The organism is Arthrobacter sp. MMS24-T111 (assembly GCF_054888995.1).
In genome coordinates this window covers 2959912-3071117 of the sequence record NZ_JBTZRO010000001.1, presented here as the reverse complement: position 1 = coordinate 3071117, position 111206 = coordinate 2959912, and the positions used below count along the sequence as shown (strand labels likewise).

Sequence of the window (111206 nt, the reverse complement as noted above, 5' to 3'; positions counted from 1 at the left end):
CGACGACGAGCTGCTCTTCGCAGGTCACCGGGATTTCCGAACGCTTGGGGCGGCGGACCAGGCGGGCCTGCAGGGCTTCCAGCTTGACGTCCAGGTAGGCCGGAACGGCAGGCAGGACGTCGCGGTGGGCGCCGGCGGCGGCAACCTGGAGCGGAACCATGGTCTCGCTGCGGCTGTGGACGTGGACCAACTGGCCCTCGCCGACGCGGAACGACGGACGGTCAACGCGGACGCCGTCAACCATGATGTGGCGGTGCACAACCAGCTGGCGGGCCTGGGCGATGGTGCGGGCGAAGCCGGCACGCAGGACCAGTGCGTCAAGGCGCATTTCGAGCAGTTCGATGAGGTTTTCACCGGTCAGGCCCTTGGTGCGGCGGGCTTCCTCGAAGGCACGGGTCATCTGTGCTTCGCGGATGCCGTACTGGGCGCGCAGGCGCTGCTTTTCACGCAGACGTACGGCGTAGTCGGAGTCCTGCTTCTTGCGGGCGCGGCCATGCTCACCGGGGCCGTACGGGCGGCGCTCCATGTACTTGGCGGCCTTGGGGGTCAGAGCAATGCCGAGGGACCGCGAGAGGCGGGCCTGACGGCGAGCACGAGTGTTGTTAGCCACTTGTGTCCTTCCAATATCTGCGGTGTGTCAGTGTTACTGGCCTCCACGATGGAGAGCATCGGCCAACCGCTGCCTTTTGCTACTGGGCACAGGGCATAACCTTCTCAACGGTAAATTGGGGAGATTGTGCGCCGGGCCTTGCCAGACAAACATACAGCCTACCACGGCAGCTACTTGCCCCTCACAATCTTCCGCAGCCGCTCCAGCCGTACCGCGATGTCCCGTTCGGCTCCATTGTTCGTTGGCTGGTAGTAGTCCCGCCCCACCAGGTCGTCCGGCGGATACTGCTGGCTGGCCACCCCGTGCGGAGCATCGTGGGCGTACTTGTAGCCCACACCGTGGCCCAACTGCTTGGAGCCCGGATAGTGTGCATCGCGCAGGTGGGCGGGGATTCCCACCCCGAAGCCGGCCCGCACATCGGCGATCGCCTTGTTGATGCCCATATAGGCGGCGTTGGACTTCGGTGCGGTGGCCAGGTGGACCACTGCCTCGGCCAGGATGATCCGCCCCTCCGGCATTCCGATCAGCTGCACAGCCTGTGCTGCGGCCACTGCCGTCTGGAGCGCGGTGGGATCCGCCATGCCCACATCCTCTGCCGCGGAAATGACGATCCGCCGGGCGACGAAGCGGGGGTCCTCCCCGCTTCCAGCATCCGCGCGAGGTAATGCAGTGCGGCGTCCACGTCGGAGCCCCGGATGGACTTGATGAAGGCGCTGGCCACGTCATAGTGCTGGTCGCCGGCCCGGTCGTACCGGACCGCGGCGGCATCCAGGGCACGCTCGGTGTGGCGCAACTCCACCATGACCGGCTCGGCGGCGCCGCTGCCCTCCGGAACGGAACCTTCGACGTCGTCCGCGTCACCGAAGGCGACTCCCGCCGCGGCCTCCAGCGCCGTCAACGCCCGGCGGGCGTCACCGCCGGAGAGCCGGACCAGGTGGTCGAGGGCCTCGTCGCTAAGCCTGACCTTGCCGCCGAGACCGCGGGGGTCTTCCACGGCCCGCACCAGCAGGCCCTCAATATCGGCGTCCGTGAGTGGCTTAAGAGTCAGGAGCAGGGACCGTGACAGCAGCGGGGAGACCACGGAAAAGGAAGGGTTCTCGGTGGTGGCAGCCACCAGGACCACCCAGCGGTTTTCGACCCCGGGCAGCAGCGCGTCCTGCTGGGCCTTGTTGAACCGGTGGATCTCGTCCAGGAAGAGCACAGTGGTGGTCTTGTAGAGGTCGCGGGCGGTCAGGGCGTCGTCCATGACGCGCCGGACGTCCTTGACCCCTGCCGTGATGGCGGACAGCTCAACGAATTTTCGTCCGGGCCCGCGGGCAATGACATGCGCAAGGGTGGTCTTGCCGGTGCCCGGGGGTCCCCACAGGATCAGCGAGCTGGGACCCGCAGGGCCCGCGGCGTCGGCCCCTGCCGCCAACTGCCGGAGCGGTGAGCCCTGGCCGAGCAGGTGTTGCTGGCCCACCACCTCATCCACGCTGCGCGGCCGCATGCGCACCGCCAGCGGGCTCCGCGGCGATCCCTGTCCGCGTGCACCCTGTCCTCGCGCGCCTTGTCCTCCGGTACCGGCGCCTGCCTCGGCGACGGCATCGTCGTCGTCGTTTTCTGGGCTGTGCCCGAAGAGATCATCCACATAGATAGGCTACTTCCAGTCCACTCCTGCATTTCCCCGCCCCGCAACAGCGAAGGAACGCCTATGCCCGCCACCGCTTCCGCCGGCGGCCCGCCATCCGTCCGGACGGCATTCGTGGCCGGCGCCCGGCTGGCCGGCTGGGTGGAACGCTTTGGCTCCTCCCATGGCGGCTTCCGGTTGCGGGATGACGACGACGGCCTCCGGCTTTTGGCCGCTGACGGCACTGAAGCGCTCCTGCAGGCGCCGTGGCCGGCTGACGGCCGTCCCGGACGCGGCAACGACCCGGTGGAACGGCTGGCCGCCCTGGCGTCCCAGCCGCGCCGCCTGGGACTGCTCCTGGTGCGGCGGGGCGGCTACGGCGTCGGGGTGGCAAGCGAAGGCATCCTGCTGGCGGCCAAGGCAGGCACCAGGTACGTTCAGTCGCGCACCGCGGCTGGCGGCCAGTCCCAGCAGCGGTTTGCCCGGCGCCGTTCCAACCAGGCGGACGCCTTGGTGGCCTCCGTGGCCGAACAAGCGGCTGGGGTATTCGGTGGTGAGCCGTTCGAGTACGTGGTGCCGGGCGGTGACCGGGCCCTGGCGGACCTGGTCCTGCAACAACCGCCGTTGCGGCCCTATGTCCCGCTGCCCCGGCTCGCATATCTCGACGTCACTGAGCCGCGGGCGGCGGTGCTGAAGAAGGCGGCGGCGGACGCCTGCTCCGTGCGGGTCACGGTAACCGACCCGTCCGGCTAACCATGGGCCGCCGGCTGGTCAGCAGCCCGTCAGCGACCGGCGGGGCCGCTCCTGGCGGTACACATAGCGTCCGGCTTCACTGAAGCCCGCCCGTGAATAGAGCTCCCGGGCACCATGGTTTTGCGCCGTCACCAGCAGCCAGAAATCCGTCACACCGCGGTCGACGCCGGCGTGCAGCAGCGCGTCGAGAATGGCTGCCGCAAACCCCTTGCGACGCGCGTCAGTGCGTGTGGCCATGCCGTACACGCCACCCAGCGTGCCGCCGGCAGGCATGGCAAGGCGTCCGACGGCGGCGGCGCGGCCGTCGCCGTCCCGCACAAGGGCGTACAGCGACGGGCAGCCTTCGAGGATTGTCCGTGCAGTACCCAGGGCATCACCGCCGCCGCGGCCGTCCACCTCCCACCAGACCCGCAGCCAGTCCTCGGACGGCATTGGTGCCAGTTCAACCGCCGCGCCGTTACGGCCGCCATCAGGGGTACCGCCCGCGGCCGCGCGGCGCGTCATGACCACGGTCTCGGACTGGCGGGTGAACCGCTCGGCGTCGAGCAGGTCGTGGAGCGCTGCCGTTGCGGGATTATCGAACAGCTGGAAGATCACGGGCAGCCGGCGCCGGCGGTACCAGGCCCTGGCATCGGCGAGCAAGGCGGCCAGGTCGCCGTCGGCCTGGCCGCCCTCCAGGGCACGCGGCCAGATGGAGTTGGCCCGCTGCGTGACGCCATCCGCCGCCCGGAGCACCCAGCTTCCGGCTTCATGCCGTTCGAGGGCCGGCCACGCTGCGTCCATGGCAGCTTCGAGGTCCAGTGCACTGGGTTTCACATCGTCCGGGGTCGCCACCGGCATTCCTTCCTTAACGGCCGAAGGTCCCCCGGTTGACCCGGGGAACCTTCGGCGACGGCGCCCTGGGGCTGCCGAGCTTCGTCTATTTCTTTTCTTCCGGCTTCTTGGCCTCCGGCTTGAAGTCCACGCCGGCCTCTTTGCGCTGCTGGGGCGTAATGGGCGCCGGAGCCTCGGTCAGGGGGTCATGGCCGCCGCCGGACTTCGGGAAGGCGATGACGTCGCGGATGGATTCCACGCCGGCGAGCAGCGAAACAACGCGGTCCCAGCCGAAGGCGATGCCGCCGTGCGGGGGTGCGCCGTACTTGAAGCCCTCCAGCAGGAACCCGAACTTGGTCTGCGCGTCTTCCTTGTCCAGGCCCATGAGCTCAAAGACCCGTTCCTGGACCTCACGCTGGTGGATACGGATGGAGCCGCCGCCGATTTCGTTGCCGTTGCACACGATGTCGTAAGCGTAGGACAGCGCCGATTCCGGGTCCCTGTCAAAGGTGTCCAGGAACTCGGGCTTCGGCGAGGTGAAGGCGTGGTGGACGGCGGTCCACTTGCCGGCACCGACGGCGACGTCACCGGAGGCGATGGCGGCGGCGGCCGGCTCGAACATCGGTGCGTCCACCACCCAGCAGAAGGCCCAGGCGGTGGGGTCGATCAGGCCGGTGCGGTGGCCGATTTCCACGCGCGCGGCGCCCAACAGGGCACGCGATGGCGTCTTCTCGCCGGCCGCGAAGAAGATGCAGTCACCGGGCTTGGCGCCCACGGCGTCGGCCAGGCCGGCCCGTTCGGCATCGGTGAGGTTCTTGGCAACGGGGCCCGCGAGTTCGCCGTCTTCCTTGTAGAGGACGTAGGCCAGGCCTTTGGCGCCGCGCTGCTTGGCCCATTCCTGCCACGCATCCAGGGCGCGGCGCGCCTGCGAGGCACCGCCGGGCATCACGACTGCGCCAACGTAGGGGGCCTTGAAGACGCCGAAGCTGGTGTCCTTGAAGAATTCGGTGAGCTCGGTCAGTTCCTGCCCGAAGCGAAGGTCAGGCTTGTCGGAACCGAAGCGCGCCATGGCGTCCGCATAGGTGATGCGCTCGATGGGGGTGGGGATGTCGGCACCAATGAGCTGCCACACGGCCTTGACGATGTTTTCGCCGAGCCGGATGATGTCGTCCTGGTCCACGAAACTGGCCTCGATGTCCAGCTGCGTGAATTCCGGCTGGCGGTCCGCGCGGAAGTCCTCGTCCCGGTAGCAGCGGGCGATCTGGTAGTACTTCTCAAACCCGCCCACCTGCAGCAGCTGCTTGAACAGCTGCGGGGACTGCGGGAGCGCGTACCAGGAACCCGGTGCCAGGCGGGCCGGAACCAGGAAGTCGCGGGCACCTTCCGGCGTGGAGCGGGTCAGCGTGGGCGTCTCGATCTCCACGAACCCCTCATCGTGGAGCAATTCGCGGGCCACCCGGTTGGCCTCGGAGCGGAGGCGCAGGTTCCGGCTGGGGCCTGGACGGCGGAGGTCGAGGTAGCGGTGCTTGAGGCGCGCTTCCTCGCCCACCTCGACGTGCTCGTCAATCTGGAAGGGCAGCGGGTCGGAGGTGTTGAGGATGGTGACGTCCTCGGCGATGACCTCGATCTCGCCCGTGGCCAGCGCCGGGTTCTCGTTGCCCTCGGGGCGACGGGAAACAGTGCCCTTGACCTGCAGGACGTACTCGTTGCGCAGGCCATGGAAGACCTCTTCCTCACGCACCACCACCTGCGAGACGCCGGAAGCATCGCGCAGGTCCACGAAGGCCACACCACCGTGGTCACGACGGCGGCCCACCCAGCCGGCCAGGGTTACGGTTTGTCCAATGTGCTCGGAACGAAGGGATCCGAGGTCATGTGTGCGCAGCACAGCACGCCTTTCTGCGGGAAAACAGTGGGAAGTTCAATATGATCGTTCCGGGAACGATCCCGTCCGAGTTTACCCGCTGGAAAGGTACTGCCGCCTCATGGCCCAACCCCAGCAGCTCCAACGCCGGCTCGGCGCCTTCGATGCCACCGCCATAGGCCTTGGCTCCATGCTGGGCGCCGGCGTGTTCGTGGTGTTTGCCCCCGCCGCAGCCCTGGCCGGCAACCTGTTGGTCTGGTCCGTGGTCCTCGCCGGTGTCGTGGCCTACTGCAACGCGGTTGCCTCCGCGGCGCTGGCCGCACGGTACCCCACCAGCGGCGGCACTTATGTTTACGGCCGGAAGCAACTGGGTGAGTGGCCCGGCTTTGTCGCCGGCTGGGGATTCGTCACGGGCAAGACCGCGTCCTGCGCGGCCATGGCCATGACCTTCGGCAATTACGTGGCACCGGGCTATGCCGTGCCGGTGGCCGTCGCTGCCGTGGTTGCCCTGACCGGCATCAACCTCTTGGGGATTACCCGCACCGCCCAGCTCACGCGGATCCTGTTGTGTGTGGTCGTGGCGACGCTGGTGTTCGTCGCCGTTGCCGCAGTCCTTGGACCGCATCCTGCGGCGGACGCGGCCGGTCCGGGTTCCGGTGGCCCGGCCGGGGTCCTTCCAGCGGCCGGGCTGATGTTTTTCGCCTTCGCCGGGTACGCGCGGATCGCCACGCTGGGCGAAGAAGTCAAAGATCCCTCCCGCACCATTCCACGGGCCATTCTGGCCGCGCTGGCCTCTGCCTTCACCATCTACCTGGTGCTGGCCCTACTCTTGCAGGCCCATCTGGGAGGCCGGCTCGCTGCTGCCGGGACTCCCCTCCTGGACGCGGTATTGGCATCGCAGCTGGCGGCGGGCGCACCACTGGTGCAGGTTGGTGCCGCCGCCGCATGCCTGGGCGCCCTGCTCGCGCTGATCACCGGGGTCGGGCGCACGACCCTGGCCATGGCGCGGGAAGGTGACCTTCCCCGCCCCCTGGCCAGGGTGGGCGGGGCGCACACCGTTCCGTTCGTCGCGGAACTGGCCGTGGCCGCCGTCGTGATCCTGCTCCTGCTGGCCACGGACGTAATGACCGTGGTGGGCTTCTCAAGCTTCGGGGTGCTGGTGTATTACGCAGTTGCCAACGCCTCCGCCTACACCCTTCCTACGCAACCGGGCTATGCGCCGCGCTGGCTGAACGCGGCGGGCTTCCTGGGCTGCGTGGTGCTGGCCTTCACGCTGCCGCCGGCTCCCCTGCTGACCATGGCAGCGGTCCTGGCCGCGGGTACGGCCGGCCGTTGGCTGGTGCTGCGCTTCCGGCAGCACCAGCATGGCCGGCAGCGCGGCCGCTAGGCCGGCGCGGTAGCTGTGGTGCTCACCTGGACGGTCAGGTCCTCCAGCGGCGGGGCCCAGGTCTCCGGGGCTGCCACCACCTGTTCACCGGTCCGGATGTCCTTGACCTGGTGCGTGCCGTCGTCGTCCGTGAACCATACGAACGGGATTCCGCGCCGGTCGGCGAACTTGATCTGCTTGCCGAATTTCTCGGCCTTCGCCGCGACCTCCGTGGGGATGCCCCTGCTGCGAAGCAGGGCAGCAACGTCCTGCGCTGCGCCCCAGCTGTCGTCGTGGCTCAGGGCCACCAGCACGGCCGTGGGCACGGAACGGGAGGCCTTGGCCAGGTCCTGGCTGAGGATCCGGGACACGAGGCGGGTGACGCCGATGGACAGGCCAACCCCCGGGAACTTCCGGTTGCCCTTGGACGCCAGTGCATCGTAGCGGCCGCCGGAGCAGATCGATCCCAGCTGTTCATGGCCAACCAGGACAGTCTCCACGACAGTGCCAGTGTAGTAGTCCAGGCCGCGGGCAATGCTCAGGTCCGCCAACACCTTGCCGGGGGCGCGCTGCACGGCGGCATCAATCACCTGCTCCAATTCATCCAGGCCCTCGTCCAGGAGCTCGTCGCTGACGCCCAGGGCGCGGACCTTCGCCACGAACGAGGTGTCTTCCGTGCGGATGGCCGCCAGCTCCAGCGCCTTGCCTGCCTGCTCGTCGGTGGCACCGAGCTCTGTCTTCAGCAATTCCGCCACCTTTGCGGGACCGATCTTTTCGAGCTTGTCGATGCTGCGCAGCACGCCCGCGGTGTCATCGAGCCCGATCCCCCGGTAGAAGCCTTCAGCCAGCTTGCGGTTGTTGATCCGAAGCCGGAAGTCCGGGATGGGAAGCGCGCTGAGCGCCTCAGCAATCACCAGGGCAATCTCCACGTCGTAGCGGAACGGCAACTCACCGTCGCCCACAACATCGATGTCCGCTTGGGTGAACTCCCGGGCCCGGCCTTCCTGGGGCCGCTCGCCGCGCCACACCTTCTGGATCTGGTACCGGCGGAACGGGAACGCCAGGTACCCGGCGTTTTCCACGACGTACCGGGCAAACGGAACCGTCAGGTCAAAATGCAGGGCAAGGGCGTGCGGATCGGCCTTGCCGCCCTTGACGGGGTTGTCGCTCTCGTCCTCCTGCAGCCTGCTGAGTCCGTACACTTCCTTGTCGATCTCTCCCTTGCGCAACAACTGGCCCACCGTTTCCACGGCGCGGGTTTCGATCGAGGCAAACCCGTGCAGTTCAAAGACCCGGCGCAGGGTATCGAGCACATGCAGCTCCACCAGCCGCTCCTCGGGAAGCCACTCGGGGAATCCGGACAGGGAGGCGGTGCGTGCCATGGGGAAAGTTCTCCTTACGGTGAAAGGTGCGCCGGGGGCTGCCCGCGCGCCGCTCCAAGGCGACGTTCGGCGGCAGCACAGCCAGCCATGCATAAACTATGTGCGGCAGCCAGTTTATGCGCCATCCGTGTGCATCTCTAATGCAGCGGACCGGCGCTGATGGCGGCCCCACCTGCGCCCGGCGGCCATCCGCCGGGCATCAGCAGCCCGACGACGAGGAGGACCCTTGGCGGCCAGTTCACGCAGTGCCCGCGAAACAAAACGGCGCATCCAGCAAATGGAGGCCAAGCGCGAGCTGCGGCGCCGCCAGGAGAAGCGGCGCAAACGCGACAACCTCGTGGCCGCCGGCGCGGGAGCCGCCGCCGTCGCGCTCGCCGTCGTGCTTCAACTCACCGCCTTCGCCGGAAATCCCACCGAGGACGAATACGCTGCCGCGCAGGCCGGGCTGACCGACCCGTCGGCGTCCGCAAGCGCCTCCGCCACCCCGTCCCCGCAAGTGTCCAACGGGGCGAACATTCCCGCAGCAGACACCGCCGCCGGCAAGACATTCTCCGGCGAACTGTCACTGAACGGCAGCCCCCTCGGCGTCGAAGTGGACGGCACCAAGGCGCCCCAAGCGGCCGCAGTGTTCAAGTCGCTCAGCGACCAAGGCTTCTTTAACGGCAAGACCTGCCACCGCTTGACCACAGCGGACCAGTTCGGTGTCCTGCAATGCGGCTCCGCCAACGGTGACGGCCAGGGTGACCCGAACTACTCCTGGGGCCCCTTGGAAAACACCCCTGCCGACAACAAATATCCCGCAGGGACCATCGCCGTTGCGCGGACCGGCAACAACGCCTACGGAAACGGCACCCAGTTCTTCATCGTCTACAAGGACACCGTGATCAATCCGGACTCTGCCGGCGGCTATACGGTGGTGGGAAAGGTGACGTCCGGCCTGGATGCGGTGTCCAGGATTGCCGCCGCAGGCATTACGCCCGGGGCCAGTGCCACAGACGGCGCGCCGATCCAACCAGTCACGATAGACTCGTTTTCTCTGAAGTAGGACGCCGGGCCCCAGTGGCCACGGTGCAGTACGTGAGTATTTCCCTCCAAGCGAAAGACTTTTAGCGGTGACAGACAGTCAGAAATCCGACGAAACAGCAACAGACCTGACCGTGGCGGCGGCCTCGGACACCAGCGAAGGCGCCGGCACCGAAGCAGCCAACCCCCCGGCAGCCGCAGCCCCGGAAGAGGCCGCTCCCGCGGAGGCACCGGAAACGGCCCCCGCACCGGCTCCGGGCCCCCGGCCATCCGCGCCGTCTCCTGCCGCGTTTGCGTCCCGCCCGAAGCCCGCCGCTGCCGCTCCTGCCGCCGCACCTGTTCCCGCCGCTCCCAGCACCTCCGTCGCCGAGGCTTCCAAGTGGGGCCGGGTGGAAGGGGACGGCCACGTCTACCTGACGATCGACGGCGGCGAACACCCGGTTGGGCAGTACCCCGGCGTCAGCGGTGAAGAAGCCCTGATCTACTTCGCCCGGAAGTATGACGACGTCCTGGCCCAGATCGTGCTCCTTGAACAGCGGGTAAGCTCCAAGGCTCCCAGCACTGACATGCAGAAGACCGTGACCCACCTGCACGAGCAGCTCGCCGAGCGGAACATGGTGGGCGACCTCCGCGCCGCCGAGGCCAGGCTGGAAAAGCTGGCCGGACAGATCACGGAACTCGAGAAAGCCGAAAAGGCCGAGCACGACGCCGTCCGCGCCGCCGAACTCGCGGCCAGGGAAGCCATCGTGGCTGAAGCGGAGGAGATTTCCGGCCAGGATCCTGCGCAGACGCAGTGGAAGACCTCCAGTGCGAGGATGAACGAGTTGTTCGAGAACTGGAAAACCGCCCAGAAGAGCGGTGTCCGGCTGGGCCGAAGCAACGAGGATGCGCTGTGGAAGCGGTTCAGGGCTGCACGTACCGTCTTCGACCGCCACCGCCGGGCTTATTTCTCGCAGCTGGACAGCAACAACTCGGCGGCGAAGGCCGCCAAGGAGAAGCTGATCGCCGAGGCTGAGGCGCTGTCCACCTCAACGGACTGGGGCTTCGCCGCCGGCGAGTACCGCCGGCTGATGGACCAGTGGAAGGCATCGCCGCGCGCCAGCCGGAAGGACGACGACGCATTGTGGGCCCGGTTCCGTGCCGCCCAGGACGTGTTCTTCACCTCCCGCCAGGCTGCCAACGACGAGATTGACCAGGAGTACACGGCCAACCTCGCCGTCAAGGAGGAGCTGCTGGCTGAGGCTAACGCGATTCTCCCGGTGAACGACCTTGCGGCCGCCAAGAAGGCACTGCAGTCCGTCCGGGACCGGTGGGAAGAAGCAGGCAAGGTCCCCCGCGCCGACATGGGCCGGATCGAGGCAGGCCTGCGGAAGGTGGAGGATGCCGTCCGCCACGCCGAGGAAGAGCAGTGGCAGCGGTCCAACCCCGAGCGCAAGGCCCGTACCAACAGTGCCCTGTCGCAGCTGGAGTCTGCCATTGCAGGGCTCCAGGAGGACCTCGCAAAGGCAGAGAAGAGCGGCGACCAGCGCAAGATCAAGGCCGCCCAGGAAGCCCTCGAAGCACGCCAGGCCTGGCTGGACCAGATCCAGCGCTCGGCCAGCGAGCTGTCCTGACCTTTTCTTGACTGACGCGGGCCCGGTCCGGTTATCCACATAACCCGGACCGGGCCTGTGCTCGTTAACGGCCATCCGGGCAGGATGGGGACATGGCCACAGCACCAGTTCCTTCGGTTTCCGGGCAACACAGCCCTGGCGCGGCGGGCACTCCGGCAGGCAGCCAACTCCCGGGCACGGACGCTGCCTCCGCGCCCCGTTTTCCGGAGTTGTACGCGCCGGGGGCTCCCTTTGCGGCCCCCGAACTGCAATCCCTAGCCGCCGACGGCCTGTTGGCCCGGTTCCACCAACACGGCTACACCTTGCCCGGGTTGCCGGCCTCGCCGAAGCTGCGGGCCCGGGCAGCCGCCGCCGTGGTTCCCACGGCGGTACGGCAACGCGTGGTGGCCGGCCGGATGACCGCAGCCTGGATCTTCGGTTGCGCGGCGGAACCTGACCGGCTGGCCCTGCTGGTGGATACGAAACGGAGGGTATCGAGCCTGCGGAACACGCGCGGCTGCACCCTTCACGAAGTGAAGCTCGGTCCGCTCGATGTCATCAGCCTGGGCGGCCTGATGGTCTCCACTCCGCTGCGGACGGCGCTGGATATTGCCCTGCACGTGGAAGCCGAACGCGCCCTGCCTGCCCTTACGGCGTTACTGGCGCGGCCGCAGCAGGACGTGGGACTCGGGCTGCTGGTGCGTGCCATCGAGGCCACACCCCGGGTTCCCCACAAGCGGGCAGCGCTGGAAAAACTGGCGCTGTTAGCTCCGGCGCTTGTTCCCGGTGGTGCGGTAGACGTCGAACACGCCATCGATCCGTCGGACCGCGCTCAGCACGTGGCTGAGGTACTTGGGGTCGCCCATTTCAAAAGCGAACTTTGAGATGGCCACCCGGTCGGTGGACGTGTGGACGCTGGCCGCCAGGATGTTGACGTGGTTCTCCGACAAGACGCGGGTGACGTCGGAGAGCAGCGATTTGCGGTCGAGCGCCTCTACCTGGATTTCCACCAGGAACACGCTTGACTGGGTGGGCGCCCAGTCAACGTCCACGATCCGGTCGGGCTGGTCCTTGAGGTCGGAGATGTTGGTGCAGTCGGTGCGGTGCACGGAAACGCCCGAACCCCTGGTCACGAACCCGAGGATGGGATCCGGCGGCACGGGGGTACAGCAACGGGCCAGCTTCACCCAGACGTCGCCCACGCCGCGGACCACAACGCCGGAATCGGAGAAGCGGGCCTTGGTGACCTGGGTGGGGATGCTGACTTCTTCGACGTCGTCATCGGCGCTTTCGTTGCCGCCCAGGCTCTCGATGAGCTTTTCCATGACGGACTGGGCCGAGGTGTGGCCGTCACCCACGCCCGCGTAGAGGCCGGAGATGTCGGTGTACTTGAATTCCTCGGCCACGGCAGCCAGGGCCTCGTGGGTCATCAGCCGCTGCAGCGGAAGGTTCTGCTTCCGCATGGCGCGGGTCAGCAGTTCCTTGCCGCGGTCGATCGCCTCTTCGCGGCGTTCCTTGCTGAACCACTGCCGGATCTTGTTGCGGGCCCGCGCGCTTTTGACGAAGTGCTGCCAGTCCTGGCTGGGGCCGGCGCCCTCGGCCTTCGAGGTGAAGATCTCCACCCAGTCGCCGTGGTTCAGTTCGCTGTTGAGCGGAACCAGCTTCCCGTTGACGCGGGCGCCGATGGTGCGGTGCCCAACTTCGGTGTGCACGGCGTAGGCGAAGTCAACGGGCGTCGATCCCGCCGGCAACGCCATGACCTCGCCCTTGGGGGTGAAGACGAACACTTCGCGGGCGTTGATTTCAAAGCGGAGCGAGTCCAGGAACTCTCCGGGATCGGATGTCTCCTGCTGCCAGTCCACCAGGGAGCGCAGCCAGCCCATGTCGCCGTCGCGCGGGCTTCCGGGGCCGACGGCGGTGCGGTTCGGCTGGTCTTTGTACTTCCAGTGTGCGGCCACGCCGTATTCGGCCCGGCGGTGCATTTCGTGCGTCCGGATCTGGATTTCCACCGGCTTGCCGCCGGGGCCGATCACGGTGGTGTGCAGGGACTGGTACATGTTGAATTTGGGCATCGCGATGTAATCCTTGAACCTGCCGGGCAACGGGTTCCAGCGCGAATGCATGGTGCCCAGGGCTGCATAGCAGTCCCGGACGGAGTCCACCAGGACACGGACACCCATGAGGTCATTGATGTCGTCGAAGTCCTTGTCGCGGACAATCATCTTTTGGTAGATCGAGTAATAGTGCTTGGGCCGGCCGGTGATGGTGGCCTTGATGCGGGCGGCACGCAGGTCCTCGGTGATCTGGTCGCGGATGACGCCAAGGCTCTTTTCCCGCTCGGGGGTCCGGTCCCCCACCATCCGGACAATCTCTTCGTACACCTTGGGATAGAGCGCCGCGAAGGACAGGTCCTCCAGCTCCCATTTGATGGTGTTCATGCCCAGGCGGTGCGCGAGCGGAGCGAAAATCTCCAGGGTCTCCCGCGCCTTTCGGGCTGACGACTCAGCGGACACGAACCGCCAGGTGCGCGCATTGTGCAGCCGGTCCGCCAGCTTGATCATCAGCACCCGAATGTCCTTGGCCATGGCGACGACCATCTTGCGGACCGTCTCGGACTGGGCGGCTTCGCCGAAACTGACCTTGTCCAGTTTGGTCACGCCGTCCACCAGCATGGCCACTTCGGGCCCGAAGTCCCGCTTCAGGTCCGCCAGGGTATACGGGGTGTCCTCCACGGTGTCATGCAGCAGGGCCGCTGCCAAGGTGGTGCCGCTGAGCCCGAGTTCGGCCAGGATGGTGGCGACGGCCACGGGGTGGGTGATGTAGGGGTCGCCGCTCTTGCGTTTTTGCCCGCGGTGGCTTCGCTCGGCGACGTCGAACGCGCGCTGGATGAGGTCGAAGTCCTCTTTGGGATTGTTGGCCCGGACGGTCCGCAGCAGTGGTTCGAGGATGGGCGAGTAAGTGGCCGTTCCCCGTCCCGTCAGGCGGGCAAGCCTGGACCTGGTACGCTCCCGGCGGCCGGGAAACGTGGCGCGCGAGCCTGAATTGTCCACGGGAACCAACGATCCGGAGCGCGCCGAAGATGCCATACCGGCCTGTACACCGGCAGGATTCTTATCATCCTCTGCCGTAGGCGCCGACGCCGATCGTTCTTCCAATGAAGCACCCCTCACCACCATTTAATTACCCCAGTCTATTCCCCAAGGCAGTGACTTTTATAACCGGCCCCGCATATGCGAAGACCGGGCAACGCAGGGTCTGCGTTGCCCGGTCCTGCAGGGAGTAGCGGGTGCCGTCGGCGGCGGGATCAGGCCTTGGCCGGCGAGGCCGGAACTGCCCGTTCCGCCGTGCCCGCCCGCCGTTGTTCGACGCGCCGCGCCTGCTTGACGAGGTCAGGTTCGCCCTGGCGGAGCCACGCGTACATCGGGGCAGCCACGAAGATGGTCGCGGCGGTGCCGATGAGGATGCCGACGAACAACGCCAGCGACAGGTCGCGGAGGGTTCCTGCACCCAAGAGCCCGGCCCCGATGAAGAGAATGGCCCCCACGGGGAGGATGGCCACCATCATGGTGTTGATGGAGCGGACCAGGGTTTGGTTGACGGCAAGGTTGACTTCCTCGCCGAAAGTCCGGCGGGTGGAGGCATCGATGCCGGAGGTGTTTTCCCGGATCTTGTCGAAGACCACGACGGTGTCATACAGCGAGTAGCTGAGTACCGTGAGGAAGCCGATGATGGCCGACGGCGTGACCTCAAAGTCACTCAGGGCGTAAACCCCGGCGGTGATGAACATCGTCACCGCCATACCGGCAAGAGCCGAGAGCGACATCTTCCAGGTGCGGAAGTACAGGGCCATCAGCAACGCCGCGAGGAGCACGAATACCACCAGGCCGATCAACGCCTGCTTGGTCACGTCAGCACCCCACGTGGGACCGACGAACGTGGACGTCACCTCGTTGTCGGTGACTCCATAGGCCGTGGTCAGGCCTTGCTTGATCTTGAGGGTTTCATCATCGGCCAGCTTGTCGGTCTGGATCCGCATGGTGTTGCCTGCGATGTTCGCCACCCGGGGAACACTGCCGGCCACAACATCGGTGACCGCGTGCTCACCCACGGTGGGGTCAGTCGTCTTCACATTGGAAACCGTGAACTCGGACCCGCCGCGGAACTCGATCCCAAGGTTGAAGCCGCCCTTGGCCACCGGGATGATGATGGACAAGGCCACTGCCACGGCAGCGATGAGGAACCAGATCTTCTTGGCGCCCACAAAGTCGTAGGAGCGCTTTCCGGTGTAGAGCTCGTTACCAAAACTGGCGAAGCCTGACATTACTTGTTCTCCTTCGCGGAGGTTTTCGACGAGCCGGCGAGCTGTTCCTGCTTCTCCGCCAAGCGCCGTTCGGCGATGGTCATGCGTCGTTCGGCCTCGGCAGCTGCACCGGCATTCTTGCCGCGCACCGCCACGGGCCGGTCCTCCGGGGTCCGGATGCGGCCGGCACCGCGGTACAGCGGCACCGCTCCCAGCCGCTCCGGGTCCAGGCCGGAGAACTTATGGCCCTCACCAAAGAACTTTGTGCGCGCCAGGAGCTGCAGCGTGGGGTGCGTGAACATGAACACCACTATGAGGTCGGCGATGGCCGTGAGGCCCAGCGTGAAAGCGAACCCCCGGACGTTGCCTACGGCCACGAAGTACAGGACAAGGGCCGCGAGGAGGTTGACCGCCTTGGAGGCCAGGACCGTGCGCTTGGCACGCTTCCAGCCGTTTTCGACGGCGGACACCAGGCCGCGGCCCTCGCGCAGTTCGTCACGGATGCGTTCGAAGTAGACGATGAACGAGTCCGCCGTCTGGCCGATGGCCACGATGATGCCCGCGACGCCCGCCAGGGACAGCCGGTAGTTCTCGGTCCAGCCAAGGATCGCGATGGCCAGGTAGGTCAGGGCTCCGGCCACCACCAGGGATGCGATGGTGACAAATCCGAGGGCCCGGTACTGGAACAGCGAGTAGACCACCACGAGGAGGAGGCCGATCAGGCCGGCCAAAAGGCCCATACGCAGCTGTTCACCACCGAGGGTGGCCGAAATCTGCTGATCACTCTGGATTTCGAAGCTGATGGGCAGGGCGCCAAACCTCAGCTGGTCGGACAACGCCTTGGCTGTCTGTTCGGTGAACCCGCCCGTGATCTGCGGGCGTCCGTCAGTGATGACGGCCAGCGACCGGGGAGCGGAAATGACGCGATCGTCCAGCACGATGGCGAACTGGGATTTCGGATCGGTGCCCGATTCGCCGCCCGCGGCTACGTAGAACTGGTTCAGTCGCTCGGTGACGTCCTTGAACTTGGCCGTGCCTTCGGCGTCGAACTGGATGTTCACGGCCCAGTCATTGGTGACCGCGCCCTGCGCGCCCTGCTGCAGCTGGAAGGACGAGGTAACGATGTTCGTGCCCTTGACCTCCACCGGCCCCAGGATGTACTTGATGGCGGGGGTTTTGGCGGTGGCAGGTTCGCACGTTACCAGCGGCTTGGTTGGATCGGACCGCTGCGGGTTCTCGGCCTGGGCGCTGTTGCAGTCCAGCGCTTCGAACTGCTTGTAGATTTCCGGCGTGATCCAGTTGGTGTCGCTGCTGTTGGCCGGCGCAGCGGTCGGCTTGGGCAGCTGGTCATCCGGTGTCTGTGACTCCGGCGGCACAGCTGCTCCGTCACCGTTGAGGATGACGGGGCGGAAGTTCATGTCGGCGGAGGCCTGGATCAGGTTCCGGGTTTCAGCCGACGGCGTGCCGGGAAGGCTGACCACCACGTTGCGGCCGGACTGGGTGCTGATTTCCGCTTCGGAGACGCCGGAGCCGTCCACGCGCTGGCGGATGATCGCCACGGCCTGGTTGAGTTGTTGTTCGTTGATGTCCGAACCACCCTCAACTTTCGGCGCCAGGATCATCTGGGTGCCGCCTTCGAGGTCCAGGGCCAGTTTGGGTGCCCAGCTGGCTTGTCCGGCAATGGTGCCGCCAGCTAGGACGGCGGCCAGCGCTGCCAGGAGTACACCAAGCCAGACCAGGACGCGAAGCCCTGGTTTCTTGCGGCCAGTTCGTGCCATTGTCGATCTTTCTCTTATTCGCGGAAGAACCGCCGGCGCGGGCTGCAGCCTGCGCCGGCGGCAATCCGCAGCGGTAGAGGGAGGAAAGGAGCCAGCGGGCCTAGCTGTCCTTCTTGCCCTCGTCGTTGAGGCGCTTCAGGGTTTCCTCGGGAGTCTCGGCGCCCGTCACTGGGCTGCCAGTCTCCGGGGTGGTGAGCGAGGAAGCATCGTCGGGGACGGCAGGCGAGGCGACGGCCGGCTCAGCTGCAGGCTCGACCACCTTGGTCACCGCTTGGCGGTGCACGGTGGCAAGGTTTCCGGGGGACAGTTCAAGGGTGACCTTGTTCTCTGCTTCGTCGATGTCCACGATCCGGCCGAAAAGGCCGAAGCTGGTCATGACCTCCACGCCCGGGGCAAACTTCGACTGGAGCTCTGCCTGCTGCTGCTGCGTCTTCTTGTTGCGGCGGAACATCATGAAGATGAAGACGCCGAGCATGACGAACAGGAGAATTGACATTGGATCCAAGGGGAATTCCGTTCTTTTGCGTGGGTATTGCCGGTTTTCCAGCGACGTCGGCCTCGCTTCAGCCGGGGCGGGATGTAGACGCAGGCAAAGCCTGACGGTTCCTTCCCCAAGCGACGGAGGCGTCAGGGCCACCGGCGAAACAAAGCGCCGAACGTGCCGGGCGTCATACCAGTCTAAAGGGAAAAGCTGAAGGGAGCCTGCTATTGGCCTTCCGGGGCCCATTCGCCGCCGCCGGCGGCTTCTTCCCCGGAATCGAAAAGGTCCAGCTGTTCCTGCGCGAAGATTCCCGATGGGATGGCGTAGCCCAGGTGCGTCCAGGCGGGCGCCATGGCGATCCGGCCGCGGGGGGTCCGCCCCAGCAGGCCCTCGCGGACCAGGAAGGGTTCCGCCACCGTCTCCACGGTTTCGGTTTCTTCACCGACGGCGATGGCGAGCGTGGACAGGCCTACGGGGCCGCCGCCGAACTTGGTGATCAGGGCCTCAAGGACGGCCCGGTCCAGCCGGTCCAGGCCCTTCTTGTCCACTTCGTACATGTCCAGGGCGGCTGAAGCTGCCCGTGAGTCGATCTGCTCGATGCCGTGCACCAGCGCCCAGTCCCGGACCCGGCGCAGGAGCCGGTTGGCAATGCGGGGGGTGCCGCGGGAACGGCCAGCGATTTCGGCGAAGCCAGCGGAGTTCACTTTCAGGTCCAGCAAGCCGGCGGAGCGCCGCAGGACCAGCTCAAGCTCGGGAACGGAGTAGAACTCGAGGTGGCCGGTAAAGCCGAACCGGTCCCGGAGCGGGCCCGGGAGCAGGCCGGCCCGGGTGGTGGCGCCCACCAGGGTGAACGGCGGGAGCTCCAACGGAATGGCGGTGGCGCCGGCGCCCTTGCCCACCACGATGTCCACGCGGAAGTCTTCCATGGCCATGTACAGCATTTCTTCTGCGGGCCGGGACATGCGGTGGATTTCGTCCAGGAACAGCACCTCGCCCTCCGAGAGGGAGGACAGGATGGCGGCGAGGTCGCCGGCATGCTGGATGGCGGGGCCGCTGCTGAGCCGCAAGGGTGCGTTCATCTCCGCGGCAACGATCATGGCCAGCGTGGTCTTGCCGAGGCCGGGAGGCCCGGAAAACAGCACGTGGTCCGCCGTCCGCCCGCGCATCCGGGAGGCCTGCAACACCAGGGACAGCTGCTTGCGGACGCGGTGCTGCCCAACGAAATCATCGAGGTTCTTGGGCCGCAGCGCCGCCTCGATGGCCCGTTCTTCCGGCTCCTCCCCCGCTGCAACCAGTGACGGTTCAGCCACGGCTGCCTACGCGGTTGCCTGCCCGGGCGCCGTCCTGGCCCAGCCAGCGGAGCGTGGTGCGCAGGATCTCCGGAACATTGCCGCGGAAGGAGACCTCGGGTTCGTCGGCCAAGGCCTTGTCGATGCTGCCCGACGCGTCTTTTTCGGACCAGCCAAGGCTGGTCATTGCGGCGATCACCTGCGGCTTCCAGGCGGCCTCGGCAGGGGTTGCGGCGCCGGCCGCGGGAGCGGTCCCGTGTGGAACGAGCTTGCCGGCCAGTTCCAGCACGATCCGGCCCGCCACCTTGGGACCGATCCCCGGAACCTTGGTGAACGTCTTGCTGTCCCCCGTGTGCGCGGCAACGCGGATCGCCTCCGGCTCATGGACCGCCAGCACGGCAAGGGCAAGCCTGGGGCCGACACCGCTGACACTGAGCAGGACGTCGAAAACCTCGCGTTCGTCGTCGGAGGCGAAGCCGAAAAGCGTCAGCGAATCCTCCCGGACGATCAGGGACGTGAAGGCTGCCCCTGTTCGCCCACCTGCAGCCGGCTGAGGGTCTGCGGCGTCGCGTTCACGCTCATGCCTGCGCCATTGAGGTCGATGACGGCCGTGGACAGGCCAACGTGCGCTACGGTTCCGCGGAGGAAACTGATCAAGGCCGGGCTCCCGTTGTATCGCCGGCCTCGCAGTGAGCACCCGGCTATCCGAACATATCTACGAATACCCTAGCAAGCGGCAAGGGCATTCAGCGTGCGCGGCGCGCCTTCGCCTCGGCCTCGGCCCACGCCCGCTGGGCCGGCGTCAAGGACGAACTGCCCGGCCCGGTGGTTGCCACGGCCGCACCGCTCCCGGCCCGCCACGCGTGGGTGATGGCCAGAGCCAGCGCGTCGGCGGCATCAGCCGGCCGCGGCGGCGCCTCGAGGCGGAGGATCTTGGTGACCAGCTTGGTTACGGCGTCCTTGTTGGACGAACCGCTCCCGGTGACCGCCGCCTTCACTTCCGACGGCGTATGCAACGCCACCGGGATGCCGCGGCGGGCGGCCGCCGCGATGACGACGCCGGACGCCTGCGCCACGCCCATCACGGTGCTGACGTTCAGTTGCGAAAAGACGCGTTCGACGGCGAGGACCTCGGGTTCGTACCGGTCCAGCCACTCGTCGATGGCGGTGGCAATAACCAGCAGCCGCCGGTCCAGCGATTCCTCGGGCGAGGTGCCCACCACACCGACGGCCACCATGGTGGCCCTGCGGTTCCGCTCGACGTCCACCACGCCGATCCCGCAACGGGTCAGGCCGGGGTCGACGCCCAGGACGCGGAGCGTCACCGCTGGTGCCGGGCCTTAGCTGGCAAGGTGGGACGTCACTCTGATTCCAGGGCAGCTTGGACTTCGTCGCTGAGATCGGCGTTGCTGTAGACGTTTTGGACGTCGTCGAGGTCTTCGAGGGCGTCTGCCAGCTTCAGGAACTTGCGGGCGCCGTCAACGTCGAGTTCCACCTGCATCGACGGGACGAACTCCACCTCGTCGGTATCGTATTCGATGCCGGCTTCCGCCAAGGCCTCGCGGATGGCCTGCAGGTCACCCGGTTCCGAGTGGATCTCGAAAGTCTCGCCGTTGTCCTTGACTTCCTCGGCGCCCGCATCCAGCACGGCCATCAGGACGTCGTCCTCGCTCAGGCTGTTCTTGGGCAGGTTGACCACGCCCTTGCGGGTGAAGAGATAGCTGACAGACCCGGGGTCGGCAATGGTGCCGCCGTTGCGGGAGATGGCCAGGCGGACCTCGGAGGCCGCGCGGTTCTTGTTGTCCGTGAGGCACTCGATCAGCAGGGCCGAGCCCTGGGGGCCACGGGCTTCGTACATGATCTCCGTGTAGTCCACCACTTCGCCGGTGAGGCCGGCGCCGCGCTTGATGGCGCGGTCGATGTTGTCGTTGGGGACCGAGGTCTTCTTGGCCTTGGTCACCGCAAGTTCCAGGCCCGGGTTGCCCGCGAGGTCCGGTCCGCCCATCCGGGCGGCTACTTCGATGTTCTTGATCAGCTTGGCGAACGACTTGGCGCGGCGGCTGTCAATGATCGCCTTTTTGTGCTTGGTCGTCGCCCATTTGGAGTGGCCTGACATGCTTTACGCTTCTCCTCTGATCATGCGGATAAAAAGTTCGTGTACGCGTTTTTCGCCAGTCACTTCCGGGTGGAAGGAGGTGGCCAGCAGCTGGCCGGAACGCACTGCCACAATTCTAGCCGCCCCGGGCAGCGGGACGGCGTGGGAGGCGTGCTCCGGGTCCGCCGGTTCAACCTGGGCGAGGACTTCCACTCCCGGGCCTACCCGCTCCACCCACGGGCCGCGGATGAACACGGCGTGCACCGGGGCCACCCCTGATTCGGTGGCGCTGAAGTCCAGCCCCTTGAAGTCCAGGTCGGTTTCGAAGGACTCCCGCTGGCGCCCGAACGCGTTGCGGCGGACGGTAATGTCCAGCCCACCGAATGTCTGCTGCGGGGCGCCTGCGAGGTCGGTTGCGGGATCCGCGATGTCCGAGGCAAGCAGGATCATGCCGGCGCACGAGCCGTAGACGGGGAGCCCTTCGGCGATGTACTTCCGGAGCGGATCGGCGAGCTCGAAGGCCCGGGCGAGCTTGTCGATGGTGGTCGATTCGCCGCCGGGGATGATGAGGCCGTCGAGGCCGTCCAGCTCCCGGGGACGCCGCACCGGCACGCCGCGGGCGCCGGTAGCCTCGGCCGCATGGAGATGCTCGCGGAAATCGCCTTGCAGTGCCAGGACACCGATCCGCAGGCCTGCTCCTACGCGCGCAGGAGCAGCTGAAGGGGGATTTGTCATCCCTCCAGCATACGGGCCACGCCCGTCGCCCACGGTCCGGCGGCACGGTCCCGGCAGCGGTTGCATGCCGTTGCTGGGATATATTCAAAACATGGTCTTCTTCAGTGTTCCGCTCGGCAAGCTGGTCCGCCGGTTGTCCCGGCTTCGGGGCGGCGGCTCGGCCCTGCCGGGCCTGGTGGTCGAGAAAATCGATCCCGGGTTCATGCGGCGGACGCTCAGCACCCTCCCCCACGGTGTGGCCGTCGTCAGCGGCACCAACGGCAAGACCACCACCACGAAAATGGTGGTTGAACTGCTCGAAAGCCAGGGACTGAAAGTTTTCACCAACCGCACCGGCAGCAACTTCACCCGCGGCGTTGCGGCGGCGCTCCTGGGCGAGGTGGACTGGCGTGGCAGGCTCGACGCCGACGTCGCGGTCCTGGAACTCGACGAAGCCCACGCGGTGCACTTCGTGAACAGCGTCCCGCCCCGCTACTGCCTGCTGCTGAATGTGCTGCGCGACCAGTTGGACCGCTTTGGCGAGATCGACAAAACCGCCCAGCTGCTCCAGCACATCGCCGCCAAAACCACCGGAACCGTGGTGCTGAACCGTGAGGACCCGCGGGTGGCACGCATCGCGGACACCCTCACGGGCCAGGAGGTCAAGTACTTCGGCCTCGACGAATCATTGCTGGGAACCTTTCCCAACGACGACGACATGCGCGCGGCCCCCGGCAGCCCCGCCCCGGCGGGCCGGCCGCAGAAGCCGCAGGCCGACGTCGTACTGCTGAAGGTGGGCGCGGACAGCGCCGAGTTTGCGTACGACGGCGGCACGGTCACCACGGCAATGAAGCTGCGGGGCGTGTACAACATCTTCAACGCCGCGGCGGCACTGACGCTGGCCCGCAGCATTTGCGGCGGCGGAGCCGCCTCCGCCAACCACGCCACCTTGCTGGAGGCGCTGTCCAAGGTGGCGCCCGCGTTTGGACGCGGAGAAAGCCTGACCGTTGAAGGCCTGCCGCTTGACCTTGTCCTGGTGAAGAACCCCAGCGGATTCCGGCTGGGGCTCAAGTCCTTCCCGGCCGGCGGGTACGCCACCATGATCGCGATCAATGACAACTACGCCGACGGCCGGGACATGTCCTGGCTGTGGGATGTGGAATTCGATTCGCTCCGGGCCGAAGGTGTTGACGAGCTGACCGGTTCCAGGGCCTATGACATGGCGCTGCGGCTGCAATATGACGACGTCCGCATCGGCGCCGTCCAGCCCGAGATCGCACCCGCGCTGGCGGCCTTCATCAGGGAAGGCCGCGGGAAGCCCAAGCGGATCTTCTGCACGTACACCGCCATGCTGGCCATCCGCCGTGAGCTGGCCAAAATCACCACCGTGGAGGTTGTCTCGTGAATCCGGCCGAAGACTCGACAACTGCCACGCCGTCCAAGGGCACGCTCCGCGTGGTGCAGCTCTACCCGCGGGACATGAACATCTATGGCGACTGGGGCAACGCCTTGGTCCTGCAACGCAGGATCGCCTGGCACGGCTATACGCCGGATGTCCTCGAATACAACGTGGGCGATCCCTTCCCCGACAATGTGGACATCATCGTCGGCGGCGGCGGGCAGGACAGCGGCCAGCTGATCATCCAGGACGACCTGCAGGCCCGGGCCGGCGAATTGCGGGAACTGGCCGAAGAAGGCGCACCCATGCTGGTCATCTGCGGCCTGTACCAACTTTTTGGCCGCTTCTTCAAGACCCGCACCGGTGCAGTGATCCCGGGCATCGGCATCCTGGACGTGGAAACCCACGGCACGGACGAGCGCCTGATCGGCAACGTCAAGGTGTCAAGCACGGAGTTCGGCGAAGTCCTTGGCTACGAAAACCACAGCGGACAAACCACCCTGGGCAGCGGGGTCAGGCCTTTGGGCACGGTTCCCAAGGGAACCGGGAACAACAGCACTGACGGCCACGAAGGTGCCCGGTACCGGAATATCGTGGCAAGCTACCTGCACGGTTCCCTGCTGCCCAAGAACCCGGCCATTGCCGACTTCCTGATCCGGACCGCGGCAGAACGAAAGTTCGGCAGCTTCTCCCCGGAACACCGGACGATGCCTACGCTGTCTTGGCGCGGGAGCACGCAGCCCGCAGGCCCCGCTAAAATCACTGCCGCACGCGGGCGCTGCCTTCTAGCGCCACTGGAAATACTCGCGGTGGATGTTGGCCCGGCGGACCCCGGCTGCCCGGAAGGCCTTCCGGAACTGGCGCAGCATGGTGTCCGGGCCGCCCATGAACACCGACAGCCTGCGTGGTTCGGTGCCCACGGCTTCCAGGACCGCCTCGGGGGTCAGGCGGCCGTCCGCCGCGGTGTCCACCACGTGGACCGTAAGCCGCGGATGGTTCCTGGCGACGGCGGCGATCTCCTCGGCAAACGGGGAGGGTCCCGCCGATGTAACGAAGAAATGGACGTTTTCGTGCAGTTCCGCGTCGAGTGACCGGAGCCAGCTGAGGAACGGTGTGATGCCCACGCCGCCGGCAATCCAGACCTGGTCGGCGGTGCCGCGGTGCCGGTCGAAACGTCCGTAGGGGCCCCCGACCACCGCCGGCATCCCCGGCTGGATGACGTCCGGAAGCCTGGTGGTGTGGTCCCCCAGAGCCTTCACCGTGATGCTGATGCCGCCCTCGCCCGCGGGCCCGGAAATGGAAAACGGATGCCGCTGCCAGCCTTCTGCCGTTTCCAGGTAGATCATGGCAAACTGCCCGGGTTTGAAACCCAAGGGGCGGCCGAGGGGACGGAGCGCCACCTCCACCAGGTCCGCAGAGACCGTCCGGACGCCCGATACCTGGTAATCGTGGTGCGGCAGGAAGTGGCGTGAAAGCAGCTCCCGATAGGCATAGAACGCCAGCCCCGTCCCCCCGATGGCCACATAGCTCCACCGCAACGCGGGGGCTGCCTCGAAAGCGCTGGCATCCAGCAGGCCGTGCAGGAATCCGGCAGCCACGAACAGTCCGGTCAGCCGGTGGAACCCGCGCCAGCGTTCATAGCCACCGAGCACGCGGCCTGCCAGTTCGAAGACCCGGGTTTGCAGCGAGGCGATGACGACGCGGCGGGCGGCCGCCGGAAGCATGGTCCGCCACCGCGGGAGGATGGCCCACACCACCAGCGCAATAAGGCCGCAGATGGCCACCACGGCCAACGTTTTGCCCAGGCTCGTGGCCTCGGGGCTGGCCGCAAATTCAATGTGCGGCAGCAACAGGACAGTTGCCGTGATTGCCGCCCTCCGGTGCCAGATGGCCGCGTGGTCAATTCCGCCAAAAATCGGTTCGACGTGCGGGAGCGTGCTGACCAGGACCAGGGCGATCGAGTACAGCAGGACCGACTCCCCACCGAAAAGCTGCCCCACGTACCCAAGGACAGGTTCCCCCGCCGGACGCACCGCATACCAGAACACGGCGTAGGCCACTGCCAGCACCAGCACCGCTCCAGGACCCATCCAGCGGAGGGGCATTCCCAGGATCGCGGCCCGTGGCCTCGTGGCAGGTTTGGTCATTAGCCGGATCCCTTCGTGGTGGCAACCTGCTGCGGATCCAGGCAAAGGACACGCAAAGTGCGGGCCGTTCGTGGCCCGCACTCGCAATTCTAGGGAGGGCAGCGCGCTGCAGCCGCCTTTTCGGATAATTGAGAAGCGTGGCCTGCTGTGAAAGGTTTACCCCATGACGAACCCGCTGCTGACCCCGAGTCCCTTGCCTTATGGCCTGCCGCCCTTTGAATTCCTCACCGCCGAGCACTACGGGGAGGCCGTCAGGGCAGGGTTGGCGGAACACGTGCGCGAGATCAAGGCCATCACAGACTCTGAAGAGGCCCCGACCTTCGAAAATACTGCACTTGCCACGGAGCGCTCGGGGCAACTGCTGAACCGGGCCGCCGCTGCCTTCTTCACGCTGGTTTCCGCCGACGCCTCGCCGCGGATCAGGGAAATGGAAACGGAACTGTCGCCGCTCCTGTCAGCCCACCAGGACGAGATATATCTCAATCGGGCCTTGTTCGACAGGTTTTCCGCGATCGACACCGACCGCCTCGACGCCGAATCAGGCCGGCTGGTGGAGGAATACCTCAAGGAGTTCCGCCAGTCCGGCATCCAGCTTGACGACGCCGGCCAGGAACGCCTCAAGGCGGTCAACGCCGAACTGTCCACCCTCGGAACCGAATTCGGGCAGCGGGTGAAGGAAGGGATGAAATCGGCCGCCCTGTTGCTCGATGATGCCAGCGACCTGGCGGGCCTGCCGGCGGACGACGTCGCCAGCGCCGCCGAGGCCGCCCGCACCGCTGGGCACGAGGGGAAGTTCCTGCTGACCCTGATCCAACCCAGCAACCAGCCGGCCCTGGCCGCACTGGAGAACCGGGAGGTGCGCCGCCGGCTGTTCGAAGCCTCGATCGGCCGAGGCAGCGCCGGGGGCAGCCTCGATGTGCTGGACCTCGTCAAGGACATGGTCCGGCTCCGCGCCGAAAAGGCCGCCCTGCTCGGCTTCGCCAACTTCGCCGAACTCAGCGTGGACCAGCAGACCGCCCCCGACTTCGAAGCTGTCCAGGCCATGATGAACCGGCTGGCACCGGCGGCGGTCCGGAACGCCGACGCCGAGGCCGAGGCCCTCGCCGAGGTCGCCGGGCACCCACTGGAGGCCTGGGACTGGGCCTACTACTCGGCCCAGGTGAAGCGCGAGCGGTACTCCGTGGACGAGCAGGCACTGCGGCCCTACTTCGAGCTGGACAGGGTGCTGACGGACGGTGTGTTCTTCGCGGCCAACGCCCTCTACGGCATCACGTTCCACGTGCGGACCGACCTGGCCGGCTACCACCCCGATGTCAGGGTCTGGGAGGTTAAGGACGCCGACGGCACGGGCCTGGGCCTCTTCCTGGGCGACTATTACACCCGCGAGTCGAAGCGGGGCGGGGCGTGGATGAACTCCCTGGTGGAGCAGTCGGACCTGCTGGGGACCCGTCCCGTGGTGATCAACAACCTGAACATCTCCAAGCCGGCGGCCGGCGAACCGACGCTCCTGACCCTGGACGAGCTGCGTACCACCTTCCACGAGTTCGGCCACGCCCTGCACGGCCTGTTCTCCGCCGTGACCTACCCGCGGTTCTCCGGAACCTCGGTGCCGCGGGACTTCGTCGAGTATCCCTCGCAGGTCAACGAGATGTGGATCATGTGGCCGGAGGTGCTGGCCAACTACGCCCGGCACAACGTCTCGGGCGAGCCGCTGCCGCAGGAAGCGGTGGACAAGCTCGACGCCGCCGCGCTCTGGGGCGAGGGCTTCGGCACCACCGAGTACCTGGGCGCCGCGCTGCTGGACCTCGCCTGGCATGTGCTCGACGGCGACGGGATCCCCGACGACGCGCTGGAATTCGAGGCGAAGGCCCTCGCCGCCGCCGGCGTCGCGCACAGCCTGATCCCGCCCCGCTACCGCACCGGGTACTTCCAGCACATCTTCGCCGGCGGCTGGTACGCAGCGGGCTACTACTCCTACATCTGGAGCGAGGTGCTCGACGCCGAGACCGTCGAGTGGTTTAAGGAGAACGGCGGCCTGTCCCGGGCCAACGGGGACTTCTTCCGCACCGAACTGCTCTCCCGCGGCAACAGCCGCGACCCGCTGGAGTCCTTCCGGGCCTTCCGCGGCCGGGACGCCCGGCTCGACCCGCTGCTCAAGCGCCGCGGCCTGGAATAACCTTCATAAACAAACGACGGCGGCGGGTCACCCACAAGGTGACCCGCCACCGTCGTTCAATGACGCGCGCTAGGCGACTGGCGGTGTGATCCGGCAGCGTGCGTAAAGGGGCCCCGCGCCCCGACCAGCGACGAAGCCGCCAAACGAGGCGCGGGGAATAGCGTGCAGAGGATCAGCGCCGCCAGGCGCCCAAAGAGGACGCGAGGAGGGAGTTACCAGCCTCGTTCGGCCAGGCGGTGCGGCTGGGGGATTTCGTCGACGTTGATGCCCACCATGGCTTCGCCCAGGCCGCGGGAGGCCTTGGCGATGACGTCGGGGTCGTCGAAGAAGGTGGTGGCCTTCACGACGGCGGCCGCGCGCTGGGCGGGGTTGCCGGACTTGAAGATGCCGGAGCCGACGAACACGCCGTCGGCGCCCAGCTGCATCATCATGGCGGCGTCAGCCGGGGTGGCAATGCCGCCGGCGGTGAAGAGGACCACGGGGAGCTTGCCGGCGGCGGCGACTTCCTTGACCAGTTCGTACGGGGCCTGCAGTTCCTTGGCCGCGACGTACAGTTCGTCCTCGGGCAGGGCGGCCAGTTTGGCGATCTCGGAACGGATCTTGCGCATGTGGCCGGTGGCGTTGGAGACGTCGCCGGTGCCGGCCTCACCCTTGGAGCGGATCATGGCCGCACCCTCGTTGATGCGGCGCAGCGCCTCACCGAGGTTGGTGGCACCACAGACGAAGGGAACCTTGAAGTTCCACTTGTCGATGTGGTTGACGTAGTCGGCCGGGGTCAGGACCTCGGACTCGTCGATGTAGTCGACACCGAGGGACTGCAGGACCTGGGCCTCGACGAAGTGGCCGATGCGGGCCTTGGCCATGACCGGGATGGACACGGCGTCAATGATCTGGTCGATCATGTCCGGATCGGACATGCGGGACACGCCGCCCTGGGCGCGGATATCGGCCGGAACACGCTCCAGCGCCATGACTGCCACGGCACCGGCGTCTTCGGCGATGCGGGCCTGCTCGACGTTGACGACGTCCATGATGACGCCGCCCTTGAGCATCTCGGCCATGCCGCGCTTCACGCGGCTGCTGCCCGTGACGCTGTTCGCGGAGGAACCGGCCTCGTTGCTTACATCAGGTGTAGACACAAAAACCCCTATGGGTAGACAGATGATCTTCGCCGGGCATGCGGCGGCAGCTGCCGGAGGTGCACGCACGGATTGCCGGGTCGCTTGACCGGGCACTTATAGACTCAGTCCCCGCCGCACGGCAGGCTTAATCATGTCTAATCTGCGGGCGTGGGCTCTGCCAACGCCTGCCGGCGCACGGAAGTGATGCGCTGGACTACCGTCACAAGGCTGGCCGCCGCCAAGAGGACCAGTGTTGCCAGGAGCACCACCGAGGGCAGGCCCAACCCCGTGAGGCCGGTGACCACCAGGACGGATACCAGGCGTTCAGCCCGCTCGGCGATCCCCACATTGGCGGTGAAACCCAGTGACTCGGCTTTGGCCCGAGCGTACGAGACAACCATGCCGAGGACAAGGCAGACCAAAGCTGCCGTGGCGATGACGGTATTGTTGCCGCCGGTGTAAAACCAGACGGCAACCCCGGCAAACAGCGCGCCATCGGCGACCCGGTCCAGGGTGGAGTCAAGGAAATTGCCCCAGCGGCTCTTCACGTCCTGCATCCGGGCCATGATGCCGTCCAGGACGTCGGAGAAGATGAAGGCCGTGATGAAGAGCGTTCCCCAGAAGAGCTGGCCCAGCGGGTAGAACACCAAAGCCCCCACGGCCACGCCCAGCGTTCCTGCGATGGTGACCGCGTCCGGGGACACGCCCATCCGAAGCAGCCACCGGGCCAGCGGGGTGAACAGCGCGGTGAAGAATCCGCGGGCGTGCCTATTCAGCATCCGACTCCCCGGGCCAGGCCTGAGCCACTTGTTGCCGGACCTCGTCCAGGGTCTGGGTGATGGCCTTGGTCTGGGCAATGATCGGGAAGAAATTGCCGTCGCCGCCCCAGCGCGGAACGATGTGCTGGTGCAGGTGCGCGGAAATGCCTGCTCCGCCGACAACGCCCTGGTTCATGCCGAGGTTGAAGCCGCCTGGATTGGATACCTTGCGCAGGACCCGCATGGCCGTCTGGGTGAGCTCGGCGAATTCGGCCGTTTCCTCAAGGGTCAGGTCCGTGTAGTCCGGGATGTGCCGGTAGGGGCACACCAGCAGGTGGCCGGGGTTGTAGGGAAACAGGTTCAGCACCACGTAGCAGGTCCTGCCCCGGTAGACGATCAGCGCTTCTTCGTCGGTGCGGCCGGGCCCGGTGCAGAACGGGCAGTCGTCTTCGTTCTTGAACTGGTGCTGGCCGCCCTTGATGTAGGCCATGCGGTGCGGAGTCCACAGGCGCTGGAAGGCGTCCGGGACACCGGCGAGGTCGAAGTCGTCGGTAACGCCGGCATCACCTGGATACCCTGCGCCTGTGTTCTCCTGCACTCTGCTGTTTCCGTTCGGCTAGCTGGTCCGGTTACGGACGGCTTCGGTAATCCGCTTGACCGCTTCGGCCACGGGCACGCCGTTGTCCTGGCTGCCGTCGCGGAAGCGGAAGGACACGGCTCCTGCTTCCGCGTCGTCGCCGCCGGCGATGAGCACGAACGGAATCTTGTCCTTGCTGGCCGTGCGGATCTTCTTGGGGAACCGGTCCGAGGAGGTGTCCACCTCGGCGCGGATTCCCGCCGCCTTGAGCTCGTCGACGACGTCAAACATGTACTCGTTGAAGGCCTCAGCCACGGGAATGCCCACCACCTGGACCGGGGCCAGCCAGGCGGGGAACGCGCCGGCGTAGTGCTCGGTCAGGACACCCATGAACCGCTCCACGGATCCAAACAGGGCACGGTGGATCATCACGGGGCGCTGGCGGGTTCCGTCCGCGGCCTGGAATTCGAGTTCGAACCGTTCGGGCAGGTTGAAGTCCAGCTGGATGGTGGACATCTGCCAGGTCCGGCCCAGCGCGTCCTTGGCCTGCACGGAGATCTTGGGTCCGTAGAACGCGGCTCCGCCCGGGTCCGGCACCAGTTCGAGACCTGATTCCTGCGCCACCTCGGCGAGGGTCCTGGTGGCTTCCTCCCAGGTGGCGTCGTCGCCCACGTACTTCTCCGGGTCCTTGGTGGACAGCTCCAGGTAGAAGTCGTTCAGTCCGTAGTCCTTGAGCAGGTCCAGGACGAAGGTCAGGGTCTTGGTGAGCTCTTCCTTCATCTGCTCGCGGGTGCAATAGATGTGGGCGTCGTCCTGTGTCATGCCGCGGACGCGGGTCAGGCCGTGCACCACGCCGGACTTCTCGTACCGGTACACCGAACCGAATTCGAACAGTCGAAGGGGCAGTTCGCGGTAGGACCGGCCGCGGGCGCGGAAGATGAGGTTGTGCATGGGGCAGTTCATCGGCTTCAGGTAGTAATCCTGGCCTGGCTTGCGCACGGTGCCGTCCTCATTGAGTTCGGCGTCCACGTGCATGGCCGGGAACATGCCGTCCTTGTACCAGTCCAGGTGCCCGGAGACCTCGTACAGGTGTCCCTTGGTGATGTGCGGGGTATAGACGAACTCGTAGCCGGCCTCGACGTGGCGCTGGCGGGAGTAATCCTCCATCTCCTTGCGGATGATGCCGCCCTTGGGGTGGAACACCGGCAGGCCGGAGCCAAGCTCGTCCGGGAAGGAGAACAGGTCAAGTTCGGAGCCAAGCTTGCGGTGGTCGCGGCGTTCGGCCTCGGCAATGCGCTCCTGGTAGGCCTTCAGCGCGTCCTTGGTAGGCCAGGCGGTTCCATAGATGCGCTGCAGCTGCTGGTTTTTCTGGTTGCCCAGCCAGTAGGCGGACGAGGACCGGGTCAGCGCGAAGGCGTTGGAGATGAGCTTGGTGTTGGGCAGGTGCGGGCCACGGCAGAGGTCGCACCAGACAGTTGTGCCTTCCTTGCGCTCCACGTTGTCGTAGATGGTGATGTCACCGGCGCCGACCTCGACGTTCACGCCCTCGCCGGCCTCGGCGGCGCCGTCCTTCTTGCCGAGCAGTTCGAGCTTGTAGGGCTCGTCCTTCATGGCTTCGCGGGCCTCGTCCTCACTGACCACGCGGCGGACGAATTTCTGGTTCTGGTTGACGATCTTGAGCATCATCTTTTCGAGGGTCTTGAGGTCCTCAGGGGTGAAAGGCTCGGCAACGTCGAAATCGAAGTAAAAACCGTCGGTGATGTAGGGGCCGATGCCAAGCTTGGCGTCGGGACGCAACTGCTGCACTGCCTGCGCCATCACGTGCGCAGTGGAGTGGCGAAGGACGTTCAGGCCGTCGGGCGAATCAATGGTGACGCCCTCCACCTCGGCGCCCTCGGGAAGTTCCTGGTCCAGGTCCTTCAGTTCGCCGTTGACGCGGGCTACAACAACGTCACGGCGCTCAAAGAAGAGTTCCGCACCGGTTGTCCCGGTAGTCACCTTGGTCTCTTCGCCATCGACGAGAAGGGTGATCTGCTGGGCATCTGACACGGGTGTCTCCTATTCAAAGTTCAGGCTTCATAGCTTGTGGCGTACGGGGACCACAGCCAGCCATCGTCAATGCTATCGGTTCCGGCTGGGGCCGACCAACGCGGCAGGTATCGCCCGGGGCGGGGTTCAGCCGCTGAAACCGGTAATGGCCAGTGCCCTGCTGATGCCGTCAAGGGGATGCGGACCATCCGAGAACGGATGCGGTGTTGATTCCGGGAACGGCAAAGTAGCTGTCCTGGACAGGTCCCAAGCCATGCTCGCGCTCAGGCTGATGCCCCGGGGGCCGGTCCTTCGGGTGGTGCCCCGGATCAACAGCAGACGGGTGCCAAAAAGGAGGGGTCCTGCGCTTTCCTGGGCTTCATGGAAGAAGACCGAGTCCACGCAGCCTGTGCCGTCGTCGATGCTGATGAACACCACCCGCCTGCCGCCGCGCATGGGAGGGGTTTGGGTTGCCACCCGCACACCGGCTACAAGGACCTCGGTGCCGTTGCGCAGGCTGAGGAGGGAGTCTGCAGTGGTGACACCGAGCCTGTCCAGCAAGGGCCGGTGGCTGTCCATCAGGTGGCCGCTGACATCGACGGCCATGAGATCGAGCTCGGCCCTGACATTCTCCACCAGGGTGGGTGCCGGCAGACCGGGTTTGATGTTCCGCAGTTCAACATCCCCCAGTGGCAGGGAAAGTTGCCCTTCCAGGACTTCAACGCCCTTCCGCGCCCCTTTGCCTGCTTGGAGTTGTTGGAGGTGCTGCACAAGATCGGCCCGGTTTGCGTGACCTCCCGCTTCCCGGTGCAGTGAATCGAAGGCACCCAGCTGCGCGAGGCGCCTGATGCTGGGCTTGCTGAGCCGCGAGCGTGCCCTGAGGTCCGCCAAAGAGTCGTACGGCTGTCCGGCGACAATCCGCTTCAATTCTGTCGCTGAGAGTCCGTAAATACCGTTCAGGCTCAATCGGATGCCCAATTTTCCTTGGTCCTTGCCTTCCTCCACCCATTCCACCCGGTACTCCGCCTGGCTGCGGTTGATGTCCAGCGGCAGGATGGGGATGCCAAGACGCCGGGCTTCGGCAACCAGCAGCCGCTTGGGATACATTCCCGGGTCATGCTCCCAGAGCCCGGCAAGGAACGCTTCCGGATGGTGGGCCTTGAGCCAGGCCGACTGGTAGGTGGGTACGGCAAAGGCGGCACCGTGGGCCTTGCAGAAACCAAAGCTGCCGAATGCCTTGAGGGTTCCCCAGACCTTGTCCACCACTTCGGGAGCGTATTTGCGGGCACGGGCTTCGCGGCGGAAGAATTCCTCCACCGCAGTCTCCAGCGCTTCGTTGCCAAGGGCGCGCCTGAATTCGTCCGCTCGGGCCAGCCCGCACTTTGTCATGACGTCGAAGGTTTTGAGGATCTGCTCATGGAAGACCGTCACACCATGGGTTTCCTGGAGCACGGGCTTGAGGTCCGGGTGTGGATACACCTCCGGGGCGAACCCATGGCGGTGTTCCAGGAAGGGGCGCACCATGTCCGATTTCATGGGTCCCGGCCGGAACAGGGAGATGTCGATAATGAGGTCGTTGAACTCCCGGGGTGCCAGCTTTCCAATCAGTTCCCGCTGGCCCGGCGATTCGATCTGGAAACACCCGAGGGTGTGGGTGCTGCGGATCAGCTCATACGTTGGTTCGTCATCGAGGGGGACGGCGTTGAGGTCGATCCGCCCGTCAGCGGCTATGTAGTCAGGTCCGCTGCCATCCGGACCAGCCGGGTGGCGGCCCGCAGCCACCACCTCGGCCTTGGACGGGTGCAGGCGGATCACTTCCCGGACCGCGAAGGCCATGGCGCTCTGCATCCTGACACCGAGGACATCAAGCTTGAGCATTCCCATGGGATCCATGTCGTGTTTATCGAACTGGCTCATGGGCAGGCCCAGGCCGCTGGGCTGGACCGGGGTGCGGTCCAGGAGCGTGGCATCTCCCAGGATGACCCCGCAGGGGTGCATCGAGATGTGGCGGGGCAGCCGGTCCAGCCGCTCGGTCAGGTCCACCAGCAGGTCCAGTTGCTGGTTTCCGTCGGCGTCCCGATGCTCCACCCGGCCGGCGAACTCCTTGAGTTCGGGTTTTTCCTGCAGCGCTTCGCGAAATTTCCTGGCTGAGAACCGCCACAACTGCTTGGCGATCTCCCCCACTTCGTCGTCGTCCATTCCCAGCGCCATCCCGGCGTCGCGCACGGCTCCACGGGCGCGGTACCCGTTTTGCATGCTCATCAGGGTGACGCGCTCGGAGCCGAAGCGTTCGAAAATTTGGCGGTAGACGTTATGGCGTTCAGCGCTTTCGACGTCGATGTCGATGTCCGGCAGGGTGGCGCGGTCGTTGGAGAGAAACCGTTCGAAGATGAGATCGTGCTGCAGGGGATTTACGTGGCTTACCTCGATCAGGTAATTGACCAGGCTGGACGCCCCGGACCCACGGGCTGCAGCCCTGACTCCCATGTCCTGGATCATCCGGGACACCTCCGCCACAGTCAGGAAGTAGGACGAGAATCCCAGGTTCCGGATGATCCCCAACTCATGCTCCAGCCGTGCCAGCATCGTTTTCTCGTCGGGACCGCCGATCCCCGGGAACCGCCTGCCAATTCCGGCATGGCACCGCTGGATGAGTTCCATATGCGGATCCCGGGTGATGCCAATGACCGATGCCTCCGGCACCACGGGCTGCTTCCATCCCATGTCCGAGGCGGGATCCATCCGGCAGAGGTCGGCGAGCGCCTCGGTTTGTGCCATCAATTGCTTGAGGTCGGCGGTCCCATACCCTGCTGCGGAAATGATTTCCTTGCCCAGGCCGAGCATCTGTTCCGCAGTTTTCAGCCACCCCTGGCCGGTGGGCTGGAGCAGCGGTTCCCCTGCCAGCTCCGGAAGGGACTTCAGCGTCCGGGCAGAGTCCAGGACGTCCGCGGTGGGCGCCCCGTCCGCAGCGCAATACCGCACCGCGTTGCTGAGGATGGCGGGGACGTGGTGTTCTTCGGCGAGCCGGAGCATGCGGACAGCATGGGCCGTGCTGAGGGGAAAGCCGGGCGCGCTGAGCTGGGAGACGATTTCTGCAACGACGGTTCCCGCGGGCATGGCATCCAGCCATTGTTTGAAAAGGGTTCGGGGGCGAAGGTAACGCCGTCCCCCCATGGCCCTGCCGACGTCGGAATCCGGTCCAATCAGGACGGTCAGCACTGGCTTGAGCGTTGCAGGGTCGAGGGTCCGGGAGGCCAATTCGGCACGGGTGACAGCCACCGGCACTGTTCCCCCGGCCTTCCCGGAGGTCCTGGCGTGGGCATCGGAAACCAGCCGGCATAGAGCACGGTACCCCGCGCCATTGTTGTGCCCGCGGGCGAGCACCACCACCCGCCCGGCTACCTGCGTGCGGTGGTCCCCTTCGTCGTCGAACACCGCAAGGTCCACCCCCACGATGGGGTCGATGCGCGCAGCCATGCAGGCTTTGAGGTGCTTGATGGTGCCGTACAGGCCGTCCCGGTCGGTGCAGGCCAGGGCAGTGGCGCCGTCGCTTGCGGCGGCCTGGACAAGTTCCTCCGGCCAGGAGACGCCGTAATGGGCGCTGAATGCTGTGGAAACGTGAAGGTGTGTGAAGCTCATGCTGTTCTGGGGCGAAGGGCGTCATGGATCCGCAGCAGCCGCCACCGGCCGCTGCCAACATGCCGGGTGAGGTCGAGGGTCAGGGGTTCTGAAGCATTGTTCGCGTCAGCGGGAAGCACCTGGATGCGCCAGATTTCGTGGTCCACCACGCCTGGGCCGCTTCCCAGGGGAGCCCTGGCGTCTTCAGCCCACCACTGTCGGCGTTCATACCACCGGACAGGTTCGGCGCAGATGAGGTAGTCCCGGCCTGCCCACGTTAACGATTCAGGCTGCCCGGAGGTGGAACATGCCACGTCAATGGACTCGCTGAACATGCCCATGCGCGCCTCCCGGACGGTACTCCCCAAATGCTTGATTCGAATATGTGTTCGAATAAATAAAGTCTACGCCGGGGAGCCGGCAAAACATAGGCGGGGGTGGACGGACCGTGCGGCAGGGAGCAGGATGATGGCATGAGTACCGATGACGCACTCCTGAAGCAGGCAAGCATCAAGACCCAGGACTCCACCCTGGTGGCCACGTTCAATATTGATGGCGCCATTCCGGGGTCCGGCGCCTACGTGGTGGGCTTGATGGGAGCCACGCCGGACTATTCAACGCAGCGGCGGCTGTGCATTGAATTCATGAACGGGGAGGCCATTGCCTGCTACGCGTTCAACCGGGACCAGGGAATCGAGGAAGACTACGACCTGTCCGGCGTATCCCACTCGGACAGCACCATCACCGGGAGCTTTCCCGCCACGGCCTTGAACGGGCTCGGGAAAGGTCACGTCCTGTCAGCCTTCAGCGAGGCGGACGGACGGGAGTTCCAGCATGGGGTTCCGGTGGAGGAAACCCTGTAGGGGTTTCCTTAGCTGTTTTCCTTATGAATCTTCAGTTCGAGTTCAATGAACGCGGAGATCATGGCCCGGTAGGTTGACTCGACGATGTCCGGGTCAATGTCTTTTTTCTCTGCCGCGGCCCGGACGTGCTCGATGATCCGCTCCACCCGGCCGGGAGCCCGCACCTCGGCGTCGTCGCCTTTGAGGGTGCCGGCGATCCGGATCAGCCGCTCGCGGCGGGCGATGAGGGTGACGATCTGGTCATCCACCTCATCGACTGCGACCCGGACAGCTGCGAGCTGTTCCTTGTCGGCCTGGGCATCCCGTTCGTTTCCTTGAATTGTCGCCATCTTCTGACAGTATCGAAGCATGGAGCCAAGAGTCGACTTTATCTCCCTCGGCGTCCGCAGCGTTGACCGGTCGCGGGCCTTCTACATCGACGGCCTTGGCTGGCCGGTCCACCGTGAGGTTGCCGGGGAGGTGCTGTTCGTCCAGGTGAACCACGGGCTGGTGCTCTCGCTGTGGGACGTCCGGCAGATGCAGGCGGAGGCAGGCGTCAGCCCGCCGGACGGGGTTCCCTGCATCACCCTCAGCCATAACGTGGGGAGCGCCGGGGACGTGGACCGGGTCATGGAAGAGGCTGCAGCGGCGGGGGCAGTCATCATCGCCGAACCCGTCACGCAACCCTGGGGCGGCTACACGGGGTACTTCGCGGATCCTGACGGGTTCCGCTGGGAAGTCGCGTACAACCCCACCTGGACCGTGGACGACGCCGGCACGGTCACCGTGTGACGGCGTCCGCACCCCTGGCAGGGACTGCTAGAACAGTGCCTCCACAGGGCGGATCAGGTCCGGTCCGTTGTTGCGGACGTTCCCCACGTCCTTGCCCACGGACTCCACGTGCCAGTCGGCGGCAGCTTCCTTGACCCCGGCCCGCACCAGGTCCACAAGGGCGGCTGCGTCGTCAGCCTGCGGGTCCAGCCAAGCCTGCGTGGTGGCCTTGTCCATGGGCAGGGGCACGCGGTCGTGCAGTTCCGTCAGCTTCCCGAAGATGGTGGATTCAGTCCCGGGCGGTGGGGTGTCCGCTGTGAGGATGGATGTGGACAGCAGCCAGCGCCCTGGTTCCCCTTCCGGAATGGACGGGTCCTTCCACCACTCGTACAAGCCGGCGAATACCAGCCCGTGGTCCTCACCGGGGTGCACATAATAGGGCTGCTTGGACTTCCCGGGCCCTTGCTTCCATTCGTAGTACCCGTCGGCGGGGACGGCGCAGCGGCGTGACTTCACGGCCTTCCTGAACGCAGGCTTTTCCAGCACCGATTCGCTGCGGGCGTTGATCATGCGCGACCCGATCCCGGGATCCTTGGCCCAGGAAGGGACCAGGCCCCAGCGGGCCACATGCAACTGCCGTACCTGCCGGGCCCCTGAAGCATCCTCCACCAGCCGCTCCAGGACGATGGGGACGGCGTCCGTTGGCGCTACGTTCCACGACGGCGGGATGCTGACCTCATCCTCCAACTCGGCGTCGAACTCGGCCAGCAGGTCCCCCACGGCGCGTGCCATTACGTAGCGTCCACACATGGGACCAGCATGCCACCGCCGCCACATACTGTCATGCAGCCGCCCCGCCGCCCCGGAAAGTCCGGGAATACCGGCGGCCACGCTACCGTTGACCGTAAGGAAACCTTTCAAGCGACGTTTAGGAGATCCGCGTGGACTTCACTCCCGAATCCGGCACCATCACCATGTTTTCCACTACTTGGTGCGGCTACTGTAACCGGCTGAAGAAGCAGCTGGACGCAAAGGGCATCGGCTACACGGAAATCAACATCGAAGAGGTGGACGGCACCGCCGAACTCGTGGAGAAGCTGAATGGCGGCAACCGCACCGTTCCCACCGTCCTGTTCCCGGACGGCTCCGCTGCCACCAACCCGTCGGCTGCTGAGGTCCAGAGCAGGCTCGCTGCCTAAGCGGCAGGAGACAGCCGGCTTCGCGCCGAAGAACTGATGCGGGTCACGCCCCCAGACTGCTGAAGGAAGCAGTTTCCAGGGTGGCGTGGCCCGCATACGTTTCCAGGAGGGCATGCTCCACGGCCGCCACATCCAGCCCGGGTACCAGGTCGTCGGCGGCGCCGGCCGTGGACGGGTCCCAGTCCAGGCCGAGGGCGGCATAGCTGTCCGTGAGCACCTTCCGGATCGGGCCTGAATCCTCCACCACAATCACCGAGCTGAACAGCCAGCCACCGGAAACCACCCGTTGGGCGGTGCCGACCAGCTTCACGCGGCGAGAGCTGTCGGCCGCATCGGTTCCGTGCACACTGAACTCGCCGGGGCAGTATTCGCCGGGAATTTCCCCTACCGCGGCCTGCACCCCGACGCTTCGCAGGGCCTGGGCGAAGAGTTCACCAAAGTAGCCGAACCGGGCTTTGGACCCGGCTACTGCGTCTGCGTCCGGTTCGATGTGGTCCACCACCAGGGTCCCTTGGTGGTAGGCGGCGGCCCGTCCCCCGGCCTTGCGGACCAAGGGCTCAAATCCGTTGGCCAGGCAGGCCCGTGCGGCCGCATCAAATCCGGGCAACCGGGTGTCCCGTTGCCCGAAGGCGACGGTGGGAGCGGGCCGGTACAGGCGCAGGGTGGGACCAAGGTTGCCTGACCTGGCCCTGGCCAGCAGCTCCAGCCCGAATTCGAGGTCTCGTCCCGCGCCGAGGGACACGTCCTGCCGCACCACAGTCAGCGGGCGGGCGTCGGTACCGGTGTGGTGCATTGTTGCTGAACTCCCTGGGGTCGATGGCCGCCGGCGGACAGGCCTCCCCTAGGTTACGCCCGACGACGGCACGGGCTTTAACGGCCCCGGCGCCCTGCCCACAGTGCGTGCATCAGGGGAACCGCAGAAACGGCCATCAGGACGTTGCCGAAAACCAGGTCGCCAGAGCGGACGATGGCGCCGGCCACCAGCAGCGCACCGAAGACCAGGGCCGAACCGGAGCGCCGCGCCGCCCTTTCGAGACGGGCAGCCTGCCGCTCCAGCCGCGGGACTGCGACCTCAAGCGATCCTTCCTCGAGCCGGCCGGCAAGGGCGTCCAGCCTGCCTGGCAGGCGGAAGGCGGTAGCGGCGGCACCGAGGGCCTGCCGGGCCACGTCCTGGACCACGTTGCCGCGTTCGTTCCGCAGCAACTGAGCGGCGTAGGGTTCCACGGAGTCCCAGAGGTTGAAGCGCTCATCCAGGGCGCTGCATACCCCTGACGTCAGGGACATGGCGCGGATGATCAAGAGGAAGTTCTCCGGCAGCTGGAACGGCAGCGAGCGGACCACGTCACCAAATTCCACCGCGAAGTCGCGGAACTCGCGGGGGTCCACCTCGCGCAGTTCGGCAAAGCCCATGCCGCCGAAACGGGCAAAAAGCTGGGTCATTGCCCGTTCCAGTCCTGCGCTGTCCGCCGACGGCATCAGCACGCCGACGTCGTTGATCGCCGCCACGAGTCCCTTGCCGTCGCGCGCGGCCGCGGCGATGAGGAGCTTCCGCAGGCCGCTGCGCGTGGAGGCCGTGACCTCCCCCATCATGCCGAAGTCGATGAACGTCAGTTTCCACCCGGGTTCCCCCGCCTGCGCAGGGACAGGCGTGACGAAGATGTTGCCCGGATGCGGATCTGCATGGAAGAACCCGTTAGTGAACAGCTGGTCGAACATTATGGACGCGAAAACGGGGGCCACCGAGGCGGGATCGATACCGGCGGCCCGGAGCGCTGCCGCATCGGTGATTTTGATGGCCGTGACGTCCTCGAGGGTGAGCACGCGGCGGGTTGTCCGTTCCCAGACGACTTCCGGCACTGCCACCCTGGCGTCGCCGGCAAAGTCTGCGGCGAAGCGTTCAGCGTTGACGGCCTCGTGCAGGTAGTCAATCTCCTGCAGGCTGATCTGGGCGAATTCCTCCACCAGCGCCGGCATGTCCGCACGGCGGGAGACGAGGCGGACATGGCTGAGCCAGCCGGCCACCTTCCGAAGGGCGGCGAGGTCGACGTCGACGATCGCCCCGATGCCCGGACGCTGAACCTTCATGACGACGGCGTCCAGGCCCGTATCTTCTGCGTCCGGCAGATTCAGGCGGGCGCGGTGGGCCTGGCCCAGGGAGGCGGCCGCAATCGCGGATTCATCCACGCTGGCGAAGACCCGGCGCACGGGGGCACCCAGTTCCTGCTCTGCCAGGGCGGCGATCCGCGGGAAAGCCACAGGCGGCACCTCGTCCTGAAGCCCTTCGAGTTCTTTGGTGATTTCAGGCGGAAGGACGTCGAGCCGGGAGGACAGGAACTGCCCTACCTTGATCATCAGGCCGCCGAGGTCGATGGCTAGGTCGTGGAACCGGCGTGCAAAGTTCTGCATCCGGCGGGACCGTGTCCGCGCGGAGATGCTGCCCAGCCCCACCCGGGGCAGCAGCAGTTCGAACCACCACGTGGTGGCAAGATGCCAGGCGGCGAACCGGAGGATCCGCCGGTACCGGCCGCGGTGTTCCCGAAGGGGCGACGCCGGGTCGGCCCGGTCCCGGACGGTCAGCGCCACCCGGGTCAGTCCTGCGCGAGGATGGCGTACAGCCGCCGGCGGGCCTCGTCGAGCACCGCCACTGCCTGCCGTACCTGGTGCGGTGAACCGGTCCGGCCCACCTGCGCCGCGGCCTGGGCCAGCTCAATCCCGGCCTTCGGAAGGGAGGCGCCGCCGTTTCCGGAAGTGGAGGCCGCGGGATCCCAGGGCGCGGACCCATGCAGGCCCGCCGCCTCTTCGCGGCCAGCATCGGTCAGCGAGTAGATTTTCCTGCCGTTGGATTCCTCGGCCCGTATGGACCCTTCGTCCGCCAGCAGCTGCAAGGTGGGATAGACGGACCCCGCGCTCGGCTTCCAGCTGCCGCCGCTGCGCTCCTCAATCTCGTGGATGACCTGGTAACCGTGCATGGGCTGCTCAGCGAGCAGCGCAAGAATCGCCGCCCGGACCTCGCCTTTTCCGGCCCGGGTTCCAGCCCGCTTCTCGAACCGGGAGCGGAACTCTTCGACCGCCTGCCACATTCCGTCCAGGTTGTTGCCGCCGAACCCGCCTGCAGGGTTAGAACCACGCATGATTCACTCCTTCGTCAATCGCGAACGATACACAACGATACTCAGCGATACATTCCGGCACCATAGCCGCGCTGCCGGTTTGCCAGTTTGCCAGGGCAGGGAGCGCTCAAGCGACGTCAGGTCCGGCGCAGGGTGAGGATTTGCTCGGCCCGGCCGAAAGGGCCCTGCCGGTCGTGCAGCACCGTGGACGTGAGGCCAATGCCGTCGGCACCAAAGGACACGGCGTTGTCCAGCCCCAGCCACTCCCCTTGCGGCCGTCGGTACATGTGGATCTGCAGGTCCAGGTTGGGGAAGGCATAGCTGTCCTTGCCCGGCGGGACCCTGGCGGCGATTCCGTTGGCCGTGTCCACCATTCCCATCAGCCGCGCCAGGTCGCCGCTGTCGGCCCGGTCGGTCAGCGGGTGTGCGGTGCGGAGCCACACTTTCCCGGCGCCGGGGCGGTGCCCCTCCGCCACCCGCATTTCCAGGGAACGGATGTAGCCTCCCGGCCAGACGGACGAGCCGTCATACGGCTTGCATTCGTCCGGGCCCGGAATGGCCGGGTCTTCGACCTCCGCTATGGGGCTGGTATCGCTGGTCAGCATGCGCCAGGCCGTGGCACGGATGGCGGTCCGGCCGCCGGCCACCAGTTCGGCCTGCACCAGTTCAATGGTCCTGCCGGGCCGCAGGGTGGTGGTGTCGATCCGGAAGTCGCCACCGGGGATCAGTCCCAGGATCTCGTAGCTGATCCGGGCCATCCGCATGTCGTCGCGCGGCTGGTGCCGTTCCAGAAGGTCAGCCATCAGGCCCGAGGCCGGCGCCATATGCTGCTCGTGGGCGTTCCAGGCACCCTGGGCATGGATGGTTGAACGGAATTGGCCCCCGCCCAGTTCCTGGTAGTAGAAGTTGCCCTCGGCGAGTTCAGGCAGGTCTGCAGTCAAAGCTGGCCCCTTAAGCAAAATTCAGTGAATTGCCACTAACCCTATCGCCAGTCAGTGCGCCGCAACGCGGAAGGCAACGAAATGTTGGCGGGTCCGACAGCCAAGCGGACTACACTCAGGAACTGGTCCTGTCAGCAACCCTCAAAAGAGGTGTTTCATGCGCGTCATCAGCTACAACCTCCGCAAGCATGCCGCAAGCGGCGAACTTCTCGCCCTGGCACGGAATCACGACGTCGATGCGCTGTGCCTCCAGGAGGTGGATTCCAGCGACCTCCCGGAGACCCTGGGCCCCCTCCACCTGGCGGATGCCACCAAGGGCAACAGGCTGGGCTTGGCCATCTACTACCGGACCAGCAGGTTCACGGCCTTGGACACGCAGTCCTTCGCATTGAAGAAATCCATGCACGACAGGGTTTTGGCACCGGCCCATGAGCGGCTGATCGGCACGCGGGTCATGGACAACGAGACCGAACACGAACTGGTGATCGGCTCGTTCCATGCGGCGCCCCTGACGGCGTCGAACTCTTTGCGGCGGAAGCAGATCCACGCGGCCCACGCGGAACTGCTGAGCATGGGCAGGGGCCTGATGACGCTGATGGTGGGCGACTTCAATTATCCGTTCTTCACCAAGAACCTGGACATGCATATGAAGAACTCCGGATATGCCCTCTCGTTGAGCAACCGGCGCACCTACACCCGGTACAAGGTGTTCAAGGGCCATTTCGACTTCGCCACCTCCCTGGGCCTGGATATCGCCAGCGTGGAAACCCTTCCGCGCGGCAATTCGGACCACCTGCCCATCCTGGTGACAGCCGAGTACGGCGAGGGCTACTAGGCCCGGCGGCAGCGCCGCCGTTTACCAGGATTCTCCGGCGTCCAGTTGTGCCCGCAGGTCCGGCCAGGCCGCCGCGAAACCGGGGTGGAGGTCCATGCCGTGGACTTCAGCCACCGGAACCCACAGCAGGGCAATGCTCTCCGGATCGCTGATGACCGGCTCAAAGGATTCCCGCACACGGACCACCACGGTGGTGTAGGACCAGTAGCCATGGTCCAGCACGGAGGTGAAGAGAACGTCGACCTTGCCGGGCGGAACTGACGCTTCTTCGTAGGCCTCCCGGAGGGCGCCGTCTACCGGCTCTTCGCCCTGGTGCAGTGCCCCGCCGGGCAGGCCCCAGGTTCCGCCGTTGTGGCTCCATACCGCGCGGTGCTGCAGCAGGACTCCCCTGGCGGGATCCCAGGCCAGGACCCCGGCCGCTCCGAACCTGCCCCAGAACCGGCCGCGGTCGCCCTCTACCCAGGCGTCGCCCGGATCGCGGGGGCCGGTCCGCGGCGGCGGAGTGGAGGACAGACTGGAGGGCGGGTAATGGTCCATTGCCCCAGTTTGACAGGTGAAGCAGCGGGACGTCAGGTGCCCTGCCCGTGGTCGACGGCGAAATCCCCGCCAGGGTACATGACTGTTTCGTGGCCGTCGTCGAACCGGACCAGGTACGGCGGGCCGCCGCCCGGGCCGCGGACCTCCAGGATCACCCCGTGCCGGTCCGCGGATCCCACATTCCTGCCACGCACGACGATACGGTCGCCTTGGGCTGCCTCCATGGCAATCACCTCCACGGCCCAAGGGTACGACCCGCAGGCGCACCGGAACAGGGCCGCATGGCAGGATTTCCCGGTATGCCACTGAACCTCGTCCTGCTCGCCGACACCCATGTGCCAAAACGCGCCAAAGACCTGCCGGAACAGGTATGGGCCGCCGTCGACAATGCCGACGTGGTTTTCCACGCCGGCGACTGGGTGGAGGCAGCCCTGCTGGACGAATTCGAACGCCGGAGCAAGCGGCTGCTGGCCGTCCACGGCAACAACGACGGCCCCGAACTGCGCCGGCGCCTGCCGGAAACGGCAACCGCCACCCTGGATGGAGTCCGCTTTGCCATGGTCCATGAGACCGGACCGGCGACAGGACGCGAGCTCCGGTGCGAAGCGCTGTACCCGGACGCCGATGTGCTGGTGTTCGGCCACAGCCACATCCCCTGGGACACAGTGTCACCAAGGGGGCTTCGGCTGCTGAACCCCGGCTCGCCCACGGACCGCCGGCGCCAACCGGCCTGCACCTACATGCAGGCGGTACTCAACGATGGCGCCCTTGCCGGGGTCAGGCTGGTGGAGGTCCCGCGGTAAGCCGCTTGGCACACCGGCCGGAATTGCCTAGGCTGGAACAGTAAGCAAGCTTAGTTTTTGTTGGTTGCCATTCCGCAATGACCGGCTGCTTCATGTCCGGGGCTCCGTAAGCGCCCGCGTCCCGCCCGAACAGGAGGACCACCATGACTGACCAGTACACCTTCCGCAATCCCGTGACCGCCTACGAACAGATCTCCCCGCCCAAGCAGCACCAGCCCGAACCGGGCCTTGACGCAGGGCTGGAGCCCAAAGCCGACCTGGGTGAGGAAACCTACCGCGGCACCGGCCGGCTGGAAGGCCGCCGGGCCATCGTGACCGGCGCGGACTCCGGAATCGGCGCCGCGACGGCCATCGCCTTTGCCAGGGAAGGCGCCGACGTCGTCCTTTCCTACCTGCCGCAGGAAGAGGAAGACGCCGCCCGCATCGCCGGGATCATTGAGGCCGCAGGCCGAAAGGCGGTCAAGGTGCCGGGCGACCTCAAGGACTCCGCGGCGTGCCGCGAACTGGTGGACACTGCGGTGGCGGTCCTGGGCGGGGTTGATCTCCTGGTCAACAACGCCGGAAAGCAGGTTGCCCAGGAGGACCTCCAGGACATCACCGACGAGCAGTTCGACCACACGCTCAAGACCAACGTCTACGCCATGTTCTGGGTCACGAAGGCCGCCGTGCCGCACATGCCGGCCGGCTCCACCATCATCAACACCACCTCCATCCAGGCGTACAATCCGTCCCCGACCCTGGTGGACTACGCCACCACCAAGGCCAGCATCAACAACTTCACCAAGGGCCTGGCGCAGCAGCTTGCGCCCAAGGGAATCCGGGTGAACGCCGTGGCGCCCGGACCCATCTGGACTCCGCTGCAGGTCAGCAGCGGCCAGCCCAAGGAGGCATTGCCGGAGTTCGGCCAGTCCACTCCCCTGGGCCGCGCCGGCCAGCCCGCTGAACTGGCCCCCGCCTACGTCTTCCTGGCCTCACCCGAGTCCAGCTATGTGGTGGGCGAGACACTGAACGTCAACGGCGGCAGCCCCACCCCGTAGCCTGCGGGCAGCCCAACACGGCCGGGCTCCCTGTTATTCGGTGGCGTCCTGGCCGGCCAGGAGCTCATCCGTGGCTGGATCCGGCTCGCCATCGAAAAATTGCGCCAGGACCGTCTTGAACACTGTTTCTCCGGGCGCGGCCCGGAGAAACAGTGTCATGGACGAACGGAGCTTCTGCGCATCGATTCCGCCAAGGATGTCCGACGCTGAACGGCCGGCATGCGTGGTGAGAGCCAGGGCGCACTCCAGAAGGCGCGGGCCCAGGACGGGGTGGTCCAGGTAGGCCCGGGCCTCCGCCAGGGACGAGATGGCGTAGGTGCGTGATGTGGCGCTCCGCCCCAGCCCGGCAACCTGGGGGAAAATGAACCACATCCAATGGCCGGTCTTATTGCCGAGCTGCAGTTCGCCGAGCGCGCTTCCGTAGGTGTCCCCGCCGTCTTGGGCGGCGACGAATCGCTCCAGGTCAAACGCTTCACTCATGGGGTCTCCTCTGCGGGTTGCGGGTCACTGCGCCAACTCTTTTTCCAGGAGGCCTGCTGCCGTTTGGAGCTGGGGTTCCGGGTCTTCGCGCCATCGCGCCAGGACAGCCGCGGCCCGCTGTCGGTCGCGGTGGTCCAAGCCGGCCAGCAAGGGCACCAGGACGTCGGAGACCAAGGGCGCGGCCAGGTCCACCGCCTGGGCCGAGCGAAGAAAGCCCTCCAACCGGGTCAGGTCCGAATGCCGCAGCAACTGCACCTTTGTTTGCAGCAGGACGATGGCGGCCAGGCGGCGTTCGAAGACCGGCCGCGAGCCGGGTTTCGGCTGGCCCCACAGGGCGGAGGCCAGCATGACCGTGGTGTCGTGGCCCATGTCCTTGAACTTCCGAAGGGCGTCCCGGACGGTGCCGCGGACTGCGCCGATCGAAGACCCGTAAGAGGCCAGGGCTCCGCCCAGCCGGCAGCCCACTTCGTCGGCCCGGTACCAGGCTCCCTCGTTCTGGAGGGTCCGGTCGATGAATTCAGCAGCAGCGGCGACGTCGGACACCCCGGTCACCGCGCCCGTCCCGCAGAGGCATGAAGGATGCAGAAGGGGGTCCAGGGCCGCGCCTCGAGCCTGCCGTCCGCGATGGGCTCGCCGCAGACCGCGCAGGTTCCATAGGTGCCGTTGGCCAGCCGGGCGAGGGCTGCCTCCACCTGGTCCAAGCCGGCTGAACTCTGCTTCAACAATGCCGATGCCTGCGACAGTTCGAAGGCGATCGTGGCGCCCTCGGGATCGTGTTCGTCGTCGACGTTGGAGTCCTGCCGGGCCGAGTTGGCCGCGTCGATATCGGCCCGCAGCGCCGGCAACAGTGCCAGCCGCCGGGCCCGTTCCTCTTCGAGCAGCACCCTGAACCGTTCGAAATCTGGCATGCCGAAAGCCTAGCGCGTCAGTCAGTACCAGTTCAGGGCGACAGAATGGCTCCAGGCGCCGCACGGGGACCCGTAGCGGTCGCGGATGTAGCCAAGCCCCCATTCGATCTGCGTCCGGTAGCTGGTCAGCCAGTCGCTTCCGGCGCTGGCGTACTTTCCCGGCGGCAGGGCCTGGGCTATGCCATAGGCCCCGGATGAGGCATTCGTGGCAGTGGTCAGCCATCCGGATTCCTTGGTCCACAGCTGGGACAGGCACTGGAACTGGTCCGGGCCCCAGCCGAAGGCGCTTAGGCGTCCGGAGGCATAGGCCTTGGCGCCGGCCGGATCATTGACGGCACCGCCGGGGATGGAGGGAACGACGACGGGCGGCGGGCTGGTCACGGCAGGCGGCGGCGGATTGCCGGGAACCGGGTCCTCCGGCGGGGCCGGTATTGCCGCGTTGCCGGCCGGAGCTGCGGGCGCGGGGTTGGGCTGCCGGGCTGCGGCTGCGGCGGCCTGCGCCGCGGCTTCGGCCTGCCGGCGGGCCTGCTCCGCCGCGGCGGCGCGCTTGGCCTCCTGGGCCGCTTCATAGGCAGCCAGCGCCACCTGGCCCTGCCGGTACTCTCCCTCGAGTGCCGCCGTCGTCCCCTTCAGCGAGGCCAGCTGGGCCGTCAGCTCCGTGCTGTGCTGCTGTTCGTCACTGACCTGCCGGGCGAGCGCGTCCTGGGCGGAGCGGGCCGCGTCCAGTTTGGCCTTTGCTTCCCCGGACAGGCGTTCCCGCTCAGTGCGGGCCACTTTTTCCTGGTCTGCCAGTGACGCGGCAACCTGTCCGGCGGCGGCAGCTTTCTCCACCAGGGCCGCAGTCTTGTCGCCCACCAACTGGACGAGGTTGAGCCCCTGGACGCTGTTGTTTTGGAGGGCATCCAGGGCCACGAAGAACCCGGTATTGGTTCCGCCCGTCTTGTACGACTGGACGGCAAGTGCTCCGATTTCCTTGCGGTGCCGGGCCAGTTCGTCATTGGCGCGGGCGGCCTGGGCGGACAATGAATCCAGCTTCACCGATGCCGCCTGCAGCTCGGCGTCGGCTGCGGCGTAGTCGGCCGCTGCCCGGACCGCAGTGTCACCGGCGGCTTCAGCCTGGGTCTGGAGTCCGTTCAGCAGCCCATTGATGGTGGTGATCTCTGCCGCTTTCGCCGCCTCGGAAGACTGTGCCTGCTGCACGTCAGCCCAGGACGGATATCCACCGGGAGGTGCAGGCTCGTCCGCAGAGGCAGGCAGCACCGTGGCCGCTGCCACTGCGATGGCGAGCAGTCCCCCCAACAGCGGGGACTTGGGCATGGTCACGAACAGGGGCATAGTCCCGAAGCATACCGGCGGCACGCCGGGGCGGAAAGGCGCCCGTGCCCGGTTTGTTACCCTTTCGCGCCGGCGGCGGACCGGCCGGAGTCCAGCATGGGTGGACAGGACACATCCAATCGCTGGTTGAATACGAGAGAGGAAGCTCGTATGTTACCGAAACGTGACAATTGTGGGGTTGGCGGGTTATGGTCTTCGGGTGTCCCTCCCCAAACGGGACACTCCCATCAGTTTGCCGAGCCCTGCCGCTGATACCGGGATTCAACCGCTTTCATGCTGGCAGGGACGGGGGAACCAAGTTTCCACGACCTTTGAGGTCTTGGGGTTAAGTCGGACAGCTCCTCCGCCCACCGCGGAGATGTGTTCGGCCGGGTATCTCCAACCCGAACCCGACAGCTCACCCCGCAGGCATGGGAGAGGCGATCAATCGTGTCAAAGAATCTCAGCACTGCCCGCCACCGCGCGACCCCGGCCCACTCCATTGCGCTCGAGGGACTTGCCGTGACGGCCAAATCACAGGCCCGTTCGTTGGGCCGTCCGGCGCTCGCCGTTGCCGCCGCGTCCGGCATTGCCTTCGGCGTCGGCGCCCCGGCCCACGCGGGCGTGACGGGCGCGGACACCACTGAACAGGCCAGCGTCCAGGCCGCCGCGTCTCCTGCAGCTGCTCCGGCAGCCGCGGCAGCAACCGTCCACACCGTCGTTTCCGGGGATACCCTCGGCGCAATTTCGGCCGCGTACGGAGTCAGCCTCAATGACGTCCTGGCTGCCAACGGCCTCGGATTGTGGTCCATCATCTACCCCGGTGACCAGATCCAGATCCCCGGCGCGGGCTACGTGGCAGCACCTGCCCCGGCGCCGGCGGCGGCCCCCGTCCAGGCGGCAGCCGCCACCGCACCGGCGAACACCGGCATGAACATGTCCTACGCATCCGCGACGCCGGTGGCCTCCACCACCGGGACCGGGACCGGCGCTGCCATCCTGGCCTCGGCCTACAGCCAGATCGGCGTGAGCCAGGACTGCACCGCCATGGTTGAAAAGGCCCTTCGCTCCGTCGGCAAGAGTGTTGGCGACCTGGCTCCCACGCAGTTCTTCCAGTACGGCAGCGTGGTCGGGAGCCCGGCACCCGGCGACCTCATCATCACGTCGGGCCACGTGGGCGTTTACGCCGGCAACGGCCAGGTTGTGAGCGGCGGCGTCAACGGCTACACCACGCAGGTTCACTCCATCAGCTGGCTCAGCGGCTACTCAGTGGTCCGCGTGGCCTAGTCTTCGCCAGCAAAGCCTGCTCCCAACAGGAGGGTGGCAGCCGGGTCTCCGGTTGCCACCCTCCTGTTGTTATTAGATCAGGTCCCGCAAAAGGTCGTGTAGGTCCCGAAGTCCGCCGGGGGACCTTCCATGTAGCGTTCCAGCCCGGGGCGCTCGGTGAAAGGATCGGTGACGGCCTGAAGCAGGCGGTGCAGCAGAGCCACGTCGCCTTCCGTGCCGGCGGCGAGGGCTTCCTCCACCAGGTGGTTCCGCGGAATGTAGGCCGGGTTGACGCTGTCCATCAGCCCTGCGTCGGGTTGCAGCGCCAACCACCGGTCCGACCAGGCGTCGAAGCCGGCCAAATCCATCACCATCCCGCGCACCGGTCGCAGATCGCCGCAGGCCGCCCTGCCGAGGTTACGGAAGAACAAGGTGTAGTCCACCGGGCCGTCCTTGAGGATGGCCACAACCTCGTCAATAACACTGGACGCGGCGTCGTCGCTGACGTTTCCAGCGGCAAGGCCCAGTTTGGTTTTCATGCCGCCGGTCCACGCCGTGCTGTACTGTCCACGGAATCCACCGAGCACTTCCACCGCTGCGGCAACGGCATTGTCCTCGTCTCCGTCAATGAGCGGGAGCATCGACTCGGCAAGGCGGGCGAGGTTCCATTCGGCAAGGATGGGCTGGTTGGCGTAGGCGTAGCGGCCGCTGACGTCGATGGAACTGAAGACGGCGGCGGGATTGAAGGCATCCAGGAACGCACACGGGCCGTAGTCGATGGTTTCCCCTGAGATGGTCATGTTGTCCGTATTCATGACCCCGTGTACGAATCCAGCCAGCATCCACCGGGCCACAAGTCCGGCCTGGGCGGCAACGACGGACGCGAACAGTGCCAGGTAGGGGTTGGGGGCCACGGCAGCGTCCGGGTACAGCCTGCTGATGGCGTGGTCCGCCAGCCGTTTGAGCAGGTCCATGTTTTCCGTGGCCCGGGCGTACTGGAAACTCCCAACCCTCAGGTGGCTGTGGGCCACCCGTGCCAGGACGGCGCCGGGCAGCATGCCCTCGCGGCGGACCTGCCGCCCCGTCGCCACGACGGCGAGAGAGCGGGTGGTGGGAATACCCAGGGCGTGCATGGCCTCACTGACTACGTACTCACGCAGCATGGGCCCGACGACGGCCCGGCCGTCCCCGGCGCGGGCGAAGGGGGTGCGCCCCGAGCCTTTGAGGTGGATGTCCAGCAGGTGGCCGGCGCGGTCCGTGACTTCCCCCAGCAGGAGCGCGCGCCCGTCGCCGAGCAATGGCGAGTAGCCGCCGAACTGGTGTCCAGCGTAAGCCTGTGCCACCGGAGTGGCGCCTGCGGGAAGGTGGTTGCCCACGAGGAGGCGCACCCCTTCGGGACTGCGGAGGTACTGCGGGTCAAGGCCCAGGCCTGCGGCAAGCTTTTCATTCAGGACCAGGAGTTCGGGGTCCGGCGCTTCCTCGGCCTGCCAGGGAACAGCAAGTTCCGCCAGTTCACGGGCGAAACGGCCGTCGAAGGTGACCGTGGATTCAGCTGCTGCCGTCATGGATTAACCCTAGCGCCATAGTGCCGCCTGGCCCCTCCTTCACCACAGGGTCACGCACTGCCGGCGCCGGCTCCCGCATCATGCAGCCCCTTGGCATAGGCGGCCTGGCCGGCATGCTGGAGGCAGTCCCCCAGGATGCTGACAAGCCGCACGCCAAGGGTCACCGGCGGATCCCAGCGCCTGTCCACCACGCGGTCCAGGTCCGGGCCTTCCAGGCCTTCGAGGACCTTCGTGGTTTGCCGGTGGACCGCTTCACAGTACTCAAGCAGGAGTTCACCGGATGCCCTGACAGTATCCACCTGGCTGCTGGAGTGGCCGTAGCCCGTGTCGCCTTCCGCCAAGGGGAGGCCAAAACGCGACGCGAAGCCTTCGGATGTCCAGACCTGTTCCAACGCCGAGGCGGAGGCGACCTGCGCATCCTCCACCCTGCCCAGGTGCCACACCAGCCAGGCAATGGAGTTGCCGCGGCCGGAGGGACGGTGCTGGAGCTGTTCCTCATCGAGCCCGTCTAGCACCTGCCGGACCAGGCGCGGGAGGCGGCCAAACGACTCAAGCAGCAGTTCTCTGGAATCCATGGACCTGGTGCCTTTCTGGTCGAGCGCAGCCGGGAACAATAAGCTTACTGAGTAAACGTAGCGCCTGTGAACAGCCGGCCCGGTCAACACATGCCCTTTTCGGCTTCCAGGGGGCAGGGGGCACAAGGTAAACAAGGTGCATCATTTCGTGGGCCGGGCGGTCACGGCAAGCAAGGAGAAGCGATGGAACGCAGCAATGTATCCCCGGACGGACACGAAGTGGAACCGTCCCGGCCCCAGTCCCTCGCTACAAGGATGTCAGCCCTCTGGGCGGATGGCCTGGGCAGGGCCAGCATCCGGGCGGTCCAGACGCTCTCGCTGCTGGCGCTGGCCTGGGTGGCCGTGGTGGCCGCCACCCGGGTTCCGCTGGTGACCATCCCCGTGCTGGTCGCCTTGATCCTGGCCTCGGCAATGGCTCCGGCCGTGCGGTGGCTCGCCTCCCACGGCTTCCCCCGGGCGCTGGCCGTGCTGTCATCCTTCCTGGTGATCATCGCCGTAGCGGCCGGGGTGGTGGGCGGCATCGTTGCACTGGTCCGGCAGCAGGCCTCGGTTCTGGCAGCACGGGCGGAGGCAGGCATTGGCCAACTGCAGCAATTCATCACCACAGGACCCGTGGCGCTGACCGGCGCGCAAATCGATGCGGCCCGCAACGAATTCCAGAAGTTCCTCGCCGGCGGAACCCTGGGAGCCGATGCCCTGACCGGGCTCAGGACCGCCGGGGAGATCGCCGCCGGCACGGTCCTGACGGCAGTCATCCTCTTCTTTTTCCTCAAGGACGGCGAGAGGATCCGGACGTTCCTGATCGGGTTCCTCCCCGGCAACCACCAAGGAAAAGCACAGCTGGCCGCGGAACGCAGCCTCCTGGTGCTCGGCGGCTACGTCCGGGGCACCCTCATCATTGCCGCGATCGATGCGGTCCTGGTGCTGGTGGGGCTGCTCATCCTTCGGGTCCCCCTGGCCGTCCCGCTGGCCGCCGTGGTCTTCCTGGGAGGGTTCATTCCGATCATCGGGGCAACCACCGCCGGCAGCCTGGCCGTGCTGGTAGCCCTTGTGGAAAACGGACCGGTACCCGCGCTGATCGTGCTGATCATCCTGGTGGCCGCCAACCAGTTCGAACACCACATCCTCCAGCCCGTCTTCATGGGCCGGGTCCTGCGGATCCACGGGCTGGTCATCATCCTGGCGCTGACGGCCGGGGCCACCTTGGCCGGGGTCGTCGGGGCGCTGCTCGCCGTCCCGCTGGCCGCAGTCGGATGGACCATCTACAGGACGCTGTCCGGACGCGACGCAACGGCCGGGGAACCAACCGCACCGCCGGCACCTTCGGTCTAGCGGCCCTCCTGCACGCCTGCTTCGGTGACTTTCGGCCCTAGAGTGCCGGTGGGGCGGGGGCCAGTCTTGAAGGGCAGGAAGACCCTTTCACGACAAGCAGGAAGTGCGGCCATGTCATCCCAGAAACCCATCGCCGTGGGCACCAACGATTCAGCCCAAAGCCAGGCCGCAGTCTTGTGGGCTGCCCGCCGTGCACACGACGCCAAGCTGCCCCTGGTGATCCTCCACGTCGTCGATGACCGGTGGATCGCCGAGCCCTACCCCTGGTTCGGGACCCTGCAGCACGCTGGCGAGGAACTCCTGAAGACCGCCGCCGGGCGCCTTGAAGGATCCGTCCCGATCACGCCCGCCACGGAAATGCTCACCGGGAGCGTGGGCGGATCGTTGGCCAAATACTCCAAGAAGGCCTCCATGATGGTCATCGGCTCCGGGAGCGGGCACCTTGGCGGCACACTTGCCGACCGGGCGCTCCAGGTTGCCACCGCCGCCAAAGTCCCGGTCGCCGTCATCGGAACCCAGGACCTGGAAGGCAGGACAGGCGTGGTGGTGGGCGTGGATGGATCAGCGGAATCAACCCAGGCCGTCGCGTTTGCCGCCGCCGAAGCAGACCGCCATGGTGACGAACTCACGGTCGTCTACGCCGTGAATGTCCCGAATCCGGTCGTCGATGCCGGCCTGACACCCGGCGCCCTCGCTGACCTGATCGTCGACGAGGAACGCATCGTCCTCTCCGAAACCGTCGCCGGGCTCAAGGAAGACTACCCGGACCTGACGGTTCACCAACTCCTTGTATCCGACAAGGGCCCGGTGGACGCCCTGGTCGAGGCCGCCGCAGGGGCGCGCCTCCTGGTGGTGGGCAGCCGCGGAAGGGGCGCGTTCAAGCGCCTGCTCCTTGGTTCCACCGCCCACGGCGTGCTCAAGCACCTTCCCTGCCCGACCATCATTACCCGGACCCAGGCCATGAAGGACACCGACTAGCCGCAGAGCCTGCAGGTCTTCCCACCTGTCCATGACCCCACCCGGAAGGTCCGGCGCCATGAAAAAACCCGCCGCAATCATCATGCTGATCCTTGGGATCCTGCTGGCACTCCCGGGCCTTGCGGCACTGGCAGGAGGCGCCGTGGCTTCCGCGGTGGGGTCGATCCAGGGAGACGGATTCCTCACGTCCGGTACGTCGCGGTTCTCCGTGAACTCATTCGCCCTGACTTCCCCCCGCGGCGACACCATGGCGCAGGAAGTGCCCGGCCGGCTTCCCTTTGACATTGGGACCCTCCGGCTGCGGGCAGAATCCGAGACGCCCGGCAAGGCGGTCTTCATCGGCATCGCACCGCAGGCCGACGTCGAAAAATACCTCGCCGGCGTGCACCACTCCGAACTGCTCAACGTCTCCCAGCGGCCGTTCCGGGCCGATTACCGTGATGTTCCCGGGACCAGTCCTGCCGCGCCGCCGGCGGAGCAGGGCATGTGGAGCGCCTCGGTTTCCGGCTCCGGCCGGCAGGAACTCACCTGGAACCTGGCTTCGGGGGCCTGGGAAATCGTGGTGATGAACGCTGACGCCTCGTCCGGCGTGGACGTCCAACTGCAGGCCGGCTTCCACTCAGACCTCTTCCGTCCGGCGGCCACGGCACTGCTGGTGGCAGGGATTATTGCCCTGCTGATCGGGATACCCCTGATCATTGCCGGCGCGGCAGGGCTGGGGCGGCATGCAGGTCCCCCAACGGGCGGCCCGCCGGCGGGAGCACCGGCAACCGCAGGCCCGGCGATGGCCATGGCCGGGCCCGGCCAGGCCGCCGGACCAGCGCAACCCGGCACACCGGCGCAATACGGGGCATACCGTGAACCACAGGCCTTCGCTCCGGTGCCGGTTCCCCCACGGGCTACCCGGCGAGGCTGGTCGGCGAACTGGATCCAGGCCTCTCCCGCTGGTTATGGCTGGTCAAGTGGTTCCTGGCCATCCCACACTTCATCCTGCTCTTCTTCCTCTGGTTCGCCTTCGTCATCACCACGATCGTGGCAGGATTCGCCATCCTGTTCACCGGCCGCTACCCGCGGGCACTGTTCGACTTCAACGTCGGCGTGATGCGCTGGAACTGGCGGGTGGCCTTCTACGCCTACGCCGCCGTCGGCACCGATCTCTACCCGCCTTTCACGCTGAGGCGCACCAACTATCCTGCCGACTTCGACGTGGACTACCCTGAGCGGCTCTCCCGCGGCCTGGTCCTGGTGAAATGGTGGCTCCTGGCCATCCCGCATCTTCTCCTCGTGGCCGCATTCGCGGGCACCACGGGCGCCGTATGGCGGTGGGAGGCAGGGAACGACATCATCGGTGGCACGTATGAACGCGGATCGGGCCTGTCCCTCCTGGGCCTGCTGGTGCTGATTGCGGCGGTCATCATGTTGTTCACCGGCCGCTACCAGCGTCCATTGTTCGATTTCATCCTCGGCGTGGACCGCTGGATCTACCGGGTCCTGGTGTACACCTCACTGATGCGTGACGAGTACCCGCCCTTCCGGCTGGACCAAGGTGCCGGTGAGCCCGGGTTGTCCCTGGCCGCTCCCCCGGCGGGCCTTCCACCCGCCGCGGCCGGGCCGCCGCCGGCGGGCGGGCCCCAAAGCGTGGGGCCTGCGCAGTGACCTTCGCCCCTACCTTCCGGCCGCCGGGACGGACGATGATGGGCGTGACCAGCCGGGTCCAATGAAGGAGCAGACATGAGCGTTGCCGGGGCACCGATAACCAGCATTGTGGTGGGCGTCGATGGATCGGAGGCGTCCGTTGAGGCCCTCCGCCAAGCCCAGCGGATGGCCGTCCCGTTGGGCGCCAAGGTCCAGGCAGTAGCCTGCTGGGACTACCCCCAGGTGTATACCGGCTACGTGATGATGGGCGTGGAAGGCTTCGAGGAAGGCGCTAAAGCAGTCCTCGACGACGCCGTAAGGCAGGCCTTCGGCGCCGACACGCCGTCGAACGTCACCGCCACCCTGGTCCGGAGCCATCCGCGGGAGGCGTTGATCAACGCCAGCCGCGAGGCTGACCTGATCGTGGTGGGCCGCCGCGGGCACGGCGGGTTCGGCGGCCTGCTCCTGGGCTCGGTGAGCTCCGCCGTCGTCGCCCATGCCCATTGCCCGGTCCTGGTGGTTCACACCCCGGAGACCAACGCCGCCGGTTCCACGGCCTCCTGACGGCGACGGCGCCAACAACCACCAGAGTGCCGGGCGGGTGACGGCAAGTGCCGGCGGATGACATACGACGACGGATGCTCGCCCTGGCGGTCGCCGGCGCCTTGGTGGTGCTCGCCGTCGCCCTGGTCCTGTTTCGTCCGGCACCGGTGGCCGGCCCGCCGGAACCGTCCCCTTCGGGGTCTTTGGCCGCACAGCCCACCGTCCAGCCCACCCTGTCCGCGTCTGCCAGCGCGGATGCCGCCCCCGGCAGCGCACCGCCTACTGGAACGGACACCCCTGAAGCGGGCGAAACCCCGGTGGAACCCCCGGTTACGGTGCCGGCGGCGGAGCCGGGGCCCTCCGAGATACCTGAAGCACCTGCCGAACCGGCTAATCCCCCGCCGCCGGCACCGTTTCCCGAACCCCTCCGCGGCCAGGACCTCACCGTGATTCCCGGGGCAGGCCGCACCATCGCACTGACCTTCGATGCCGGAGCCAACGCCGCGGGGCTGCCAAAAATCCTGTCCACCCTCGCCGCCAAGGGTGTTGCCGGCACCTTCTTCCTGACCGGAAACTGGGCTGCCAACAACCCGCAGGGAGTGGCACGGATTGCCGCGGCCGGGCACCGGGTGGCAAACCATTCCATGACGCATCCCGGCTTCACCGGACTGGCAGGGGACGCCATCGTCAACGAAGTGCGAAGTGCCGAACAGGCCATCCTTGCGGCCGGCGCCGATCCCAGACCCCTGTTCCGGTTCCCCTACGGCGAACGGGACGCCCGGACCATCGCGGCTGTCAACGCCCTGGGATACGTGGCTGTTCGATGGACGGTGGACACCTTGGGGTGGAAGGGAACCAGTGGCGGCGCCAGCGTCCAGTCGGTGGCGCACCGTGTCCGGGCCGGGCTGCAGCCCGGGGAGATCGTCCTGATGCACATCGGTTCAAACCCTGACGACGGCACCACGCTCGACGCGGACGCCCTTGCCCAGGTCATCGACCGCATCAGGGCCGCAGGATACGGTTTTGTCACCCTCGAGGCCCCGCTGGCGCGCTAGGATCCGGCCGGAACGGGACTAATGGCTCTGCCTGCGCCCACCCCGCAATCCAATACTGGAAGGGAAGGCAGCCGGTTGGCGGCGGCCTTTCGTGAATCGGAGGTCGGGGGAAGTGTACGGCTGGAACGACGGCATGGGCCTGTGGGGCTATGCCCTGATGAGCATCAGCATGGTGGTGGTCTGGGGAGCGATCATCACCGGCATTGTGCTGCTGGCACGGTCCTTGCGTGCCCCCTCCCCGCACAATCCACAGCCTCCGTCTCCGCGGATGGCCGAAGACCTGCTGGCGGAGCGTTTCGCCCGCGGGGAGATCGACGTTGCGGAGTACCAGAACAGGCTGGCCGTCCTGCGCGGCCACCCGGGCACCTGAGCCAAAGCCGCCGGCAGGAAACGGACACGGGGAGCCCATGATGCCTCTTTCCGAATTCGAGAAAAGGGAACTCGAAATGATCGGGCACGGCCTGGAGCAAGACGACCCCAGGCTCGCCGTCCTGCTGAACCACGACGCCTTCGCCCTGTCCCGCCGGACCAGCTTCCGGCGCGCAGTGGTGCTTTTCGCGGCCGGGCTTTGCATCCTCCTGCTTGGCCTGGTATCCCACGCCCCCGTCATTGGTATTGCCGGCTTCACGGTGATGAACGGCGCCGGGTACTGGGCCATCAAAGATCTGCACTGGTCGCCGCGGAAGGCAGCCCCGCACCCCACCCGGATGGAAGGCACCACCAGCGAATAGCAGGACGACGGCGGCGTCCCGGCTGCGCAGGCCCGGGTCCCGGGCGGCATCCGGCCAGGCGTGGGGCCACGCCGGTCAACGTCCCAGCGGGCCGGGTCCCCAGCGGGCCGGCGCTTCAGGGCTTCAGGGTCGCTTCAGGTCAGTGCCGTGGCGTCGGTCCGGAGACTTCTTCCGGGGCACCGGTTTCCGCGGCGTGGACCACCAGGACCGGGCAGTGGGCGTGGCTGACGAGGGTGGAGCTGACCGAGCCAAGGACAAAGCTGCCGTGGCCCCGCCGTCCCACGATCAGGAGGGACGCGGAGCGGCTCGCGTCCAGGAGAACCGGGCCGGGCTTCCCGCGGACCACCCGGGAGTGTACAAAGGGCGGCGCCTGTCCGAATGCGTCCCGGATCGCCTGGCCCAGCACCTGCTCGGCGGCGTACTTGAAACCCTCGATGCCGACGGCCAGGTAAATCCCGTAACCGGCCGGGACATCCCAGCACGCCCATGCCTCGACCGGAGCGCCCAGGGGTTCAGCCACTGCCCGCGCCACGCGCAAGGCCGCGACGGACGCGTCGGAACCATCAACTGCGACGATAATCCTGGGGCGCCGTTCAGGTGCCGCAGACGGCCCTTGGTTCCCTGCTGTTGCCACATTCCCTCCCGTTGCCCTTCGGACCAAGCGTGGACCGGAGGCGGCCGCCGGACTAGGGCCAAAAGTCATGGCGGCATGCAGCCGCGGCAAGGTGCGGACCATGCGCACGGTGGTGGCAGTACCGGCGCGGCGGACTTTGGTCCCTTCCGGCGGGGCCGGTTGCGGGTAAGAATGGGGTGTGGCCGCTCCGGGAGCTTGCCCGCACAGGTGTGGTTTGGTCCTGCAAGCGTTTGGGAGCGTGGGTGCACATGCATGAAACTGCCGGCGGTGAAGCCACCGGGTCCTCCGGGCCGGTCCGCGTGTTCATCCTTGATGATCATGAACTTGTCCGGCAGGGCCTGAAGGACCTGCTTGAGGGCGAGGGTTTCGTGGTGGTTGGCGAAAGCGGCTCGGCGGCCGAGGCCACGCGCCGCATCCCGGCCCTGCACCCCGATATTGCCGTCCTTGACGGGCGCCTTCCCGACGGCACCGGAATCGAGGTGTGCCGTGATGTCAGGTCCCTTGATCCACGCCTGCGCTGCCTGATCCTCACAAGTTACGACGACGAGCAGGCCCTGCGCGGCGCCGTCCTCGCCGGCGCGTCCGGGTACATCCTGAAGCAGATCAGGAGCGATGACCTCCTGGCCGGCATCCGGAGGGCAGCGGCGGGCGAGTCCCTGTTTGAACCGGGCGTTGAGCAACGGATCATCGCGGGCCTTTCCACTGCACCCACGGACCCCCGCCTGGACGGCCTGAGCACCCAGGAGAAGAAAGTGCTCGCCCTGATCGGCCAGGGCCTGACCAACAGGCAGATTGGCGATGAACTGTTCCTGGCGGAAAAGACGGTCAAGAACTACGTCTCGTCCATCCTGGCCAAGCTCGGTTTCGAACGGCGGACGCAGGCCGCCGTCTACGTCACCCGGAACAGTACGGACGGCGCCTGAGCGGGTAGACCAACAGGGGTGCCGCATTTCCGGTCACCCGCGAATTCAGGACAGGCGGGCAACCCATTTCACTGACGTGCCTTCGCCGGGAATGCTGTTGATGTCGCAGCGGCCGCCAATAAGCCCGGCGCGGTAGCGCATGTTGGCAAGCCCGCTTTCTGTGGCGGGTTCACGGAATCCGTGGCCGTTGTCATCGATGCACAGCTGGACGTCATCGTCGGTAACGGTGAGGCTGACCTGGATCTCCTCGGCACCGGAATGCCGCAACGCGTTACTGAGCGCTTCGGAGAGCACGGGCAGCAGTTGGGCAGCCACATCTTCCCTGACCGAATCCACCGGACCGTCAAGGGACACCTTGGGAATCAGTCCGTAGCTGCGCGAGCTTTCCCGGACAACCCGGAGGATCCGGCCGGTGAGGGGCTCCCGTTCCACGTCCGCCGTGCGAAGCGAGTAGATGGTGTCCCGCAGCTTGCGGATGGTGTCGTCAAGTTCCTTGGTGACCGCAGCGATTCGCTCATGGGCCACGGGGTCCGTGGTGAAGCGTCGCAGGCTTTGGATGCTGAGGCCGGCAGCAAACAACCGCTGGATGACAAGGTCGTGCAGGTCGCGGGCAATCCGTTCCCGATCCGTCAGGAGCAGGTCCTGCTCGCGCAGGGCACTCACGCGGGCCAGGTCCAGGGCCAAGCCGATCCTGCTCCCAAAGATGGAACTGGATTCAGCGTCAGCCTGGGTAAAAGCGGCAGCTCCGTGGGCACGGGCCAGGACAAGCACCCCGTTGCCGCTGTTGCCGTGCCCCAGTTGGCACACAAGGACAGGGCCCAGCTTTTCGGCAACCGGGTGCTCAAAGACCTGCCGCGGCTCCGCAGCCACGAAGGATTCACCGCTTGCGAAGACTCCGGTTACTGCACTGGAGACCACCAGTTCCTGCCCCGCCTTGATGCCCTGCACGCCGAGGCACGACCGGCACCGGAGCACGCCGTCACTGGACGGGACTCCGATGACCGCCACCGAGGCTCCGGATACCTTGAGGGCGGTCCCGGCCACGATATCCAGGCTTTCCGCATCCCCTGCGTGGGGCTCCATGATCAGTCGGCTGCTCAGTTCCATGCCCACCTCCAGCCATTTCTGCCGGCGGCTGCTGTCTTCGAAGAGGCGGGCGTTCTGGATCGCGACCCCGGCTGCGGCCGCCAAGGCCACTGCTAGGTCTTCGTCTTCCTGCGTGAAATCAACCCCGCCCTGCTTTTCGGTCAGGTACAGGTTTCCGAAAACCTCGTCCCGGACGCGGACCGGCACACCCAGGAAGGTCCTCATCGGCGGATGGTTGGGTGGAAAACCCGACGCTATGGGGTGCTGGCCAAGGTCATGAAGGCGCAGCGGCTTCGGTTCGCGGATCAGCAGCCCGAGGACGCCGTGCCCGGTGGGCAGGTTGCCGATGGAACGGATGCCCGCCTCATCGATTCCCACCGTGATGAAGTGGCTGAGCCGGCGGTCTTCGCCAATGACGCCAAGCGCCCCGTACCCGGCACCCACCAAGGCGCAGGCAGACCGCACCAGCCGGTCCAGGACGGCTTCCAGGCTCAGGTCCTCCGCGACGGCAATGACGGCCGCCAGGAGGCCGTTGATCCGCTCGCGGGTATCCAGCAGTTCGTCGCCCCTGGCTGTGAAATCCCGCAGCAGGTCTTCCATTTGGTCCCGCATTGGGGACCGCCACGGCTGCTCAGTGCTCACGTCCCACCTCCGGCGGCAAAAGCCCGCATGGGAGCGGGGCCCCTGGCGCGAATCAAGTGTTCCAAGACATCCTCTGGGAGTAGTCTAGGGCGCCGCGTCAACGGCAGGCATTCCCTGCCGTGGACGCGGGAGCCCGGTTCACCGCCGCCAGCCCCCTGCACCGGCGGGACCTTCTCCCCTACCGGGCGGATGATCGCGGACCTAGGCTACGGCCATGAACACAGCAGGGGCAGATTCGGAAATCAAGGAACTCGGTGTCCACGATTGTTGGAAACTCCTTCATTCCACCTCCGTTTGCAGGATCGCGTTCATGGACGGCGACTCGGTCGAGAACTTTCCCATGAACTTTGTCACCACCAACGGAACGCTGCTGATGCGGACGGGTGGTGCAACCAAACTTTCCTCCTTCGACGGCAAGGCGGTGGCTGTTGAGGCGGACGGCATGAACCAGTACGGAACCATCGCCTGGAGTGTCATCCTCAAGGGGCACGCCACCGTGGTTTCCGATGCGGAAGAGACCCAGGACGCCATGGATGCCGGACTCTCGCCGTGGCAACCGGGCCAGAAGAACACCCTGGTCCGGGTGACGCCGCACGACATCAGCGGCCGGAGGTTCGTGATCGCGGCACCTACGCATTGGTGGCCGCCGCGGGAGCGTGCAGCGGACTGACGATCGCGGCGGCCAAGAACACGCTTTTCCTCCGCGCCCCATCCACCCACGACACTCCGAAGGATGCCCCCCATGGCACCTGCCAAGCCAATCGCCGTCGGCATGACCAACACACCGGCGTCCGGCGCCGCCCTGATGTGGGCCGCCGCACGGGCCGACAGGCTCAAGGCCCCGCTCGCCGTCGTCAACGTGGTGGATGACCGGTGGATGGCCTCCGAAGTGCTTCCCTATGTTGAGGTGTTGCGTGAATCAGGCCTGGGCCTGCTCAAGGAGGCGGGCGAGAAGGTCAGCGCCGCCTACCCGGGGCTGAGCCTTTCGCTGCAGCTCCTCGAAGGAGGGGTGGGCTCGGCACTGGGCGCGTACTCGAAAGAGGTCGCCATGCTGGTCCTTGGCAGCAGCGGCCACTCACGTGGCGCACTGACAGACCGTGCCCTCCAGGCTGCTGCCACGGCGGAATGTCCGGTTGCGGTCATCGGCGAGGGGCAAGACGCCGGCCGCGGCGTGGTCGTTGGGGTGGACGGATCCGAGGAGTCAACGCAGGCGGTGGCCTACGCCGCTGCCGAGGCTGATGCGCTGGGCGAGGAGCTGACGGTCCTCTACGCGTTCACCGGCCCCAACCGGTGGATCGCGGCGGGGCTGCCCTCAAGCAGTTTTGCCACCCATGTGCTCGAGGAGGAGCAGATTGTCCTGGCGGAAACCGAGGCGGCCCTGCGGCAGGACTACCCTGACCTCACCGTGCACACGGTGATGGAAACCGTCGTCGAGCCCGCGGCAGCCCTGGTGCGGGCCGCCTCCGGGGCACGCCTGCTGGTGCTGGGCAGCCGGGGCAAGGGCGGCTTCGAGCGGCTGCTGCTGGGCTCCACGGCCCACGCCGTGCTGGCACAGCCGCCCTGCCCCACCATCATCACGCGGATGCACCCAGCGCCGCACGGCGATTGAGCGCGCCCGCTTGGTGGAGCATGCCATGCCGGCCGCCGGGAAAGCCGGGCCGTCCGCCCCCGACGTGGAGGCCCGCCGTGCCCGTGAAGGGCTGACCACCGGTGAAGTCCGGGACCGGACCGCTGCCGGCCGGATCAACAGCGTGCCCACGGACACCAGCCGAACAATCCGGGCGATCGTCCAAGCCAACGTGTTCACTCTCTTCAACGCCGTTGTGGGCGGCTGCTTCATCCTGCTGTTCGTCCTGGGCCAGTGGCGGGACGCCCTCTTTGGGTTGTCGGCCATCAGCAACTCGTTGATCGGGATAGTCCAGGAGTACCGGGCCAAGCGTTCGCTCGACCGGTTGGCCATCACGCAGGCGGCGACGAACACGGTAATACGAAACGGCGCACGGGAGCGGATCCCGTCGGCGGGGCTGGTCCCGGACGACACCGTCGTGCTGGCAGGCGGCGACCAGGTCACCGCTGACCTCCTGCTGCTGGGCGGAGCCTCACTGGAGGTGGACGAATCCTTGTTGACCGGCGAATCCGAGCCGGTTCCCAAAATTGACGGCGCGGTGCTGCTCTCCGGGTCCCTGATCCTGGCGGGCAGTGGCCGGGCCACCGTGCTCAGGGTTGGGCCGGACACGTTCGCATACCGCCTCGCGGCGGAGGCACGCCGGTTCTCGCTGGTCACGTCGGAGATCCGCAGGGGCCTGGGGAAGGTCTTCGTCGTCATCACATGGTTGCTGCTGCCCGCTGCGCTGCTGCTGGTAAACGCGCAGATGCAGGACCGGGGCGGGTGGACGGGTGCCTTCGGCTCAGGGCGGTGGATTCCCGCTGTGGTGGGGGCGGTGGCCGGGATCATGGCGATGATTCCCCTCGGCCTCTTGCTGATGACCAGCGTGGCCTTCGCTGTTGGCGGCCTCCGGCTGGCCCGCCAAAAGGTCCTGATCCAGGAACTGGCGGCCGTGGAAGTGCTGGCGAGGGTGGATGTCCTGTGCCTCGACAAGACGGGCACGCTCTCCTCGGGCTCCATGGTGTTCGACGCCGTCCACGCTCAGTGTGCCTCCCCGGCGGCCCGCTGGCAGCCGGTGCTGGAGTGGTTCGGCGCCCAGTCGGAAGGCGGCAGCACCGCTGCGGCCATTGGTGCGGCTTTTCCCGCAGCCCCGCCGCTGAAGGAACTGTCCGCCGTGCCTTTCTCCTCCGCCCGAAAATGGAGTTCTGTCACTGTGGGGCCGGAATCCGGCGCCGCCGGCACGTGGATCCTCGGCGCGCCGGACGCAGTCCTCGGAGGCTCCCCCGGTGCGCGGCGGCACACAGGGAGGCCGCCGCCCTGGCGTCCACCGGCCTTCGGACGCTGGCACTGGCCTACCTTCCGGACATCCTGCCGCCGGACGCCGCAAGTGCGGGGCTCCCCTCGACGCTGGAGCCAGTGCTGCTGATAACTTTCCGCGAAAGAATCCGGGCGGACGCCGCCGCGACACTGGACTACTTCCGACGGCAAGGCGTCACCGTCAAGATCATCTCCGGTGACGACCCCCGGACGGTGGCGGCCCTGGCACGGGGAGTCGGCTTCGGCAATGGGGCCGCATACGACGCACGCCATCTTCCCGGGGATCCGGCGCAACTGGAGGACATAGTGGACGCGCAGAACCTCTTTGGCAGCGTCACGCCGTCCCAAAAGCGGGATCTGGTCAAGGCCCTGAAGCGGCGCGGGCACACGGTGGCCATGACCGGAGACGGCGTAAACGACGTCCTGGCACTGAAAGAGGCGGACCTGGGCATCGCCATGGACTCGGCCTCGCCGGCCACCAAGGCGGTGGCCCGGCTGGTTCTCCTTGACGGCCGCTTCGAAAGGCTGCCGGCGGTGGTGGATGAGGGGCGCCGTGCGATCAGCAATATCGAGCGGGTTTCCTTGGTGTTCCTCAGCAAGACCGTCTACGCCACGGTCATCTCCGTGGTGTGCGGCATCCTGCTGCTGGCCTTTCCGTTCCTGCCACGGCAGTTGTCCGCACTCGACGGCTTGACCATCGGCCTGCCGGCCTTCTTCCTGGCCCTGCAGCCGGGCGGCGAGCGCTACGCCCCCGGGTTCCTCCGCCGTTCCCTGTCCTTAGCCGTTCCGGCGGGGTTCTGCACCGCCGCGTGCGTGTTGGCCGTCAGTGCACTCGCCACAGGCTTCGGCGGGCACACCCGGGAGAACGCGCAGTCCGCAGCCACCGTGACTCTGGGACTGTTGGCCGCGTGGATCCTGGTGATGGCGTCCCGGCCGCTCAACGGCACCAAGGTCCTGATCCTGGCCGGTATGTACGCGGGCCTGGCCCTCCTGTTCAGTGTGCCCCTGACCCGGCATTTCTTCCGGGTGGACTGGCCTCCCCCGGGCCTGCTGGCCCTCGCGGTCGGGGTTGGCCTGGCAGGCTGCGCGGCCATCGAAGGGGTGGGCCGGTTTACCCGGCGCAGGCGCACCCGTGCGGAGTGAACCGGGGCTGGGACCTTGGACTCTGGCTGCTGCACCGCCAACAGGGGATGGTGGAAATGCCGGGCCATCCGGTGGTCCGGCATTTCCACTTGAGCAGGAGGCAGTAATGACTGACCTGATGAAATGGTTCGATTCCCGGCGCTCACCCCTGGACGTCATCGAACGGCTTTTTGAAGGTGACATGGGAACTTCCGCCATCCGGGTGGAGGAGATGGTGGACGGCAATACCCTCGTAGTGCGGGCTGAGCTGCCCGGCATCGACCCCGAAAAGGACGTGGACGTCACCGTCGCCGACGGCGTGCTGTCCATCAAGGCCCAGCGGGAGGAAAAGACGGAACACAAGGACAAGGGCAGTTACCGCTCCGAGTTCCGGTACGGGTCCTTCGTCCGGCGTATTCCGCTCCCCGGCGGCGTCCAGCAGGCGGACGTCACTGCCGCCTACAAGGACGGCGTCCTCGAGGTCCGTGCCCCAATGCCTGACCAGGCGGTCGAAGCCAGCGCGTCGAAGATCCCCATCACCAGGGGCTGAGCAGCGCCAGGAGGACGACGCCGGTGCCTGGCCCCGCGGGGACCAGGCACTGCTGTGTCCAGCGGCTTAGGACGCGTTACCGGCCGCAGCTTCGGCTGCGGCGATGACCGGAACTGTTTTGACGTAGGTGTCAGGGTTCAACGAAACGGAGTCGATGCCCTGGCCGACCAGGAATTCGGCAAGGTCCGGGTGGTTGCTGGGCCCCTGCCCGCAGATTCCGATCTTGATGCCGGCCGCGTGGGCTTTGTGGATGGCCTCGGCAATGAGCGCCGTCACGGCGGGGTCGCGTTCATCGAAGAGGCCTGCCAGCTCCTCGGAGTCGCGGTCCACTCCCAGGACCAGCTGGGTGAGGTCGTTGGATCCGATGGAGAAGCCGTCAAAGCGCTTCGCGAATTCTTCGGCCAGGACCACGTTGGAGGGGATTTCGCACATCATGTAGAGCTGCAGGCCGTCAGCGCCACGGACCAGGCCGTGCTCCGCCATCGCCTCAATGACCTGGTCCGCTTCGCCTACGGTGCGGCAGAAGGGGACCATGACGATGACATTGCGGAATCCTGACTGCTCCCGGACCCGTTTGAGGGCCATGCACTCCAGGGCGAACCCTTCCCTGTAGTGGTTGCTGTAGTAGCGGGAGGCGCCCCGGAAGCCAATCATGGGGTTCTCCTCCGGACGTTCGAAGAACCTACCGCCCACCAGGTGGCTGTATTCGTTGCTCTTGAAGTCGCTGAGCCGGACGATCACCGGTTTCGGATGGAAGGGAGCGGCGATCTTGGCGATTCCCGTCGCCAGCACGTCCACGAAGTACTCCTGCGGGTCGTCGTAGCCGCGGGTGAGCTGCCTGATGAGGTCTGCTTCCTCCGGATCGGTCACTTTTTCCGGATGGACCAAGGCCATGGGGTGGACGCGGATCAGGCTGTTGATGATGAACTCCATCCGGGCCAGTCCCACCCCGGCTGCAGGCAGCCGCCACCATTTGAACGCCGCGGCCGGGCTGGCGATGTTGACCATCACATCCGTTCGGGTGGCGGGAAGGCCCGCCATGTCCACATCCTCCACCGAGTACTCGAGCAGTCCTTCATAGACGCGCCCCTCCTCCCCTTCCGCGCAGGACAAGGTGACCGGGGCGCCGTCGGACACTATCTCCGTTGCGTTGCGCGTCCCGACGACGGCCGGCACGCCAAGCTCACGGCTGACGATCGCGGCGTGGCTTGTGGTGCCGCCATGGTCGGTGATGATGCCGGCGGCGCGCTTCATGACCGGCACCCAGTCGGGGTCGGTCATTCGGGTGACCAGCACGGATCCGTCAACGAAAGACTCGATGTCCTTCGCATCGCGGATCACGCATGCCGCCCCCTTGGCGATGGCATCGCCAATCGCAGCCCCGGTTGCCAGGACGGGGCCTGGGTGCAGGAGGTGGTAGGTCCGGAAGGTGGAGGTGCTTCTGCGCGCCTGGACCGTTTCGGGCCGCGCCTGCACCATGAAAAGGTCACCAGTCAGGCCGTCTTTTGCCCACTCCATGTCCATCGGCCGCCCGTAATGCTGTTCGACGGCGGCGGCCCACCGGGCCAGGAGGACAATTTCCGGATCGCCAAGCACCAGCGAGCGCCGCTCGCGTTCGCTGGTGTCAACGGTCCGGGTCCGTGCGTCCCCGCCCTGGCTGTACACCATCTTGCGCTCCTTGGCGCCCACGGCCCGTTCGATGACGGGGCTGAACCGCGGGTCGGCCAGCAGCGGCTTGAACACCTGGTACTTGTCCGGGTTGATGGTGCCCTGGACCACGGTCTCCCCCAGCCCCCAGGCGGCGCTGATCACCACAACGTCGGGAAAGCCTGATTCGGTGTCGATCGAGAACATCACCCCGGAGGCGCCGACGTCGGACCGGACCATCCTCTGGACCCCTACGGAAAGGGCGACGTCCAGGTGGTCATAGCCCTTCATCTCCCGGTAGCTGATGGCACGGTCGGTGAACAGTGATGCGTAGCAGCGCCTGCAGGCATCAAGGACGCCGCGCTCGCCCGCCACGTTCAGGAAGGTCTCCTGCTGGCCGGCGAAGCTGGCATCCGGCAGGTCCTCTGCCGTGGCGCTGCTGCGCACGGCCACGGGCACCTGGGCCTGCCCCGTCCGGCGGCACAGGTCACGGTAGTGTTCCTGGATGTCTGCGGCGATGGCGTCGGGAAAACTCGCCTGCAGGAACAGTTCCCGGATGGCTGCGCCCGCCTGGCGAAGCGTTGCCCGGCCGGCGCGGTGGTCATCCATGTGCTGCCGGATCCTGGGTTCCAGGCCGTTGGCTGCCAGGAAGGTCCGGTAGGCGGCGGCAGTCGTGGCGAACGCTTCGGGAACCCGCACTCCCGACGATTGAAGGGACCGGCTCAATTCACCCAGGGATGCGTTCTTCCCGCCCACCGAAGGTATGTCTGCGAGCCCGGTGTCTTCGATCCAGGTGACATTGACGTTGGCCAGGACGGCTTCTGCGGGGGCGCTCATGGCTCGATTCTGGCCTCCGCCGGGCAGGGCAGGCAGAGTCTTAGGTCCCGGCACCGGCCCCATCGGCGGGAGAGGTACTTACGCCACGGAGGACCCCTGGGCCGTCCGCCGACGGTTCCGGACAGCTTTGTGGATCCAGTCGGCTGCCAGGACGGCGGGGGCGGCGAGGAGCGCGAGGGCAATGCCCATGGGGGTGGGCGGGGCCTGGCCCAGCACGGCCGCAAGATAGGGCAGGTAGAGGCAGGCTGCCAGGATGGCCAGTTCAGCCAGCACGGCCCACACCAGCAGCCTGTTGGTTCCCCAACCCAGCTTCCACGGCGGCACGGTGGCGCTCCGGCACGCAAAGGCGTTGGCGAGCTGCCCCAGGACCACCGCCATGAAAGCGGCACCGGATGCGGCCGCCAGGAGGCCGGGAGCCGGTGGTTGCCCCCGGGTCCAGCCGCCGGCGGCGAGGACAGCGGCGAACACCGCCATTTCGGTCATGGCCTCCACCGGACCGAGGATGCAGAAAACCCTGATGATCAGCCGCCTGTCCATGAGGTGCCGGCGTTCGGGCGGACGGGACAGGACTCGTTTGCCCGGCGCCTCCGCCCCGAGCGCCAAGGCAGGCAGCAGGTCGGTGCCAATGTCCAGGGCAAGGATCTGGAGCACCCCCAATGCGAGCGGAAACTGGCCGCCGGAGAGTGCCCAAATGACGAAGGGGGTCAGTTCCGCCACGTTGTCAGTCAGGTGGTAGGTGAGGAAGCGGTGGATATTGGCGTAGGTGGCACGGCCCTGCTCGACGGCTGCGACGATGGTGCCGAAGTGGTCGTCAAGGAGCACCAGGTCCGACGCCTCCCGCGCCACGTCGGTCCCGCTGAGCCCCATGGCGACGCCGATATCGGCTTCGCGGAGGGCAGGGCCGTCGTTGACGCCGTCGCCGGTCATTGCAACCACATGCCCGCGGGCCTGCAGGGCCTTGGCGACGCGGAGCTTCTGCTCGGGCGACACCCTGCTGACTACTACCCCGTCCCGGTCCAGGAGGGCCCCCAGAACCTGGTCGTCCGCGGGAAGGTCCGAACCTTCAAGGACACATTCAGGCGATCCGATCAGGCCGATTTGGCGGGCAATCGCTGCAGCGGTCCCCGGGTGGTCGCCGGTAATCATGGCGATCTTCAGGCCGGCCCGGCGCGCAGTCCCGATCACGTCGACCACATCGGGGCGGGGCGGATCCTGGAGGCCAATCAGGCCGAGGAGCTCCAGCCCGGTTTCAAGGTCGGCCGGCGTGCCGGTCTGCCATGTTTCCGGCACTCCCCCTAGTTTCCGCCGCGCCACGGCGATGACGCGCAAGCCACGTGATGCCATCACTTCCACGTGTTCCTTGACGTAAGGCGGCACGGAGCCGCAGACCGGGAGCACAGTTTCGGGGGCGCCCTTGCAGAACAGGTCCGCTCCCACAATGGCCGATTCCCGGCGCCGCACCGGGTCGAACGGCAACCGGCGCGCGGGGGGCGCCCCGGGTCCGGTTCCAGTCAGCCTGCGGGCCAGGACGTCCAGGGCTGCTTCCATCGGATCGCCTTGGGCGCGCCACTGCCCGCCGTGCAGCACCGCCCGGCCCTGCGATGCGGCCCGTGCTGCGAGCGCGGCGGCGGCCGCCTTGTCCACTCCGCGTCCCTGCACGTCCGCATCGGGGCCGTAGCCGTCGCCGGTCACCTGGACGGAGCCGTCCGCGGTGAAGACCTCGACGGCGTTCATCCGGTTCTGGGTCAGGGTGCCGGTTTTGTCGGTGCAGATGAATGTCGTGGACCCGAGGGTTTCGACTGCTTCGAGGTTGCGCACCAGTCCCTTGCGTGCGGCCATCCGCTGTGCGCCCATGGCAAGGGAGAGGGTCACGGTGGGCAGGAGACCCTCCGGTACCAGCGCCACGGCAACGCCAATGGCGAAGAGGAACGAATCGCGCCATTGGAAACCCACCAGCAGTGATGCCAGGAAGAAGACGGCCGCGATTCCCAGCGCCATCGCCGCGGTGACCCGGACGATCCGGCGCAGTTCCAGGGACAGCGGCGTGGGGGGCGACACCGCTTTGCTGGTGAGGTCGGCGATTCCGGCCAGCCTGGTGTTGGCGCCGGTCGCCGTTACTGTCGCTTCCCCGTAGCCGTTGACCAGGAAGGTGCCGCCCCAGACCTGGTCTCCCGCCGCTTTGGGGACCGATTCGCTTTCGCCGGTCAGCATCGATTCATCCACCGCGCACGCCGAGGCCAGCATAAGGACCATGTCGGCGGGGAGCCGGTCTCCGGCAGCGAGCAGGACCACGTCGTCCACCACCAGAGCGCTGGCGTGGACCCTCTGCACTTTCCCGTCCCGGCGGACCATGACGTCGGCCGGCAGGAGGGCGCGCAGCTTGGCTGCGGCGTGCTGGGCGCGTTCCTGCTGGATGTGGGCGAACACCCCGTTGACGATCACGACGACGACGATCGCCACCGCCAGCTGGGGCATGTCCGCAATGAAGGCCAACCCGGCGGCGCACCAGAGCATCAGGGCGAAGAAATGCGTCATCTCGGCCCAGAGCTTCCGCCATTGCGGGACGGGTTTTTCAGTGGGCAACTGGTTGGGGCCGGCCTGCTTCAGGAGTTGCGCGGCCCTTTCAGACGTCAGCCCCTCCGCGGTCCTCACACAGCGTCCGCCTCCGGGCCCACCAGGAGAACGGGGCAGGCGGAGTGCGCTGCGCACGCCTTGGTGACGGACCCCATCGACTGTTTGAGGAGGCCGCCCTCTCCATGCCTGCCCACCACCAGCATCTGCGCCCGCCGGCTTTCGTCCACCAGCACCTTCGCCGGTGGCCCGAACTTGACGTCCACGTCGACGTTCTCCGGCCGCTCGCCAGGGAAGGCCCGGCCCAGGGCATCCTCCACGAGGCGTTCGGCGGCGTCTTCAAGCCTCGCGGTGAACTGCCGGTCTGCCCCCTCGAGGCGCGAGGTCACCAGGTAGTCGGGCATCCCCACGCATGTGATGACCTCCAGGCGGGTCCCCAGGCGGGCGGCCAGCTTGCCGGCATACCGCAGGGCGGCGGAAGAATATTCGGAACCATCCACGCCCACGATGACGGGCTTGGCCACTGTTTCTGCGTTCATACCACCACGTTCGCCGTTGGTGCATTTCGTGGGAAGGGCCGAAAGTCATGCTGGCGGGCGGACAGCACCGGCGGCAGGAGAACGGAGCCTGGGCCCTGCCATCCGACTCGGGTCGCCGCCGTGGAGGGCGCGCAGGCCGTTCAGGATGGTGGCCAGGTCCACCAACTCCTGCAAGAGCGCGCCCGCGACGGCGGGAATGTATCCGGTCATGGCGATGGCCATCAAGACCAGGCTGAGCCCTATGCCGGTCCAGATGCTGACCAGGGCCACAGCCACCGTCCGTTTGCCGATGGCGACGGCCTGGGCAACCTTGGACAGGTCATCGAGCATGATCACCACGTCCGCCGATTCGCTGGCGGCGGTTGCGCCTTTTGCGCCCATGGCTATTCCTACCTCGGCAGCGGCCAGGACCGGCGCGTCGTTGACGCCGTCGCCCACCATGATGACCGGACGTTCCCGGATGGCGGCCACGGTGTTGACTTTGTCCTCCGGCAGGCATTCCGCCTGCACGCGGCCGATTCCCGCTTCTTCGGCAATGTGCGCCGCGGTAGCCTGGGCGTCCCCGGTCAGCAGCATGGTGTTGCGAACTCCAAGGGAGTTCAACTGTGCGAGGGTATCCACGGCGTTGCGTCGCAACGGATCCTGCATGACCAGCGCACCGGCGTACTCGCCGTCCACGGCCACGTGTATGGCCAGCTGGCCGCTGTGGACCGGTGTTTCACGGAACCCGGTCGAGACACTGCTGACCAGAGCTGCTTTGCCCACCACCACGCGCCGGCCGCCGCAGACAGCTTCCACGCCGTGGGTGGCGGTTTCGGCCGCGTGCTGTACCGGCAGGAGGACCAGGTTGGCCAACTGCGCCGCCTCGATCACCGAGCCTGCCAGGACGTGCGAGGAATATTGTTCAGCCGAGGCAGCAAGCTGCAGGATCCGTTGGCTGCCCAGGGACCCGCCCTTGCCCGGCGCCACCCGGACCTCGTCAAGGACCGGACGCCCGGAGGTGAGGGTTCCGGTCTTGTCGAAAACCGCTGTCTGTGCCTTCGCAAGTTGCTCGAGCGTCCGGGTGTTCTTGATGATGATGCCCTTGTGCGCGGCCTGGCTGGTACCGGCCAGGAAGGCCACCGGCGCCGCAATCAGCAGCGGGCAGGGCGTGGCCACCACCAGGACCTGTGCAAAGCGGAGCGCTTCACCCGACAGGACCCACGCCGTGCCGGCCATGGCCAGGGCCAGGAGAGTGAAGGGGACGGCGTACCTGTCAGCGAGCCGCACCACGGGGGCCCGGCTGTTTGATGCCTCCTCCACCAGGGCGATGATGCGGCTGTACTGGGAGTCGGCCGCGGTGGCCGATGCCCGCATGCGGATGGCTGCCACACCGTTCACCGAGCCGCTGAGCAGCACCTGCCCCCTTGCGTGCTCCACGGGAAGGCTCTCGCCCGTCAGTGACGATTCGTCCAGGCTGGCCGTTTCGGACAGCAGCGTGCCGTCCACCGGCACCAGCTCGGAGGGGCGGACCATCAGCACATCCCCCGGCACCACCTCGCCGATCGGGATATCTGCGAGCACCGCGCCGGCGCCCTCGCGGTGCGCGAAGCGGGGTGCCCGGTCCAGCAACGCCCGCAGTTCCCGGGCGGCACGTCCCTGGGCGAAGTTCTCGAGCGCCTCCCCGCCGGTCAACATGAGGATGACCACCAAGGCAGCCACGTATTCGCCTACTGCCACGGTGCTGGCGATGGCCATCAATGCCAGGAGGTCGATCCCCCAACGCCCCTCCCGCAGGGCCCGGACCATACCGGCGGAACGCAGCACCACGATCGCAGCGGCGTAGGCGGAAGCGAGAATGCGGACCGGCAGTTCCAGGCCGGACTGCAGCAGCACCAGCGTGGCCACCAGCACCAGGCATGTCAGCGCGACGACGGGGTACCGCCTGGTGAAACGCCATGCCTTCTCCACGGGTGACTTTGCCGGAATGTCGATGTCGCGCCCGTCGAGGCGCCCGTCCGATGCCGTGGGCGGGGTGGCCTGCTTCCTCATGCAGGACGCTTCAAAGCGGTGTGCCGGTGGTGATCACGCATAGAGCTGAAAGTACCGGGCCGCCACTGCGCGGGCTAGGGCATTTGGACCCGGCACCTGGCTCGTCGCTCCCTGTGGCGGTGTGACCTTTGGCCCTGTCACGCCGCCGGCCTCGCGGCAATGCTGGTGGCATGAACGGAAATGGGCAGGAACCGCACAGGATCCACGTTACCGAGCAGGCTGTGGCAGTGGTCCGCGAACGCGTCCCGATGGACGCACTGACAGGCTTTTTTGGCCGGGCCTTCGGTGCCGTGATGGCGGCTGTCCAGATGCAGGGCGCCAGCCCGGCAGGGCCGCCGTTCGCGCTGTACCACGGGATGCCCGGCGAATCGGTCGACGTCGAAGCGGGTTTTCCCATCGCCGGACACTTTCACGGGACAGGCGGGGTGGCCAGCGGGACGCTTCCCGACACCGATGCGTATGAGGCCATTCACAGCGGCCCGTATGACACGCTGGGCACCACCTACGATGCCATCCGACAGCGCATGGAGGACGACGGCGCCACCCCGGGCGAGATGGTGTGGGAATACTACCTGAGCGATCCGGAGAAGCAGCCGGATCCGGCCACGTGGCAGACCAAGGTGGTTTGGCCTGTCGCCTAAGGCAGGGCAGACGCCGTCGATCAACTTTTGGCACGGCTGAAGGTCAGGTCCCAAGGCTGCGGGCCGCGGGCCGCTAATTGCCACCCGTCACGGGCTATGTCCCGGCACAGTTGGCGGAGGCTGGCCTGCAGGCCCGGGGCCCACTGTTCCTCGGGAGGTGTCCGGTTCAGCGGGGGCGCGGGGAACGTGTCGCTGACGTAGAGCCGACGGCCGTCGTCGGCCTTGCCTACGAACCGGAACTGAGTGCTCCCATACTGTGAGCTGAGTGTGTAGAGGATGCGGGCCCACCACTTGCGGGATGCAGCGTCCTCCAGCTCCACCTGGAGCTGTTCGGTATTGGCGGGGTTCTCGCCCATGTCGTCCTCATTCGTGCCGGCCATCGGTCTTCCGCCCAGTCGGGCCTGCAGTCTTGCAAGGACCGGCGCCACAGAACAGGGCACTTGGTACCTCTTTGGGTGAATAAACGGAACCGCCTCACGGCCAGGCCAAATGGCACTGTCTTCGCCGATGCCCGAATGGCAGAGTCCAGGCATGGAGAAGCACCCGACATGACAGTCCGGCAGCCACGCGCGTGGCATAGTCCTGAAACCCGCGGCGCAGTGGAGGCCCGCGGCCGTAGTTGGCACCGCTTCTACCTCCTTGCGGGCGCGTCGTCGATCTTGTTTGTGCTCCTGCTCATAGTGGCCCTGGTGCTCGATTTCCTGGCACCTCCGCCGGTCCACGGCGGAGCCGCCACCCTTGAGTTCATCGCAGCCAACAAGGCCAACTACGTGGCGGAGCAAATTCTGTGGATCCTGCCAAATATCCTGCCGGTGCTTGTCTTTGCTGCCCTCTTTGTGGCCCTGTCGGTCTTCGACAGGAGCCTGGCACTCGTGGCCCTGATATTCGGCGCCCTGCCGTGGGCGCTGCTTCTGGCAGTGCCTGTCACCAGCAGGGGTTCCCTGAACCTGGTCTACCTCAGTGACCGGTTCGTGGCCGCCGGATCGGACGACGAACGCAGGGCCTATTCGATTGCCGCCGAGGCGATCATCGCCGAGAACAACACGCCCGCCGTCGCCGGTGTCCTGTCCGCCTTCGGAATCTTCCTGATGGGACTTGCCATGCTCAAGGGAACGGCAGTGTTCCCGCCGTACCTGCCGTGGCTCGGTATTGCCACGGGCGCCCTGGGCGTGGCCAGCGAGATTCTCCGCCACGCCGTGCCGGGCTTTTACTGGGGTTATGGAGTCTTGCTGTGGGCCTGGTTCATCGGCGCCGGGATCGCACTGATCCGGCTGCCGGTCCGTGCTGCCCGGCGGCAGGAACCGGCCAACCGGGACTTTGGGCCCTAAACGCCGGGCCGGGACCTCTGGGATGGTGGTCGGGGCCGGAACACCAACGCTGGGGTTGTGCATGCGCGCCGGATGGACCTGACAACGGCCAACCCAGCCTCGGCCGAGGCAGGAATCCCTGAGGAGCAAAAGCACACACCCTTTACACCATCCGGCGAGGGATCGGCCGGCTTGGTTCGCTCGGCGTCGCGTAGGGCCTCCCGGACACCGCCCCCGGAACTAGAAGCTTGAAGAACTGCCCGACCCGGAAAAGCTCCCGCCGGTGCTGCCGTACCCGGTGGTGCCGCCACCACCCCTGGCCGAGTTGACACTGCCGATGCCGCTGGTGAATCCGGAGTTGAAGGTGGCGACGGAAAAGAACTGGTATGTGGGATAGCACGTGCCAAGGATGCTCGGCTCGTACCTGCGCTGCCCGCGGCGGGTGGGCCCTTCCTGGGCGGCGTCCATTTTCTCCCGCATCAAACGTGCCTCGTCCGCGTTCCTGGCGAACTTCTGGATGACCGTTTCGGCGTGCTGCTCCAACAGCTCCGATAGCCGGGACCGGGCGTCATAGAGCCGGTCCAGCGCCTCCTCCGGCGTGATTGCCCCGTCCGCCAGGTCCGCCGTCCAGCGCTCGATCTCCCGCAGGCTTTCGTCCCGGAAGGACCGCAGGGCAGCAGCGCTGGCGGACTCACCCTGCCCGTGACGCTTTGCCAGGAGTTGCTCCAGCCCGGCCAGGTCCGTGCGGAACGGTGCAAGCTGCCGGTCCCAGGCGGTGGGCCAGGTGGCCGCCCGGTTCAGCAGGGCGTTGCTGTCCGCGATGACGTCATCCAAGGCATCCAGCTGGGCTGCGTTATCGGCGAATTCGCGGGCAAGGTTGAGGCTCTTCCGCCGGCTCAGCGCTCGCCGCGGGAGCGCGTGCACCTGGTTGGACAACTCCGTGGTGGCTGCGTACCGGCTCAGGAAAGTGCGGTGCTTCTCCAGGACCTGGCTGCCATAGCGCGACGATTCGGGGATGGTGCCCGCGTTCAGCTCCGTGACCTCCAGGTCCATGCTGACGTTGGCGTAGCTGAGGTCCCCCCGATCGATCTGCCTGCGGCACCTGGCCCGTGTCACGCCGCGGACGGTAAGCCATGCGGCTGCGCCCAGCGCCGCCAGCCCGCCGGTTACCCACACCGTGATCAGGAACCCGGCAGAGCGGTACCAGGGCTGGTTGATGAGCTCGGCTGCCCGGCGGATGCCGGCCACGGTGCCGTCGGTCCACTGGGCGTCGCGGAAGAGTTCCTTCGATGCGTCCTGAATGTCGCCGCGCTGCTCCAAGGACACTTTCCTGTCCTCACCCATGTAGGTGCCCACATGGCGGCCCACAGGATCAAGCGCGAAAATGAACAACCCGTCCGCCCATTTCTGCCCATCGGCACTGATCCATTCCGGGTGCCGGGACCGGGCAAACGCGAGGACCGTTTCGTTGAGGTTGTCCGCCGCGGTTCCGTTGTAGGTGAAGATTGCGACACGGGTGGGTTCGTAGAACTGGATACTTTCGACGGCGGGGACCAGTGTGTTCCGGTCCAGCACCCCTGCGGTGTCCTCCACAACGACGGCCACGGGCGCACTCGCGGCGCCCGCAGCCGGCACCGCCACGAGGAGGACACCCAGCGCAAGCGCGATCACACCAATCCGGTTGGCCAGAGCACTCATGTCCCTCTCCTCACTGCGTGGAATCAGGATGGAACCATGGCCAAGCCGGACAAAGGGCCAAAAGTCCCGCCGGTGGAAGAGTGCCTCCGGGGAAGAGGACGGGGTGGACGCTGAGGCGGACACGGACTCATGGGAGAAGACGGCCGGCGTGGACGGCCACGCCATCGTGGGCGAGAATGAAACGAAGGATGAAGAAACTGCGGACGAGGTTGGACCATGAGCGCGACGTCACCTGAGCACCGTTATGTCCACCCGGCACGGAAAACCGCCGCCCCCTCGGCCACGAAGAAGGCAACCCCCGCCGGGCACCGGGTCCAGGTCGCAGCGGCCCGGCTGCGGGTCACGCTCGATGAACGGCTGGGGCGCGAAACACCCGCCAAGACCAAGGCGCTGGCCAAGGAACCGATCTAAATCCCGCTGCACGGTGGGGGCCGGCTTCGCGCACCAAGACGAGGTGAACGGTGGCTGCTGTAATACTGGCCATGGACGCCGACGCACTGCACCGCCGGGACTACCGTGCCGCCGTCGAACAGGTCGTGGAGTCCGGCAGGTTCGTGGACCGGTGGAAACTTGATTCCCGGCCGGAAGCAGTCCCGGGAACGGAAGCCTGGTTGCTGCTGCGCGGCAGCACGCAGGGCAATGGCCTGATCGGCCACGGGCTGGTGGTGTCCGAGCCGTACCAGGTCCCGGCTAGCGGGGAGGCCGCTGAAACCGACTGGTTTATCACGGTGGCCTTTGACTCGCTGCTGCCCGTGGGTGAACAGACCGGGCCCGAAATCATTGAGTCCGCATTTCCGGGCGGTTTCCTTGCCGGTGCGTCCGCCCAGTCCTTGGTGGCAGTACCGCCGGAATCAGAGCCAGCCCTTCGCAGGCTGTGGCGTGGCGAGGGTCCTGCGACGACGGAGCCCGGTGAACTCCCCGGCGGAACCTTTCACCCGTCTGCCGTCCGCCACGTCCAAGTGAACCGTTACGAGCGGGACCCGGATGCGCGCAGGTTGTGTTTGGCGTTCCACGGCACGTCCTGCGCGGCCTGCGGCTTTTCCTTTGAAGCCACGTACGGTGTGGCCGGTGCCGCCATGGTTGCCGTGCACCACCTGGTTCCGGCAGAGATGCTGGGGAACGGCTATCAGCTTGACCCCGTGGCCGATCTCGTCCCGTTGTGCCGGAACTGCCACGCGGTCGCGCACGGCGAGAACCCGCCCCGAACGGTTGCCGAACTGCGCACCATGGCCACCGCCGCCGGCCATGTGGCGGGTCACGTGGTCAGCATGGCCCAACTCCAAGCGCAGGCCGATGCGCGCCGGATCCTCGAAGGCGGCCCGGCGTAGGGTTTACCGGACTATGTTGGGACCATGGCAATGCCTGGCCGGAGCGGGGACAGGGAAGACCCCGGGGTCTTGGGTCGTGCCCGGATGGACGCCGCCGCACTGCTGGATGCGGGGCTCGGCGACGTCGACTGGGCGGTCCCGCCGCCAGGCTCGGTGGGCTTCACCATCGACGTGCCAAGCGGCCAGCTTGCCGAAGTCGCGTTGGGCGATCCGGATGACCCCTGCGTCGTGCTGGTCCCCGGCGCCACAGGCTCGAAAGAGGATTTTTCCCTGATGATGCCTGACCTCGCCGCGGCAGGCTACTTTGTTCTGGCCTACGACCTTGCAGGCCAGTACCAGTCAGCCGGGGCCGGCCCGGAGAACCTGGCTCCGCCACGCAACCATTACGACTACCGGCTGTTCGTGGATGACTTTGTGGCCGTCCTGGAAACGATGGCAACGCCGGTCCATGTGGTTGGGTACTCGTTCGCGGCCATCATCGCCCAATTCGCCTTTGTGGAGCGGCCCGGGCTCTTCCGGTCCCTGACACTGCTGGCCTGCCCGCCTGAGCCGGGACAGGGCTTCAAGGGAGTGGGCAGGATCGGCCGGTTCAGCACGTGGGTGAACGGCCGGGCAGGGGCCGCCCTGCTGATCTGGGGCATCCGCAGTGGCCGGGTGGCGAGGGTCCCGCGGGGCAGGCAGCGGTTCGTGAACTACCGGTTCCGTTTCACCCGTCGGGCCTCAATCCGGGACATCTACACCCTCATGCAGCATGTTCCGGACGTCCGGCAGGAGTTGGCCCGGGCATCCGTGCCCAAGTTCGTAGCGGTCGGCGACCACGACCTGTGGCCGCTGACCCTGCACCGGCAGTTTGCCCAGGCCATCAGGGCACGGATCGGGGTATACCGGGGTGGCCACAGCCCCTGCGAAACATCACCCCACGAGTTCAGCCGGGATTTGCTGGCCCTGTACGCCGGGTCCGGAGAATCTGCTGCCTCCTGAGGCCGGTGGTTCGGCAGCCACGCCTTGGGGAAGCCCTATCGGATGCCCGCGGCGCGCAAAGTTCGGGCCAGTTCGCCGGCCGCTGAGTGCAGGGTCTCGACGGTCTTTTCGATGACGTCATCAGTGGCAAGCTCGATCGGCATGGAGCAGCTCATGGCGTCCGTGCCGGGGATGCGGTACGGGACCACCACACTGACACAGCACAGCCCAACCGTATTCTGTTCCCACTCCACGGCGTGCCCGGTTTTCCGGAATTTGGCCAGCTCTGCCTGCAGCGCCCCAAAGTCGGGCACCGTGTTGGGGGTCAGCGGGGCGTAAGGTCCCGGGCCAAGCCGTTGCTTCACTTCCTCGTCGGTGTATTCGGACAGGATGGCCTTTCCCAGCGCAGTCACCTGGGCCGGCAGCTTGCGGCCCACCCGGGAGGAAAGCCTGCGGCGGTCCACAGCCTGCCGGGTGGCCAGGTAAATAACGTCGGAACGGTCCAGGCGGGCGTAGTGGGTGGTGAAGGTGGTCGCGTTGCGGACTTTTTCCAGGATGCCGGAGACGTGTTCCATCACAGGATCACGGTCAAGGTAGGCGGTGCCGCACAGGAGTGCATGCGTGCCGATCCGGTAGGCGCCCTCCGGAGTCTGCTCGATCCAGTTGAGCTCAAGCAATGTCAGCAGCAGCCAGTGCAGGCTGGAGCGCGGATAGCCCGTCAGTTTGAAGATCTCGGCGGTGGTCAGCGGCTGTGGGGCCGCAGCGACCAGTTCGAGGATCGCGATGGTCCGCTCGGCGGACTTCACCAGTTTCACGTCGCCGCCCGGCGCCTCCCCGCGCGGACTCTCCTGTACCTCGAGTGATGCCATCAGTACTCCCCCTGTCGCCACAGTCCCGGCTCGCCGCAGCTCATTTGGCGGCCAGGTGCGGGTAGTTGTCTATTCCCACCTTATGGTCACTGCCCGCCCAGGCACCGCCAAGGAGTGCAGCCCATTCATCGGGAGTCGTGGTGTCAACGTCGCCGGCGAAGTCCTCTGCGTTGTCCTGCGGCTCAAAGCCGATGGCACGGCCGGCTTCCAGGCTGGCCCACCCCCGGCTGTTGGCGGATACCGCCCACACCACGTGGTGGCCGGGCGCGCCCGCATCGCTGAGTGCCGCCTCGACCAGGCGGAAGGAATCCGCCGGAGAGAGCCACGAACCAAGGGTCCGCAGGTTTTCCGGCCGCTCACCGCCGGTGCCGATCCGCGCACTGACCACCTTCATGCCGAACTTGTCGGCGTACAGGCTGCCCAGCGCCTCCACGGCGGCTTTGCTGACACCGTAGTAGGTGTCCGGGCGCGGCGCCAGGACAGCGTCCGCAGCCGCCGCGTGCGTGGGATGGAATCCCACAGCGTGTGTGGAGCTGGCCAGGAGGACGCGGTCGACGCCGTTGCGACGGGCCGCTTCAAGCGTCACCTGGGTGCCGGTGATGTTGGTGGACACAATTTCCTCCCACGTTTTCTCGCGGTGCAGGCCGCCCCAATGCACGACCCCGGAGACGCCGGCGAGGGCGGCGTTCATGAAGTCGGGGTCCGTTACCGATCCCACATGTACCGACTCGTTTGAACGGGGTTCGGGGGCCTCTGCCAGGTCCAGCAGCCGGACGGCGTAGCCGGCGTCTGCCAGGTAAGGCCGCAGCAGCGTGGCCATCATTCCCGCCCCTCCGGTGACGGCAACAGTGATGGGCTTCGATGGTGCGGCCAAGATTTCCTCCAGTGGTTGACAGCCTGTGACCATGATCATACTCTCGTGAAGTACGTTTCACATAGTAACAGTCATTTATATATGTAAAAAGGAGAATCAGAGTGGATTCGAAATTCAAGTCCCGCTCCCGGGCAGCGCTGGCGCTGTCCATCGCTTCGGCTGCCTTGCTGACCGGCTGCGGCAGCGGATCCTCGGCACCGGCGGCAAAGGATGATGGTCAACCCATCGAGGTGTGGGCGCGAGCCGGAACCGATGCCGCCACCACATACTCCGCACTGTTCAAGGAGTTCACCGCCAAGACTGGTGTGCAGGTCAACTTCCAGGGTGTCCCGGACCTGGACCAGCAACTCCAGACCAGGGCGGCGTCCAAAAAACTGCCCGACATCGTCATCAACGACTCAGCTGCCCTGGGCAATTACACATCGCAGGGCTACCTGCAGAAAATTGACAAGTCCTCTGTCGCCGGGAACGACACGATCCCGGACTCCCTGTGGAAGGAAACGCAAGGCCTGGACGGCTCCACGTACGGCGTTCCGTTCTCCCGCCAGACCATGGTGACAATGATCCGAAAAGACTGGCGTGAAAAACTGGGCCTGCCTATTCCCAAGACGCAGGAGGACCTGGCCAAGCTCGCTGCCGCTTTCGCCACGCAGGACCCGGACGGGAACGGCCAGGCCGACACCTATGGCATGACTGTTCCCGGCTCCACGGAGCGCGGGTACTTCGGCTGGTGGGCCTCCTCCTACCTCTGGCAGGACGGCGGGGCCTACCTCAAGGACGACGGCAACGGGAAGTATTCAGCCTCCGCCTCCGACGCCAAGGAGGGGGTCACCTGGATCAAGCAGCAGTTCTGCACTCCGGGCAACACCCAGCCGGGCGCCCTCACCGCGGCCACCAGCGCTGCGACCCCATTTTTCCAGACCGGTAAGACAGGCATCATCCTGACCGGCCCCTACAACTTCTCCTCATTCGATGCCTCTCTCGGCAAGGACAAGTACGAGGTCATCGAGACCCCCAAGGGCAGCAAGGACAACACCGTCCTGGCAGAAGGCGAAAACATCTACGTCACTGCCACCAATGGCAAGAAGGACCAGACCAAGCAGGTCATCGACTACCTCGTCTCGGCAGAGGGGCAGAAGGCGGGCATGACGGCCGGCAAGCAGCCGATCGTCCGTGTTCCGGTGAATTCGGGCGTCGACGCCGCCGCCGTCTACAACGATCCGCGCTGGGCCGTGGTCCAGGATGCGTTGAAGAACTCTTCGAAGGCCTTCCCGTCCGCCATCAACTTCGTCCCGATCAAGCAGGCCGCCGCGGAAGCACTGAACAAGATCGCCTCCGACTGCGCTGCAGACAACGTGTCGTCCGGCCTCAAGGACCTTGACACCGCCATCAACAACGAACTGACAAGCCAGAACGCGAAGTCATGACCACAGCCCCAACCAAACCAGCACGGTCGCTGACCGGAAGTCCGGACACGGGCAAGGTGCCGGTGCGCAGGAAGCGCAGCAACGGCAAGCAAATCCTGGCCATCTGGCTCTTCCTGGTGCCGGCGGCCGTGCTGGGCCTCTATTTCAAGTTCATTCCCATGGTCGAAGGCATCCGGCTGAGCTTCTTCAAGGTCCAGCCGTTCCTGGGGGACGTGTTTGTCGGCATGGACAACTACATCAGCGTCCTGACGGACGCCCGGTTCATGGAAGCCCTGGGCCACACCGTGGTACTCGGCGTGACCCAGACGCTGGGCGCGCTGGTGGTCGGGTTCGCTCTGGCTCTTCTCCTTGAAGGCCAGGCCCGGTCGCTGTGGATCCTGCGCACCACCATCTTCCTCCCCGTTGTGACGGCCCTGGCCGTCGTAGGCGAGATCTGGCGGATCCTGTACTTCCCCACCGCCGACGGACCGCTGAACAACATCCTGGGCTGGCTGGGACTCGGTCCGCTGCAGTTCCTCAACGGTACGGACACGGCACTGTGGTCCATCGCCGTCGTCGGCATCTGGAGCGGCGCACCCTACAACATGGTGATCATCCTCGCCGGACTCACCGGCGTGGACCGCTCCCTCTACGAATCGGCGGGGGTGGACGGAGCCAGCATCTGGCAGCGTCTGCGGTACATCACCTTGCCCGCACTGCGCCCGTCGCTGGTGATTGTCCTGACCCTTGCCGCCATCCGGAGCCTTCGCAGTTTCACCGAGGTCTACGTACTCACCGGCGGCGGTCCCGCCGGGTCCACCGAAGTCTGGATGACGCGCATGTACTCGCTCGGATTCCAACGCAATGACATCGGGGTCGCGTCCGCGGCCGCCGTCCTCCTGCTGGTGGTTACCCTGCTGCTCACCGTAGGGACCCAGCTTGTTGGCAAAAGGAAGGCCGCACGATGACCCATACCGTTTCCCGCCCCAAGGCGCGCACAGCCAAGCCTTCTGCCGGCGCACGCTTCGATACCGCCCTGGGCTGGTCTCCCCGGCTGGGACCGAACATGGTCCTCCGCGTCCTGCTCTGCGTGCTGGTCTTCTGCATCTTTGCGCTACCCTTCGTAGCGATCATTTCCGGTGCCTTTGACCGGAATTCCAGCCCCACGGACATATCGTTGCTGCCCAAGAACTTCACGCTGCGGAATTTTGAGGCCGCCACGCAGCAGGGGCTGTGGGGTTACCTGCTGAACTCCCTGGTAGTGGCCGGTGGCGGACTCCTGCTGCAGATGACGGTTTCGGTGTTCGCCGCCTACAGCCTGAGCCGGAAGAAGTTCCGGGGACAGGCCCTGGTGCTGCTCCTGGTCCTGATGACCATGATGCTCCCGGAAGAGATCATCGGCATCCCGCTGTCCCTGGTCCTTGGCGATTTGCCGCTGCTGGGGATCAGCCTGCGCGGTTCCGTCCTCGCGGTCATCCTCCCGGTAGGCATCTGGGGTTTCTCCATCTTCATCATGAGCGAATTCATGAAGGAGATCCCGGGCGAGATCGAGGAAGCCGCCCGGCTGGACGGAGTGGGCGAATTCCGGATGCTGTTCACCATCATCCTGCCGCTCTGCAAACCCGCCCTCGGCGTCATCGGAATCTTCGGCTTCATGATGGTCTGGGACCAGTACCTGCTGCCCCTCATCGCCGCCAATGATCCCAGCGACTACACCCTGACCGTCGCCCTCTCGGTACTGCGCAATGACACCACGGTGGGACCCGGCGTGCTGCTGGCCGGCGCCCTGATGGCCATGATTCCCAGCCTCCTGGTGTACCTCTTCCTGCAACGCTCCATGATCCGCGGCATCACTTCCGGCGCCACCAAGGGGTAGGGCATACCGCTCGCTCCCCCGCCGCCCATTCCACGAAAGAAACCTTATGAAAACCAGCACCACCCTCCACGCAGCGTCCACACCCACAGCGGCGGACCTCATCATCACGGACATCACCATCACGCCCATTGCGTTCTCAGACCCGCCGCTGCTGAACGCCGTCGGAGTGCACGAACCCCTCGTCCACCGGGTGGTCATTGAGGTCCGGACAGCCAACGGCCTGCTGGGGCTGGGCGAATGCGCCGGCGGCCGCAGCCGGTTGGACAACCTTGCGGTAGGAGCCAACGCCATCAAGGGCGTGAATGTCTTCGAGACCACCCGGATGGAACAGCTGATCAACCAGGCCCTCGACCCCGCCCTGTCCGCGTTCGAACGCGCGGCCGTCTTTTCCGCTTTCGAGGTTGCCGCGCTGGACATCCAGGGACATGCAACCGGCCGGACTGTCAGCGAACTGCTGGGCGGCACGGTGCGCAACGAAGTTCCCTTCAGCGCCTACCTCTTCTACAAGTGGAAGGAACATCCGGCCATGGACGGCAAGCCTGCCATCGGCGACGAGTGGGGCGAGGCGCTGGACCCTGCGGGAATCGTCAGGCAGGCACAAAAGATGATTTCCGAATACGGGTTCAAGTCCATCAAGCTCAAGGGCGGAGTCTTTCCGCCGGCGGAGGAAATCGAGGCCATCCGAGCCCTGCGCGAAGCATTCCCGGACATGCCGCTGCGGCTCGACCCCAACACCGCGTGGACAGTGGAAACGTCCCGGTGGGTTGCCCGGGAAACCGAGGGTTTGCTGGAGTACCTGGAGGATCCGACGCCGGGCCTGGAGGGAATGGGCCAGGTGGCCGCCGCGGCCACCATGCCCCTGGCCACCAACATGTGCGTCGTTGCTTTCGAGCACATCAAGCGGAGTGTCGAGCTGGACTCGGTCCAGGTCATCCTCGGCGACCACCACTACTGGGGGGGCCTGCGCCACACCCGGGAAGCTGGAGCCATTTGCGAGACGTTCGGAATAGGATTGTCCATGCACTCCAACTCCCACCTGGGCATCAGCCTCGCCGCCATGGTGCACGTGGCCGCGGCCACCCCGGCCCTGACCTACGCCTGTGACACCCACTATCCCTGGAACGGGCACAACGATGTGGTCAAGCCCGGCGCCCTGCACTTCGAGGACGGCAGCGTCCGGGTTCCCACAGGCACGGGATTGGGCGTGGAACTGGACCGGGACAAACTGGCCGAACTGCACCAGCAGTACCTGGACGCCCGGATGACGGCCCGGGATGACACCGGCTACATGCAGCGCTTCGTACCTGGGTTCACGGCGGACCTCCCCCGGTGGTAGGGACGCGGGGGCCGCGGGCCACCGGCTACCTCTATCCCTGGGACGTGCTGGGTGACCCCGACGCCGTTCACTGGATCAAGGCCAGTGGCGTGGATCGCGTGGCACTTGCCGCCGCCTACCATTCGGTGCGGGCCGGCACGCCAAGGCACCCCGGCCGCCGCGTGGTGGACGCCCAATCCGCGGCACTCTATGTTCCCGCCACCGATGCGTTCGCAGGCAACCCCCTGGTCCCCGGCAGTGCGCGCGAATGGACGGGGACGGAGAACGCGTTCGGTGAAGCCGCTTCGGTACTCCGGGCCGCGAACATCCCGGTGGACGCATGGACGGTCCTGACCCACTCAAGCGCAGCCGGGGGGAACAACCCCGGCATGTGCGTGCGCAACGCCTTCGGCGAGGTCTACAGCTACGCGTTGTGCCCCTCACACCCGGAGGTCCGCGGATACGCAGCCGGCATGGTGGCCCAGGTCCTGGCGCACGGGCAGCCCGACGGCCTCATCCTGGAGGCGGTGGGTCCGCTGGGATTCAGCCACCAGAACCGGCACGAAAAGACAGAGGGGGCGGAGTACTCACCATGGGTGCAGGCTCTGTTGTCGCTGTGTTTCTGCGAGGCATGCAAGGCGTCCTATGAGGCGCGCGGCCTGCCTGCTGCCGTGGAGCAGGACCGGGTGCGGGCAGCCATTATGGAATCAGACGATCCCCGGCTGACCCCAGCCACAGCGGCCGATGCGCAGGACTTCCTCCCACTGCTGGAGATCAGGTGGGACGCCGCAGCAGCGCTTCTTGATCAGTGCCTGGCAGCCGTTGACGCCTCCGGCTCCAGTCTCCGCATCTCCCTGCACGCCTCGCCGGATCCCTGGAACACAGGACCGTTCCTGCCGGCGGAGGCCCTGCGCAGGAGCCGGCTGCGGAGGCAGCGTGGTGACCTGACCGCCGTCGTGCCTTGCTGGGGCAGCCCGGACGACGGGGCGCTGACGGTCAAAGCCATGTCAGCCGACGGTGTGCGCACAGGTGCGTACGTCCTGGCGTTGCCGCCAAAGGCGCCCGACGGCGGCGGGTTGGCCGGCGAGTGGGGCGCACTTCATGCCGCTGGCGCCGACGAGCTGCACGTCTATCATCTGGGACTTGCCTCGACCAGGCGGCTTTCGGCGATTTCGCAGGCACTCGAAAGCCTCCGCTGACGGCCTGGTCCAGGACGGGCCCCGGCGCGCTGCCGCCCTGGTGTCCGCCGCCGCGGTCCGAATCTTGAGCCAAATTTGCGGGGAACGTGGGCGGCCATTGGGGTTTCAGTCCTACCGTTAAAGCCAAGGTCCTGCCGGCAAGGCAGGACCTTGGCACCAGGGACAGGACCGGCGGCCAGAGCATCCACGAGACCATGGGTGCCGCCCCCAAAACGCCGCCGGTCCAGCCCCGCCTTGTCCGCCGGTGTTGGTTGCGTTCACCGGTGTCCGCGCCCACCATGGAAGCGTGCGAATGAAAGGCTTCCGGCGCCGGCTGGCTTTGATCCTGTGCCTTCTGGTGCCGGCGGCCGGAACAGCCGGGTGTTCCTATGACTACCCGGATCCGGCGCACAGCCCCGTCACCGAAGCTGACGGCACGGCCACGGCCGGAACGGCGGAATCCGTCACAAGCCCCGCCGACCCCCAGGTCCTCGAGCGCGAGGTGAGGAACTACCAGGATTTGGACGGACTCCTCAAGGCTGTCCCGGGGAGGTCCTCCTATTTCAAGAAGGGCCCCTGGACGGACCCGCCAGGGGGTTTGGCACCACTGAACAAGTCGCCACGGCCGGAGAATATACCGTCACGGCCGGCTGCGTCGGCGCCGCCAATGCCAAGATCTACATCCGCCAGGAAAATCCCACGGTCACCCTCTGGCCGGTCGAACTTACGGTGGACTGCCCCGGTTCCACCTCACAGGTGGTCACGCTGCAACAGGGCTATGTTTCCGCGCACCTGTCCTTGCCGACGCCAGCAGACACGCCCTGGACGGGGGCGGTGGCCGGAGTTCGGGTGACCGGTGTGTCTTAGAGGCAGCGCCAGGCCTCCGTTTTCACGTTGCCGGTTCTTGAACGTCGATATCCATCGTCTTGTCCCCGCACACCAGCCGCAGCCCCGGCTCCCCCGCATCGAGCCGGCACGCCTGGTCCGTTACCCGCGGCCACCCGGACAGCTCGGGGGCGCTGCGGGCCCACTTGTAGCGGAAGTTGCCGTACTCCGTGTAGATGTCCACCACGTCTCCGTCGAACCCGTCCTGGGTAACGAGCACCGACCGTCCGTCCGCGGCTTCCAGTCTGACCGTATCCCCTATCCCCGTGGCCCCAAGGACGGCGAAGGCGCAAACCACCCCAAGACAGGGCGCAGCCGCTGCGGCCCCCACTGCGGTCGCCCATCCGGCGAGCCGCCGGACCGGTCTCCTGCGAATACGGCCGATCAGTATCGGCAGAAGAAGCAGCAGGCCTGCCGTGCCGACGGGAACCGCGACAACGAGAAACCCAGCGGCCAGGGAGTCCAAAGGGGTGCCAACGAACAACAGTTGGTGCTCACGCCTGGCGGCCCAATATGCCTCGTCAAGTATGCAGAAAATCGTTGCCGCCAGGGCGGCGCCGGTGAGCAGGACGACGCCCCAGATCGAGCGGCTCCTCATTGTCCCGCTTTTCCAGGCGGCGGTCCGGGCCGCGTTCACCTGACGGCCACGTCCCTCCATACGGCCAGTCGGCCCAAGGCAGCGGCCAGACCAACGGTTGCCCACAGGCCAAGGGCACCGATGGACCAACCGAAGCCGAGCACGGATCCCAGCGCCCAGAAGCCCAGTGTCGGCACGATAAAGAATGCGGCAACATGGATCCACTGGTTGCGGATGGGCCGGAGCAGGCGGCCGAGGATCCATGCCAGCGGGACTCCCGTGGCCAGCGCGATGCCATACCCGTACATCAGGACCATCAGGGCAAGGTCGAGCAGGAACCCCTGCGAGGTGGCGGCCAGCACGATATACAGGCCGACGAGCCACAATGTCGTGGTGATGGCCCAGCCCTTGAAGAGCGCCCGGCCTGTCAGGATCACGCCGCTCCTGATCAGGACGTCTCCGGCGTCACCGGCTGTCATGGCACCTTCCCCCAGCCAGGACCTCGTTCATTTGGCGGCCAGCTCGTTGCGGCGGAAGGTTCCGGCGATGGAGAGTTTGCGGCCGTATTCAATGGATCCGTACCTGAACAGGTGGACGGCCAGCCGAAGAATCAGGGTCCCGACGACGAAGAGTTCGACGACGACGATGGTCGCTTCAACAGGATTGAGGGTTCCAAACCCGTTGCGGAGCAAGGCAGTGACCGGAGCGGTCAGCGGGAAGTAGGTGAAGATCTGGACGATCAGCGCGCCCGGGTTGGAGATGATCAGGCTGAATGTGTAGAAGGGGATGAACATCATCGCCACAAGGGGACCGAAAACGGTGCCGGCTTCCTTGGCGGTTGGCATGATCGCCCCGATGGCTACGAGGACGCCGGTGAAGACCGTGAACCCGCCCAGCGTGAGCAGTGCCCCGGTGATCATCGGGCCCGGTTCGAAGACCAAGGAGGATAGGTCAACCTCCGGCAAGGCCAGGCGGTCCCGGAAAAACAGGTAAGCCAGTCCCACCGGCGCCAGGAACACCAGGATCTGGACCAGCCCGACGGCGAGCAGCGAGATGATCTTGCCGGTAATCAATGTGGTTGGGTTCAGGGTGGTCAGGATCATCTCGGTGACCCGGTTTTCTTTCTCCTCCAGGGTGGAGTTCAGCATCTGGTTGGAGAGAAGGATCATCGAAATGTAGAAGATGACCAGGAACAACAAAGGCGGGATGATTCCGCCGACGCCTGGCGCGACACTGCCGTCCTTGAACGTTTGCGAGTCAAACTTGACGGCGCCGGTCAGGGCAGCGGTCAGCTCGGGTGAGCCCACCTGGTTCTGGGCTGAGACCGCCAGAAGCTCTTTGGCCACTGCCTGGTATTTGTCGTTCTCGAACATGCCCTTGTCAGTCCCGTAAACCTTCACCGATTCCTTCGCAAGGTCGGCCGGGTAGGCGAAGTAGGCCTCCGAGGTGCCGTCTTTCACAGCTGCGATGGCAGCCGCCGGGTCGCCGGCCGCCGTCCCGCCGGCGAGTTTGGCGGCAGCGGGCACGATGATCCCGGACGCATCGGTGTAGGTGAAGGCGAACCTTGCACTCTTCTGGGCGGCCGCGGTGTCCTTGGTGCTGGCGTTGGACGCGTACACCAGGGCGAAGATGAGCACGAGGATGACCGGAAGCGCCAGGGTTGCGATCACGAAGCCGCGCTTCTTGATGGTCCGGAAGAACTCGAAGGAGATGACGGTGCCGAGGTTGTGCTGTCCCATTGCCATCTCAGCCTTCCGCCAGTTCATGCTGTTCGCCGTAAACCTGGATGAAGATTTCATCCAGGGAAATCCTTGCCGGGGTAAAGGACCGGATCCCGGCGCCGGCGTCCACGAGCGCGCGGAGGACGGATTCCTCCGTTGCCCCGGGCCGCGGCGAGAGTTCAGCCCGGCCGTTCTCCTCCGATACGACGTCGAACAGCGCCGACGCAGGCAGCGAACCGTCGTGTATGACCCGGTAGACGGTGCCGCCGAATTCTTCCTGTACCTCTTCCACAGTCCCGTAGGCGCGGGAGACGCCGTCCTTGAGCAGGATGACCCGGTCGCACAGCCGTTCGACTTCCTCCATCTGGTGGGTGACCATGATGACGGTCGCCCCGGCCCGCTTGTGCTCTTCGATGATGTCCATCAACAGCCGCCGGTTGACCGGATCGAAACCCTTGGTGGGCTCGTCAAGGATCAGCAGCCCCGGGTTGTTCATGATGGTTACCCCGAGCTGGACCTTCTGCTGCTGGCCGCTGGAGAGTTTGTCGAGCCGCGTTTTGGCCTTGCCCGCCAGCCCGACCCGTTCCAGGTAGTCCTCGGACCAGGACCGGGCCGTGGACTTTGACAATCCTTTGAGGCGGCCGAAATAGACCATCACGTCCAGGACGTGTTCCTTCTTATACAGGCCGCGCTCCTCCGGCAGGTAGCCGAGGCTGGCTCCGTCCTTGGGCTCGAAGACCTTCCCGCCGATGTGCAACGTCCCTGCCGTGGGCCGGTAAATACCCAGGAGCGCCCGCAGCGTGGTGGTCTTCCCGGAACCGTTGCTGCCAAGGAACCCGAAGGTCTCTCCGGCGTGGACATCAAAGGACAGGTCCCGGATGACCGTGGTTTCCCCGAAGTCCATCCGGAAGCCTTGAATGTGTACCAGCGGCTCCTGCGCCGTTTCCCCCATTGTCATAATCCCAGCGTATCGGTTGGCGATCCCGGCGTACCGGGGCTCCTCCCCCAGGCTTTCTCTTCACGACCTCTCTTCACCACGGCCAGCCGGCCCCAGCCGCTGCTAGCTCAGCGCTGCGCGGAGCCGCTCCACCAAATCGTCGAGCGATTCGCGCCATTCCGGCTCGTCGGCATCGTCCCACAGTTCGGCAAGCTCGGATTGCTCACCCGCCACGCGCTGAACGGCTTCCAGGGCCATCTCGACATCATCCGCCGTGATCTCTGCCCCACGGGCCGCGACCCAGTCAGCAACATTCTCGGGCAGCTCACCCAGCGGATTGCCTCGGCTGGCTGACGCCACTTCCGCGGCGGCGATCGCTATGGCACCCTCGGGCGCCTCCACATACCGGTCGCCGGCCTTGGCCAGTGCCGACCGGACGACCTCCGCTCCGCCGGATTCAAGGTCTTCCAACCAGTCCAGCGCGTCGTCGTTTTCGAACGGCAGATACCCCCATGCGCCCATCCATCGCCCCTCTCGGTTTCTTTATGTGCTGGCACCAATATGGCAGAAGCATCCCAAGGAGAGAGACTAACGGCACACAGCGATGACGTCTTGACCGCTGGGTCCCAGCGGAAGTATGTTCCCCCCATGGCCAGCCATCTGCCGCGAGGCGTTGTTCTTGTACACGGCATGTGGGGTGTTCCGGAGGATTGGACATGGGTCCAGCGTGCACTCGACAGGCATGCGGGCTTGCAGGTGGCAACTCCTGACCTCCCCTCCCACCGCTCGGCTGAAGCAGGGCTGCTGGATGACGCTGAGGAGGTCCGGGAGGCCATTGCCGAAAGCCCGGAACCCACTGTTGTCGTGGGATGGTCCTACGGCACGGACGTCGTGGGAATCGCCGCGCACGGGATGCCAAACGTGCGCCGCCTGGTGTATGTTTCCTCGCCCCCACTGCAGATCCATCCTGAAGTGCGGGACGTCAGCTGGCTGGACACGATGGAGCACATGCTCCGGGACGCACACGGCCGGTTCGCCCTGGACGGCGACTGGTGGCTCAAAGAAGATGAGGCCGGCCTCCGGCTTCCGGAGGAGGTGCGCCTGTTCTTGAAGGAACACCGGCGCAGGTTCGCCACACCCCGCACCCGAAGCGATCCAGTACCGGCCGCTACCTGGGCAGAGATCCCTACGACCGTCCTCCTCGGCGTCAGGGACAACCTGACCGGGGCGGAGGCGCGTGCATGGGCACGTCAGGCCGTGGACGATGTCCGGGACATCGACACTGACCATTTCATGTTGTTCAATCGCCCGAATATTGTGGCGGACGTCATTCTCGAGCAGTTGCCATGAGCCTTCGAACAGCGCACGCTAAAACACGCCATGCCTTGACCACCTAACTATCAGCATGCTTATGATAGGACTCAACGGATGGGGATCCGGGTTGTGGAGTATCGAAAGGGTGCGCTCAGCGAACGGGGCGCACCTTTTTCGTGTGCTCATGGTCCGGAGTTGCGTCCCGGGACTCCGAGCCTGAAGTTCTACTCTGTCACCATGCACCCCTTAGTGGCGGTCGGCCTAGTGATCCTGGCCGGGCTGGCGTGGACAGGCACGGTTGTGACCTTACTGGTTGCCTTCGCGAAGGTACGAAGCGCGAAGGCGTTACGCGCACGGGACCTGGAGTCGCGAAAATCTGATGTAGCTGCCGCGCGTATGTAGCGGTCCCTGCGTACCCAAGCGCTGCCAGCCGACCGTCAAGACGCGAGGTCCTGGCGGTGGATCCGGCGGGACCGACCGGTAGACTGGGCGGGGTAAGGACGGATTGGGGGATCCGCGGCTGGCTCACAACCTGCCGTTCCGCTGGTCGGTCAACGCCAGCACCCCAAGGAACCGCTTTGACCTTCTTCCAGGACCTGCCCGTACCCGAACCACCTCGCCGGGGCCGTACCATCCGTTACGTGCCGCCCGTATGGGCGGGCGCCCCGCGGCATGAGCTGCCCGCAGTGGTAGCGGTTGGCCGTTTCCTTCATCTCTCGCCGACGTTCGTCATGGCCGTTGAAGCCGTCAAGGTCTATTCCACGGGCTGCCTTATTGATCTGTCGTGGAAGTTGCGTCGGCATGCAGAGAACGACGAGGAATGGGCTGAGCTGAACGCGTCGTTCTTCAGCCAGCCGCACGCCCGGTGGGCCAAGGCCAACATGCCGCTCGCGGCCCTTCTCTGCGGAGTGGAGTTTGCCGACGGTTCCAAAGCCTCCACCGGGGCGATGCTGAACAGACCCCACCCTGCACCCGACGCTCCCCAGCCGGAGCCGCCGGTCATTCTCTTCCAGGGCCAAGGCGGCAGCGGCGGGGACGACGAGATGGCGGCCAGCGGAACCCTCTGGCTGTGGCCCTTGCCGCCGGCCGGCACCATGCGCCTGGTCACCCAATGGACCGACATGGGCATGCCCGAAGCCTCCATCGACCTCGACGGAACCGAACTCCGCGAGGCCTCGGCGGGCGCCCGGCAGTACTGGCCGGAAGGAGACGGGGAGTAATGGCACTCGACAGCTTGGTCCTGACCGTCGTCTTCGCAGCGGTGTTCTTCTACATCCTCTACGGCGTCATCCGCGCCGCCGTCCGTGACGGCATCCTCCAAGCCGATGAACGGCGACAGAAAGCCCGTCAAACGGCCGACGGCGGAAGCGGCTCGTAAGCGCCTCGAGGGGACCGTGACACCCGGCTTCGATACGCCGCCCTTGAGTTGGCAGGCTGGCGCAAGATCCACGACAACGTCCTCGTTGGGTCGATCACAGGCTAATAGAGCAGCACCAGCGTCAGGCCGCCCAATCCCAGAACGCAGCAGAAGAATATGCCGGCCATCTCCAGTCCGCGGACCTGCTCGCCACTGAAGGGGTCAGGCCGGCGAAGCATGACACGGATAATGACGGCCTGACGGCGAGCGATGGGCTTGCGGATGACAAACCACACCAACGCGATAACCCGGAACGCCAGCCCACCCTGCATGCGCTTGTCCTAGTCTTCGTCGCAGGTTGCCGGGCCCGATCGAGTCACCGCGGCAGATTCATCAGGAGGACCACACCGATGGCAACCCCCAGCACAGCAATCCCTGCGCCAACTATCCGGTAGACACCGTCGTCCGGAGCCGAACCCTTTGCATACAGCGAGGCGTTGTTCTGAGCAACCTTCCCGAGCCATTGCGCCGATCCGCGGACGTCTGCAAGAAGGCAAGTGCCCAACAGTACAGCGGCGCCCGCCGCCACACCCCCCGCATACACAACGTAGGGCCGCCCCATCTGGCCAAGCAGGACCAGGGCCGCGACGGAGAGAAAGAGCAGCCCGCCAGATAACATCAACGGCCACGGAATCCCAGGTTTCGGTTTCATCAGATCCCCCAAGTTCGCACAGCGAGTCGTCATACTGCCATGAGCATAGGGGCCAGCCCCCGCCCCAGAGAAGTTCTCAACTTGCCCTGATATTCATCTTTTCGGGAATCGTTCCGGGTGCTTGGGATCCCTCCCCGCTCCCGCCAATACTCGTCGCGCTGCCATAGGGAAAACCGGATCACGGCGGTGCCGTAAACGACGACGAACACGGCCTCGACCGGCAGCATTGCAAATCGCAAAGAATCGGGAATGTTCGGGATTAGGTTCCACACCGCGAAGACGAGCATGAATGGCAACGACCAATACGTGATTCGGGTAATCCTGCGACGCGCCTCATCCGTGGAAGCCAGGGGCTTCCCGTCCTGAGGATCCTTCGGCGATGCTGGCATTAGTGCAGTGAACCACCGGCGCGCAGCCGCGGCAAGCTGTTTGAGGGTATCTTGCGCCCGCAGGCTACTGTGATGCCGTCTCGATGGCCTTCTGAAACTTCTGCAGCGTTTCAGGGTTGGCCGCGATCTCGATGGTTCCGCCGTCGGCTTCCAGGGTTATGATCCGGAGCCCGGCAGCGAATTCGGATACCGCAGGAACATCAGCGACTCGCCCTGATCCTCCAGTCGGACTTGCGTTCGCCGCAAGCGCCTCTGGCGACAGCGATAATGCCACCTGCAGTCTTGGCGATAGCTCCCGCCACCACTTCCTCATGGCGAGAGTCTAGGCAAGGCCCCGCGCCTACGCTATGCCTCCCAGTCAGACTCATCCTCGGGTCGCCGGTGTGGCGATCCCTCAGCGGTGCGCCGGTACGCCTCCGTTCAGGGCTAACCTTCCTGCCGACCCCACCATGCCCTTGGCCCCTCAAACGAAATGACCCCGCACGCCTCAGCATGCGGGGTCATTCTGGTATCCAGGAAGGAGGTCAGCCTTTTGGAAGACAGGAGACCTAGAAGTCCCAGTCCTCATCCTCAGTATTAACAGCCTTGCCAATGACGTAGCTCGAACCCGACCCGGAGAAGAAGTCGTGGTTCTCGTCGGCGTTCGGCGACAGGGCCGAGAGGATCGCCGGGTTCACGTCGGTCACGGAAGCGGGGAACATCGCCTCGTAGCCCAGGTTCATCAGGGCCTTGTTGGCGTTGTAGTGCAGGAACTTCTTGACGTCCTCGGCCAGGCCCACACCGTCGTACAGATCGTGCGTGTACTGGACCTCGTTCTCATACAGCTCGAACAGCAGCTCGAACGTGTAGTCCTTGATCTCCTGGCGCTTCTCCTCGGAAACCTTCTCCAGGCCCTTCTGGAACTTGTAGCCGATGTAGTAACCGTGCACGGCTTCGTCGCGGATGATCAGGCGGATCAGGTCAGCGGTGTTTGTCAGCTTGGCCCGCGAAGACCAGTACATGGGCAGGTAGAAGCCGGAGTAGAACAGGAAGCTCTCCAGCAGCGTGGAGGCCACCTTCCGCTTCAGGGGATCGTCGCCCTGGTAGTAGTCCATGACGATCTGGGCCTTCTTTTGAAGGTTCTCGTTCTCCGTGGACCAGCGGAACGCCTCGTCGATCTCCTTGGTGGAGGCCAGCGTGGAGAAGATGGAGGAGTAGCTCTTGGCGTGCACCGACTCCATGAACGCGATGTTCGTGTAGACAGCTTCCTCGTGCGGGGTCAGCGCGTCCGGGATCAGGGAGACCGCGCCAACGGTGCCCTGGATGGTGTCCAGCAGGGTCAGGCCGGTGAACACGCGCATGGTGAGCTGCTGCTCGGCCGGCGTCAGCGTGTTCCAGGACTGGACGTCGTTGGACAGCGGCACTTTCTCCGGCAGCCAGAAGTTGTTCACCAGGCGGTTCCAGACGTCCACGTCCTTGTCGTCCTGGATGCGGTTCCAGTTGATGGCCTCGACGTGGCTCAGCAGCTTGACCTTTTCGGTCATGTCATCCCCTATGCGTTGGGTGGGTTTTCTCTAAGTTAAAGCGTACGACGGCGGGCGGGCACCCGCCGTCGTACTTGGCTAGTTAGTTGAAGCCTCAACTACAGCATGCAGCTGACGCAGCCCTCAACCTCGGTCCCTTCCAGCGCGAGCTGGCGGAGACGGATGTAGTAGATGGTCTTGATGCCCTTCTTCCAGGCGTAGATCTGGGCCTTGTTGATGTCGCGCGTGGTGGCGGTGTCCTTGAAGAACAGCGTCAGCGACAAGCCCTGGTCCACGTGCTGCGTAGCCGCTGCGTAGGTGTCGATGACCTTCTCGTAGCCGATCTCGTACGCATCCTGGTAGTACTCCAGGTTGTCGTTGGTCAGGTACGGCGCCGGGTAGTATACGCGGCCCAGCTTGCCTTCCTTGCGGATCTCGATCTTGGACGCCACCGGGTGGATCGAGGAGGTGGAGTTGTTGATGTAGGAGATCGAGCCGGTGGGCGGCACGGCCTGCAGGTTCTGGTTGTAGATGCCGTGCTCCATGACGGAGGCCTTCAGCTCGCGCCAGTCAGCCTGCGTGGGGATGTGCACGTTCTTGAAGAGCTCGCGGACCTTCTCGGTCTGCGGAACCCATTCCTGCTCCGTGTACTTATCGAAGAACTCCCCCGAGGCGTACTTGGACTTCTCGAAGCCGCCAAACGTCTGGCCGGTTTCGATGGCCAGCAGGTTGGAGGCGCGCACCGCGTGGTACACCACCGAGTAGAAGTAGATGTTGGTGAAGTCCAGGCCCTCTTCGGAGCCGTAGTGGACCCGTTCCCGCGCCAGGTATCCGTGCAGGTTCATCTGGCCCAGGCCGATGGCGTGGCTCTGGTCGTTGCCCTTGGCGATGGACGGCACCGAGGTGATGTTGGACATGTCGGAGACGGCGGACAGCGAGCGGATGGCGGTCTCGATGGTGAGGCCGAAGTCCGGCGAGTCCATGGTCTTGGCGATGTTCAGCGAGCCCAGGTTGCAGGAGATGTCCTTGCCGGTGTCGGCGTAGGACAGGTCATCGTTGTACGTGGTGGGCTGGGAGACCTGGAGGATCTCCGAGCACAGGTTGGACATGATGATCTTGCCGTCGATCGGGTTGGCCCGGTTCACGGTGTCTTCGAACATGATGTACGGGTAGCCGGACTCGAACTGGATCTCGGCGAGGGTCTGAAAGAACTCGCGCGCCTTGATCTTGGTCTTCTTGATCCGGGAATCGTCCACCATCTCGTAGTACTTTTCGGTGACCGAGACGTCGGAGAACGGCATGCCGTAGACGCGTTCGACGTCGTACGGCGAGAACAGGTACATGTCCTCGTCCTTCTTGGCCAGCTCGAACGTGATGTCCGGGATGACGACACCCAGGGAGAGGGTCTTGATGCGGATCTTCTCATCCGCGTTCTCGCGCTTGGTGTCCAGGAAGCGGTAGATGTCCGGGTGGTGGGCGTGCAGGTACACGGCACCGGCACCCTGGCGGGCACCGAGCTGGTTGGCGTAGGAGAAGCTGTCTTCGAGGAGCTTCATCACGGGGATGACGCCGGAGGACTGGTTCTCAATCTGCTTGATGGGCGCGCCCACCTCGCGGATGTTGGTCAGGGCGAAGGCCACGCCGCCGCCGCGCTTGGACAGCTGCAGCGCGGAGTTGATGCTCCGGCCGATCGATTCCATGTTGTCTTCGATGCGGAGCAGGAAGCAGGAGACCAGCTCGCCGCGCTGCTTCTTGCCGGCGTTCAGGAAAGTGGGGGTTGCCGGCTGGAAGCGGCCCTCGATGATCTCGTCCACCATCTGCAGGGCGAGCTGCTCGTTGCCGCGGGCCAGGTGCAGGGCAACCATGCACACGCGGTCCTCGTAGCGTTCCAGGAAACGCTTGCCGTCAAAGGTCTTCAGCGTGTACGAGGTGTAGAACTTGAAGGCACCGAGGAAGGTTTCGAAGCGGAACTTCTTCTTGTAGGCACGGTTGAACAGTTCACGGATGAAGTTCATCGTGTACTGGTCCAGCGTTTCGCGCTCGTAGTACTGGTTCTTCACCAGGTAGTCGAGCTTCTCCTCGAGGTCGTGGAAGAACACGGTGTTGTTGTTCACGTGCTGCAGGAAGTACTGGTGGGCGGCCTCGCGGTCCGCCTCAAACTGGATTTCGCCGCTGGGACCGTAGAGGTTCAGCATGGCGTTCAGCTCGTGGTAGCCCAGGCCCTTGTAGGCAGCCGGCATCTCGGGCTTCCCGGCCCTGGTTACTTCTGTGTCTGCGACAGTCGTGTCCAAAACGTGTCCAATCCTTGGTTGACCCGGGTGACGTCTTCCGGCGTTCCCATAAGTTCGAATCGATAAAGGTGGGGTACTTTGCACTTGGCGGCGATGATGTCACCGGCCATGCAGTAGTTGTCCCCGAAGTTCGTATTGCCGGCACCAATCACGCCGCGGAGCAGTTGCCTGTTCTGCGGGTTGTTGAGGAACCGGATGACCTGCTTGGGAACGGACCCCTCTCCCCGGTGCCACCGTAAGTAGGCACCACCAGCACGAACGGCCGGGTGGCGAGGAGGGGTGAGTCCTTCGCGTAGAGCGGGATCCGGGCCACCTCACGGCCTAGCTTCCTGACGAAGCGGCCGGTGTTCTCGGATGCAGAGGAAAAGTAGATGAGCTGGCTGCCGGTGCTGACCGGCTCCGCATCAGCCTGTGCACCGGCCAATGCGGACGCCCCCATGCGCTGAGCCGCATGGTCACGCTGTGCTGTGGGTGCCACCATGGACGTCACCTCAGCTTGTTGCTGTCGGGAAAAGCGGAAACCTTAGGCCACGGAGGAAACGGCGGACAGTGCCAGTTCCTCGATCTTGTCCGGGCGGAAGCCTGACCAGTGATCCTGGTCGGTGACCACAACGGGAGCCTGCATGTAGCCCAGCGCCTTCAGGCGCTCCAGCGCCTCGGCGTCCTGGGAGATGTCGACGCTCTGGTAGGTGATGCCCTTTTTGTCGAGCGCACGGTAGGTGGCGTTGCACTGAACACACGCAGGCTTCGTGTAAACCGTTACGGTCATTGTCGCTGTCCCCTTAGTTGAAATCTCTTGCTGGTGCGGTGTCCCCGTCCAAGCCGTATGTAGATACTACATGTAGTGCAGGCGCCTCTTTTGGACCCCAAGATGATGTATTACAAGTATGTCATTTAATGCACCGTTAATCCACAGGCAGGGGCAAATAAAATGGCCGGGATCCCGGGATTTTTGTGCGCCCCGTCCACACCCTGTGGACTACTTAGCCACGATTAACGGCCAGCGTGTCGCGAAATCGACGGCGTGTCGCGGCGTTGTCCACAGGGCTCCCGGGCACGGAAAAGGGGTCCCGAAGTGACCTTCGGAACCCCTTGGGGTGACCAATCGCACCCGCCGCCTGGTGCAGGTGCCGCGGCGGGAGCCGCTACAGCGGAACGGGCCTGCTGCAGAGGATCTGCTCTACGCCCATCCGGCCTTCGGCAAAACTGCGGAGGGCCCCCACCAGGTACAGCCGCCAGACGCGGACCACTTCCGGGCCCATCATTTCCTCGGCCCGGTCCAGGTTCTGCTCGAACGTCGCATACCAGGCTTCAAGGGTGCGGACGTAGTGCCTGCGCATGCCCTCGACCCCTTCCACCTCGAACCCGGCGCCCTCGAGGAAGTTCAACGTCTCCCCCACCGGGCGCATGTGCATGTCCGGCGCGATGAAGGATTCGATGAATGGACCGCCGCCGGGGTGGCGGCCGCGCCGGGACATCTGCTGGACCAGCACTTTCCCGCCCGGCGCCAGGTTGTCGAACAAGGCCTGGGTGTAGACGGGATAGTTCCTCTGCCCCACATGCTCGCCCATTTCCAGGGAGGCGACGGCGTCGAATGGCCCGTCCGGGATCTCGCGGTAGTCCTGTACCCGGATCTCCACCTGGTCCGCCAGGCCGTACTCTTTGATCCGCGCGTCGATGAATGCTTTCTGCTCCACGGAGAGGGTGACACCCACCACCTTGGCTCCGTACTGCCGCGCGGCATGCAGGCTGAGGGAACCCCACCCGCAGCCAACGTCCAGCAGGCGCATGCCCGGTTCCAGCCCGATCTTGCGGCACACCAGGTCCAACTTGTCGCGCTGGGCATCCTCGACGCCGTAGCCGGGGCCGGGAGCTTCCATCCAGTAACCGCTGGAGTAGGCCATCTGCGGGTCCAGGATCAGGCCGTAGAAATCGTTGCTGAGATCATAGTGGTGGCTGATCGCGGCCCGGTCACGGATCAAGCTGTGCAGCCGTCCCCGGACCTTGGCCTGCGTTGCCGGTGGCGCCGGCGGTGTCCCCAGGGCCCCGGCCGAGCGGGCGATCCTGCCGATCCCGGCGATGACTCCGGGCGTAAGGCGGATGCCGGACAACCGGCGTTGCCGGACCACTTCCCACAGCTGCTGCAGCGCGGAATTGAGGTCACCGTCAATGTCCAGTTCGCCCGTGACGTAGGCCTGTGCGGCGCCAAGTTCACCTGGGCTCCACAGCAACCGCCGGATGGCATCCGGGCTGTTGAGCCGGACTACCGGAGCTTCCGCCGGCCCCGCTTCCGATCCATCCCAGGCCTTCAGGCGGACGGGCAGCTCCCCGCCCACCACGGGCCGCAGTACCTCCGCGATCGTTTCGGCAAGTGCAGCGGTCATCAGCGGCCTCCGTTGACGGCAGCGTTCTTCCTCCGGTCCAGCACAATTTGCTGGACGTTCAGGTAGCCCGAGGCAAACCCGGCCCTTGAATAGCAAAGGTAGAAGAGCCACATCCGCTGGAAGACGGCGTCAAAGCCCAGTTCAGCCACCTCGTCCTTCCGCGCCATGAAGCGCTCCTCCCAAAGCCGCAGCGTCTCTGCGTAGTGTTCGCCGAAGGCAAGGCGTTCACGGACCTGCAGTCCGGTCCGCTTCTCCGTGACTTCCTCGATGGCGCGCATCGACGGGATAACGCCGCCCGGGAAGATGTACTTGTGCACCCACGTATATCCGGTCCGGGTGGCCAGAAGCCGGTCATGCGCGATGGTGATGGCCTGGATGGCCACCTTGCCGCCGGGGGCAAGGACCCGCTCGATGGTTTGGAAGTACGTGGCCCAGTATTCGTAACCAACGGCCTCGATCATCTCGACCGACACGACGGCGTCGTATTCGCCCTCCACGGCACGGTAATCCTTCAGCTCAATGGTCACCTGGTCCGCGTAGCCTGCCTCCGCCACCCGTTTCCGGGCCAGCGCCTGCTGCTCACTGGACAGCGTGACCGAGTAGACGGTGGCGCCGCGGGCGGCTGCACGCAGCGCCAGTTCGCCCCACCCGGTGCCGATCTCAAGCACCCTGGTTCCGGGTCCGACGTCGGCCTTGTCCAGCAGCCGGTCGATCTTCGCCTGCTGGGCGGCGGCGAAGCCCTCCCACGGCATGTCCTTCACGGCACCACCGGACGCCGGGAAGAGCGCGCTGGAGTAGGACATGGTCTCGTCAAGGAACGTGGCGAACAGTTCGTTGGAGAGGTCGTAGTGGCGGGAGATATTGGAGCGGGTGTTCTTCAGGGAGTTGCGTTCAGTCCGCGGCTGGCGCGGCAGGAAGATGGACCGCAGTTTCTGCAGCGGAACCGGTATCAGGGTGCCCGCCCGCTCCGCGAAGACCTCCAGCACTGCTGTCAGGTTGTCTGCATCCCAGTCGCCCGCCATGTAGGACTCGCCCAGGCCGATCAGCCCCCCGTCGCCCAGCCGCAGGGCAAACTGCGCGGGCCGGTGGATGGTCATGACGGGCGCACCCGATCCGGCCGGAGCAGAACCCAGCACTTGGCCATCGGGGTAGCGCACCTCGAGTGGCAGGCGCCGCACCGCGGCCTTGAAGATCCCGTCCGCAATCCGAGCTGCACCGTTGGCCTTGAAACCGGAAGGCACGGCGGCAATTCCCGGCCAGATGCCCGCATCGATGGACGCGGGTGGCCGCGGCACGGTGTACGGTGCGGCGGAACCGTGATGGTCCGCCGGCCGCTCAGCCGACGCGGTGCCGTTATCGTCCGTCATTGTCATTGAACTGCCTCCTGTGGGGGGTGATGTGGTCTGGCGACGACGGGCAGGCGTCTTGCCCAGAGCTTAACGCCCTGAAGCCGGATAAGTGCGGATACCAGCATCGGCGCGGCAGGCACTGCAACGGCTGCCGCGAGGATGTTCCGGAGGGTGGCCGGTTTACTCCTGCCGTCCATGGTTGCCACGAAGGGTCGGTGCCCTTCGCGTTCCAGGACGATTGACACCGCAAGCCGCTCGCCGGGGGCGGGCAACTTCATCCGGTATTCGCCGTCAACGTCGTTAAAGGGTGAAACGTAGAAAGCCTTCGGCACTGACGCGCGCCCCGAGGGGTCCGTCCGGAGCAGGTAGCAGTGCCGTTCGCCATAGGTGTTGTGGACCTCGGCCACCACGCACCGTAGCTCTCCGTTGGTGCCGTAGCACCAGAAAAGCGTCAGCGGGTTGAAGACATAGCCAAAAACCCTGGCACTGGTCAGCATGTGGATGGGGCCGCCATCGGGCTCGATTCCCTGTGTCCGCAGGTAACGCTCCACGTTGGCCCTGAAGCTGGCCCGGGGATCGCCCAAGTGGTCTCCCGCACGGAATTCTGCCAGCGGCCGGAGCAGGGGTGGCAGGCGGGGAAGGTCATCCACGTCCACGAACCAGCTGTAGCTGCGGTAGGTGAAGGCGTTCTTCATTGGGGTCTGCCGCACATGCGAGATGGCGGTCCGGTAGATGGCGGCACCCATGGTCACGCCGGTTCCGCCGCAAGCAGTTCCCGCTCCCCTTCGCCGGAGGAGTCTCCGCCGTCAGCGGCCCGGGCCACCGGCCAGGTGCGGCCGAGCTTCTCCGCGGCGCGGACCCCGGAGAGGGCGCCGTCTTCGTGGAAGCCCCAGCCAAGGTATGCCCCGGCGTAGGCGATCCGGTCGTTGCTGAGCGCCTTGATGGCCTGCTGGGCCTGCAGGGATTCGGGCGTGTACTGCGGGTGCTCGTAGACCATCCTGTCCAGGACGGCGACGTCGGCAATCAGCTCGGACTCGCCAAGACTGACCAGGTACGGCCTTCCGTCGGCGGGTTCAAGCCGCTGCAGCCGGGTCAGGTCGTAGCTGACCAGGACTTTGTCCGGGCGGGCGTCGCAGCCGGGAAGCCGGTAGTTCCATGAAGCCCTGGCGTTCTCCGCCGCGGGCAGGACTGCGGGGTCCCGGTGGAAGACGGTGTGGTTGACCGAGTACGGCATGCCGCCGAGCGCTTCCTTCTCTTCGGGCGTCGCGTCGGCCAGGAACCCCAGGGCCTGTGCCGGGTGGGTGGCGATGACGACGGCGTCGAAGGCTTCCAGCCCACCGGCAGTTGCCAGTTCCACACCGTCAGGGGTCCGCCGGAGGGTGGAGACCGGGGTTTCCAGCCGGACGTCGGGAAGGGTCGCGGCCAGCTTTTCGACGTACCGGGCTGAGCCTCCGGTGACGGTGCGCCACTGCGGTGAGCCTTTAATGCCCAGCATCCCGTGGTGGCCCAGGAACGTGAAGAGGTACCGTGCGGGGTAGGACAGTGCGGTGGCGGGGTCGCAGGACCAGACGGCGCTGACCACGGGGGTCATGAAGTGCGAGATGAAGTAGGGGCTGAACTTTTCCCGCTCCAGGAAGGCGCCGAGCGTCAGTTCGGGCACATCCACCCCGCCGCTGACGGCCGACGGCGGCGCGGTCCTGAGCAGTTCCCGCGCCTTCCGGTAGAAGCGGGTGACCTCCAGGAGCATCAGCAGGTAGCGGCCGCGCAGCAGGCTCGATGGTTTGGCGATGATGCCGCGGGCGCCGTCCCGGGCGCCGGCATATTCGAGTCCGCAGCCGTCACAGCGGATGGACATGCTCATCTCCGAGTCCTGGGTTTCCACGCCCAGTTCGGCGAACAGGCGAAGCAGCGTGGGATAGGTCCGTTCATTGTGAACAATAAAACCAGTATCGACGCCGATGGCGCTGCCGTCCGGCTGCGGCATGTCGTGGGTGTGGGCATGGCCGCCCAGCCGTGAATCTGCCTCGAACAGGGTGACGTTGTCCTGCCGGTTCAGCACGTAGGCGGCCGTAAGTCCGGCCACGCCGCTGCCGATGACGGCGACGCGCCGCCGCCCGCCTGCATCTACTGCTGGATTAGGTGACAATTCGTGCTCCTCTGTTGGACATCTGCCGCCGGACCGGGTGTACAGAGGGCAATTCGGTACCGTGGCGGCGGCGGATGGGTGCAGTACTGTGGGCTGGTGGTAAACCCCGTGCACTTGAAGACCTTATTGGAGGTCACGCGGCTGGGCTCATTCGCCGCGGCGGCCGCGACACTTGGTTACACTGCCTCCGCTGTTTCGCAGCAGATGTCCGCGCTGGAGCGCGACACCGGCGTCACGCTCTTCCAGCGCTCGGCGCGGGCCGTGGTTCCTACGGAAGCCGCCGTCGTCATGACCCGCCACGCCGCGAAAGTGCTCACGGACATCGAAGCACTGATGGCGGCCGCGTCAAGGGCACAAGACACGGGAAGCCAGGAACTGCGGCTGGGGATCTTCCCCAGCCTCGCCACCTATGTCCTGCCGCGGATCCTGAAAAACCCGGCCTGGAAGAAGTTGGGCATCGACCTGCGGGTCTCCGTGGCTGAACCGGGCCAAACCATCCAGGGGCTGCGGACCGGCGGTGACCTCGACCTGGCGGTGGTGTTCCAGGTGGGCCAGACCGGCTTCGCCTGGCCCAACACGATCAACCGGCAATGGATTGGCGACGACGATTTCCGCGTGGTGCTGCCTGCCGGCTGGGGATTCCGCGCCGACGCGAAGGTGGCAGCGGACCATCTCTCCGAAATGCCATGGATCATGCACCACCCCGGCACCAGTGATGCCATGGTGATCGAGCGGCTCTTCGCCGGCTGCAACCTGCACCCGCGCGTGGTGGCGCACAGCGACGACTTCCACGCAAGCCTGGAAATGGCGGCCGCCGGGCTGGGCGCTGCCCTTGTCCCGGAGCTCGCGCTTCGGAACAAACCCGCGGGCGTGGTGGTGCTGGACGTCCCCGAGATCCGGCTGGCACGCAACGTGTTCGCGCTTCTGCTCAATGACCGGAAAACGGCACGGGTTCAGCTGTTCGTTGACCTACTGGCTGAAACCCTCGCCGGCATGCGCACCGCAGTGAATTAGCCCCGAACGCTGGAATGGTCTGGCCTTCGGGTCTATGTTGAGAATATGAACAAGGTAGCGAGCCAGCACTTTGGAGAGATCGACCTGAACCACGGCATGGACCATCTCTTTGCCGCCCGGCATGAGCTGCGCGGCCACCCGCTGGAACTCGACCTGAACATCAATGCCCACGACCACTTCGATGAAGCCGCGCTCCGTAAGGTCGAATACCGGCTGCGTTTCCTGCCCGAACTGGTGGACGAGGTCCGCGAGATGATTGCCGAGGAACTTGAGCAGGAAGGCACCAGCCCGCAGGAATACCTGCACTTCCACTGCAACGCCCTCAAGGAAGAACATCTGCACAAGGTGTTCGGTGTCCAGGACCGCAGCCAGCTGACCAATGAGGTTTTCCTCAAGGCACTGAAGCTCGGCCATGTGGGCATCTACCCCGGCCAGCCCGAACGCTACTTTGTCCTGGACTTCACCCTCGGCGAGCACTTCACCGATGAGGTCCTGGTGGCCTGCGCTGACCAGGACGGCGTAGTCGACGACGAGATCGTCTGGGAGTCCTGAGGCTGCCCGGTTAAAATCCGACGCCGTCCATGGCGGCGGCGTAAATCTCCCAGGAAGTGTGGAGCGTACGAGGGTGGTCTGGGGGGTTCGGCCGGGAAAGTGCTCAGCTGGCGAGCTGGGACCGGGCGGCGGAGTCCCGGCGGGTGTGGCGCGGCAGGGCCAGTTTGTCCAGCACCTCCAGTGCGCTTTGGTGCTCGTTGAAGGTGTAGAGGTGGATACCGGGGGCTCCGGCATCCAGGGCAGCATTGGCCAGGTCCACCGTGACGTCGACGCCGATGTGCAGGCGTTCGAGGTCGCTGTCGGCGGCGGCCAGGCGTTCCATCAGTGCGGGTGCCGGTTCGACGCCGGCCAGTTCACCGAGCCGGGTGAGCCGGCGCAGGCTGGTGAGCGGCATGACGCCGGGGATGATCGGGATGGTGACTCCGGCGCGGCGTGCCCTGGTGAGGAGGTTCGCGTACTGCTCGGTCTCGAAGAACACCTGGGTGATGGCGAAGTCGGCGCCGGAACGCTGCTTGGCCAGCAGCACCTCGACGTCGTGTTCCTCGCTGGGCGATTCCGGGTGCCGGGAGGGATATGCGGCCACGCCGACGGCGATCTTTCCGGCGCAGAGCAGGGCTGAACGCCGCTGCTCCACCCGCCTGATCAGCTCGATCAGGTCCTGGGCGTACCGCAGCGCACCGTCGGAGGGCCGGACGCCGTCCTTGGGCAGGTCGCCGCGCAGGGCAAGGATGCCCCGCACTCCGATGTCCAGCAGTTCGCCGATGATTCCCGCCAATTCCTGCGGCGTGTTTCCCACGCAGGTCAGGTGGGCCAGCGGCCGGAGGGTGGTCTCGAGCAGGAGCCGGTTGATGAGTTCGACGGCGGTGTCGCGGTTGGATCCGCTGGCACCGTACGTCACGGAGACGTAGTCGGGCGCCGTGGTTTCGAGTTCACGGATGGTGGTCCAGAGCGTCTCGGCAGCGGCCGGGGAGCGCGGCGGGAACAGCTCGTAGGAGAGCGCCACCGGGGCGGTGTCGGAGAGGTTTGGGTGTGCTTCGATGAGGCTTGGTGGTGACATTTGCGTCCTTGGCTTTGGGCCATTGGGGTTGCCTGCCGGTGAATGTGCAGGAAAACCGCCAATGAATTGAGTTTGGGGAAGACGGATGGACTCCATTGAGGACGCAGCCGCGACTGTTACGCCTGGAATGAAGTAGTCCGTGAGCAAATGTCAGGCCCACATGGGGGCACCCACACCCCCCGGAACGGAGGATCGCTGACACGTTACCGCGGTAACTTGTCTATGACTCTATGAGGGCCCGGAGGGTGCATTCAAGTCGGCAACCGAATAAGACGCAGTTTTACGGTGTGTTTCACAGCTGCTGCAGAATTTCCTTCGCCGCTGGACCATCCCTACCAGGGCCGGTCCGGCGCCGTTCCACTGGTGTCGTCCAAGTACTGCTCCCGTTCGCGGCCGCTGTTCCTTTCCCGCTCGGCCTGCCGCGCGCTGTCCTGTAGTTGGTCCAGCTGGCTTTGCCGCGCCGCTGCCGAGGGGTCCGGCGCGGGCTCCGTCGATGGTGCCGCTGTTTGGCCTGGCGCCTGGGCGGCCGAGTTGAGCTTTCCTTCCAGCCGTTCGGCGGCTTCCCCCAGCCGTCCGCCGGCTCCGGCTGCCGCGTCCGGCGACAAGCAACCCGGTGCCTCGTTCGCCGCGGTCAGTGCGGCCTGGTACAGGGCAGCGGCCGACGCCGGGTCCCCGGCCTCCAGCCGTTCGTCACCAAGGCGTTCAATCACCAGGGCCAGGTTGACCCTGATCAGGCATTCATCCCCGGAACCGGCCGGGACGGTGCGGAGCGCCGTTTCGAAGTCGGCACGGGCGGCCCCGTATTCTCCGCGCAGCACCGCAGCGCCGCCGGCGGCGAACGGCGCCTTATGCGGCTCCACCACGTTGGCCACGCCGAGGCCACCGGCGGCGGCGTCCACGCCGGCGGCGTCCCCGGCCGCGTAACGTGCGGCAGCAGTGCCGGCAAGGACGCCGAGGCTGAGGAGCTTTGCCGCCACGCACAGCGCCAAGAGCACAGGCAGCAGCGACCAGAGCAGCATGCGCCGGCGGCGGGCTGGAGCCCTCACGGTGTGGCCTCCGCCCGTGCGGGCCACGGGAGTCCGCGGAGCCGGCGAAGGACAGCCGCCGCTTCTGGCAGGGCCAGCAGGAAGGCGCCGGCGGCCAACAGCCAATAAACCTCGGTCCGGGCCGGGACTGAACCGTCGCCGTCCGAGTGTTCCGGCTTTCCCGGGCGGGCCTGACGCATCATGTCCGCCACGGCGCCGCCCGCGTCCCGATGCACGTACGGTACGCCCAGTTGCGCCGAGATGGTCCGTAGCCGCCCCTCGTCGATGACGGAGCGTGCGTCCCCTGCGCCGTTGTCCTGGACATATCCGCTGTGCGGTCCTGTCGCAGCGCCGCCGGCGGAGCCGTCGCCGGCGTCCAGGCCGGTGTTTTCCTTCATCCGGCCGCCCTCCGCCGTGCCATAGCCGAGGACCGCTCCTCCAGCCACCAGCCCGGCGTCGAACGCCATTGCCTCCGGTTCCTTGCCGCTGGTCTGTTCGCCGTCTCCCAGGTAGTACACCAGCCGCGGGCGTCCTGGGTGGCTGTCCCGGGCGGCGGCCAGCCGCTCTGCGAGGACCTGCCTGGCGGCGCTGATGCTGCTGCCCTTGGCGTAAGCGGTGACCTGGGGCTCCAGGATGTCGGTGAGGGTCTCAAGGGCAAGGGTATCGGTGCTCAACGGCATCCGGACGTGTGCGGTGGTGTCGAAGGTGATGACCGAAAAACGCGCGCCCGGCAGTTGTTCCGCAATCGCTTTGATGTCCTTGCGGACGCCTTCCAGCCGCGGGCTTCCACCGCCGTAGTCCTCGGCGACCATGCTGGTGGTGGTGTCCACCACGAAGAAGACGTTGAGGTCCGTCGAGGCGGCCTGCACGGTTCCGCCGGGCAGGCCGGGGCGCAGGGCGGCTGCCCCGACGAGCAGGACGACGGCGGTACGCCTGAACCACGCACGTCGCCCCGGCCCGCGACGAGGCGGCGTGCCATGCCGGCCGCGCCTCAGCGGTGGCTGCACCTGCCAAAGCGCAGCGAAGAGCACCAGTGCGGACAGCGTTGCCGTGGCCAGCGGTACTCCCGGAACCTCCGTGATCACGGCCCGCGGCGCTCCCTGGATGGCAGCGGTCTCGGTCTTTTCGACACCCGCCACGATCCCGGCCACGGCGTCAGGGCTGTCCAGGGCGTAGTACGAGCCGCCCGTGGACTCCGCCGCGGCCCGCAGCCGGGCTCCCGGCTGGTCCGGCCCGGAGCCATAGTCAACGTCCCCCGGGTTCAGGGCGTAGACGTGCACCGACCTTTCCCTGGCCAGTTGCGCCGCCTGCTCCAGGGTAATGATGGGTGTGCCGGAAAGGAAGTTGTCCGTGGCGAGCACTACCGACCGCGACCGCTGCGCCCCGGCGTCACCTGGGCCGGTGGCGCCCTGGAAGCTGTTCAGGCAGGACGCCAGGCCGTCGCCGATCAGCGAGGAACCTTGGCCGTTCCAGGTGCCGTCCAGGAATCCGGAGCTGCCGGGTTTGCCGTCGAAAGCGTCCTTGGCGGACTGGAGCTGCTCCTGGGCGTAGGCGTAATCGTCCGTCAGCGGGAACACCTGGATGGCGCTGCTGTCGAAGATGGTCAGGCCGATCCGCTCGCCGTTGAACTTCCTGGCCAGGCCGGCGAAGACGTCCACCAGGGCGGCGTCGGCGTCGCTCATGGAACCGGACGCGTCCAGGCACAGCATGATGTCCCGGTTGTGCTGCTCCGGCCTGGTGGTTGCCACGTCCACGGGGCGGGCAGCGGCCACCGCCGTCGAGGCCAGCAGCAGGGTACAGGCGGCCCCGGCCACGAGCAGCCATCTCCGGTGCCGCCGGAGGGCAGCCTGGTATTCCGGCAGCGCGGTGAGCCGGTCCGCGTGGGCCACCGGGCGGCGTCGAACGTCTTCCCGTCCGTTGCGCCGCAGCCCGGCCCATATGGCCCACGCCACGGCAGCGGCAGCAGGCAGCAGCACCCACCACAACATCAGCTCCATGCGCGCACCGCCGCCGAAGCCCGTGCTGCGGAGGCGCCCACGGAGGGCAGCGGACCGGGCCCGAATTCGGCCGGGTAGAGGGCTTCGACGGCGTCCGCGGCCGCCGGAAGCGGGTGCTGCGCCAGGTCCTGCTGCGTCATTCGGGTGGCGTCCACCCCGGTGGCGTCCCGGACGAAGCCGCGCAGGAGCATGCTGATCTGCTGGTGCGCGGCCCGTGCGTCGAGGGTGCCCGCCGCGGCATCCCGTTCGGCGTCCTGGATGCGCTGCAGGTAGGCGGCCTTGAGCGCCGGGAGGTCTGTCAGGGCGGGACGCGCCGGTGCGGGACCGGATGCGGGGGCGGCACGGGAGCTTAACCACACGTAGGCGTACCAGCCGGCCACCAGGGCCAGGATTGCCGCTCCACACCACGTCCATGCGGGGTTGTACGGCAGCGGTCCGTAGAATCCGGGGTCAGCCTGCACGCCGGTGCCTTTCGAGCAGGGCAAACAGGCCGGTCATGACGTCGCCGCTGGCGGCCACGGCCCCCTCGACGATCCCGGCAGCACGCAGCATGGCCTTGCGATCCGCGTCGCGCTGGGCGACCGCGGTGGCATAGGCGGCCGCCACCGCGGCCGACGCCGCAGGCTGGGAGGCCAGGAGCGCGGAATCGGCCACGCTGAAGGAATCGGCTGGGGAAGACTCCATCCTTTCCGGGCTGGACGGTGACAGGTCCGCGTCCCGGACCGTCAGCCAGAGAATCTCGTGCTGCGCGCGGAGCTTGCGGAGGAGTTGGCCCGTGCTGGCGTCAGCGGGCAGTTCATCCGCGACGACAAACAGCAGGTGGCGGCCCTTGACGTTTCGGGCCACATGCTCCAACTGGTCCTGGAGCCGGCTCGGGGGGCCGTCCAGCCTGGTGTGGGTGTCGACGTGCCTCAGCAGTCGCTCAAGGTGCTCTTCACCGCCCTTTGCGGGCAGGGACCGGGTGGCGGAAGAGTCGCCGCAGACCAGGCCCACCACATCACCGTGGCGGTGCGCCAGGTAGCCCAGGACTCCCAGCGCGAGGATGGCAATGTCCTTTTTTGTTTCCCCGGACCAGGCCTCTGCGGCCATG

General features: G+C 66.3%; 108 protein-coding genes, 4 pseudogenes and 1 riboswitch (2 of these 113 only partly in view). Of the genes and pseudogenes, 45 read left to right on the top strand and 67 right to left on the bottom strand.

What is annotated here, in order from left to right; all coding sequences use genetic code 11:
* A protein-coding gene (gene rpsD, locus ACX5I6_RS14440; protein WP_009357431.1) for a 30S ribosomal protein S4 crosses the window boundary here: on the bottom strand, positions 1-610 show its 5' portion. Its footprint begins 17 nt before the window's first position; the window shows 610 of its 627 coding nt (coding positions 1-610); its start codon is at positions 608-610; the stop codon falls past the left edge of the window.
* Between the two features lie 170 nt (positions 611-780).
* Positions 781-2240, bottom strand: a pseudogene (locus ACX5I6_RS14435) (replication-associated recombination protein A).
* A gap of 63 nt (positions 2241-2303) precedes the next feature.
* Between ACX5I6_RS14435 and ACX5I6_RS14430 the strand changes: the two are divergent.
* The gene (locus ACX5I6_RS14430) at positions 2304-2972 is read left to right on the top strand and encodes an acVLRF1 family peptidyl-tRNA hydrolase (RefSeq protein WP_461840922.1); all 669 of its coding nucleotides are present in this window, start codon (positions 2304-2306) and stop codon (positions 2970-2972) included.
* Between the two features lie 18 nt (positions 2973-2990).
* Here the strand turns inward: ACX5I6_RS14430 and ACX5I6_RS14425 are convergent, their stop codons facing one another.
* Together ACX5I6_RS14425 and aspS are read right to left on the bottom strand one after the other, a co-directional pair.
* Positions 2991-3812 (bottom strand): GNAT family N-acetyltransferase, encoded by an 822-nt coding sequence (locus ACX5I6_RS14425; protein ID WP_461840921.1) that lies wholly within the window; start codon positions 3810-3812, stop codon positions 2991-2993.
* A 79-nt stretch (positions 3813-3891) separates the two neighbouring features.
* Positions 3892-5673, bottom strand: coding sequence for an aspartate--tRNA ligase (aspS, locus tag ACX5I6_RS14420; RefSeq protein ID WP_461840920.1), 1782 nt, complete (start codon positions 5671-5673; stop codon positions 3892-3894).
* Positions 5674-5770: 97 nt separating this feature from the next.
* Here aspS and ACX5I6_RS14415 point away from each other — a divergent pair, with 97 nt between their 5' ends.
* Positions 5771-7036 (top strand): APC family permease, encoded by a 1266-nt coding sequence (locus ACX5I6_RS14415; protein ID WP_461840919.1) that lies wholly within the window; start codon positions 5771-5773, stop codon positions 7034-7036.
* On the opposite strand, the gene hisS is transcribed toward ACX5I6_RS14415, so the two are convergent.
* A complete protein-coding gene (hisS, locus tag ACX5I6_RS14410; protein ID WP_461840918.1) occupies positions 7033-8397 on the bottom strand; it encodes a histidine--tRNA ligase in 1365 nt (454 codons plus the stop codon). The genes ACX5I6_RS14415 and hisS overlap by 4 nt on opposite strands.
* 226 nt (positions 8398-8623) lie before the next feature.
* Between hisS and ACX5I6_RS14405 the strand changes: the two genes are divergently transcribed.
* The 3 genes from ACX5I6_RS14405 to ACX5I6_RS14395 all read left to right on the top strand — a co-directional run bounded on the left by ACX5I6_RS14405 (position 8624) and on the right by ACX5I6_RS14395 (position 11896).
* Complete coding sequence (locus ACX5I6_RS14405) at positions 8624-9442, top strand: peptidylprolyl isomerase (protein ID WP_461840917.1); 819 nt, start codon at positions 8624-8626, stop codon at positions 9440-9442.
* Between the two features lie 67 nt (positions 9443-9509).
* Positions 9510-11033 carry a DUF349 domain-containing protein gene (locus ACX5I6_RS14400; RefSeq protein WP_461840916.1) on the top strand — a complete coding sequence of 508 codons (1524 nt, stop codon included), beginning with the start codon at positions 9510-9512 and terminating at the stop codon, positions 11031-11033.
* A 92-nt stretch (positions 11034-11125) separates the two neighbouring features.
* On the top strand, positions 11126-11896 hold the full coding sequence (locus ACX5I6_RS14395) for a hypothetical protein (RefSeq protein WP_461840915.1): 771 nt from the start codon (positions 11126-11128) through the stop codon (positions 11894-11896).
* Here ACX5I6_RS14395 and ACX5I6_RS14390 read toward each other — a convergent pair.
* From ACX5I6_RS14390 to pdxT, 9 genes and pseudogenes are all read right to left on the bottom strand, one after another.
* Positions 11777-14167 (bottom strand): RelA/SpoT family protein, encoded by a 2391-nt coding sequence (locus tag ACX5I6_RS14390; RefSeq protein ID WP_461840914.1) that lies wholly within the window; start codon positions 14165-14167, stop codon positions 11777-11779. The genes ACX5I6_RS14395 and ACX5I6_RS14390 overlap by 120 nt on opposite strands.
* A 149-nt stretch (positions 14168-14316) precedes the next feature.
* On the bottom strand, positions 14317-15333 hold the full coding sequence (secF, locus tag ACX5I6_RS14385) for a protein translocase subunit SecF (RefSeq protein WP_461840913.1): 1017 nt from the start codon (positions 15331-15333) through the stop codon (positions 14317-14319).
* A complete protein-coding gene (gene secD / locus ACX5I6_RS14380) occupies positions 15333-17090 on the bottom strand; it encodes a protein translocase subunit SecD (protein WP_461840912.1) in 1758 nt (585 codons plus the stop codon). Before secD ends, secF begins: the two co-directional genes overlap by 1 nt.
* 100 nt (positions 17091-17190) lie before the next feature.
* The gene (yajC, locus tag ACX5I6_RS14375) at positions 17191-17586 is read right to left on the bottom strand and encodes a preprotein translocase subunit YajC (protein WP_461840911.1); all 396 of its coding nucleotides are present in this window, start codon (positions 17584-17586) and stop codon (positions 17191-17193) included.
* A gap of 209 nt (positions 17587-17795) precedes the next feature.
* Complete coding sequence (gene ruvB / locus ACX5I6_RS14370) at positions 17796-18881, bottom strand: Holliday junction branch migration DNA helicase RuvB (RefSeq protein ID WP_461840910.1); 1086 nt, start codon at positions 18879-18881, stop codon at positions 17796-17798.
* Positions 18874-19517: pseudogene (gene ruvA / locus ACX5I6_RS14365) on the bottom strand (Holliday junction branch migration protein RuvA). The gene ruvB and the pseudogene ruvA overlap by 8 nt, the downstream one beginning before the upstream one ends.
* A gap of 89 nt (positions 19518-19606) precedes the next feature.
* On the bottom strand, positions 19607-20185 hold the full coding sequence (gene ruvC / locus ACX5I6_RS14360) for a crossover junction endodeoxyribonuclease RuvC (RefSeq protein ID WP_018761453.1): 579 nt from the start codon (positions 20183-20185) through the stop codon (positions 19607-19609).
* Between the two features lie 35 nt (positions 20186-20220).
* On the bottom strand, positions 20221-20976 hold the full coding sequence (locus tag ACX5I6_RS14355; RefSeq protein WP_461840909.1) for a YebC/PmpR family DNA-binding transcriptional regulator: 756 nt from the start codon (positions 20974-20976) through the stop codon (positions 20221-20223).
* A gap of 3 nt (positions 20977-20979) precedes the next feature.
* Positions 20980-21690, bottom strand: coding sequence for a pyridoxal 5'-phosphate synthase glutaminase subunit PdxT (pdxT, locus tag ACX5I6_RS14350; RefSeq protein WP_285318002.1), 711 nt, complete (start codon positions 21688-21690; stop codon positions 20980-20982).
* A 91-nt stretch (positions 21691-21781) separates the two neighbouring features.
* Between pdxT and ACX5I6_RS14345 the strand changes: the two genes are divergently transcribed.
* The gene (locus ACX5I6_RS14345) at positions 21782-23074 is read left to right on the top strand and encodes a MurT ligase domain-containing protein (protein WP_461840908.1); all 1293 of its coding nucleotides are present in this window, start codon (positions 21782-21784) and stop codon (positions 23072-23074) included.
* Positions 23071-23825 (top strand): annotated as a pseudogene (locus ACX5I6_RS14340) (type 1 glutamine amidotransferase). Before ACX5I6_RS14345 ends, ACX5I6_RS14340 begins: the two are co-directional and overlap by 4 nt.
* Before the next feature lie 28 nt (positions 23826-23853).
* Here ACX5I6_RS14340 and ACX5I6_RS14335 read toward each other — a convergent pair.
* Entirely contained in the window at positions 23854-25215 is a 1362-nt protein-coding gene (locus tag ACX5I6_RS14335; protein ID WP_461840907.1) for a ferredoxin reductase family protein, read from the bottom strand.
* A gap of 163 nt (positions 25216-25378) precedes the next feature.
* On the opposite strand from ACX5I6_RS14335, the gene ACX5I6_RS14330 reads away from it, so the two are divergent.
* Complete coding sequence (locus ACX5I6_RS14330; protein ID WP_461840906.1) at positions 25379-27391, top strand: M3 family metallopeptidase; 2013 nt, start codon at positions 25379-25381, stop codon at positions 27389-27391.
* A 212-nt stretch (positions 27392-27603) separates the two neighbouring features.
* On the opposite strand, the gene pdxS is transcribed toward ACX5I6_RS14330, so the two are convergent.
* The 6 genes from pdxS to ACX5I6_RS14300 all read right to left on the bottom strand — a co-directional run bounded on the left by pdxS (position 27604) and on the right by ACX5I6_RS14300 (position 35834).
* Positions 27604-28530, bottom strand: coding sequence for a pyridoxal 5'-phosphate synthase lyase subunit PdxS (gene pdxS / locus ACX5I6_RS14325; protein ID WP_026264497.1), 927 nt, complete (start codon positions 28528-28530; stop codon positions 27604-27606).
* Between the two features lie 137 nt (positions 28531-28667).
* Positions 28668-29291, bottom strand: coding sequence for a phosphatidylinositol phosphate synthase (gene pgsA, locus ACX5I6_RS14320; protein ID WP_461840905.1), 624 nt, complete (start codon positions 29289-29291; stop codon positions 28668-28670).
* The gene (locus ACX5I6_RS14315) at positions 29281-29868 is read right to left on the bottom strand and encodes an HIT family protein (protein WP_285246185.1); all 588 of its coding nucleotides are present in this window, start codon (positions 29866-29868) and stop codon (positions 29281-29283) included. The genes pgsA and ACX5I6_RS14315 overlap by 11 nt, the downstream gene beginning before the upstream one ends.
* Positions 29869-29886: 18 nt before the next feature.
* Positions 29887-31896 (bottom strand): threonine--tRNA ligase, encoded by a 2010-nt coding sequence (thrS, locus tag ACX5I6_RS14310; RefSeq protein ID WP_461840904.1) that lies wholly within the window; start codon positions 31894-31896, stop codon positions 29887-29889.
* Positions 31897-32022: 126 nt separating this feature from the next.
* Positions 32023-35514, bottom strand: a complete 3492-nt coding sequence (locus ACX5I6_RS14305) for a DNA polymerase III subunit alpha (protein WP_461840903.1) — start codon at positions 35512-35514, stop codon at positions 32023-32025.
* Positions 35511-35834: a DUF6504 family protein gene (locus ACX5I6_RS14300; RefSeq protein ID WP_285246187.1), complete on the bottom strand. Its 324-nt coding sequence runs from the start codon at positions 35832-35834 to the stop codon at positions 35511-35513. The genes ACX5I6_RS14305 and ACX5I6_RS14300 overlap by 4 nt, the downstream gene beginning before the upstream one ends.
* Before the next feature lie 132 nt (positions 35835-35966).
* Between ACX5I6_RS14300 and ACX5I6_RS14295 the strand changes: the two genes are divergently transcribed.
* A complete protein-coding gene (locus ACX5I6_RS14295) occupies positions 35967-36356 on the top strand; it encodes a hypothetical protein (RefSeq protein WP_285246188.1) in 390 nt (129 codons plus the stop codon).
* A gap of 8 nt (positions 36357-36364) precedes the next feature.
* Here the strand turns inward: ACX5I6_RS14295 and ACX5I6_RS14290 are convergent, their stop codons facing one another.
* Entirely contained in the window at positions 36365-36685 is a 321-nt protein-coding gene (locus tag ACX5I6_RS14290; protein ID WP_285246189.1) for a chorismate mutase, read from the bottom strand.
* A gap of 19 nt (positions 36686-36704) precedes the next feature.
* On the opposite strand from ACX5I6_RS14290, the gene ACX5I6_RS14285 reads away from it, so the two are divergent.
* Positions 36705-37127 (top strand): VOC family protein, encoded by a 423-nt coding sequence (locus tag ACX5I6_RS14285; protein ID WP_461840902.1) that lies wholly within the window; start codon positions 36705-36707, stop codon positions 37125-37127.
* Positions 37128-37154: 27 nt separating this feature from the next.
* Here ACX5I6_RS14285 and ACX5I6_RS14280 read toward each other — a convergent pair whose 3' ends face one another.
* Positions 37155-37916, bottom strand: a complete 762-nt coding sequence (locus ACX5I6_RS14280; protein ID WP_461840901.1) for an SOS response-associated peptidase — start codon at positions 37914-37916, stop codon at positions 37155-37157.
* Positions 37917-38047: 131 nt separating this feature from the next.
* Here ACX5I6_RS14280 and ACX5I6_RS14275 point away from each other — a divergent pair, with 131 nt between their 5' ends.
* On the top strand, positions 38048-38305 hold the full coding sequence (locus ACX5I6_RS14275) for a mycoredoxin (RefSeq protein ID WP_018761469.1): 258 nt from the start codon (positions 38048-38050) through the stop codon (positions 38303-38305).
* A gap of 43 nt (positions 38306-38348) precedes the next feature.
* Here the strand turns inward: ACX5I6_RS14275 and ACX5I6_RS14270 are convergent, their stop codons facing one another.
* From ACX5I6_RS14270 to ACX5I6_RS14255, 4 genes are all read right to left on the bottom strand, one after another.
* The gene (locus ACX5I6_RS14270) at positions 38349-39098 is read right to left on the bottom strand and encodes a lipoate--protein ligase family protein (RefSeq protein ID WP_461840900.1); all 750 of its coding nucleotides are present in this window, start codon (positions 39096-39098) and stop codon (positions 38349-38351) included.
* Positions 39099-39175: 77 nt separating this feature from the next.
* Positions 39176-40888, bottom strand: coding sequence for an ABC1 kinase family protein (locus tag ACX5I6_RS14265; RefSeq protein WP_461840899.1), 1713 nt, complete (start codon positions 40886-40888; stop codon positions 39176-39178).
* Between the two features lie 5 nt (positions 40889-40893).
* On the bottom strand, positions 40894-41436 hold the full coding sequence (locus ACX5I6_RS14260) for a PadR family transcriptional regulator (protein WP_461840898.1): 543 nt from the start codon (positions 41434-41436) through the stop codon (positions 40894-40896).
* Between the two features lie 116 nt (positions 41437-41552).
* On the bottom strand, positions 41553-42356 hold the full coding sequence (locus ACX5I6_RS14255) for a thioesterase family protein (protein WP_461840897.1): 804 nt from the start codon (positions 42354-42356) through the stop codon (positions 41553-41555).
* A gap of 157 nt (positions 42357-42513) precedes the next feature.
* Here ACX5I6_RS14255 and ACX5I6_RS14250 point away from each other — a divergent pair, with 157 nt between their 5' ends.
* Entirely contained in the window at positions 42514-43191 is a 678-nt protein-coding gene (locus ACX5I6_RS14250; protein ID WP_285242889.1) for an endonuclease/exonuclease/phosphatase family protein, read from the top strand.
* 21 nt (positions 43192-43212) lie between these two features.
* Here ACX5I6_RS14250 and ACX5I6_RS14245 read toward each other — a convergent pair whose 3' ends face one another.
* Positions 43213-43728, bottom strand: a complete 516-nt coding sequence (locus tag ACX5I6_RS14245; RefSeq protein ID WP_461840896.1) for an NUDIX domain-containing protein — start codon at positions 43726-43728, stop codon at positions 43213-43215.
* 32 nt (positions 43729-43760) lie between these two features.
* Positions 43761-43952: a DUF1918 domain-containing protein gene (locus ACX5I6_RS14240; RefSeq protein WP_141946349.1), complete on the bottom strand. Its 192-nt coding sequence runs from the start codon at positions 43950-43952 to the stop codon at positions 43761-43763.
* Positions 43953-44027: 75 nt separating this feature from the next.
* On the opposite strand from ACX5I6_RS14240, the gene ACX5I6_RS14235 reads away from it, so the two are divergent.
* A complete protein-coding gene (locus tag ACX5I6_RS14235; protein WP_461840895.1) occupies positions 44028-44531 on the top strand; it encodes a metallophosphoesterase family protein in 504 nt (167 codons plus the stop codon).
* A gap of 143 nt (positions 44532-44674) precedes the next feature.
* Positions 44675-45568, top strand: a complete 894-nt coding sequence (locus ACX5I6_RS14230) for a glucose 1-dehydrogenase (RefSeq protein WP_461840894.1) — start codon at positions 44675-44677, stop codon at positions 45566-45568.
* Between the two features lie 33 nt (positions 45569-45601).
* Here ACX5I6_RS14230 and ACX5I6_RS14225 read toward each other — a convergent pair whose 3' ends face one another.
* Genes ACX5I6_RS14225 through ACX5I6_RS14210 form a run of 4 tightly spaced genes read right to left on the bottom strand, consistent with a single transcriptional unit; the run spans position 45602 to position 48291 of the window.
* Complete coding sequence (locus tag ACX5I6_RS14225; protein ID WP_461840893.1) at positions 45602-46048, bottom strand: DUF1810 domain-containing protein; 447 nt, start codon at positions 46046-46048, stop codon at positions 45602-45604.
* Positions 46049-46072: 24 nt separating this feature from the next.
* The gene (locus ACX5I6_RS14220; protein WP_461840892.1) at positions 46073-46600 is read right to left on the bottom strand and encodes a DNA alkylation repair protein; all 528 of its coding nucleotides are present in this window, start codon (positions 46598-46600) and stop codon (positions 46073-46075) included.
* Complete coding sequence (locus ACX5I6_RS14215) at positions 46597-46956, bottom strand: TraR/DksA family transcriptional regulator (protein ID WP_285246202.1); 360 nt, start codon at positions 46954-46956, stop codon at positions 46597-46599. The genes ACX5I6_RS14220 and ACX5I6_RS14215 overlap by 4 nt, the downstream gene beginning before the upstream one ends.
* Positions 46957-46977: 21 nt before the next feature.
* Positions 46978-48291, bottom strand: coding sequence for a coiled-coil domain-containing protein (locus ACX5I6_RS14210; protein WP_461840891.1), 1314 nt, complete (start codon positions 48289-48291; stop codon positions 46978-46980).
* Positions 48292-48547: 256 nt separating this feature from the next.
* Positions 48548-48717: riboswitch (cyclic di-AMP (ydaO/yuaA leader) on the top strand.
* Between the two features lie 3 nt (positions 48718-48720).
* Here ACX5I6_RS14210 and ACX5I6_RS14205 point away from each other — a divergent pair.
* Positions 48721-49557 carry a C40 family peptidase gene (locus ACX5I6_RS14205; protein WP_285246204.1) on the top strand — a complete coding sequence of 279 codons (837 nt, stop codon included), beginning with the start codon at positions 48721-48723 and terminating at the stop codon, positions 49555-49557.
* A 77-nt stretch (positions 49558-49634) separates the two neighbouring features.
* On the opposite strand, the gene ACX5I6_RS14200 is transcribed toward ACX5I6_RS14205, so the two are convergent.
* Positions 49635-51101 (bottom strand): protein adenylyltransferase SelO, encoded by a 1467-nt coding sequence (locus tag ACX5I6_RS14200; protein ID WP_461840890.1) that lies wholly within the window; start codon positions 51099-51101, stop codon positions 49635-49637.
* A 50-nt stretch (positions 51102-51151) separates the two neighbouring features.
* Positions 51152-51676, bottom strand: coding sequence for a mycothiol transferase (locus ACX5I6_RS14195; protein WP_461840889.1), 525 nt, complete (start codon positions 51674-51676; stop codon positions 51152-51154).
* Positions 51677-51859: 183 nt separating this feature from the next.
* Here ACX5I6_RS14195 and ACX5I6_RS14190 point away from each other — a divergent pair, with 183 nt between their 5' ends.
* The 8 genes from ACX5I6_RS14190 (at position 51860) to ACX5I6_RS14155 (ending at position 57950) form a co-directional block, all read left to right on the top strand.
* A complete protein-coding gene (locus ACX5I6_RS14190; RefSeq protein ID WP_461840888.1) occupies positions 51860-53008 on the top strand; it encodes an AI-2E family transporter in 1149 nt (382 codons plus the stop codon).
* A 111-nt stretch (positions 53009-53119) separates the two neighbouring features.
* Positions 53120-53986: a universal stress protein gene (locus ACX5I6_RS14185; RefSeq protein ID WP_461840887.1), complete on the top strand. Its 867-nt coding sequence runs from the start codon at positions 53120-53122 to the stop codon at positions 53984-53986.
* A 58-nt stretch (positions 53987-54044) separates the two neighbouring features.
* Positions 54045-55088: a hypothetical protein gene (locus ACX5I6_RS14180; protein WP_461840886.1), complete on the top strand. Its 1044-nt coding sequence runs from the start codon at positions 54045-54047 to the stop codon at positions 55086-55088.
* On the top strand, positions 54974-55642 hold the full coding sequence (locus ACX5I6_RS14175) for a DUF4389 domain-containing protein (protein WP_461841724.1): 669 nt from the start codon (positions 54974-54976) through the stop codon (positions 55640-55642). The genes ACX5I6_RS14180 and ACX5I6_RS14175 overlap by 115 nt, the downstream gene beginning before the upstream one ends.
* Positions 55643-55717: 75 nt before the next feature.
* Positions 55718-56185, top strand: coding sequence for a universal stress protein (locus ACX5I6_RS14170; protein ID WP_461840885.1), 468 nt, complete (start codon positions 55718-55720; stop codon positions 56183-56185).
* A 47-nt stretch (positions 56186-56232) separates the two neighbouring features.
* Complete coding sequence (locus ACX5I6_RS14165) at positions 56233-57219, top strand: polysaccharide deacetylase family protein (RefSeq protein ID WP_461840884.1); 987 nt, start codon at positions 56233-56235, stop codon at positions 57217-57219.
* A gap of 112 nt (positions 57220-57331) precedes the next feature.
* Positions 57332-57589 carry an SHOCT domain-containing protein gene (locus ACX5I6_RS14160; RefSeq protein WP_461840883.1) on the top strand — a complete coding sequence of 86 codons (258 nt, stop codon included), beginning with the start codon at positions 57332-57334 and terminating at the stop codon, positions 57587-57589.
* 40 nt (positions 57590-57629) lie between these two features.
* Complete coding sequence (locus ACX5I6_RS14155) at positions 57630-57950, top strand: DUF3040 domain-containing protein (protein WP_461840882.1); 321 nt, start codon at positions 57630-57632, stop codon at positions 57948-57950.
* A 139-nt stretch (positions 57951-58089) separates the two neighbouring features.
* Here ACX5I6_RS14155 and ACX5I6_RS14150 read toward each other — a convergent pair whose 3' ends face one another.
* Positions 58090-58584 carry a universal stress protein gene (locus tag ACX5I6_RS14150; RefSeq protein WP_461840881.1) on the bottom strand — a complete coding sequence of 165 codons (495 nt, stop codon included), beginning with the start codon at positions 58582-58584 and terminating at the stop codon, positions 58090-58092.
* A gap of 248 nt (positions 58585-58832) precedes the next feature.
* Between ACX5I6_RS14150 and ACX5I6_RS14145 the strand changes: the two genes are divergently transcribed.
* Positions 58833-59507 carry a response regulator gene (locus tag ACX5I6_RS14145; RefSeq protein WP_461840880.1) on the top strand — a complete coding sequence of 225 codons (675 nt, stop codon included), beginning with the start codon at positions 58833-58835 and terminating at the stop codon, positions 59505-59507.
* Between the two features lie 45 nt (positions 59508-59552).
* Here ACX5I6_RS14145 and ACX5I6_RS14140 read toward each other — a convergent pair whose 3' ends face one another.
* The gene (locus tag ACX5I6_RS14140) at positions 59553-61205 is read right to left on the bottom strand and encodes a GAF domain-containing sensor histidine kinase (protein ID WP_461841723.1); all 1653 of its coding nucleotides are present in this window, start codon (positions 61203-61205) and stop codon (positions 59553-59555) included.
* Between the two features lie 244 nt (positions 61206-61449).
* Between ACX5I6_RS14140 and ACX5I6_RS14135 the strand changes: the two genes are divergently transcribed.
* The 5 genes from ACX5I6_RS14135 to ACX5I6_RS14115 all read left to right on the top strand — a co-directional run bounded on the left by ACX5I6_RS14135 (position 61450) and on the right by ACX5I6_RS14115 (position 65830).
* Positions 61450-61905 carry a pyridoxamine 5'-phosphate oxidase family protein gene (locus ACX5I6_RS14135; protein WP_461840879.1) on the top strand — a complete coding sequence of 152 codons (456 nt, stop codon included), beginning with the start codon at positions 61450-61452 and terminating at the stop codon, positions 61903-61905.
* 72 nt (positions 61906-61977) lie between these two features.
* Entirely contained in the window at positions 61978-62844 is an 867-nt protein-coding gene (locus ACX5I6_RS14130; protein ID WP_461840878.1) for a universal stress protein, read from the top strand.
* A gap of 25 nt (positions 62845-62869) precedes the next feature.
* Positions 62870-64267, top strand: coding sequence for an HAD-IC family P-type ATPase (locus tag ACX5I6_RS14125; RefSeq protein ID WP_461840877.1), 1398 nt, complete (start codon positions 62870-62872; stop codon positions 64265-64267).
* A complete protein-coding gene (locus ACX5I6_RS14120; protein WP_461840876.1) occupies positions 64258-65301 on the top strand; it encodes an HAD-IC family P-type ATPase in 1044 nt (347 codons plus the stop codon). Before ACX5I6_RS14125 ends, ACX5I6_RS14120 begins: the two co-directional genes overlap by 10 nt.
* Positions 65302-65407: 106 nt before the next feature.
* Positions 65408-65830, top strand: coding sequence for an Hsp20/alpha crystallin family protein (locus ACX5I6_RS14115; protein WP_461840875.1), 423 nt, complete (start codon positions 65408-65410; stop codon positions 65828-65830).
* A 66-nt stretch (positions 65831-65896) separates the two neighbouring features.
* On the opposite strand, the gene ppsA is transcribed toward ACX5I6_RS14115, so the two are convergent.
* The 4 genes from ppsA to ACX5I6_RS14095 form a co-directional block, all read right to left on the bottom strand.
* Positions 65897-68314, bottom strand: coding sequence for a phosphoenolpyruvate synthase (gene ppsA, locus ACX5I6_RS14110; RefSeq protein WP_461840874.1), 2418 nt, complete (start codon positions 68312-68314; stop codon positions 65897-65899).
* 78 nt (positions 68315-68392) lie between these two features.
* On the bottom strand, positions 68393-70966 hold the full coding sequence (locus ACX5I6_RS14105) for a cation-translocating P-type ATPase (RefSeq protein ID WP_461840873.1): 2574 nt from the start codon (positions 70964-70966) through the stop codon (positions 68393-68395).
* Positions 70963-71424 carry a universal stress protein gene (locus ACX5I6_RS14100; RefSeq protein WP_461840872.1) on the bottom strand — a complete coding sequence of 154 codons (462 nt, stop codon included), beginning with the start codon at positions 71422-71424 and terminating at the stop codon, positions 70963-70965. Before ACX5I6_RS14100 ends, ACX5I6_RS14105 begins: the two co-directional genes overlap by 4 nt.
* Positions 71425-71469: 45 nt before the next feature.
* Positions 71470-73455: a heavy metal translocating P-type ATPase gene (locus ACX5I6_RS14095; RefSeq protein WP_461840871.1), complete on the bottom strand. Its 1986-nt coding sequence runs from the start codon at positions 73453-73455 to the stop codon at positions 71470-71472.
* Between the two features lie 170 nt (positions 73456-73625).
* Between ACX5I6_RS14095 and ACX5I6_RS14090 the strand changes: the two genes are divergently transcribed.
* Complete coding sequence (locus ACX5I6_RS14090) at positions 73626-74096, top strand: GyrI-like domain-containing protein (protein WP_461840870.1); 471 nt, start codon at positions 73626-73628, stop codon at positions 74094-74096.
* Positions 74097-74116: 20 nt separating this feature from the next.
* Here the strand turns inward: ACX5I6_RS14090 and ACX5I6_RS14085 are convergent, their stop codons facing one another.
* Entirely contained in the window at positions 74117-74476 is a 360-nt protein-coding gene (locus ACX5I6_RS14085; RefSeq protein ID WP_461840869.1) for a hypothetical protein, read from the bottom strand.
* A gap of 168 nt (positions 74477-74644) precedes the next feature.
* On the opposite strand from ACX5I6_RS14085, the gene ACX5I6_RS14080 reads away from it, so the two are divergent.
* Positions 74645-75424 (top strand): DUF4386 family protein, encoded by a 780-nt coding sequence (locus ACX5I6_RS14080; protein ID WP_461840868.1) that lies wholly within the window; start codon positions 74645-74647, stop codon positions 75422-75424.
* 219 nt (positions 75425-75643) lie between these two features.
* On the opposite strand, the gene ACX5I6_RS14075 is transcribed toward ACX5I6_RS14080, so the two are convergent.
* Positions 75644-77101 carry a DUF5129 domain-containing protein gene (locus ACX5I6_RS14075; protein WP_461840867.1) on the bottom strand — a complete coding sequence of 486 codons (1458 nt, stop codon included), beginning with the start codon at positions 77099-77101 and terminating at the stop codon, positions 75644-75646.
* A 28-nt stretch (positions 77102-77129) separates the two neighbouring features.
* On the opposite strand from ACX5I6_RS14075, the gene ACX5I6_RS14070 reads away from it, so the two are divergent.
* The 4 genes from ACX5I6_RS14070 to ACX5I6_RS14055 are packed head-to-tail and all read left to right on the top strand — an operon-like array spanning position 77130 to position 79410.
* A complete protein-coding gene (locus tag ACX5I6_RS14070; protein ID WP_461840866.1) occupies positions 77130-77321 on the top strand; it encodes a hypothetical protein in 192 nt (63 codons plus the stop codon).
* Positions 77318-77512: a hypothetical protein gene (locus tag ACX5I6_RS14065; RefSeq protein ID WP_461840865.1), complete on the top strand. Its 195-nt coding sequence runs from the start codon at positions 77318-77320 to the stop codon at positions 77510-77512. Before ACX5I6_RS14070 ends, ACX5I6_RS14065 begins: the two co-directional genes overlap by 4 nt.
* Before the next feature lie 50 nt (positions 77513-77562).
* Positions 77563-78429, top strand: a complete 867-nt coding sequence (locus ACX5I6_RS14060) for an HNH endonuclease (RefSeq protein WP_461840864.1) — start codon at positions 77563-77565, stop codon at positions 78427-78429.
* 30 nt (positions 78430-78459) lie between these two features.
* Positions 78460-79410, top strand: a complete 951-nt coding sequence (locus ACX5I6_RS14055) for an alpha/beta fold hydrolase (protein WP_461841722.1) — start codon at positions 78460-78462, stop codon at positions 79408-79410.
* Positions 79411-79445: 35 nt separating this feature from the next.
* Here the strand turns inward: ACX5I6_RS14055 and ACX5I6_RS14050 are convergent, their stop codons facing one another.
* Both ACX5I6_RS14050 and ACX5I6_RS14045 read right to left on the bottom strand, forming a co-directional pair.
* The gene (locus tag ACX5I6_RS14050; RefSeq protein WP_461840863.1) at positions 79446-80258 is read right to left on the bottom strand and encodes an IclR family transcriptional regulator; all 813 of its coding nucleotides are present in this window, start codon (positions 80256-80258) and stop codon (positions 79446-79448) included.
* A gap of 40 nt (positions 80259-80298) precedes the next feature.
* Positions 80299-81132, bottom strand: a complete 834-nt coding sequence (locus ACX5I6_RS14045) for an NAD-dependent epimerase/dehydratase family protein (RefSeq protein ID WP_461840862.1) — start codon at positions 81130-81132, stop codon at positions 80299-80301.
* A gap of 101 nt (positions 81133-81233) precedes the next feature.
* On the opposite strand from ACX5I6_RS14045, the gene ACX5I6_RS14040 reads away from it, so the two are divergent.
* The 5 genes from ACX5I6_RS14040 to ACX5I6_RS14020 are packed head-to-tail and all read left to right on the top strand — an operon-like array spanning position 81234 to position 86928.
* A complete protein-coding gene (locus ACX5I6_RS14040) occupies positions 81234-82559 on the top strand; it encodes an ABC transporter substrate-binding protein (protein WP_461840861.1) in 1326 nt (441 codons plus the stop codon).
* A complete protein-coding gene (locus ACX5I6_RS14035) occupies positions 82556-83506 on the top strand; it encodes a carbohydrate ABC transporter permease (protein WP_461840860.1) in 951 nt (316 codons plus the stop codon). The genes ACX5I6_RS14040 and ACX5I6_RS14035 overlap by 4 nt, the downstream gene beginning before the upstream one ends.
* A complete protein-coding gene (locus tag ACX5I6_RS14030) occupies positions 83503-84414 on the top strand; it encodes a carbohydrate ABC transporter permease (protein WP_285246235.1) in 912 nt (303 codons plus the stop codon). Before ACX5I6_RS14035 ends, ACX5I6_RS14030 begins: the two co-directional genes overlap by 4 nt.
* Before the next feature lie 46 nt (positions 84415-84460).
* Positions 84461-85750 carry a glucarate dehydratase family protein gene (locus ACX5I6_RS14025; protein ID WP_461840859.1) on the top strand — a complete coding sequence of 430 codons (1290 nt, stop codon included), beginning with the start codon at positions 84461-84463 and terminating at the stop codon, positions 85748-85750.
* Entirely contained in the window at positions 85744-86928 is a 1185-nt protein-coding gene (locus tag ACX5I6_RS14020) for a hypothetical protein (RefSeq protein WP_461840858.1), read from the top strand. The genes ACX5I6_RS14025 and ACX5I6_RS14020 overlap by 7 nt, the downstream gene beginning before the upstream one ends.
* Positions 86929-87796: 868 nt before the next feature.
* Here the strand turns inward: ACX5I6_RS14020 and ACX5I6_RS14015 are convergent.
* The 5 genes from ACX5I6_RS14015 to ACX5I6_RS13995 all read right to left on the bottom strand — a co-directional run bounded on the left by ACX5I6_RS14015 (position 87797) and on the right by ACX5I6_RS13995 (position 91549).
* Positions 87797-88390 (bottom strand): hypothetical protein, encoded by a 594-nt coding sequence (locus ACX5I6_RS14015; RefSeq protein WP_461840857.1) that lies wholly within the window; start codon positions 88388-88390, stop codon positions 87797-87799.
* A 35-nt stretch (positions 88391-88425) separates the two neighbouring features.
* A complete protein-coding gene (locus ACX5I6_RS14010; protein ID WP_461840856.1) occupies positions 88426-88848 on the bottom strand; it encodes a hypothetical protein in 423 nt (140 codons plus the stop codon).
* A gap of 27 nt (positions 88849-88875) precedes the next feature.
* Complete coding sequence (locus ACX5I6_RS14005; RefSeq protein WP_461840855.1) at positions 88876-90168, bottom strand: ABC transporter permease; 1293 nt, start codon at positions 90166-90168, stop codon at positions 88876-88878.
* Complete coding sequence (locus ACX5I6_RS14000; RefSeq protein WP_461841721.1) at positions 90116-91042, bottom strand: ABC transporter ATP-binding protein; 927 nt, start codon at positions 91040-91042, stop codon at positions 90116-90118. The genes ACX5I6_RS14005 and ACX5I6_RS14000 overlap by 53 nt, the downstream gene beginning before the upstream one ends.
* Before the next feature lie 108 nt (positions 91043-91150).
* Positions 91151-91549: a DUF4259 domain-containing protein gene (locus tag ACX5I6_RS13995; protein WP_461840854.1), complete on the bottom strand. Its 399-nt coding sequence runs from the start codon at positions 91547-91549 to the stop codon at positions 91151-91153.
* Positions 91550-91588: 39 nt separating this feature from the next.
* On the opposite strand from ACX5I6_RS13995, the gene ACX5I6_RS13990 reads away from it, so the two are divergent.
* The 3 genes from ACX5I6_RS13990 to ACX5I6_RS13980 all read left to right on the top strand — a co-directional run bounded on the left by ACX5I6_RS13990 (position 91589) and on the right by ACX5I6_RS13980 (position 93719).
* A complete protein-coding gene (locus ACX5I6_RS13990; protein WP_461840853.1) occupies positions 91589-92377 on the top strand; it encodes an alpha/beta fold hydrolase in 789 nt (262 codons plus the stop codon).
* Positions 92378-92919: 542 nt separating this feature from the next.
* Positions 92920-93561, top strand: coding sequence for a hypothetical protein (locus tag ACX5I6_RS13985; protein ID WP_461840852.1), 642 nt, complete (start codon positions 92920-92922; stop codon positions 93559-93561).
* Positions 93561-93719 carry a hypothetical protein gene (locus ACX5I6_RS13980; RefSeq protein ID WP_461840851.1) on the top strand — a complete coding sequence of 53 codons (159 nt, stop codon included), beginning with the start codon at positions 93561-93563 and terminating at the stop codon, positions 93717-93719. Before ACX5I6_RS13985 ends, ACX5I6_RS13980 begins: the two co-directional genes overlap by 1 nt.
* A gap of 101 nt (positions 93720-93820) precedes the next feature.
* Here the strand turns inward: ACX5I6_RS13980 and ACX5I6_RS13975 are convergent, their stop codons facing one another.
* The 12 genes and pseudogenes from ACX5I6_RS13975 to ACX5I6_RS13920 all read right to left on the bottom strand — a co-directional run bounded on the left by ACX5I6_RS13975 (position 93821) and on the right by ACX5I6_RS13920 (position 104471).
* Positions 93821-94030: a hypothetical protein gene (locus ACX5I6_RS13975; protein WP_461840850.1), complete on the bottom strand. Its 210-nt coding sequence runs from the start codon at positions 94028-94030 to the stop codon at positions 93821-93823.
* Between the two features lie 44 nt (positions 94031-94074).
* The gene (locus tag ACX5I6_RS13970; protein ID WP_461840849.1) at positions 94075-94410 is read right to left on the bottom strand and encodes a hypothetical protein; all 336 of its coding nucleotides are present in this window, start codon (positions 94408-94410) and stop codon (positions 94075-94077) included.
* A gap of 29 nt (positions 94411-94439) precedes the next feature.
* Positions 94440-94799 (bottom strand): hypothetical protein, encoded by a 360-nt coding sequence (locus tag ACX5I6_RS13965; RefSeq protein WP_461840848.1) that lies wholly within the window; start codon positions 94797-94799, stop codon positions 94440-94442.
* A 64-nt stretch (positions 94800-94863) separates the two neighbouring features.
* Complete coding sequence (locus tag ACX5I6_RS13960) at positions 94864-95112, bottom strand: hypothetical protein (RefSeq protein WP_461840847.1); 249 nt, start codon at positions 95110-95112, stop codon at positions 94864-94866.
* Positions 95113-95347: 235 nt separating this feature from the next.
* Positions 95348-96322, bottom strand: a complete 975-nt coding sequence (gene nrdF / locus ACX5I6_RS13955) for a class 1b ribonucleoside-diphosphate reductase subunit beta (RefSeq protein WP_018761532.1) — start codon at positions 96320-96322, stop codon at positions 95348-95350.
* Between the two features lie 98 nt (positions 96323-96420).
* On the bottom strand, positions 96421-98541 hold the full coding sequence (nrdE, locus tag ACX5I6_RS13950; RefSeq protein ID WP_285246337.1) for a class 1b ribonucleoside-diphosphate reductase subunit alpha: 2121 nt from the start codon (positions 98539-98541) through the stop codon (positions 96421-96423).
* A gap of 20 nt (positions 98542-98561) precedes the next feature.
* Positions 98562-99031 (bottom strand): annotated as a pseudogene (gene nrdI / locus ACX5I6_RS13945) (class Ib ribonucleoside-diphosphate reductase assembly flavoprotein NrdI).
* Positions 99032-99115: 84 nt separating this feature from the next.
* Positions 99116-99361, bottom strand: a complete 246-nt coding sequence (nrdH, locus tag ACX5I6_RS13940; RefSeq protein WP_013601222.1) for a glutaredoxin-like protein NrdH — start codon at positions 99359-99361, stop codon at positions 99116-99118.
* Positions 99362-99737: 376 nt separating this feature from the next.
* Entirely contained in the window at positions 99738-100976 is a 1239-nt protein-coding gene (locus ACX5I6_RS13935; RefSeq protein WP_461840846.1) for a class I SAM-dependent methyltransferase, read from the bottom strand.
* A complete protein-coding gene (locus ACX5I6_RS13930) occupies positions 100976-102349 on the bottom strand; it encodes a class I SAM-dependent methyltransferase (protein WP_461840845.1) in 1374 nt (457 codons plus the stop codon). The genes ACX5I6_RS13935 and ACX5I6_RS13930 overlap by 1 nt, the downstream gene beginning before the upstream one ends.
* Positions 102346-103077, bottom strand: coding sequence for a DUF1365 domain-containing protein (locus ACX5I6_RS13925; RefSeq protein WP_461840844.1), 732 nt, complete (start codon positions 103075-103077; stop codon positions 102346-102348). Before ACX5I6_RS13925 ends, ACX5I6_RS13930 begins: the two co-directional genes overlap by 4 nt.
* The gene (locus tag ACX5I6_RS13920) at positions 103074-104471 is read right to left on the bottom strand and encodes an NAD(P)/FAD-dependent oxidoreductase (protein WP_461840843.1); all 1398 of its coding nucleotides are present in this window, start codon (positions 104469-104471) and stop codon (positions 103074-103076) included. Before ACX5I6_RS13920 ends, ACX5I6_RS13925 begins: the two co-directional genes overlap by 4 nt.
* A gap of 96 nt (positions 104472-104567) precedes the next feature.
* On the opposite strand from ACX5I6_RS13920, the gene ACX5I6_RS13915 reads away from it, so the two are divergent.
* Together ACX5I6_RS13915 and ACX5I6_RS13910 are read left to right on the top strand one after the other, a co-directional pair.
* Positions 104568-105485 carry a LysR family transcriptional regulator gene (locus ACX5I6_RS13915; protein WP_285246250.1) on the top strand — a complete coding sequence of 306 codons (918 nt, stop codon included), beginning with the start codon at positions 104568-104570 and terminating at the stop codon, positions 105483-105485.
* A 45-nt stretch (positions 105486-105530) separates the two neighbouring features.
* On the top strand, positions 105531-106037 hold the full coding sequence (locus ACX5I6_RS13910) for a DUF2004 domain-containing protein (RefSeq protein ID WP_018761541.1): 507 nt from the start codon (positions 105531-105533) through the stop codon (positions 106035-106037).
* A 103-nt stretch (positions 106038-106140) separates the two neighbouring features.
* Here ACX5I6_RS13910 and ACX5I6_RS13905 read toward each other — a convergent pair whose 3' ends face one another.
* The 5 genes from ACX5I6_RS13905 to ACX5I6_RS13885 form a co-directional block, all read right to left on the bottom strand.
* Complete coding sequence (locus ACX5I6_RS13905) at positions 106141-107094, bottom strand: methylenetetrahydrofolate reductase (protein WP_461840842.1); 954 nt, start codon at positions 107092-107094, stop codon at positions 106141-106143.
* 332 nt (positions 107095-107426) lie between these two features.
* The gene (locus ACX5I6_RS13900) at positions 107427-108140 is read right to left on the bottom strand and encodes a hypothetical protein (RefSeq protein ID WP_461840841.1); all 714 of its coding nucleotides are present in this window, start codon (positions 108138-108140) and stop codon (positions 107427-107429) included.
* Complete coding sequence (locus ACX5I6_RS13895) at positions 108137-110116, bottom strand: vWA domain-containing protein (RefSeq protein WP_461840840.1); 1980 nt, start codon at positions 110114-110116, stop codon at positions 108137-108139. The genes ACX5I6_RS13900 and ACX5I6_RS13895 overlap by 4 nt, the downstream gene beginning before the upstream one ends.
* A complete protein-coding gene (locus tag ACX5I6_RS13890) occupies positions 110107-110577 on the bottom strand; it encodes a hypothetical protein (protein WP_461840839.1) in 471 nt (156 codons plus the stop codon). Before ACX5I6_RS13890 ends, ACX5I6_RS13895 begins: the two co-directional genes overlap by 10 nt.
* Positions 110567-111206, bottom strand: partial view of a DUF58 domain-containing protein gene (locus ACX5I6_RS13885; RefSeq protein ID WP_461840838.1) — the 3' portion only. 260 nt of this gene lie beyond the right edge of the window; only the last 640 of its 900 coding nucleotides appear in the window; the start codon falls outside the window, past its right edge — the gene reads right to left on this strand; the stop codon is at positions 110567-110569. The genes ACX5I6_RS13890 and ACX5I6_RS13885 overlap by 11 nt, the downstream gene beginning before the upstream one ends.

Excerpts from the sequence above, each read along its gene's own strand:
- ACX5I6_RS14430 (WP_461840922.1), top strand. The coding sequence starts at position 2,304 with ATGCCCGCCACCGCTTCCGCCGGCGGCCCGCCATCCGTCCGGACGGCA.
- ACX5I6_RS14425 (WP_461840921.1), bottom strand. The coding sequence starts at position 3,812 with ATGCCGGTGGCGACCCCGGACGATGTGAAACCCAGTGCACTGGACCTC.
- ACX5I6_RS14415 (WP_461840919.1), top strand. The coding sequence starts at position 5,771 with ATGGCCCAACCCCAGCAGCTCCAACGCCGGCTCGGCGCCTTCGATGCC.
- hisS (WP_461840918.1), bottom strand. The coding sequence starts at position 8,397 with ATGGCACGCACCGCCTCCCTGTCCGGATTCCCCGAGTGGCTTCCCGAG.
- ACX5I6_RS14395 (WP_461840915.1), top strand. The coding sequence starts at position 11,126 with ATGGCCACAGCACCAGTTCCTTCGGTTTCCGGGCAACACAGCCCTGGC.
- secF (WP_461840913.1), bottom strand. The coding sequence starts at position 15,333 with ATGTCAGGCTTCGCCAGTTTTGGTAACGAGCTCTACACCGGAAAGCGC.
- secD (WP_461840912.1), bottom strand. The coding sequence starts at position 17,090 with ATGGCACGAACTGGCCGCAAGAAACCAGGGCTTCGCGTCCTGGTCTGG.
- yajC (WP_461840911.1), bottom strand. The coding sequence starts at position 17,586 with ATGTCAATTCTCCTGTTCGTCATGCTCGGCGTCTTCATCTTCATGATG.
- ACX5I6_RS14355 (WP_461840909.1), bottom strand. The coding sequence starts at position 20,976 with ATGTCAGGCCACTCCAAATGGGCGACGACCAAGCACAAAAAGGCGATC.
- pdxT (WP_285318002.1), bottom strand. The coding sequence starts at position 21,690 with ATGACAAATCCCCCTTCAGCTGCTCCTGCGCGCGTAGGAGCAGGCCTG.
- ACX5I6_RS14345 (WP_461840908.1), top strand. The coding sequence starts at position 21,782 with ATGGTCTTCTTCAGTGTTCCGCTCGGCAAGCTGGTCCGCCGGTTGTCC.
- ACX5I6_RS14335 (WP_461840907.1), bottom strand. The coding sequence starts at position 25,215 with ATGACCAAACCTGCCACGAGGCCACGGGCCGCGATCCTGGGAATGCCC.
- ACX5I6_RS14330 (WP_461840906.1), top strand. The coding sequence starts at position 25,379 with ATGACGAACCCGCTGCTGACCCCGAGTCCCTTGCCTTATGGCCTGCCG.
- pgsA (WP_461840905.1), bottom strand. The coding sequence starts at position 29,291 with ATGCTGAATAGGCACGCCCGCGGATTCTTCACCGCGCTGTTCACCCCG.
- ACX5I6_RS14305 (WP_461840903.1), bottom strand. The coding sequence starts at position 35,514 with ATGAGCTTCACACACCTTCACGTTTCCACAGCATTCAGCGCCCATTAC.
- ACX5I6_RS14300 (WP_285246187.1), bottom strand. The coding sequence starts at position 35,834 with ATGGGCATGTTCAGCGAGTCCATTGACGTGGCATGTTCCACCTCCGGG.
- ACX5I6_RS14295 (WP_285246188.1), top strand. The coding sequence starts at position 35,967 with ATGAGTACCGATGACGCACTCCTGAAGCAGGCAAGCATCAAGACCCAG.
- ACX5I6_RS14290 (WP_285246189.1), bottom strand. The coding sequence starts at position 36,685 with ATGGCGACAATTCAAGGAAACGAACGGGATGCCCAGGCCGACAAGGAA.
- ACX5I6_RS14285 (WP_461840902.1), top strand. The coding sequence starts at position 36,705 with ATGGAGCCAAGAGTCGACTTTATCTCCCTCGGCGTCCGCAGCGTTGAC.
- ACX5I6_RS14280 (WP_461840901.1), bottom strand. The coding sequence starts at position 37,916 with ATGTGTGGACGCTACGTAATGGCACGCGCCGTGGGGGACCTGCTGGCC.
- ACX5I6_RS14270 (WP_461840900.1), bottom strand. The coding sequence starts at position 39,098 with ATGCACCACACCGGTACCGACGCCCGCCCGCTGACTGTGGTGCGGCAG.
- ACX5I6_RS14260 (WP_461840898.1), bottom strand. The coding sequence starts at position 41,436 with ATGCGTGGTTCTAACCCTGCAGGCGGGTTCGGCGGCAACAACCTGGAC.
- ACX5I6_RS14250 (WP_285242889.1), top strand. The coding sequence starts at position 42,514 with ATGCGCGTCATCAGCTACAACCTCCGCAAGCATGCCGCAAGCGGCGAA.
- ACX5I6_RS14245 (WP_461840896.1), bottom strand. The coding sequence starts at position 43,728 with ATGGACCATTACCCGCCCTCCAGTCTGTCCTCCACTCCGCCGCCGCGG.
- ACX5I6_RS14240 (WP_141946349.1), bottom strand. The coding sequence starts at position 43,952 with ATGGAGGCAGCCCAAGGCGACCGTATCGTCGTGCGTGGCAGGAATGTG.
- ACX5I6_RS14235 (WP_461840895.1), top strand. The coding sequence starts at position 44,028 with ATGCCACTGAACCTCGTCCTGCTCGCCGACACCCATGTGCCAAAACGC.
- ACX5I6_RS14230 (WP_461840894.1), top strand. The coding sequence starts at position 44,675 with ATGACTGACCAGTACACCTTCCGCAATCCCGTGACCGCCTACGAACAG.
- ACX5I6_RS14225 (WP_461840893.1), bottom strand. The coding sequence starts at position 46,048 with ATGAGTGAAGCGTTTGACCTGGAGCGATTCGTCGCCGCCCAAGACGGC.
- ACX5I6_RS14215 (WP_285246202.1), bottom strand. The coding sequence starts at position 46,956 with ATGCCAGATTTCGAACGGTTCAGGGTGCTGCTCGAAGAGGAACGGGCC.
- ACX5I6_RS14210 (WP_461840891.1), bottom strand. The coding sequence starts at position 48,291 with ATGCCCCTGTTCGTGACCATGCCCAAGTCCCCGCTGTTGGGGGGACTG.
- ACX5I6_RS14200 (WP_461840890.1), bottom strand. The coding sequence starts at position 51,101 with ATGACGGCAGCAGCTGAATCCACGGTCACCTTCGACGGCCGTTTCGCC.
- ACX5I6_RS14195 (WP_461840889.1), bottom strand. The coding sequence starts at position 51,676 with ATGGATTCCAGAGAACTGCTGCTTGAGTCGTTTGGCCGCCTCCCGCGC.
- ACX5I6_RS14190 (WP_461840888.1), top strand. The coding sequence starts at position 51,860 with ATGGAACGCAGCAATGTATCCCCGGACGGACACGAAGTGGAACCGTCC.
- ACX5I6_RS14185 (WP_461840887.1), top strand. The coding sequence starts at position 53,120 with ATGTCATCCCAGAAACCCATCGCCGTGGGCACCAACGATTCAGCCCAA.
- ACX5I6_RS14180 (WP_461840886.1), top strand. The coding sequence starts at position 54,045 with ATGAAAAAACCCGCCGCAATCATCATGCTGATCCTTGGGATCCTGCTG.
- ACX5I6_RS14170 (WP_461840885.1), top strand. The coding sequence starts at position 55,718 with ATGAGCGTTGCCGGGGCACCGATAACCAGCATTGTGGTGGGCGTCGAT.
- ACX5I6_RS14155 (WP_461840882.1), top strand. The coding sequence starts at position 57,630 with ATGCCTCTTTCCGAATTCGAGAAAAGGGAACTCGAAATGATCGGGCAC.
- ACX5I6_RS14145 (WP_461840880.1), top strand. The coding sequence starts at position 58,833 with ATGCATGAAACTGCCGGCGGTGAAGCCACCGGGTCCTCCGGGCCGGTC.
- ACX5I6_RS14140 (WP_461841723.1), bottom strand. The coding sequence starts at position 61,205 with ATGCGGGACCAAATGGAAGACCTGCTGCGGGATTTCACAGCCAGGGGC.
- ACX5I6_RS14135 (WP_461840879.1), top strand. The coding sequence starts at position 61,450 with ATGAACACAGCAGGGGCAGATTCGGAAATCAAGGAACTCGGTGTCCAC.
- ACX5I6_RS14130 (WP_461840878.1), top strand. The coding sequence starts at position 61,978 with ATGGCACCTGCCAAGCCAATCGCCGTCGGCATGACCAACACACCGGCG.
- ACX5I6_RS14125 (WP_461840877.1), top strand. The coding sequence starts at position 62,870 with ATGCCGGCCGCCGGGAAAGCCGGGCCGTCCGCCCCCGACGTGGAGGCC.
- ACX5I6_RS14115 (WP_461840875.1), top strand. The coding sequence starts at position 65,408 with ATGACTGACCTGATGAAATGGTTCGATTCCCGGCGCTCACCCCTGGAC.
- ppsA (WP_461840874.1), bottom strand. The coding sequence starts at position 68,314 with ATGAGCGCCCCCGCAGAAGCCGTCCTGGCCAACGTCAATGTCACCTGG.
- ACX5I6_RS14100 (WP_461840872.1), bottom strand. The coding sequence starts at position 71,424 with ATGAACGCAGAAACAGTGGCCAAGCCCGTCATCGTGGGCGTGGATGGT.
- ACX5I6_RS14095 (WP_461840871.1), bottom strand. The coding sequence starts at position 73,455 with ATGAGGAAGCAGGCCACCCCGCCCACGGCATCGGACGGGCGCCTCGAC.
- ACX5I6_RS14090 (WP_461840870.1), top strand. The coding sequence starts at position 73,626 with ATGAACGGAAATGGGCAGGAACCGCACAGGATCCACGTTACCGAGCAG.
- ACX5I6_RS14085 (WP_461840869.1), bottom strand. The coding sequence starts at position 74,476 with ATGGCCGGCACGAATGAGGACGACATGGGCGAGAACCCCGCCAATACC.
- ACX5I6_RS14080 (WP_461840868.1), top strand. The coding sequence starts at position 74,645 with ATGACAGTCCGGCAGCCACGCGCGTGGCATAGTCCTGAAACCCGCGGC.
- ACX5I6_RS14075 (WP_461840867.1), bottom strand. The coding sequence starts at position 77,101 with ATGAGTGCTCTGGCCAACCGGATTGGTGTGATCGCGCTTGCGCTGGGT.
- ACX5I6_RS14070 (WP_461840866.1), top strand. The coding sequence starts at position 77,130 with ATGGAACCATGGCCAAGCCGGACAAAGGGCCAAAAGTCCCGCCGGTGG.
- ACX5I6_RS14065 (WP_461840865.1), top strand. The coding sequence starts at position 77,318 with ATGAGCGCGACGTCACCTGAGCACCGTTATGTCCACCCGGCACGGAAA.
- ACX5I6_RS14055 (WP_461841722.1), top strand. The coding sequence starts at position 78,460 with ATGCCTGGCCGGAGCGGGGACAGGGAAGACCCCGGGGTCTTGGGTCGT.
- ACX5I6_RS14050 (WP_461840863.1), bottom strand. The coding sequence starts at position 80,258 with ATGGCATCACTCGAGGTACAGGAGAGTCCGCGCGGGGAGGCGCCGGGC.
- ACX5I6_RS14035 (WP_461840860.1), top strand. The coding sequence starts at position 82,556 with ATGACCACAGCCCCAACCAAACCAGCACGGTCGCTGACCGGAAGTCCG.
- ACX5I6_RS14030 (WP_285246235.1), top strand. The coding sequence starts at position 83,503 with ATGACCCATACCGTTTCCCGCCCCAAGGCGCGCACAGCCAAGCCTTCT.
- ACX5I6_RS14025 (WP_461840859.1), top strand. The coding sequence starts at position 84,461 with ATGAAAACCAGCACCACCCTCCACGCAGCGTCCACACCCACAGCGGCG.
- ACX5I6_RS14015 (WP_461840857.1), bottom strand. The coding sequence starts at position 88,390 with ATGAGGAGCCGCTCGATCTGGGGCGTCGTCCTGCTCACCGGCGCCGCC.
- ACX5I6_RS14010 (WP_461840856.1), bottom strand. The coding sequence starts at position 88,848 with ATGACAGCCGGTGACGCCGGAGACGTCCTGATCAGGAGCGGCGTGATC.
- ACX5I6_RS14005 (WP_461840855.1), bottom strand. The coding sequence starts at position 90,168 with ATGAAATCTTCATCCAGGTTTACGGCGAACAGCATGAACTGGCGGAAG.
- ACX5I6_RS14000 (WP_461841721.1), bottom strand. The coding sequence starts at position 91,042 with ATGGGGGAAACGGCGCAGGAGCCGCTGGTACACATTCAAGGCTTCCGG.
- ACX5I6_RS13995 (WP_461840854.1), bottom strand. The coding sequence starts at position 91,549 with ATGGGCGCATGGGGGTATCTGCCGTTCGAAAACGACGACGCGCTGGAC.
- ACX5I6_RS13990 (WP_461840853.1), top strand. The coding sequence starts at position 91,589 with ATGGCAGAAGCATCCCAAGGAGAGAGACTAACGGCACACAGCGATGAC.
- ACX5I6_RS13980 (WP_461840851.1), top strand. The coding sequence starts at position 93,561 with ATGGCACTCGACAGCTTGGTCCTGACCGTCGTCTTCGCAGCGGTGTTC.
- ACX5I6_RS13975 (WP_461840850.1), bottom strand. The coding sequence starts at position 94,030 with ATGCAGGGTGGGCTGGCGTTCCGGGTTATCGCGTTGGTGTGGTTTGTC.
- ACX5I6_RS13970 (WP_461840849.1), bottom strand. The coding sequence starts at position 94,410 with ATGAAACCGAAACCTGGGATTCCGTGGCCGTTGATGTTATCTGGCGGG.
- ACX5I6_RS13965 (WP_461840848.1), bottom strand. The coding sequence starts at position 94,799 with ATGCCAGCATCGCCGAAGGATCCTCAGGACGGGAAGCCCCTGGCTTCC.
- ACX5I6_RS13960 (WP_461840847.1), bottom strand. The coding sequence starts at position 95,112 with ATGAGGAAGTGGTGGCGGGAGCTATCGCCAAGACTGCAGGTGGCATTA.
- nrdF (WP_018761532.1), bottom strand. The coding sequence starts at position 96,322 with ATGACCGAAAAGGTCAAGCTGCTGAGCCACGTCGAGGCCATCAACTGG.
- nrdE (WP_285246337.1), bottom strand. The coding sequence starts at position 98,541 with ATGCCGGCTGCCTACAAGGGCCTGGGCTACCACGAGCTGAACGCCATG.
- nrdH (WP_013601222.1), bottom strand. The coding sequence starts at position 99,361 with ATGACCGTAACGGTTTACACGAAGCCTGCGTGTGTTCAGTGCAACGCC.
- ACX5I6_RS13935 (WP_461840846.1), bottom strand. The coding sequence starts at position 100,976 with ATGACCGCTGCACTTGCCGAAACGATCGCGGAGGTACTGCGGCCCGTG.
- ACX5I6_RS13930 (WP_461840845.1), bottom strand. The coding sequence starts at position 102,349 with ATGACAATGACGGACGATAACGGCACCGCGTCGGCTGAGCGGCCGGCG.
- ACX5I6_RS13910 (WP_018761541.1), top strand. The coding sequence starts at position 105,531 with ATGAACAAGGTAGCGAGCCAGCACTTTGGAGAGATCGACCTGAACCAC.
- ACX5I6_RS13905 (WP_461840842.1), bottom strand. The coding sequence starts at position 107,094 with ATGTCACCACCAAGCCTCATCGAAGCACACCCAAACCTCTCCGACACC.
- ACX5I6_RS13895 (WP_461840840.1), bottom strand. The coding sequence starts at position 110,116 with ATGGAGCTGATGTTGTGGTGGGTGCTGCTGCCTGCTGCCGCTGCCGTG.